Source organism: Pseudonocardia sp. ICBG1034 (assembly GCF_020131375.1).
In the GTDB taxonomy this organism is placed as follows: Bacteria; Actinomycetota; Actinomycetes; order Mycobacteriales; family Pseudonocardiaceae; genus Pseudonocardia; species Pseudonocardia alni.
Genome location: NZ_JAHLEK010000017.1, coordinates 452,245 through 567,587 on the forward strand (window position 1 = coordinate 452,245; position 115,343 = coordinate 567,587).

Sequence of the window (115,343 nt, forward strand, 5' to 3'; positions counted from 1 at the left end):
GATGGACGCCCAGGGCGTCGACCTGCAGGTGCTCTCGGTCGCCCCGCCGTCGACCGGACCGCTGGACCCGGCGGACGGGGTCGCGCTGTCCCGCGAGCTCAACGACACCGCCGCCGCGGCCGTCGCCGACCACCCGCGACGCCTGCGTGCGATGGCGACCCTGCCCACCGCGCAACCGTCGGCGGTCGCGGCCGAGCTGGAACGCGCCGCCGACCTGGGCCTGGTCGGGGCGATGGTCTACGGCCGCAGCGGCGACATCCTGCTCGACGACCCCCGCCTCGACGACCTGTTCGCCGTCGCCGCGGCCCGCGCGCTGCCGGTGTTCGTGCACCCGCAGGTCCCGCCGCCCGCCGTGCGCGACGCGTCCTACTCCGGGTTCGGCGACACCACCGACCTGGCGCTCGCGACGTTCGGGTGGGGCTGGCACGTGGAGGCCGCCGTCGCGGTGCTGCGCCTGATCGCCCGCGGCACCTTCGACCGGCACCCCGGCCTGACCGTCGTACTCGGACACTGGGGCGAGCTGCTGCCCTACTGGGCCGACCGCGCGAACGGCGTCGCCCGGGTCGCCGGGCTGGAGCGCTCGGTACCCGAGTACGTGCGCGAGAACATCGTGCTCACCTGCTCGGGGATGCTCGACCCCGCGCACCTGCGGCACGCGCTGGCGGTGACGACGCCCGACCGGCTGCTGTTCTCCACCGACCACCCCTTCCAGCACCCGTCGCGGGCGGAGGTCGCGGGGTTCCTCGACGGGTTCGCCGCCGCCGACCGCGACCTGTTCACCGAGGGCAACGCGCGTCGGCTGTTCCGCATCGAGGGACCGGTCGGCCCGGACCGGTAGCGGCGGTGGTGTCGTCCGCCACCGGTGTGTCACGCGCCGTACGGGCCCGCCCGGGGTAGGGTGGGAACCGGATCAGATCTGCCGACCGTCCCGGGCGTTCCACGGCCGGGACGTACGGCGGGTCCCGGACACCGTCGACGGCCTGTGGCGCTTCCCGCAGCCGGACCGCCGACCTCCGTGACTGCGATCCCCCACCGGCCGGTTCGTGGTGCGGAGGGGCCATCCGGCCCTTCGTCACGTCGAGCACGTCCGGCCGCGGCCCCCCGGGGACGCGGCCACGGACCGGCGCCGCAGGACGTCGACAGGAGCAGTACGTGGCGCGAGGAGGCAGGCCCCGGACCGGGGCTCGCCAGGGCACCCCCCAGCGACGTCGCCGTCCGCGCGGCAACGACGTGATGTCGGTGCTGACCGGGGCCGCACGCGAGGTGCGGACCGCCCTGCGGACCGGCCGGGTCACCCCGGCCACCCGCACCAAGTTCCAGACGGTGGCGTTGCTGCTGCGCGACGAACGGGCCCGGGTCCGCGACCGGCACGACGACGCGAAGCGGGCCGAGACCCTGCAGCGTCTCGACGAGATCGCGAAGGCACTGGCGATGGACGCTGTCCGCGACGCGGGCCTGCTGGCCCTGCTCGCCGACGACGCCGTCGTCTCCGACTCGGCGCGTGCGCTCAAGCGGGAGATGCTGCGCTCGGCCGGGATCGAGGTCGACGAGCCCGAGCCGGAACCGGAGCCCGTCGAGGTCCCGCTGGTCCCGGCGAAGCCACAGGTCGTGCCGCAGTCCGTGGTGGCCCGGCAGATGGCGAACCCGTTCCTCGCTCCCGACTTCTCCGCCGCGCCGCCGAGCGGCCCGCGCCCGACGCCGCTGACCGGCTGGGAGCTGCTCGGCCCGCTGCTGCGCTCCTTCGAGCGCGCCGGGGCAGGCGCACCGGCGTGCATGGAGCTGCCCGAGCCCTCGACCCGCCCGGTCCCGGGCGGCCGGGAGCTGATGCCGCACCAGGCGGAGCTCGTCGCCGCCGCGGAGAACGGCCACCGCACCTTCCTGCTCGCCGACGAGCCCGGGCTGGGCAAGACCGCGCAGGCACTGCGCGCGGCCGAGGCCGCGAACGCCTACCCGCTGCTGGTCGTCGTGCCGAACGTGGTGAAGACCAACTGGGTGCGCGAGGCCGCGCTGTGGGCGCCGCGCCGGGCCGCGACCGCGATCCAGGGCAACGGCGACTCCGTCGACGGCTTCGCCGACATCGTCGTCGTCAACTACGAGGTGCTCGACCGGCACATCGGCTGGCTGGGCGACTTCGGGTTCCGCGGGATGGTCGTCGACGAGGCGCACTTCATCAAGAACCGCACCTCCCAGCGGTCGAAGCACGTCCTGGAGATCGCCGAGAAGATCCGGTCGTTCATCCCCCGGCCGCTGCTGATGGCGCTGACCGGCACCCCGCTGATCAACGACGTCGAGGACTTCCTCGCCATCTGGCAGTTCCTCGGCTGGATCGACGCGACGAAGCCCCGCGCCGAGCTTCTCGACAAGCTCACCGCGACCGGTATGACCCCGGCCGACGGGCTGTTCGAGCGCGCCGCCCGCCAGTGCGTCGTCGACATGGGCATCGTGCGCCGTCGCAAGATCGACGTCGCCGCGGACATCCCGGCCCGGCGCATCGCGGACCTCCCCGTCGAGATCGACGGCCCGACCGGGCGGTCCATCCGGGCCGCGGAGAAGGCGCTGGCCCGGCGGATGGTCGCCCGCTACACCGCCGCGCTCGCCGCCCGCCGGTCCGGCCCGGCGGTCGAGGGCATCGACCACGGCCTGGTCCGCGACGTCGCGGGCTGGGAACAGAAGGACGCCGCGGAGGCGGGCTCCGGGGACAACGTGTTCACGATGATGCGCCGCCTCGGCCGGGCCAAGGCCGGGCTGGCGGCGGACTACGCGGTGCAGATCGCGCGCAGCGCGGGCAAGGTCGTGTTCTTCGCCAAGCACGTCGACGTCATGGACGCCGCCGAGCAGACCTTCGCCAAGCAGGGCGTGCGGTACTCCTCGATCCGCGGCGACCAGACGCCGTCGGTGCGCCAGCGCAACATCGACGCGTTCGTGAACGACCCGGGCGTCGCGGTGGCGGTGTGCTCGCTGACCGCGGCGGGGGTCGGGCTGAACCTGCAGGTCGCCTCGAACATCGTGCTCGCGGAGCTGTCCTGGACCGCGGCCGAGCAGACCCAGGCGATCGACCGCAGCCACCGGATCGGACAGTCCGAACCGGTGACCGCGTGGCGGATCCTCGCCGCCCAGACGATCGACGCCCGGATCGCCGACCTGATCGACTCCAAGGCCGGCCTCGCGGCGGCGGCGCTCGACGGCGCCGACGACGTGTCCGGGTCGTCGGCCGACGTGCAGCGCGAGGCCCTGGTCGCACTGCTCACCGAGGCCCTGGAGGCCGACCTGGCGGCGTGAGCGGCCGGGTCAGCCCGCGGGCGGCGTGTAGAACTGCAGGTCGTTGCCCTCGGTGTCGCGGAACGGGAAGATCCGGCCCCAGGAGTGCTCGCTGATGTCGCCCTGGACGTGGCCGCCGCGCTGCTTCAGGTCGTCGAGGGCCTCCTCGATGGACGTCTCCGGGTGGAAGCTGATCACGGCACCGCCGTGGTCGGCGGTCTCCGCGGTCTCCCGGCCGTTGAGGCCGATGGTGAGGCCGCCGGCGTCGAGCTCGGTCCAGTCGTCGCTCTCCATCGTCACGGCCAGGCCGAGGACGTCGCGGTAGAACGCGGTCGCCCGCTTCATGTCGGTCACCGGTACCCAGACCGCTGCCACCTGCTTCGCCATGTCCACTCCGTTCCGCCGGCGTGCGCCGACGTGTCGCCCGGCACCCTGTCCCCGGGGGGCTACCCCGGGGCGGTGCGGCGAAACGACGGGCTCAGGCGGAGCCGCCGAGGTGCTCGGCGAAGTGGCGCTCCATCGCCCGGAACAGCCGGATCCGGTTCTCCGGGTTGGCGAAGCCGTGCCCCTCGTCGGTGGCCAGCAGGTACTCCACCGGCACCCCGCGCTCGCGCAGCGAGGCCACGATGTTGTCCGACTCGGCCTGCACGACCCGGGCGTCGTTGGCGCCCTGGGCGACCAGCAGCGGCGTGCGGATGCGGTCGACCATCGTGATCGGCGAGCGGGCCGCGAGGTCGGCCGCCTGCTCCGGCACGTCCGGGTCGCCCGCGTAGCGGTACCAGGCGTTGACCTGGTACGGCCGGACGAACTCGGGCAGGGTCCGCATGAAGTTGGCCAGGTCGGAGATGCCGACGTAGTCGACGGCGGCGGCGAAGCGGTCCGGGGTGACGGTCACGCCGACCAGCGCGGCGTACCCGCCGTAGGAGCCGCCGTAGATGCCGACCCGGCCCGGGTCGGCCCAGCCCTGCCCGACGGCCCAGTCGCAGGCGTCGATCAGGTCGTCGTGCATCGCGCCCGCGAGCTCACCGATCGCGGCGGTGAGGTGGCGGCGCCCGTAGCCGGTGGAGCCCCGGAAGTTGACCTGCAGCACGGCGTACCCGCGGTTCGCGAGGAACTGGACCTCGGGGTCGTAGCCCCAGGTGTCGTGCGCCCACGGCCCGCCGTGCACGACCAGGACCAGGGGCAGGCGCTCGGCGTCCTGCCGGGTCGTGCCGACGGGCAGGGTCAGGAAGCCGTGCAGCGGGAGGCCGTCGCGGGCGGTGAACGACACCGCGTCCATCGGCGCGAGGTCGGCCGGGTCGAGGTGCGGGTGACCGCGGAACAGCTCCCGGCTCTCCCCCGTGGCGTGGTCGTAGAGCCGGTACACGCCCGGCTCGCGGTCGTGGGTGTACCCGGCGATCCAGAGCCGCCCGGACTCGTCGGAGGAGACGGACTCCAGCACGCCGTCGGACAGCGCGGACAGTGCCTCGAACACCGGCGCGAACTCCGGGTCGAGGATCTCCAGGTGCGGCCGGTCCCCCACGTACCGGACGGCGACGACCTCGCCGGTGGCGCGGTCGGTGAGCAGCGTCTGCGGCAGGCCGGGGCCGAGCATCCCCAGCGTGTCCAGGCTCCTCCCCTCGACCGCGGACACCACGGTCTGCTCGCCGGTCGCCCGGTCGATCCGGACCAGCCGCAGGTCGTCGGAGTCCTGGTGGAGTCCCAGGAGCAGGCCGGTGCCGTCGGGGGTGACCATTTGCGGGTACACGCCGACCGGGTGCTCCGGGCCGCCGACGGTGTGCAGCAGCCGTCGCCCGCCGTCGGGGTCGACCGCGGAGAACTCGTAGTCGCCGGCCCCGGTCATGACCGAGTGGAACGCCGGGCGCCCCTCGCGGTCGGTCAGCCAGGTCTCGCGCAGCCCGGGCTGGGCCAGCTCCAGCGCGGCCTCGCCGGTCGCGAGGTCGACCCGGAACATGTCGATCGACATCGGGTCGGGGTTCATCCAGACCAGCACGGTGCCGGGCCGATCGTGGGACGGCTCGACCCCGAACACCCGCGAGCCCGGCGCCATCGGTGTGAGGTCCACGGCGGGCTCCCCGGGGGCGTCGAGGTCGACCCGGTACAGGTGCCAGTCCTCGTTGCCGTCGGTGTCCTGCTCGTAGAGCATCCAACGCGGATCGCCGGTCCAGTGGTAGCGGGAGATCCCGCGGCGGGTGTCGTGGGTGACCGCGACGGCGTCGGCGTGGGTCTCCTCGACGGCCCGGACCCAGAGGTTGCGCCGTCCGCGGTGCGACGCCAGGTAGGCGATGCGCGTCCCGTCCGGCGACAGCGAGGGCCCGGCGAACTCCGGGTCGGCGAAGAAGTCCTCGAGGGTGATGCGGGTCGGGGTCCGGGTCGTCGGTGCACGGGTCATCGGTGCCTCCTCACGGAGCCGGGGACCGTCCCCGGTGCCTGGGGCCCATCGCACCGTCGGCCGTCGCGGCACACTCCAGTGATCGTGATCCGGGTCACCCACCGGCGCGTCCCGTGGCGGTCTCCCGGGTTCTCCGGCGGGAGGCGGCGGCCACGAGGGCGACGGGACGCAGCTCGCCGACCACACCGGGGGCCGCAGGCACCGGACCCGGTTCGACTCGACGGACACCACCGTGCCAGGGCCGTGCGTGCCGCGTGCGTGCCCCACGCCAGCGGCCGGGCGCAGTCTCGGGTCACGACCTCGACGACGGAAGAAGGCGATCGGTGTGGACGACGTGGTGATCGTGGGAGCGGGCCCGGTCGGTCTGCTGCTCGCCTGCGAGCTGGGTCTCGCGGGCTGCTCGGTGACGGTGCTCGAACGCGAGCCCGGTGGGGAGAACCCCTGGCGGACCGCGCCGCTCGGGATGCGCGGGCTGACCGCGGCCTCGGTGGAGGCCTTCCACCGGCGGGGGCTGCTGCCCGCGCTGCGGGAGGCGGTCGGCCCGACCCCGGCCGGTTTCGGCCCGGAGCCCGCGGCCGGCGGCCGGACCGACCCCGGGACCGGGGCCGCGGACGGGATGCTGCCGCCGCCGCGGGCCGGGCACTTCGCCGGGATCATGCTGAGCGGGGTCGAGCTCGACGAGACCACGCTCCCGCCCCGGCTGCCCACCCCGGCCACGGACCGGCTGATGATCCACCTCGCCGACGTCGAGGGGATGCTGGCCCGGCGGGCGGACGAGCTCGGGGTCCGGATCCTGCGTGACACCCCGGTCACCGGCCTCGACCAGGACGACGACGGGGTGGTCGTGCACAGCCGCACCGGCACGTTCGCCGCCCGCTGGGTGGTCGGCTGCGACGGCGGCCGCAGCGCCGTCCGGCGGCTCGCCGGGTTCGACTTCGTCGGCACCGAGCCGCAGTTCACCGGCTACGTGCTGCACGCCAGGGTCGACGACCTGGACAAGCTCGACCGCGGCTTCAACCTGACCCCGCAGGGCATGTACCTGCGGATGCCCACCGACGGCCACCTCGGGATCATGGACTTCGACGGTGGTGCCTTCGACCGTTCGCGGCCGCCGACGCCCGAGCACCTCCAGGAGGTCCTGCGCCGGGTGTCGGGCACCGACGTGACCCTGCTCGAGGTGTGGAACGCCTCCAGCTTCACCGATCGCGCCATGCAGGCGACGACCTACCGGCGGGACCGGGTGCTGCTCGCCGGCGACGCCGCGCACATCCACTCCCCACTGGGCGGGCAGGGCCTCAACTCCGGCCTGGCCGACGCGCTGAACCTCGGCTGGAAGCTGGCCGCCACGGCGCGGGGCGCCGCCCCGGACGGCCTGCTCGACACCTACGACGACGAACGGCACCCGGTCGCGGCCGCCGTGCTCGACTGGTCCCGCGCCCAGGTGGCGCTCATGCGGCCCGGCCCGCAGGCCGCCGCCCTCCAGTCGGTGGTGCGCGACCTGCTCACCACCCGCGACGGCGCGGGCTACGTCTACCTGCGGACCTCCGGCGCGGGCCTGCGCCTCGACCTCGGCGACGCACACCCGATGGTCGGCCGGGTCGCGCCGGAGTTCCGCCTCGCCGACGGCACCTGGCTCGGCGAGCTCACGGCCACCGGCTCGGGTGTGCTGCTCGACCCGGGGGCCGACCCCGCGCTGGGCGCCGTGGCACACGGCTGGGCGGACCGGATCCGCCGCGTCACCGGCCCGCTGCGCGACGACCTCGGCACCGGCACCGTGCTCCTGCGCCCCGACGGCGTCGTGGCCTGGGTCGGCGGGGACCGGCCCGATCCCACGACGCTGCGGCGGGCGGCCCGCCGCTGGTTCGGGGAGCCGGCCGCCTGACCGGGCGCGTGCCCCGGCGGGCGGACCGCCGGGGCACGCCCGGCTCAGTTGCCGACGCCGTCGAGCAGCCAGTGGTAGCGCAGCCGCAGGGCGCGTTCGGTGCTGGCCAGGGCGGCCGCGAGGCCGAGCGCGATGTTGAGCCAGATCGGCAGGTGGACCGGCGACTCGAACACCCCGACCGCCGCCGCGACCGGCGGGATCCGGCTGAGCGGCTCCAGCAGCTGCAGCAGGTTCAGCCCGACACCGACGACCAGCGCCACCACCGACACGACGCCGAGCACGCGGCTGAGCGAGGGGTGCTCGCGCTCCAGTCGGGCCCGGCGGCCCTCCGCCGAGCGCGGGTCCGGGACCAGCTGCCGGACCGCACCGGCGGCGGTGACGTACCGGCAGCGCTTCACACCGAACGCGCTCGTCGCGACCTCGATCGCGCCGCCCTCGACCGGGACGACCGCCGGCACCCGCGACGACGCGTGGTGCCGCCCGTCGCGGTACACCTGCGCGACGACCTGCCCGGTCTCCCCGCTGCCCTGGTGGCGCACGTCGACGGAGTACCGCACCGGCCGCCCGTCGGCGCCGGTCAGGTCCAGATGCAGCAGGGCGCGCCCCAGGAACAGCTGCCACCAGCGGAAACGCTTCAGCGGGCTGCCGTCGCCCGGCCTCACCCGTCGGACGGCGCGGTGTCGTCGCCACTCGGTCAGCATCTGGTCCCCCCGAACCCGCGTCCCTGACCAACACACTGTGTTGGTTCCTTCGGCGGCACGCTAACACGGTGTACTAGTAGCCTGCCAGGGGTGGACGAGACGCAGCGGCGGAGACTCGGCAGCCGGGACCGGGTGCTCCTGGCCGCGATGGAGCTGTTCGGCCAGGACCCGGGGACCCGGCTGAGCGTGCGCGCGGTCGCCGCGCGGGCCGGGGTCAGCACCGGCTCGCTGCGCCACCACTTCCCGACCCAGCGGGCGCTGCAGGACGAGGTCCTGACCCGTGTCTACGACCTCGTCGCCCCCGACGACGCCATCCACGACACCGCGGTGCCGGCCCGGGACCGCCTCGCCGCCTGCCTGCGAGAGGTGCTCAACCGGACCGGGGTCGGGGAGCAGGCGCGCCGGGCGCTGCGGACCGCGGTCGACACCTTCGTCGTGCCCGAGCCGACCGAGGAGCTCCGGACGGCCTACCTCGCCATCGAGCGCGAGGTGCGGCGCCGGGTCGAGTACTGGCTGACGACCCTGGTCGACGAGGGCGCGCTCGCCCCGGGCGACAACGCCCGGCGGGCACGGTTCCTCATGACCGTGGTCGACGGGCTCGGCATGGAACGGGCGCTGCCCGCCGCGGACCCGATCCTGCGGACCGAGACCGAGACGCTGTACCTGGCCGTGGACGCCGTCCTGGGCGACCCGGGCGACGGGACCCCGGACACCCGCCGGTCCTGATCACGCTCCCCGCCCCGGGGCACGTACATCACGCCGGGACCCGCTCCAGGAAGCGCCGCAGGTGGCCGGCGACGACGTCCAGGTGGCTCTTGAGCAGGAAGTGGCCGCCGTCCACCAGGTGCACCTCGACGTCCCGGGCGTCGCGGGCGAACGCCCGCGCCCCGTCCGGTCCGAAGATCTCGTCGTTGCGCCCCCACACCGCCAGCACCGGGACCCCGCTGCTGCGCAGGAACCCGTGCAGGCGCGGATAGAGCGGGCGGTTGGTGCGGTAGTCGCGGAACAGAGCGAGCTGGACCGCGTCGTTGCCCTCCCGGGAGACGAGCGCGTGGTCGTGGTGCCAGGTGTCCGGGTCCACCGTTCCCGGATCGGGCACGCCGTGCAGGTACTGCCACCGGATGGCGTCGAGGTCGAGGGCGGCGCGGACGGCGGGCTCGGTCTCCGGGCCGGGCGCGTCGCCGTAGGCCCAGACGGCGGTCCAGAACGACTCGACGAAGCCGTCCTCGTAGCCGTTGCCGTTCTGGGTGACGATCGCGGTGATCCGCTCCGGGTGGGCGAGCGCGAGCCGCCAGCCGATCGGCGCGCCGTAGTCCTGGACGTAGAGGGCGTAGCGGTCGACACCCAGCAGCTCGAGCAGCCCGTCGGTGACGTCGGCGAGCGCGTCGAAGGTGTAGTCGAACTCCGCCGCGGGCGGAGCGGCGGAGTGCCCGAAGCCGAGGTGGTCCGGCGCGATCACGTGGTGGTCGCCGGCCAGCAGCGGGATCAGGTGCCGGAACATCGACGAGCTGGTCGGGTAGCCGTGCAGCAGGACGATCGTGGGCGCGTCGGCGGGGCCGGCCTCCCGGTAGAAGATCTCGTGTCCGTCGACGGTCGCGGTCCGGTGGTGGACGAGCGGCATGACTAACTCCTTCACGCGATTGATCTGGTTAGACCTCCTCACGGAAGCACGCCCGTGTGTAACCTGTCAAAGGACTTGATGCGGTTAGGAGACGAACGTGGACCTGCTGCTGGACCTGCTCAACAGCAGACCCCTGGTCGACGGCATGGAGCGCGACGCCCTCCGCGACCCCGCCTCCGCGCGCCGCTGGGCGCGGGAGCACGGCGGCGACGGCGGCCCGGAGGAGCTGGCGGTCCTGCGCGACGCGCGGGACGCCCTGACCCGGGTCGCCCGGGGCGGCGCCGATCCGGGCGTCGCGCTGGCCCCACTCCTCGACGGCGTGCACCGGACGCCGGAGTTCACCGACGGGCGGCTGACCTGGCGGACCGTCGCCCCTCCGCACGCCCGGCTCGCCGTCGAGGCCGTCCTGGCCTGGGCCGCCGTCGAGGAGGAGCTGCCCGGCCGGCTGCGCCCCTGCGCGAACGACGCGTGCCGGCTCTTCCTGCTCGACCGCAGCCGCGCGAACCGCGCCCGGTGGTGCTCGATGGCGGTCTGCGGGAACCGCGCCAAGGCTCGCCGGCACTACGAACGGACCCGCTGAGGCACCCTCAGCCGGACCCCTCCACCAGGGCGGTCACCCGGATCTCGACCCGCATGGTGGCGAGCCCGAGCACGGTGACGCCGGTCTGGGTCCAGACCGGGGCGCGCCCGCCGAGCCGGCTGCGGAACTCCCGGACCATGATCCGGTTGTGCTCGTCGCCGATGGCGGCGGACCCGGGCGCGACCTTGTGGTACGAGTTCACGTGCACGACGTCGGCCCAGGTCGCGCCCGCCTCGGCGAGCGTGCGCCCGACGTTGTCGAAGGCCCGCACGATCTCCTGCTCCAGGTCCTCGGCGACGACCAGGTCGTCGTCCCAGCCGCCCTGGCCCGAGGTCTCCACCCGGTTGCCGATCCGGACCGCCTGGCTGTACCCGAGCAGGTCGCGGGCGGTCACACCGTAGCCCGGCGTGACGTGGAAGGTGGCGGTCTCGCGCTCAATGACTTCATCCATGAATTCAACCTACAAGTCATTGCTTCACCTGTAAAGTGCACTCCGGTACCCACGGACGGGAGCGACGGGTGACGACGGACCGGGCGACACCGGAGGCCGGCGGTGACGGGCCGACGTGGCTCGACGGCGGGGAGAAGGCCGCGTGGACCGGCCTGGTCTCACTGATCATGCTGCTGCCCGGCCGGCTGGAGGCACCGCTGCAGCGGGCGCACGGCCTGACGCTGTTCGAGTACCTGACGCTCAGCCACCTGTCCGAGGCGCCGGGGCGCAGGCTGCGGATGAGCGAGCTCGCCTTCCTGACGAACGGCTCGCTGTCCCGGCTCTCCAACGTGGTCAAACGACTGGAGGGCCGCGGCTGGATGCACCGCTCCCCCGACCCCGACGACGGCCGCTACACCCTCGCCGCCCTCACCGACGCCGGGTTCGACGTCGTGCACGCCGCGGCGCCGACCCATCTGCGCGCGGTCCGTGCCCTCGTCCTCGACCGGCTCGACGCGGCGGACCGGGCGGCGCTGGGCCGGATCGCCGTCGCGCTGGGGGTGCAGGACTTCCCGCCGTCCTGAGCCGGCGCGACGGGAGGGCACCGGTCGGCCGTCGCCCCGGGCATCCGGGCCGGCACGTGGCGGCCCCCGTCCCATCACGTTTCCGATCCGGATGCCGCGGAGCGGAAGAGGATGCGCCTCCGGTTCGTTGACACCGACGTCACCGTGTCGATCGTGAGGTGCTGTCATGCCGCTACCGCTGCCGTTGTCGATCCTGGACCTGGCCACCGTCGCCCGGGGTGAGACCGTCGCCCAGGGCCTGGAGGCCAGCACCCTGCTGGCGCAACGCGCCGAGGAGTGGGGGTTCCGCCGGATCTGGTACGCCGAGCACCACAACATGGGCTCGATCGCCTCGGCGGCGACGAGCGTGCTCATCGCCCACGTCGCCGCGCACACCGAGCGCATCACGCTCGGCTCCGGCGGCGTGATGCTGCCGAACCACTCGCCGCTGCAGATCGCCGAGCAGTTCGGCACCCTCGCCGAGCTCCACCCGGGCCGCATCGAGCTGGGGCTCGGCCGCGCCCCCGGCACCGACCAGGCGACCGTCGCGGCACTGCGGCGGGACCCGCGCGCGTCGGAGACCTTCCCGCAGGACGTACAGGAGCTGCAGGCGTTCCTCGGGACCACCAGCCTGGTCCCGGGCGTGGAGGCCCACCCGGGCCGCGGCACCGGCGTCCCGCTGACGATCCTCGGGTCCTCGCTCTACGGAGCCCAGGTCGCGGCCGCGCTGGGGCTGCCCTACGGCTTCGCCTCGCACTTCGCGCCGGACGCCCTGGAGCAGGCCGTGGCGCTCTACCGCCGGGAGTTCCGGCCGTCGGAGCAGCTGTCCGCCCCGCACGTCCTGGCCGGGGTGAACGTCATCGCCGCCGACTCCGACGACGAGGCGCAGCAGATCCAGCGTGAGGTGCAGCGGTCCCGGGTCCGGCTGTTCACCGGCCGTCGCGGGGCCTCGCTCACCGACGCCGAGGCCGACGCCGTCCTGGACAGCGCCTCGGGCGGGCAGATCCGGTCGATGACCCGCTACACCGCGGTCGGGACTCCGGAGACCGTCACCGCGTACCTGGAGGAGTTCGCCGCCCGCGCCGACGCCGACGAGCTGATCGTCACCGGCCCGGCGCCGCGCCGGGAGAGCTGGTGGCGCAGCTGGGAGCTGCTGGCGACGAAGGTCCAGAACACGAGCTGACGGCGACGCCGTCAGCGGGGCGGCGGGCCGACGCTGTCGCGGGACACCAGTACCGGTGCGATCCTCCGGTGCACCGCCTGCGACACGTCCGGCCCGGCCTCGTGGTTCAGCAGCAGGTCGAGCGCCTCGCGGGCGACGGCCTCGAAGTCCGCGCGCAGGCTGGTCAGCGGCGGGATGAGGTGCGCCGAGACGGGCACGTCGTCGAACCCGACGACGCTGACGTCCCCGGGGATGCTCCGGCCGCGGTCGTGGAAGGCGTGGAGCAGGCCGGTGGCCAGCGCGTCGTTCGCGGCGAACACCGCGGTCACCTCGGGCATCCGGGCCATCAGCTCGCCCGCCCGGTACCCGGCGTCCGCACTCCAGTCCGCGGCCATCACCGGGGGCACCTCGGCCCCGGCCGCGTGCAGTGCCGCGGCCCAGCCGGCCGCACGGCCCGCCGCGTCGAACCAGTCGGTGGGGCCCGCGACGTGCCAGACGGTCGTGTGCCCCGCGGCCAGCAGGTGCTCGGTCGCGATCCGGCCGCCCTCCACCTGGTCGACCGTGGCCATCGGCAGCTGCTGGTCGGGATCGCCGTCGACGGTGACGAGCGGGACGTCACGCGGCACGGTGTCGAGCGCCTCGGCCACCGACGCCACCGGCGCGATCACCACGATGCCCGCGACCTGCCCGTCGAGGTGGCGCTGGACGGCCTGGCGCACCGACTCGCCGTCGATCTCGCGCACCCGCACGACGCTCACGCCGAACCCGGCGCCGACCGCCTGTTCCTCGAACGCGGCGAGCAGCGACACCGGACCGAACAGGGTGGACCGCGGCGCGACGACGCCGAGCACCCGGTCACGGCCGGTCACCAGGGTGCGGGCGGCACGGTTCGGCCGGTAGCCGAGCTCCTCGATCGCGGTCCGGACCCGCACCCGGGTGCTCTCCCGGACGTTCGGGTGCGCGTTCAGCACCCGCGACACCGTCTGGTGGGAGACCCCGGCACGACGGGCCACGTCGAACATGGACGGTGCCCGTCCCGGCCCCGGCCTCGGCCCCGGCTCCATCGCGATCCCCACGCCCGTCCCCCTCCGATCGGTGCAGCGTAGCCGTCCGTGACCGTCCCCCCTACGGAGGGCGTTCGCCGGACCCCGGCACGACCGGGACGTTCCCGGCCACCCCGCCGACGCGTCCCCCGGGCGGCCGGGAGACGCTCCGGCACCCGCGGACCGCAGGCACCGGGGCAGCGGTTGTTAACCTTCACATCAACCATGTCCAGGACCGGGAGCGTACCCGATCACCGATCGCCGGACGATCGGTCCGGCGGCCGCACCGACCCTTGACCCGCCTGTGTGTTCGCGCTAACAATCTCTCACCACCGAGACCACCGGCACACCGGACCGCACAGGACCCGGCTCCGGCCCTCACCCCGCAGGCCGCGCACCGCCGCGCACCACACGGAGGATCCCGATGTCGACGACGACACCCACCCCGACGCCACCCACCGGGCGCCGCGTCTTCCGCCGGCTGGCCGGCGCCGCCGCGGCCATCGCCCTCACCGCCGGGATCGCGGCCTGCGGCTCGGGCGGGTCCGGCGGAGCCGCCCCGGACACGCTGACCCTCGGCTTCGCCCAGGTCGGCGCGGAGTCCGGCTGGCGCACCGCGAACACCGCCTCGATCCAGGAGTCGGCGAAGCAGGCCGGCATCGAGCTGCAGTTCTCCGACGGCCAGCAGAAGCAGGAGAACCAGATCAAGGCGATCCGGTCGTTCATCCAGCAGCAGGTCGACGTGATCGCGTTCAGCCCGGTCGTCGAGACCGGCTGGGACACCGTGCTCCAGGAGGCGAAGCGGGCCCGGATCCCGGTCGTGCTCACGGACCGCTCGATCGACTCCGCCGACCCGTCGCTGGTGAAGTCCTTCATCGGATCCGACTTCGTCAAGGAGGGCGAGAAGGCCGGCGAGTGGCTGGTGAAGGACTCGGCGGGCAGGCCCGAGGTGAACGTCGTCGAGCTCCAGGGCACGACCGGCGCCGCCCCGGCCATCGACCGCACCGAGGGGTTCAAGCAGGCCACGGCGGGCACGCCCGCGATCAAGGTCGTCGCCTCGCAGACCGGTGACTTCACCCGCTCCGGCGGCAAGCAGGTCATGGAGGCGTTCCTGAAGTCCCAGCCGAAGATCGACGTGGTCTACGCCCAGAACGACGACATGGCCCTCGGCGCCATCGAGGCCATCACCGCGGCGGGCAAGGTGCCCGGCAAGGACATCACGATCATCTCCGTGGACGCCACCAAGGACGGGATGCAGGCGACCGCCGACGGGAAGATCAACTACATGGTCGAGTGCAACCCGCTGCTCGGCGGACAGCTGATGGACATGGTGAAGAAGGTCGCCGCCGGGGAGCAGGTCCCGGCCCGCGTCGAGGTCACCGAGACCACCTTCGACCAGGCCCAGGCCGCGGCCGTCCTGGCCGAGCGCAAGTACTGATCCCGCACCGTCCGCCCGGTGCCGGTGGAGCACGATCCACCGGCACCGGGCGGTCTCCCACTCCTGGGTGCCGCGCGCGGCCGCGCCCGGGACGACCCCCGGAGACGACGATGACCGAGACCGGACCGCCCCCGGCCGCCACGACCGATCCCGTGGTGGCACTGCACGGCATCGAGATCGGGTTCCCCGGGGTGAAGGCCCTCGACGGGGTCGACCTGCGGCTGTTCCCCGGCGAGGTGCACGCCCTGATGGGCGAGAACGGCGCCGGCAAGTCCACCCTGATCAAGGCCCTGACCGGCGTCCACGGCATCGACGCGGGCACCCTCGCCGTCCGCGGCGAACGCCGGGAGTTCGCCGGGCCCGGGCACGCCCAGGAGGCCGGGATCGCCACGGTCTACCAGGAGGTCAACCTCTGCCCGAACCTCTCCGTCGCCGAGAACATCATGCTGGGCCGCGAGCCGCGGGCCCCGTGGTGGGGCGGGCGGCGGATCGATCGGGCCGCGGTGCGGCGCACCGCCGTCGCGGTCCTCGGGCGGCTCGGGCTGGACCTCGACCCGGCCTCGCTCGTCGGTGACCACCCGCTCGCCGTGCAGCAGCTCGTCGCGATCGCCCGGGCCGTCGCCACCGACCTGTCGGTGCTGATCCTCGACGAGCCCACCTCCAGCCTCGACGCCGGTGAGGTCCGGGAGCTGTTCCGCGTCATCCGCGAGCTGCGCGACGCCGGGGTGGCGATCCTGTTCGTCTCGCACTTCCTCGACCAGGTCTACGAGATCGCCGACCGCACCACGATCCTGCGCAACGGCCGGCTCGTCGGCGAGTACGCGATCGCCGACCTGCCACGCCTGGAGATGGTGTCGAAGATGGTCGGCCACGCCCTGGAGGAGCTGGAGGACCTCGACCGCCAGCCCGCGGGCGAGGGCGCCACGCGCACCGGGACCCCGTTCCTCGACGCGCGGGGCGTCGGCCGGGCCGGCGGTGTCGCCCCCGCCGACCTTGCGGTGCACCCGGGGGAGGTCGTCGGCGTCGCCGGGCTGCTGGGGTCGGGCCGCACCGAGCTGGTGCGGCTGCTGTTCGGCGCCGACCGCACCGAGACCGGGTCGATCCGGGTCGACGGCCGCGAGGTCACCCTCGGCGGTCCGACCGCGGCCGTCGCCGAGCGCATCGCCTTCTGCTCGGAGGACCGCAAGGGCGAGGGCATCATCGCCGACCTGTCGGTGCGCGAGAACATCGTGCTCGCCCTGCAGGCCCGGCGCGGCTGGGCCCGCCGGATCCCGCGCCGCACCGCCGACACGCTCGTCGGGAAGTGGATCTCGGCGCTGGACGTCCGCCCGGCGGACCCGGACGCGCTCGTCGGCAACCTCTCCGGCGGCAACCAGCAGAAGGTACTGCTCGCCCGCTGGCTGATCACCGACCCGAAGCTGCTGATCCTCGACGAGCCGACCCGCGGGATCGACATCGGCGCCAAGACCCAGATCCAGAAGCTGGTCGCGGAGCTCGCCGGCGACGGCATGGCCGTCGTCTTCGTCTCCGCCGAGCTGGAGGAGGTCGTGCGGCTCTCCGACCGGATCGCGGTGCTCCGCGACCGGCGCAAGGTCGCGGAACTGAGCCGCGCCGAGGCCTCCACCGCCGCCGTCATGGAGATCGTCGCCGAGGGAGGCACCCACCGTGGCACCCCTGCTGCCTGACCCCGCCCCCGTCCGGACCGCCGCCGGCGACCAGGACGGACCCGAGGTGGCCGCCCCCGCGACGGCGGCGCCGGACGCCCCGGCCGCTCCCCCGTCGCCGGGTCGGGGCACCGGACCGCGCCCCTGGTCGCGCGTCACCGGGTCGCCGCTGTTCTGGCCGGTCCTGGCGCTGGCGGCGCTGCTGCTGGCCAACCTGGTGTGGTCGCCCGGGTTCTTCACCGTGACCGTCCAGGACGGCGCCCTCTACGGCAGCCTGGTCGACATCGCCAAGAACGGCGCCCCGACCGCGCTGATCGCGCTCGGGATGACCCTCGTCGTCGCGACCCGCGGGATCGACCTGTCGGTCGGCGCCACGGTCGCGATCTCCGGGGCGGTGGCCTGCACCTGGATCGCGTCCTCGCCGGACCCCGCCTCCCCGGGCGCAGCCCTGTCCGGGATCGGCGTCGCCCTGGTGCTGGCACTGGTGCTCGGCGTCTGGAACGGCGCGATCGTCTCGGTGCTCGGGATCCAGCCGATCATCGCGACGCTGGTCCTCATGACGGCCGGGCGCGGCATCGCCATGCTGATCACCGACGGACAGATCGTCACCGTGTCCAACCCGACCTACGCCGTGCTCGGCAGCGGGTTCTGGTTCGGCCTGCCGGTCGCGGTCGTGCTCACCGCGCTGGTCTACCTCGCCGTCGCCCTGCTCACCCGGCGCACCGCGCTGGGGATGCTGCTGGAGTCGGTCGGCATCAACCCCACCGCGAGCCGGCTGGCCGGGGTGCGGGCCCGCGGCATCGTCTGGTCGGTCTACCTGTTCGTCGCGCTCTGCGCCGGCGTCGCCGGGCTGCTGATCAGCTCGAACGTCACCGCGGCCGACGCCAACAACGCCGGGCTCTGGATCGAGCTCGACGCGATCCTCGCCGTCGTGATCGGCGGCACGTTGCTGTCCGGCGGCCGGTACTCCATCGGCGGAACGCTGGTCGGCGCACTGATCCTGCAGACGCTCACGACCACCGTCTACACCGTCGGCATCGCGCCCGAGGTGACACTCGTGTTCAAGGCCGTCGTGATCATCGCGGTCTGCCTGCTCCAGTCCCCGAAGGTCCGGTCCGCCCTCGCCCGCAGGCGACGGAAGCCCGCCGGCACCCCGACCACCCGCCCGGCGGTGTCCCGATGACGACCACGACGCCCCGGCCCACCCGGCCGGACCCCACCGGATCGCTGCTGTCCCGTCTGCCCCGGCCCTCGACGCAGGTGCTGCCGGTCCTCGCGACGTTCGTGCTGTTCGTGCTCCTGTTCGGTGCGGGGTCGGTCCGCTACGACAACTTCCTGTCCCCGCAGGTCTTCCTCAACCTGTTCGTCGACAACGCCTACCTGATCGTGCTCGCGGTCGGCATGACCTTCGTGATCCTCACCGGCGGCATCGACCTGTCGGTCGGGTCGGTGGTCGCGCTGTCCGGGGTGCTGGCCGCGACGCTGCTCGCGGACGGCTGGCCCGCGCCGGCGGTGATGCTCGCGGTGCTGGTCGTCGGCGTCGCGCTGGGCACGGCGATGGGGCTGGTCATCCATCACCTGGAGATCCAGCCGTTCGTCGTGACGCTCGCCGGGATGTTCCTCGCCCGCGGGCTCTGCTACGTGATCAGCGTCGAGTCGGTCCCGGTGACCGACCCGACGTTCACCGCGATCGCGCAGGCCGCGATCCCGCTGGGCGGCAGGTCCTTCGTCAGCCCGTCGGTGGTCGTGGCGCTGGTCGTCGTCGCCGTCGCGGCGTGGGTGCTGCACCGGACCCGGTTCGGCCGGACCGTCTACGCGGTCGGCGGCAACCGGCACTCGGCGATGCTGATGGGACTGGCGGTCGGGCGCACCCGGGTCGCGGTCTACGCGATCAGCGGGTTCTGCTCGGCGCTGGCCGGGCTGTTGTTCACCTTCTACTCGCTGTCCGGGTACAGCCTGGCCGCCGTCGGCACCGAGCTCGACGCCATCGCCGCGACCGTCATCGGCGGGACGCTGCTGTCCGGCGGCGTCGGCCTGGTCGTCGGATCGCTGCTCGGGGTGCTGGTGCTCGGCCTGATCCAGACCTTCATCTCCTTCGAGGGCACCCTCAGCTCGTGGTGGACCAGGATCGTGATCGGGGCCCTGCTGCTGGTGTTCGTGCTGCTGCAGCGGGCGTTCGCCCGGCGCCGACCGGGCGCGTCGTGATCGATCTGAGCGTGCCCGGCGGGCCGGTCGCGGTGACGGTCGACCCGCACGGCGCCCGGCTCGCGGGGCTGCGCGCGCCCGACCGCGACGGCGTCGTCGACGAGGTGCTGCTCGGCTGCGCGGACCCGCGCACCGACGCGGCCTTCCGCGGCGCCACGGTCGGGCGGTTCGCCAACCGCATCGCCGGCGGGCGGTTCGTCCTCGACGGCACCGAGCACGTCCTGACGCTGAACGAGCCCGGGGCGTCGCTGCACGGCGGGACGGCCGGGTTCGACCACGCCGACTTCGCCGCCGGGCCCGTCGAGCAGGTGCCCGGCGGACGGCGCGTCACGCTCACCCACCGCAGCCCCGACGGCGACGGCGGCTACCCCGGCACCCTGGACGTCGCCGTCGTCTACACCGTCACCGGGTCGGACGTGGCCATCGAGCTCACCGCCCGGACCGACGCCCCGACCGTGGTGAACCTGACCAACCACGCCTACTTCACCCTCGGCGGGGCCGGGGTGGCCGACTGCGAGATCATCGTCTGGGCCGACCGCTACCTGCCCGTCGACGGCCGTCTCCTCCCGCTCCCCGGTCCCCCGGCCCCGGTCGGGGGCACCCCGTTCGACCTGCGTGTCCCGGTCCGGGTCGGCGAACGGCTCGGCCGGGACCACCCGCAGCTGGCGGTGGCGGGCGGCTTCGACCACACCTTCGTCCTCGACGACCGCGGCCCGGTCGTCGACGGCCTGCGCGGCGCGGCCCGGGTGGCCGAGCCGTTCACCGGCCGCACCCTGACCGTCTTCACCGACCGGCCGGGCGTGCAGTTCTACTCGGGGACGATGCTCGACGGCTCGATCACCTTCCCCGACGGGCGGCCCGCCCGGCGCGGCGACGCCTTCTGCCTGGAACCGCAGGACTTCCCGGATGCACCCAACCGCCCCGACTACCCGTCGACGGTGCTGCGGCCCGGCGACACCTACCGCAGCCGGATCCTGCTGCGCTGCGGCGTCGACACGGCCTGAGCCCATCCCGTCACCACCGAGCCCGGCGGGCCGGTCCGCAGCTCGCGGACCGGCCCGCCGGTCGTCGCCCCCGTAGGCGGTCAGGCGTCGCCGCGGGCGCGGCGCTTGTTCCACACGTCGAACGCGACGGCGAACAGCAGCACGAGTCCCTTCACGACCGACTGCACGGACTGGTCGACGCCCATCAGCTGCATGCCGTTGCTCATCACGGCCATGATCAGGCCACCGACCAGCGCGCCGACCACGGTCCCGACACCGCCGGTCACCGCGGCACCGCCGATGAACGCGGCGGCGATCGCGTCGAGCTCGAACATGGTGCCCGCAGCGGGCTGGGCGCCGTTGGACCGCGCCGAGTAGATGACCCCGGCGACGCCGGCCAGGAAGCCCATGTTCACGAAGATCCAGAACGTGACGGCGCGGACCCGCACCCCGGACAGCCGGGCCGCGGCCGCGTTGCCGCCGAGGGCGTAGACGTGCCGGCCGAACACCGTGCGCCGGGTGAGCAGCCCGTAGGCGAGCACCAGCACCGAGAGCACGACCAGCACCACGGGCAGCCCGCGGGAGGAGGCCAGCTGCCAGGCGAACGCCATGACGACCACGCCGACGAGTGCGATCCGGCAGGCGAACAGCGGGAAGGACTCGACCTGTTGCAGGTCGAGCACCTTCGCGACCCGGCTCCGGTAGGCGAGCACCGCGTACCCGGCGACGCCGAGCGCGGCGATCAGGACGGTGAAGGCGTCGTAGCCCTGGCCGCCGATGAGCCCGTTGAGGAAGCCGCCCGCGATCTGCTGGTAGCCCGCGGGGAACGGCGAGAGCGAGATGTTGCCCAGCACCTGCAGGGTCAGCCCGCGGAACAGCAGCATCCCGGCGAGGGTGACGATGAAGGCGGGGATGCCGACGTAGGCGACCCAGAAACCGTGCCAGACACCGACCAGCACGCCGACGCCGACGGCCGCGACGACGCCGACCCACCAGGGCAGCCCGCCGCCGATCACCAGGACCGCGGCGACTGCGCCGGTCAGCGCGACCACCGACCCCACCGACAGGTCGATGTGCCCGCCGACGATGACGATCACCATCCCGATCGCGAGGACCAGGATGTAGGAGTACTGCAGGACGATGTTGGTGATGTTGCCGGGGCTGAGCGAGACGCCGCCGGTGAGGACCGCGAACAGCGCGACGATCGCCACGAACGCGATCACGATGCCGCTCTGGCGGACGTTGCCGGCGAGCAGTCGTCGCAGGTCGCTCGTGCCGGAGTGCAGGGCCGCCGCACCGGCGCCGGGACGCTCGTCGGAGGAGGGGTCCTTCTTCGGGAGGGTGCTGGTCATGCGGAGCTCTCCGCCTCCTGGGTCATGAGGGCCATCAGGCCCTCCTGGGTGGCCTCGGCGACCGGCACCTCACCGGTGATCCGTCCGGCCGACAGGGTGTAGACGCGGTCGCAGATCCCCAGGAGCTCGGGCAGCTCGGAGGAGATCACCAGGACCGCCTTGCCGGCCTCCACGAGCCGGTTGATGATCACGTAGATCTCGTAGCGGGCGCCGACGTCGATCCCGCGGGTCGGCTCGTCGAGGATCAGCACGTCCGGCTCGGTGAACAGCCACTTGGCCAGCACCACCTTCTGCTGGTTGCCCCCGGACAGGGTCCCGACCCCGACGCTGGTGCTCGCCGCCCGGATGCCGAGGTCGCGCCGGTAGGACTCGGCGACACGCAGCTCGGCGTCGCCGTCGACCCAGCCGTGGCGGGCGAGCCGGCGCAGGCCCGCGCCGGACACGTTGCGCCGGATGTCGTCGACCAGGTTCAGGCCGAGGTGCTTGCGGTCCTCGGTGACGTAGGCCAGCCCGGCCTCGATTGCCTCCGGCACCGAGCGGGCGCGGACCTCGCGGCCCCCGACCCGCAGGGTGCCGCTGACGTCGCGGCCCCAGGACCGCCCGAACACGCTCATCGCGAGCTCGGTGCGGCCCGCTCCCATCAGCCCGGCGATGCCGACGACCTCCCCGGCCCGCACCGACAGCGACGCGGCGTCGACGACCTTGCGGTCCTGGGTCGGGTGCCACACCGTCCAGTCGCTGATCCGCAGCAGCTCCTCCCCCGGGCTGCTCGCGCGGTCCGGGTAGAAGGAGGTGAGGTCACGCCCGACCATCCCGCGGATGATGCGGTTCCGCGGGGCGGGCTCGTCGGCGACGGTGAACGTCTCGACGGTCCGGCCGTCGCGGACGACGGTGGTGCGGTCGGCGATCGCGACGATCTCGTCGAGCTTGTGCGAGATGATGATCGAGGTGATGCCGTCGTCGCGGAAGCGCCGGATCAGCTCGAGCAGGTGGGCGGAGTCGGTGTCGTTGAGTGCGGCGGTGGGCTCGTCGAGGACGAGCAGCCGCACGTCCTTGGTCATCGCCTTGACGATCTCGACGAGCTGCTGCTTGCCGACGCCGAGCCGCCCGACCGGCGTCGCCGGGTTCTCGGTGAGGCCCACCTCGGCGAGCAGGCGGGCGGCCTCGGCGTGCGTGCGCCGCCAGTCGACCAGTCCCAGCCGGCCGCGCCGCTCGTTGCCGAGGAACACGTTCTCGGCGATCGACAGGTGCGGCACGAGCGCGAGCTCCTGGTGGATGATCACGACGCCGTCGGCCTCGGAGTCGCGGATCCCGGCGAACCGGGCCGGCCGGCCGTGGAGGACGATCTCGCCGTCGTAGGTGCCTGCGGGATGCACCCCGGAGAGCACCTTCATCAGCGTCGACTTCCCGGCGCCGTTCTCGCCGCAGATCGCGTGGATCTCGCCGCGGCGCACGGCGAGCGAGACCTCCGACAGCGCGGTCACCCCCGGGAAGGTCTTGGTGATGGCGCGCATCTCGAGGATGGTGTCCGGCGGGTCGCCGCCGGGGTGGTGGTCGGTCACGTCGTCCTCCGTTGCGGAAGGGTGGGGCCGGCTCGACGGGCTCAGCCCTGGCGGCCGCGGGCGACGTCCTCGGCCGTGTAGTAGCCCGAGTCGACGAGGACCTGCCGGATGTCGGCCTTGAACACCGTCCGGACCGGCAGCAGGTAGGACGGCACGACCTTCACCCCGTTGTCGTAGGTGGTGGTGTCGTTCGCCTCCGGGGTGCCGCCGCCGAGGAACGCCTTCGCGGCCACGACGGCCTGCTCCGCGAGCTTGCGGGTGTCCTTGAAGACCGTGGAGCTCTGCACCCCGTCGTCGATCAGCTTGACCGAGGCGATCTCGGCGTCCTGCCCGGTGACGGTCGGCATCGGCTTGGCCGCGGTGCCGAAGCCCGCGTTCTGCAGGGCGGTGATGACACCACGGGAGATGCCGTCGAAGGGCGACAGGACGCCGTCGGGCCGGCTGCCGTCGTTGTAGGTGGAGGTGAGCAGGTCCTCCATCCGCTTCTGGGCCGTCTCCTGGCCCCAGCGCAGCGTGGCGGTCTGCTCGATCGTCGTCTGGCCGCTCTTGACCCGGATCGTGCCGTTGTCGATCAACGGCTTCAGCACCGACATGGCGCCGTCGAAGAAGTAGAAGGCGTTGTTGTCGTCGAGGGAGCCCGCGAACAGCTCGACGACGACCGGGCCCTTCTTCGGGCCGGCCGCCCCGTCGGCGTCCTGCAGGCCCATGCCGCGCAGCAGCGCCTTCGCCTGGGCGACGCCGACCTGGAAGTTGTCGAAGGTGACGTAGAAGTCGACGTTCGGGCTCTGCCGGATCAGCCGGTCGTAGGCGATGACCGGGATGCCGGCGTCCTTGGCCGCCTGCAGCTGCCCGGACAGGGCGGTCCCGTCGATGGCCGCGACGATCAGCAGGTCCGCACCGCTGGTCACCATCTGGTCGATCTGCTGGGACTGGGTCGGGATGTCGTCGCCGCCGTACTGCAGGTCCACCTGGTAGCCGGCCGCGGTGAGCTGGTCGCGGACCGCGTTGCCGTCGGCGATCCAGCGCTCGGAGGTCTGGGTCGGCATCGACACGCCGACCGTCAGGTCACCGGGTGCCGCACCCGGCCCCGCGCCGCCACCTCCCCCGGCTCCCTGGCCGCCGCAGGCGGCCAGTCCCAGCACCAGCAGGGCACCGACGGCGACGGTGCGCATCCTCGTGAACACAGGCGATCTCCTCGTCGAGACGGCAGCGGGCGGGTCTCACCGGTCAGATCGGGAGAGATCCCGAATGTGAACGTTAACCACCGATGATGATCGACGGAAGTACCGTTATATCTCCGTTATGCATTGCCCTGAACAGAGTCGATCAGTCTCGTGACGACCACCGCCCGACGCGGCGCGGCGCCCACGACGATGCGAACACTCCCAACGACGTGAGGGTTAACACCGGCCAGGGACCGTCGGGTCACGAGGGCTCCCGACCCGACCCGGACGGTGCGCGCCGGGCCGTCGCCGCCGCGACCGCCAACACCTTTGACACCCCCACACCGGCGCCGCCCGACCTCCGGCACCGACCCCGCCCGGCCCGGCGACCGGTCCCGACGCCCCGGCCGACGACGACCCGCACCAGGTGAACGTGCCGCACAAGAGCCCCCGTTGCGGACAGTGGCTGCTGGCAGACCGTTGAGGTCGTCTGCTGTTAGCGATAACATTCGCCCGCCGTCCGATCGCTCGGTCGGCCGTTTCGTGACCCGAGGAAGTGCTCATGATCCGACCACCGGTCGACCCCGCCGACGCCCTCGTCGTGGGCGTCGACTTCGGGACGCTGTCCGGACGGGCGGTCGTCGTCCGTGCCGCCGACGGGGCCGAGCTCGGCACCGCCGTCCACGCCTACACCCACGCCGTCGTCACCGACGCCCTGCCGGGCCGGCCGGACCTGCGCCTGCCGCCGGACTGGGCGCTGCAGGTGCCGTCGGACTACGTCGACGTCCTGCGCCGCGCCGTCCCCGAGGCGGTCGCCGCCGCCGGGGTGGACCCGGCGCGGGTGGTCGGCATCGCCACCGACTTCACCGCCTGCACCATGGTCCCGACCCTCGACGACGGCACCCCGCTGAACGAGGTGCCCGACCTCGCCGACGAGCCGCACGCGTACACCAAGCTCTGGCGCCACCACGCCGCCCAGCCGCAGGCCCACCGCATCAACGCCCTCGCCGCCGAGCGGGGCGAGAGCTGGCTCCCCCGCTACGGCGGGTTCATCTCCTCGGAGTGGGAGTTCGCGAAGGGTCTGCAGATCCTGGAGGAGGCCCCTGCGGTCTACGCCAGGACCGAGCGCTGGGTCGAGGCCGCGGACTGGATCGTCTGGCAGCTGTGCGGCCGCTACGTCCGCAACGCCTGCTCGGCCGGGTACAAGGGGATCCTGCAGGACGGCGTCTATCCCGGCCGGGACTTCCTCGGTGCGCTGAACCCGGCCTTCGCCGGGTTCGCCGAGACCAAGGTCGCCCACGAGATCGGTGAGCTGGGCGCCGTCGCCGGGCCGCTGACCGCCGAGGCGGCAGGCTGGACCGGGCTGCCCGAGGGCATCGCGGTCGCCGTCGGCAACGTCGACGCGCACGTCACCGCCGCCGCGGCGAACGCCGTCCGGCCCGGGCAGATGGTCGCGATCATGGGGACCAGCACCTGTCATGTCATGAGCTCCGACGTGCTGCGCGAGGTGCCCGGGATGTGCGGCGTCGTCGACGGCGGCATCGTCCCCGGGCTCTGGGGCTACGAGGCCGGGCAGAGCGGCGTCGGCGACATCTTCGGCTGGTTCGTCGAGAACGGCGTGCCGCCCGCCTACCACGAGGCCGCCCGGGCGCGGGGGCTCGGCGTGCACGAACACCTGACCGAGCTGGCCGCCGGGCAGGCGGTCGGCGAGCACGGGCTCGTCGCGCTGGACTGGCACTCGGGCAACCGGTCGGTGCTGGTGGACCACGAGCTGTCCGGCGTCGTCGTCGGGCAGACCCTCGCGACCCGGCCCGAGGACACCTACCGGGCGCTGCTGGAGGCCACCGCGTTCGGCACCCGGATGATCGTGGAGACCTTCGCGGCCTCCGGCGTCCCGGTGACCGAGCTGATCGTCTCCGGGGGACTCACCCGGAACGCCCTGCTCATGCAGATCTACGCCGACGTGACGCGGCTGCCGCTCACCGTCGTCGAGACCGGGCAGGGCCCGGCCCTGGGCTCGGCCATCCACGCGGCCGTCGCCGCGGGGGTCCACCCCGACATGCCCACCGCGGCCGCCGCGATGGGCCGCGTCAGGGAGGGCGCACACCTGCCCGACGAGGAGTCGGCGAAGTCCTACGACGCCCTGTTCGCCGAGTACACGCGCCTGCACGACCACTTCGGCCGGGGCGACGACGTGATGCACCGCCTGCGCGCGATCCGCCGCGAGGCGCGCGCCCAGCGAGAAGGAGACCTCGACGCATGACCGACACACAGGCCTCCCCCGGCGTCGCCGCCACCGTGGCGCGCCTGCGCGAGCAGGTGTGCGCACTGCACGCCGAGCTGGTCCGCTACGGGCTGGTCGTCTGGACGGCGGGCAACGTCTCGGCCCGCGTCCCCGGCCACGACCTGATGGTCATCAAGCCCAGCGGGGTCTCCTACGACGACCTGACCCCGCAGACCATGGTGCTGTGCGACCTGCACGGCACCCCGGTCGAGGGCGACCTGACGCCGTCGTCGGACACCGCGGCGCACGCCCACGTCTACCGGGCCATGCCCGGGGTCGGCGGGGTGGTGCACACCCACTCCACCTACGCCAGCGCGTGGGCGGCGCGCGCCGAGCCGATCCCGTGCGTGCTCACCGCGATGAGCGACGAGTTCGGCGGGGACATCCCGATCGGCCCGTTCTCGCTGATCGGCGACGAGTCGATCGGCCGCGGCGTCGTCGAGACACTGGCCGGCAGCCGCTCCCCCGCCGTGATCATGCAGAACCACGGCGTGTTCACCGTGGGCGCCGACGCCCGTGCCGCGGTGAAGGCCGCGGTGATGTGCGAGGACGTCGCCCGCACCGTGCACCTCGCCCGCCAGCTCGGCGACACCGTGCCCATCCCCCAGGACGAGATCGACAGCCTCTGGGACCGCTACCAGAACGTCTACGGGCAGCGCTGAGCGCTGCAGGCCCCCGAAGGAGGAATGTCCGATGAGTGGCTCGCTGCTCGACAGCTACGAGGTCTGGTTCCTGACCGGGAGCCAGGGCCTCTACGGCGAGGAGACCCTCGCCCAGGTCGCCGACCAGTCGAAGGTCGTCGCCGACCGGCTCGACACCGCCGACGAGATCCCGGTGCGGGTGGTGTGGAAGCCCGTCCTCACCGACGCCGACGCCATCCGGCGGATCTGCCTGGAGGCCAACGCCGACGACCGCTGCCTCGGCGTCATCACCTGGATGCACACCTTCTCCCCGGCGAAGATGTGGATCCCCGGGCTCGAGGCCCTGACGCGCCCGCTGCTGCACCTGCACACCCAGGCCGGTGTCGACCTCCCCTGGTCGGAGATCGACATGGACTTCATGAACCTCAACCAGGCCGCGCACGGCGACCGCGAGTTCGGCTACGTCCAGACCCGGCTCGGCCTGGCCCGCAAGACCGTCGCCGGGCACGTCTCCGACCCGGTGCTCCGGGACCGCATCGGGACCTGGACCCGCGCGGCCGCCGGTGCCGCCGAGCTGCGCGCGCTGCGGCTGGTCCGGTTCGGCGACTCCATGCGCGACGTCGCCGTGACCGACGGCGACCGGGTCGAGGCCACCCGGGTCTTCGGGATGTCGGTGCAGACCTACGGCGTGAACGACCTCGTCGCCGTCGTCGACCAGGTCCCCGACACCGACGTCGACAAGCTCGTCGCCGAGTACGCCGAGGTCTACGCCGTCGTCCCCGAACTGCTCCCCGACGGCGACCGGCACGAGGCGCTCCGCTACGGCGCGCGGGTCGAGATCGGGCTGCGCTCGTTCCTGGAGGCGGCGGGCGCGCAGGCGTTCACCACGAACTTCGAGGACCTCGGCGGACTGCGCCAGCTCCCCGGTCTCGCGGTGCAGCGCATGATGGCCGACGGCTACGGCTTCGGCGCCGAGGGCGACTGGAAGACCGCGGCGATGCTGCGCGCGGTGAAGGTCGTCGCCACCGGGCTGCCCGGCGGCACGTCGTTCATGGAGGACTACACCTACCACCTGCGACCCGGCCGCGAACGCATCCTCGGGGCGCACATGCTGGAGGTCTGCCCGAGCATCACCGGGTCCCGGCCGTCGCTGGAGATCCACCCGCTGGGCATCGGCGGGCGCGAGGACCCGGTCCGGCTGCGGTTCACCGCCGACCCGGGCCCGGGCGTGGTGCTCGGCATCTGCGACCTCGGGGAGCGCTTCCGCCTGGTCAGCAACGACGTCGAGGTCGTCGACCCGGACGAGCCCATGCCGAGGCTGCCGGTGGCGACGGCGACCTGGGTCCCGGAGCCGACGCTGGCCACCTCGGCCGAGTGCTGGCTGATGGCGGGCGGCCCGCACCACACGGTGCTGTCGACCGCCGTCGGCGTCGAGGCCCTCGACGACCTGGCCGAGATCGTCGGGACCGAGCTGGTGCACATCGGCGACACCACGAGCCCGCGGACCTTCCTGCACGAGCTGCGCTGGAACAACGCCTACCACCGGCTCGCGCGGGGCTTCTGAGCTCCGCTCCCGGCCACGGTGGCCGGCCGCCTCCGACGGGTGGCCGGCACCGTGGTCCGGAACGGGGACGCGACCCGCCCACGACAGAGAGGGACCGCTCGCCTCCGGCGCGGGCCGGCGCGCGATCGGTCACCGGCCGGCGGGCCTGGTCACTCCCCGCCCCCGGTGGTGTGGAACCTCAGGTCGCCCGCCATGTCGATCCGCGCGAGCTCGGCACGGGAGGTGACGCCGAGCTTGGGGTAGACGCTGCCCAGGTGGTGCCCGACCGTGCGGTGGCTGATCAGCAGCCGGGCCGCGATCTCCCGGTTGGTGAGCCCCTCGGCGGCCAGCTGGGCGACCCGCAGCTCCTGGGGGGTGAGCCCGGCCCCGGCCGGCTCCTGCCGCGCCCCGGACTGCGCGGCCAGGCCCAGCTCCCGCACCGCCCGTGCCCGCAGCGGCGCCGCGCCGAGGCGGGCGAAGGTCTCGGCCGCCCCGGTGAGCTCGTGCCGGGCGTCGGCGCGCCGGCGGACCCGCCGCAGCCACTCGCCGTACAGCAGCCGGGTGCGGGCCTGCTCGAACGGATCCGGCACGGTACCCGCGCCGTCGAGCGCGGCCCGGAACGCGGCCTCCGTCTCCGGGCCGCCGGCGGCGAGGGCGCGGAGACGATGGGCGGCGGTCCGGGCCCAGTGGGCGCCGGTCCGCCGGGCCCACGTCTCGACGGCCACCAGCCGGGCCGCGGCCGTCTCCGTGCGGCCCTCCTGCGTGGCGGCCTCGGCGGTGTCCGGGGCGGCGAGCAGCGCGAACGTGGGGTGGGCGGCCTCGTGGCCGGGCTCGTCGAGCGGCATCAGGTGGAGCAGGGCGTCGCGGGGCCTGCCCTCGAACAGCGCGGCCCGGCCCCGCACCCAGTACGCCGACGCGGTGAGCGCGCGCACCCCCTGCCGGACCGAGACGGCCAGCGCCCGGGTGGTGTGGCCGTCCAGTCCGGGGGCGTCGCCGCGGGCCGCGGCCAGGTTGGCCAGACAGAGCCGGCACTGGCTCGCCACGTGGTCCGCTCCGACCTCCTCGGCCAGCCGCAGGCCCTCGGTGGCCCCGGCCTCGGCCGCCTCCCACCGGCCCGCCGAGGCGTCGAGGACCGCGCTCTGCGCGAGCACCATCGCGAGCGCGGCGAGCTCGTGCCGCCGCCGCAGCTGCGCGGCCTGCACCCGCAGCACGTCGTACAGGGGCCCCTCGACCCCGCAGGCCTGGGCCAGCGGCACGGGCGGCAGCAGCTCCCACGGCACGGTCCCGAGCAGGCCGACGGTGGCGGCCTCCGGGGCCGGGAGCGGCCCGGCGGCCCGACCGGCCCCGTCGTAGCAGGCCCACCAGGACCGCAGCGTCGGCATGACCGGTGCCGGCTCGCCGCCGGGGTCGAGGGCGAGCAGCCGCGCCAGCGCCGCCTGCTGCAGATCCGGGCGGCCCGCCGACCACGCCGCGCGGGCCGCCACCGTGCCCAGCTCCATCGCCGTGCGTGTCCCGTCGACGACGGCCATGTCCCCGACCAGGTAGTGGTGGGCGCGCTCGGGGAGGCCGACGGTGAACTCGAGGATCCCGCGCAGCCCGCCGCTGCACCGCACGACGGGCTCCACCCCACCCAGGCGCTCGGCGTCGTCGAGCAGCCGCCGGGCCCCCTCGGCGTCGCCGGCGTCCCAGGCGGCGCGGGCGGCGACCGCCAGCCGGCGCGCGGCGTCCGCGGGGTCCGGTGACAGGTCGGCGGCCCGCCGCAGCGTGCGTGCCGCCAGTGGGCCGGCGCTGCGCTCCAGGCACCGGGTGGCCGCCTGCTCCAGCAGCGCCGCGACGTCCTCGTCGGCGCCGTCCGCGGCGGCCGCCAGGTGCCAGGCACGGTGCTCGGTGGCCTCGGTCGGCAGCGCCGCGGCCAGCGCGCGGTGCGCGGCCCGGCGGTCCGCGAAGGGGGCGCCGTCGTAGAGGGCGGCCGGGACCAGCGGGTGGCGGAACCGGAGGCGGGCGCCCGAGGCCTGGAGCAGGCCGGAGCGCAGCGCCTCGTCCCAGGTGGAGGCGTCGACACCCCACCCGGCACCGGCCCGGTCGACGACGTGCCGGTCGCCCCGGCCCTCGGCGGCCGCCAGCAGCAGCAACGCCCGGGTGGCCGGTTTCAGCGCCTCGGCACGGGCGCAGAACGCCCGCCGCAGTCGGGGCCCCACCGGCATCGGCTCCCCGGACGCCCCGTCGTCGGCGTCGCGCCCGACGGTGGGCAGCTCCTGCAACGCGAGCGGGTTGCCCCCCGCCGTCGCGACCGTGCCCTCGACGAGGGCCTCGTCGGCGCCGGGGACGGCGGCGGCGACCAGCCGGCGGGCGTCGTCGTCGGTGAGGGCCACGACCTCCAGCGCCGGCACCCCGTCCCAGGGGCCCGGGGACGGGTCCGCGTGGTCGGTCAGGATCACCACGACCGGCTCGGTCCGCACCCGGCGCGCGAGGAAGCCCAGACAGTGCGCCGTCGCCTCGTCGACCCACTGCGCGTCGTCGACGACGACGAGCACCGGCCGCTCCCAGGCCAGGCCGGAGAGCAGCGACACCACGGCCGCGCCGATGAGGAACCGGTTGGCCGGGTCCCGGCTGATCCCGAACGCGCCGCGCAACGCGGCGGCCTGCGGGTCCGGGAGCTCGTCGAGCCGGTCCAGCACCGGCCACAGCAGCGCGTGCAGTGCGCCGAAGGCGAGCCCCGTCTCGATCCGGGTGCCCCGGGTCCGCAGCACCGTGAACCCGGACGCGGCGTCGACGACGTGGTCGACCAGTGCGGTCTTGCCGATGCCCGGCTCCCCCCACAGCACGAGCGCCGCACCCGCGCCGTCGGCCGCGCGTGCCAGCAGCCGCTCCAGTGCCGCGGTCTCGGTACGCCGCCCGAACAGCTCCATGACCCCCCGCAGCCCCGTCCCGCCGTCCCGCCGTGGCACGGCCGATCCGTCGTACCACCGTAACCAGGTCGTCCGGATCGTCCGGGACGACCGATCCGGTGACCGATCCGCCGGGGCCGGCCGGACCCGACACTCGCCGGGTGACCCGCCCCGCACCCACCGATGCGTCCGCGACGTCCGGGAGCCCCGACTTCACCGGGCTCCGCGCGACCTACGTCAACTGCACCCTCAACCGCTCCCCCGGCCGCAGCCACACCCAGGGCGTCATCGACCGCAGCATCGCGATCATGGAGGCGAACGGGGTCGACGTCGACCGGTTCCGCGCCGTCGACCACGACATCGCCACCGGCGTCCGCCCCGACATGACCGAGCACGGCTGGGACACCGACGCGTGGCCCGCCCTGCTCGACCGCGTCCTCGCCGCCGACATCCTCGTCATCGGCGGGCCGATCTGGCTGGGCGACAACAGCTCCGTGACGAAGCGGGTGATCGAGCGCCTGTACGGCCACTCGGGCGTGCTGAACCCCCACGGCCAGTACGCCTACTACGGACGCGTCGCCGGGTGCCTGCTCACCGGCAACGAGGACGGCCTCAAGCACTGCGCGATGAACATCCTCTACAGCCTGCAGCACATCGGGTTCACCGTCCCGCCCCAGGCCGACGCCGGTTGGCTCGGCGAGGTCGGCCCCGGCCCGTCCTACCTGGACGAGGGTTCCGGCGGACCGGAGAACGACTTCACCAATCGCAACATCGCGTTCATGACCTACAACCTGATGCACCTCGCTGCGATGATCCGGGGCGCGGGCGGGTTCCCGGCGCACGGCAACCAGCGCACGGCCTGGGACGACGGCACCCACCCAGGGCACACCAACCCCGAGTACCGCTGACGCGGGCGACGGCCGACCCCACGAGGAGACCCGATGAGCAGCACGACGACGAGCTGGCCGAGCCTGCGCGTGGCGGACTGGACCGCCACCCGCGAGACCCTGCACATGTGGACCCAGATCGTGGGCAAGATCCGCATGGCCCACGCCCCGCTGCTCAACCACTGGTGGCAGGTGACGCTGTACGTGGGCCCGCGCGGGCTGACGACGTCGGCGGTCCCGTTCGGCACCGGGGCCTTCGAGATCGAGCTGGACCTGCTGGGCCACCGGCTCGAGGTCCGCAGCAGCGACGGCGGCGCGCTCGGCTTCGGGCTGGCGCCGATGCCGGTCGCCGAGTTCTACGGCAAGGTCCTGGACGTGCTCGGCAGGCTCGGCGTCTCCGCGCCGATCCGGCCGCACCCCAACGAGGTCGACCCGGCGATCCCGTTCGCCGAGGACCACACCCACGCCTCCTACGACGCCGAGGCGGCCACCCTGTTCTGGCGACAGCTGCTGCAGGCGAACCGGGTGATCGGTGAGTTCCGGTCGCACTTCGTCGGCAAGGTCAGCCCGGTGCACTTCTTCTGGGGCGGCATGGACCTGGCCTGCACCCGCTTCTCCGGCCGGACGGCGCCGCCGCACCCGGGCGGGGTGCCCAACTGCGGCGACTGGGTCATGGTCGAGGGCTACTCGCGGGAGCTGTCCAGCTGCGGCTTCTGGCCCGGTGGCGGCGAGGAGGGCGCCTTCTACTCCTACTCCTACCCCGCGCCCGACGGCTTCGCCGAGGCCCCGGTCGGCCCCGACGGTGCCTTCTACAGCGCGGACTTCCAGCAGTTCCTGCTGCCCTACGAGATCGCCCGCGCCGCACCGGACCCGGACCGCGCGGTCGCCGAGTTCCTCCGCACGACCTACGCGGCCGCCGCGGACCTCGGGCGCTGGGACCGCTCCGCGCTGGAGGACGACCCGCTCCGCTGGGCGTGACCGGCGGCGTGCCGGTCGTCCCGCGGACCGCCCCGGCGCGGCCGCGGGTCGGCCGCGCCGGTGAGCGCATCGTCCGCGCTCAGACCTGCTCGAACAGGGCGCCGTGCCGCGCGCGGAGCCGGTACTTCAGGACCTTGCCGCCCACCGTCTCGGGCAGGCCGTCCACGAACACGACCGCCTTCGGCGTCTCGTACCCGCCCAGCGTCGCCCGGCAGTGCGCGATGATCGACTCCGCGTCGGCCTCCGCGCCCTCCCGCAGCACGACGACCGCTGTCACGGCCTCACCCCAGTGGGGGTGCGGCAGCCCGATCACCGCCGCCTTCTCCACGGCCGGGTGCCCGTGCAGGACGGACTCCACCCGCAGGCTGGAGACGTTCTCCCCACCGGACTTCACGATGTCCTTGAAGCGGTCCACCATGATCCGCAGACCGTCCTCGTCGACGGCTGCGCTGTCCCCGGAGTGGAACCAGCCACCGCGGAACGCCTCCCGCGTGGCCTCCTCGTTCAGGTAGTAGCCCGCGGTGACGACGGGACTGCGGTACACCGCCTCGCCCGGGACGTGCGGGGTGTCCCGGACCGACACCCCGGTCTCGTCGACGACGTCGGAGGCGAGGAGCGGGCTCGGGACGCCGACGTAGTTCACCGACGGAGCCGTCCGCGCGTAGACCTCGCTCCACCTGGCGGGCCAGAACCGGTGGCAGGCGATCGCCTCGGTCTGCCCGAAGATGCCCAGCACCACGAGGCCGGGGGCCCGCTCCTGCAGCCGCGCGTACACGGCCGGTTCGAGGGCACCCCAGCCGTACACCAGCACGGTCAGGCTGGACAGGTCCGCGCCGGTCCGCTCCGCCACGGCGTCGATCGCGGCCACGAACTGCGGGGAGCCCGCCCACAACGCGGTCGGGCGCTCCTCGGCGATCGTCGCCACGAGCTGGTCGGGCAGCGGGCGCCGGCCCAGCACCAGGGAGCCACCGGCCAGGAACGCCGAGAAGGTGAAGATCTGGTCGCCGACGTGGTAGATCACCGGCAGCGCGGTGGCGACCCTGAGGTCGGTCTCCACCCGCAGGCCGCGGGTGAGCGAGACCGTGAAGTTCAGCGCGGCGAGGTGGGTCGACCCGTGCGAGATCATCACGCCCTTGGGCATCGCCGTGGTGCCCGAGGTGTAGAGGATCTCCCAGATGTCGTCCGCGTGGATCTCGACGTCGGGCTCGGTCGCCGGCAGACCCTCGAGGAGGTCCCCGAAGCTCGGGCTCCCCGCGACGGGCCCGCCGCCGATCGTGATCGTGGCGCCGACACGCAGCCCGGTGGCGGTGAACGCCTGCTCGGCCCGCGGCCACAGCTCCGCGTCGACGATCGCCAGTCCCGGCTCGGCCTGGCCGATCAGGTGCTCGAGCACGTCCGGGGCGAGGGCCGGGTTCACCGGTACGGCCACCATGCCCGCCTTCGCGACACCGACCTTGGCCAGGTAGGCCTCGACGGAGTTCTCGCAGAACAGCAGGACCCGCGCGCCCGGCTCCAGACCGCGGGCCGCGAGGGCGTGGGCGACCTGGCTGGTGATCCCGTCGGCCTCGCGGTAGGTCACGGAGGCGAACCGCTCCTCACCGTAGGCACCGGGCCGGCCGGTGATCGCGGTCTTCTCGGGGTAGCTCCAGGTCAGGCGCTCGAACACGTCCCCGACCGAGGTCCGCTCCCACCGGTTCACCGCACGTCGTCCGCGCAGACGCGTGACATCGATCGTCCCGAGCTGTCCCTGCAGGTCCACACCAGCCTCCTTGCCGAGCTCACCTGAGGCGGACAGCATCGCGGCATCACCTCCCCGACCACAAGCCCGTAGTCACTCGTCGTTCACAACCTCCCCGGGCACCGGCGCGACGCCCCGGCCGGGCCGCCCGCGCGGGTCCGGACGCGCCCGCGCCGGGCCCGACCGGTGGTGGCGACAGGACTTGCCAGGGGCATGGTTAGTGAACGACGATGCACTCGTTGCGGGCGACGACGCCCGGCCGGATGCGCAGAGGAGTCGATGTGGACGTTCGGGAGAGCTCCGGGCACAGGGACCTCCGGGAACACGGCCCGGGCCCGGCCCGCTCGGACCAGGGGGGACACCCGTGACGACCGTCCTGCGCTCCGCGCTCGACACCTCGGACGAGGTCTACCTCGCCAACCGCGCGCACGCGGAGACGGTCCTGGCCGAGCTCGACGAGCAGGTCCGGACCGCCATCGCCGGGGGCGGCGAGCGCTACCAGCGGCGCCACCGCGACCGCGGTCGGCTGCTCGTCCGGGAGCGCATCGAGCTGCTCCTCGACCGCGACGCCGCGTTCCTCGAGCTGTCCTCGCTGGCGGCCTGGGGCACCCCGTTCACCGTGGGCGCCTCCATCGTGACCGGGATCGGCGTCGTCTCCGGCGTCGAGTGCATGATCATCGCCCACGACCCCACCGTCCGCGGTGGCGCGATGAACCCGTACTCGCTGCGGAAGACGCTGCGCGCCCTGGAGATCGCGCGCGTCAACCGGCTCCCCACGATCAACCTCGTCGAGTCCGGCGGGGCGGACCTGCCCACCCAGTCCGAGCTGTTCGTGCCCGCGGGCAAGATCTTCCACGACCTGACCGAGCTGTCCTCGATGGCGATCCCGACCATCGCGCTCGTCTTCGGCAACTCCACCGCGGGTGGCGCCTACGTGCCCGGCATGTGCGACCACGCCGTGATGGTCGACCAGCAGGCCAAGGTGTTCCTCGGCGGCCCGCCGCTGGTGAGGATGGCCACCGGGGAGGAGTCCGACGACGAGGAGCTCGGCGGCGCCGCGATGCACGCCAAGGTCTCCGGCCTGTGCGACCACTTCGCCGTCGACGAGCGCGACGCCATCCGGATCGGGCGCCGGATCGTCTCCGAGCTCAACTGGCGCAAGCTCGGCCCCGGCCCCACGCTGCCCGCCGACGAGCCGGTCCACGACCCCGACGAGCTGCTGGGCATCGCGCCGTCGGACATCAAGGTCCCCTTCGACCCGCGCGAGGTCATCGCCCGCGTCGTCGACGGCTCCCGGTTCGGCGAGTACAAGCCGCTGTGGGGCACCAGCCTCGTCACCGGCTGGGCCTCGATCCACGGCTACCCCGTGGGCATCCTCGCCAACGCCCGCGGCGTGCTGTTCAGCGAGGAGGCCAAGAAGGCCTCGGAATTCGTCCAGCTGGCGAACCAGACGGACACGCCCCTGATCTTCCTGCAGAACACGACCGGCTACATGGTGGGGAGGAGCTACGAGCAGGGCGGGATCATCAAGGACGGCTCCAAGATGATCAATTCGGTGGCGAACAGCAAGGTCCCGCACATCACGCTGAACCTGGCCGCCTCCTTCGGCGCCGGGAACTACGGCATGTCCGGACGCGCCTACGACCCGCGGCTGATGTTCGCCTGGCCGGGCTCCCGGCTCGCCGTCATGGGTGCCGCCCAGCTCGCCGGCGTGATGTCGATCGTCGCCAGGCAGTCCGCCGCGTCGTCGGGCCGGGAGTTCGACGCCGAGGCCGACGAGCGCAACCGCGCCGCCGTCGAGGCCCAGATCGAGCAGGAGTCGCACGCCTTCTTCGTCACGGCCCGGCTCTACGACGACGGCCTGATCGACCCCCGCGACACCCGCACCGTGCTCGGCATCGCCCTGTCGACCGCGCACTCGAACATCATCGCCGGCCGGCGCGGCTACGGCGTCTTCCGGATGTGAGGTGAGGAGATGACCGTCCACAAGCTGCTCGTGGCCAACCGCGGGGAGATCGCCGAGCGGGTCGTCCGCTCGGCCCGCGCGCTGGACATCGCCACCGTCGCCGTCCATTCCGACCCGGACACCGACGCCCTGTTCGTCGAGGCCGCCGACGAGGCGGTGCGGCTCCCCGGCGCCGCCCCGTCGGAGACCTACCTGCGCGCCGACCTGATCATCGAGGCCGCGCTGCTCACCGGCGCCGACGCGATCCACCCCGGCTACGGCTTCCTGTCCGAGAACGCGGACTTCGCCCGCGCCTGCGCGGCCGCCGGCATCACCTTCGTGGGCCCGCCGGTCGAGGCCATCGAGGCGATGGGCTCGAAGATCGCGGCGAAGGAGCTGATGGAGAAGGCGGGCGTGCCCGTCCTGCCCGGCGCCACGATCGACGACGCCGAACAGGTCGACGCCGCCGCCGTCTCCGCCCTCGCCGACGGCATCGGCTACCCGCTGCTGGTGAAGGCCGCCTTCGGCGGTGGCGGGCGCGGCATGCGCATCGTCCGCTCCGCGTCCGAGGTGGTCGACGCCGTGACCGGGGCCCGGCGCGAGGCCGCGTCGGCCTTCGGCGACGGCACCGTGTTCCTCGAACGGTTCGTCGAGGACCCGCGCCACGTCGAGGTGCAGATCTTCGGCGACACCCACGGCACCGTGGTGCACCTGTTCGAGCGGGAGTGCTCGATCCAGCGCCGCTACCAGAAGATCGTGGAGGAGGCCCCCTCCCCCGCCGTCGACGACGCGCTGCGCACCCGTCTCGGGGACGCGGCCGTCGCCGCGGGCGCGGCGATCGGCTACACCGGCGCCGGGACCGTCGAGTTCGTCATGGCGCAGGACGGCGAGTTCTTCTTCCTCGAGGTCAACACCCGTCTGCAGGTCGAGCACCCGGTCACCGAGGAGATCACCGGCCTCGACCTGGTGGCACTGCAGATCGCGGTCGCCGAGGGCGAGCCGCTGCCCGCGGAGGTCACCGGCGCCACGATCACCGGCCACGCGATCGAGGCCCGGCTCTACGCCGAGGACCCGGGCCGGGACTACCTGCCCGGCTCGGGGACCCTCCACCGGTTCTCGGTGCCCGCCCTGCCCGGTGTGCGCGTCGACACCGGTGTGCGGGACGGTTCGGTGGTCGGGACGCACTACGACCCGATGCTGGCGAAGGTGATCGCGCACGGCCGCACCCGCACCGAGGCCGCCCGGAAGCTCGCCCGGGCGCTGTCCGAGGCCGAGATCCACGGCCCGGTCACCAACCGGGACCTGCTCGTCGCCGTCCTGCGCGAGCCGGAGTTCCTGGCCGGGCGGACCGACACCGGTTACCTCACCCGCCACGAGCCCACCGCACTCGTCGGCCCTCCGTCGGAGTCCACCCTCGCCGTGCACGCCCTCGCCGCCGCCCTGGCCGACCAGGCGGGCCGCCGGGCGGGCGCCGCGGTCCAGCAGCCGGTGCCGTCGGGCTGGCGGAACGTCCGCAGCGCCGCCCAGCACGCGGAGTACCGGGCCGGCGACACCGACCTCGACGTGACCTACCGGCTCGGCCGCGGCACACTCGAGGCCGGCGTGAACGGGGCCGCGCTCCCGGGCGCGGCCGTGCTCGCCGCCACCGCGGACCGGGTCGACCTGCAGGTCGGCGGTGTGCGGCGCGCCGTGCGGGTGCACCGCGTCGGCGACACCGTCCACGTCGACAGCGCGCTCGGCGCCACCACGCTGACCGAGCGGGCCCGGCTGCCCGAGCCCGGCACCGACGCCGCCCCCGGCTCGCTGCTCGCCCCCATGCCCGGCACCGTCGTCCGGGTCGCGACCGGGGTCGGGCATCAGGTCGAGCGGGGTGCGGTCGTCGTGGTGTTCGAGGCCATGAAGATGGAGCACCTGGTGCGCGCCCCCGTCGCCGGCACCGTCGCCGAGCTGGGCGTGCAGGTCGGGGACACCGTGGAGTCCGGCGAGGTCCTCGCCGTCATCGAGGAGGGGCAGGCCTGACATGAGCGACGTGACCTACGAGGTGACCGACGGCGTCGCCTGGCTGACGATCGACCGCCCCGAGGCCCGCAACGCCCTCAGCAGGGCCGTCCGCGAGGGCCTGTTCGACGGCGTCCACCGGTTCAACGCCGACGACACGGCGAAGGTCCTGGTGCTGACCGGCTCCGGGGAGAAGGCCTTCTGCGCGGGCGGCGACCTCAAGGAGATGAACGACGTCGCGCTCCGGGTCCCGCCCCCGGACTTCCTGCCACAGCTCGGCCGCAACATCGACGTCCCCAAGCCGACGATCGCCGCGGTCAACGGGATCGCCTACGGCGGCGGGTTCCTCCTGGCCCAGCAGTGCGACCTGGTGGTGGCCGCCGAGCACGCCCGCTTCGCGGTGTCCGAGGTCAGGATCGGCCGCGGTTCCCCGTGGGCCGCGCCGCTGTCCTGGCTGGTCCCGCCGCGGGTGGCGATGAAGATCCTGCTCACCGGCGACCCGATCGGCGCGGCCGAGGCGCAGGGCCACGGGCTGGTCAACGACGTCGTGCCCGCCGCCGAGCTGCGCGGGCACACCCAGCGGCTCGCCGAGCGGATCGCCGCCAACGCCCCGCTGTCGGTGCTCGCGGCCAAGCGGACCGCGTACCTGTCGGCGAGCCACCCCCGCGCCGAGGCCTACGAGCGTGCGGAGGAGATCTGGGAGCCGGTCTACCTGTCGCAGGACGCCCAGGAGGGCCCGCTCTCGTTCCGGGAGAAGCGTGCCCCCGTCTGGCAGGGGGTCTGACCATGGTGTCCATGGAGACGGTCCTCGACGACCTGGAGGCCGAGAGCGCGGTCGTCCGCGCGATGGTCGCCGACCTCGACGACGCCGCCATCGGCGGCCCCACCCCGGCCGAGGGCTGGACCGTCCGCGACCAGCTCACCCACCTCGCCTGGTTCGACGAGGCGGCCACCCTCGCCGCGACGGACCCGGCGACCTTCCGCACGCAGGCGGACGGGCTGCAGGAGCTGGGGCCCGGCTTCCCGGACCGGATCGCCGCGGACCACGCCGGTCTGGGGGCCGAGGAGGTCCGGGCCTGGTTCGCCGGGGCCCGCGACGCACTCGTCAGCACCTTCCGCGGCATCGGGCCGAAGACCCGGCTGCCCTGGTACGGGCCGGACATGAGCGCCCTGTCCTCGGTCACCGCCCGGCTGATGGAGACCTGGGCGCACGGCCAGGACGTCGCCGACGCGCTCGGGGTGCTGCGTGAACCGACGGACCGGCTGCGCCACGTCGCCCACCTGGGGGTGCAGACCTTCGGTTTCACCTTCCGCAACAACGGCCGGGAGGTCCCGCAGGCGCCCGTGCGGGTGGAGCTGGTCGCCCCCTCCGGCGCGCTGTGGACCTGGGGCCCGGAGGACGCCGCGGACCGGGTCACCGGCTCCGCCCTGGGCTTCTGCCTGGTCGCGACCCAGCGCAGACATCCCGACGACACCGACGTGGCCACGACCGGGCCGGTCGCCGCCGACTGGGTCTCGATCGCCCAGACCTTCGCCAACCCGCCCGGCCCCGGCCGCGCCCCGGGCGCCGTCACCGCGGCGTTCCCCGCCCCGACCCGTCACCCCGCAGGAGGGTCCGCATGACCCGCGCACCGGTGCGCATCGGCAACTGCTCCGGCTTCTACGGCGACCGCATCACCGCCGCGCGGGAGATGGTCGAGGGCGGGCCGATCGACGTCCTGACCGGCGACTACCTCGCCGAGCTGACCATGCTGATCCTCTACAAGGCGCGGCGGAAGGACCCGGCCGGCGGCTACGCGAGGACGTTCCTCACCCAGGTCGAGCATGTGCTGGGCACCTGCCTGGACCGCGGCATCAGGATCGTGTCGAACGCGGGCGGGCTCAACCCCGCCGGGCTGGCGTCCGACCTCACCGCACTGGCGCAGCGGCTCGGCCTCGCCCCGCGGATCGCCTACGTGCACGGCGACGACCTGGTCGACCGGCTCGACGACATCCAGGCCGCCGGGCACACCCTGGCCCACCTCGACACCGCCGTCACGCTCGCCGACGCGGGGGTGACCCCGGTGTCCGCCAACGCCTACCTGGGCGCGTGGGGCATCACCGAGGCCCTGCGCGCCGATGCGGACGTCGTCGTCACCGGGCGGGTCACCGATGCCTCCGTCGTCGTCGGCCCCGCCGCGTGGTGGCACGGCTGGGAGCGCACCGACTTCGACGCGATCGCCGGCGCCATGGCCGCCGGGCACGTCATCGAGTGCGGCCCGCAGGCCACCGGCGGGAACTACTCCTTCTTCGAGGAGATCACCGACCGCCGCTACCCCGGCTTCCCGATCGCCGAGGTCGCCGACGACGGCTCCAGCGTGATCACCAAGCACCCCGGCACCGGCGGGCTCGTCTCGCCGGGCACGGTCACCGCACAGCTGCTCTACGAGATCGCCGAGCCCGCCTATCCCGGCCCGGACGCCGTGGCGCACTTCGACTCGCTGCGGCTGACGCCGGACGGCGAGCACCGGGTGCGCATCTCCGGCACCCGCGGCAGCGCGCCGACCGACCGGCTCAAGGTCGCGCTGAACTACGAGGGCGGCTACCGCAACACCATGACGCTGGTGCTCACCGGCACGAGGATCGAGGAGAAGGCGGCCTGGGCCTCGGAGCAGCTCACCGAGCTGCTCGGCGGCGCGGACCGGTTCGGTGAGCTCGACATGCAGCTGCTGCGCTTCGACCACCCCGACGCGCCCACGAACCCGCAGGCGACAGCCCACCTGCGGGTCACCGTCAAGGACCCGGACCGGCGCAAGGTCGGCCGCGCCTTCTCCGACACGACCATGGAGCTCGCGCTCGGCGGCTACCCCGGCTTCCACACCACCACCCCGCCCTCGGCCGAGAGCGCCTTCGGCGTGTACTGGCCCACCCTGGTGCCCGCCTCCGAGGTGGAGCACCTGGTCACGCTGCCCGAGGGCACCACGACACCGGTGCCGCACAGCCCGGTCACCGCCGGGATCCCCGTCCCGGCCGAGCCGGTCGTGCCGGCGCCCGCGGAGGGGCCCACCCGGCGGCTGCCGCTGGGCGAGATCGCGGCGGCCCGCTCCGGCGACAAGGGCGGCAACGCGAACATCGGGCTCTGGACCCGCACCGACGACGAGTACGCGTGGCTACGCGGCCACCTCACCGTCGAGCGCGTCCGCGAGCTGCTGCCGGAGGCCGCCGGGCTGGAGATCCGCCGCTTCGACCTGCCGAACCTGCGCGCGCTGAACATCGTCGTGGTCGGGATCCTGGGGGCGGGCGTCGCCTCCGCCACCCGCCCCGACCCGCAGGCCAAGGGGCTGGGCGAGTACCTGCGCAGCCGCCTCGTCGACATCCCCGTCGCCCTGCTGCCCGGCTGACCGGGGCGGCGGCCCCGCGCCGGGTCAGGGGAACATCGCGCGCAGCTCGGGCCGGTTCAGCTTGCCGCTGCCCGTGCGGGGCAGCGCGTCGACGATCTCGATCCGCTTGGGCCCGTGCATCCCCCGCAGGTCCGGGACGGCGGCGCACCAGGCGGCGATCCGCTCCACGGTGACCCCCGGCTTGTTGGGGACGACCACCGCGGTCACCTGCTCGACCCAGCGCTCGTGGGCGGTGCCGATCACCGCGACCTCGGCGAGGTCGGGATGGTTCGCGAGGTGCTCCTCCACCATCTGCGGGAACACGTTCTCCCCACCCGAGACGATCATGTCGTCGATCCGGTCGACGTAGTACAGGTAGCCGTCCGCGTCCTGCGACATCAGGTCACCGGTGCGGAACCAGCCGTCCGCCGACCACTTCTCCGGGACGTCGATGTTCCAGTACCCCGGGGTGACCGCGTCCCCCCGGACCCAGAGCTCGCCGACGCCCTCGTCCCCCGGACGCAGGTCCGGGCCGCCGTCGACGGGTACGAGCCGCGTGCGCACGATCTGCTCCAGCGGGGTGCCCATCGAGTCCGGACGCCGCACGTCGTCCGGGCCGTAGGTGACCACCAGGCCGTTCTGCTCGGTCTGGCCGTAGATCTCCACGCCCGCGATCCCGGTCCCCGCCTCGAGCCGCTCGATCGCGGCCGTGGGGGTGCGGGAACCGCCGAACATGCAGATCCGGAAGGAGTCGAGCACCACCGGCGCCCCCACCGTCCGGTTGCCGACGTCGATCATCATCGTGGAGATCAGGCCACCGAAGGTCGGCCGCAGCTCCTGGGCCAGCTCCAGCCACCGCACGACGTCCCAGCGCGGCATGAACGTGATCTGCCCGCCGAGCAGCAGCAACGGCAGGCTCGCCAGCTGCAGGCCGCCGACGTGGAACAGCGGCATGCAGTTCAGCACATGGTCGGCGGCGGTGAGCCGGTAGCGGCCGATGGCGCCCTCCGCCTCGGCGACGAGGTTGCGGTGGGTCTGCCGCACACCCTTCGGCACCCCGGTCGAGCCCGAGGTGTACATGATGCAGGCGTCCTCGCCGTCGAGCCGGGGCAGCACGTCGGCCGCGGGCTCGTGGGCCGCCAGGGCCGCGGCGAACCCGTCGGTCGTCAGCAGCTCCGGGCACTCCTCGCCCAGCAGCGCGGCGGCCCGGTCCCGGTCCGCGGCGGGCAGCACGAGCACCCGCAGCCCCGAGTCGCGCACGACGTGGCGGAGCGCCGCGTCGGGGAACATCCGGTTGAGCGGCACGCCGACCGCGCCGGCCTGCCACGTACCGAGCAGCCCGACCAGGTACTCGGGGCAGTTCGGCAGGAGGAACCCGACCCGCTCCCCCGGCTCGACCCCGGTGTGCCTCAGGTACGCGGCGAAGCGGGCTCCGCGTTCGGCGTACCCGGCGTAGTCGACCTCGTCGTCGTCCAGCCGGAGCGCGACGTCCGCCGGGTGGTCGGCCGCACTGCGGCGCAGGAGCGTGGCGATGTTCATCGGCGGGTCCTCCTCGGCCACGACCGCGCTCCGCGCACCCACGCCGTCGTGAGGTGATCAGCTGTTCACTAGCGGAACCTACCGGGAACGACGCGGCACGTCACGCGTCCCGACGGGCTCCCCGGCGGTCCGTCACCGCGCGCCGCACGCCCCCGGGCGCGTCTGCGCGCGAGGTCGCCGGACCGCTGCGGGTGTGGGGGACGCCGCTCCCCGGAACCCGGAGCCGCCCGCGGACGACTGTCGGGGTGTGTGTCCTCCACCGGTCTCCCCGGCCCGCTCGTCGGTCGTCGCGCTCGTCGCCGCGGCCCTGCTGTTCGTCGCCGGGTGCACCGGCACGCCACCCGGCCCCGGTCCGGCGGAACCCGGTGCCGGGTTCCCGCTGACGCTGGAGCACGCCTTCGGGGAGACGACGATCCCGGCCCGTCCGCAGCGGGTCGTCGCGCTGGGGGCGGCCGACGTCGCTCTCGCGCGGGAGCTCGGGGCGGACGTCGTCGGCGGCCTGCGCAACGCCGGGGAGTCGCAGCCGCAGGCGCCCTACCTCGCGCCGTTCCCGGACGGGGTGCTGACGATCGACGAGCTGGAGCCGCTGCCGCTGGAGCGGATCGCGGCGTACCGCCCGGACGTCGTCCTGGCCGTGTCGTCCTACCTCGTGACCGACCGCGACGCCTACGAGCGCCTGAGCGCGATCGCCCCGACCGTCGTCCACCGCGGCACGCTGTTCGGCGCCACGATGCAGGACGACGCCCGGCGGATCGGGGCGGCCCTCGGTGTCCCGGACCGGGCCGAGGAGCTCATCGCCCGGGCCGACCGCGCCGTCGCCGCGCTGCGGGCGGAGCTGCCCCGTCTCGCCGGCCGGTCGGTGCTGGTCGGGCAGGCGAGGGGGGACGTCATCCCGGTCATCGTCGACCCGGCGAACCAGTCGACGGCGCTGACCCGCGTGCTCGGGCTGGGTCTGCCGCCGACCTTCGCCACCGACCCGCCCGCCGGTGACGGGGTCGCCCCCGGCACGGTCGCGCTGTCCTACGAGGAGGCGGGGCGCCTGGCCGAGGCCGATCTGGTCGTCATGAGCTTCCCGACCGCGGCCGACCGGCGGCGCTTCGAGGGCGACCCGGTGGTCGCGCGGGCGCTGTCGCGCACGACGTACGTCCCGATCGGCCTCGACGAGGCGATCGCCCTGCAGGCGCCGAACGTGGTGTCCACCGGCTGGCTGCTCGACCGGCTCCGCCCCGCGCTGGACCGGGTGGCGGCCGCGCCCGCTACCGGCCGCTGAGGAACTCGACCGTCGCCCGGTTCACCTCGTCCGGCCGTTCGAGGTAGCCGTAGTGCCCGGCGTCGGCGATCTCGACGTAGCGGGCGCCGAGCACGGCGTCGGCGACCTCGCGGCTCAGGTGCGGCGGGATGGCGGCGTCGTCGGCGAAGGCGAGCACCAGCAGCGGCACGGCGAGCGCACGGTAGGCCTCGGTCCGGTCGCGCAGCGCCATCGACACCTGCAGCTGGGCCCGGTGCCCCTTCGACACACCGGCCCCGGCGAACGCCAGGATGTCCAGCCAGTCCTGGGCCTCCCGGTCGGCGCGCAGGGTCGCCGGCGACAGGTACTGCAGCGCGGACACCGCGGCGTGGTAGTCCTCGGGCAGCTCGACCCCGGCGTCGGCCAGCGCGATCTCACCGGCGGTGACCGCCCGCTGCACCGGGCCGAGCCGGGCGTGCGCGGCCATCGCCACGACCCGGGTCACCAGGTCCGGCCGGGCCAGTCCCGCCTCGATCACGACGCGTGACCCGAGCGAGGTGCCGACGAGCGCGGCCGGGCCCGCATCGAGGTGGGCGACGAGGGCGAGCACGTCGGCGGCCATGTCGTCGACGGTGAACCCGTGCGCGCACTCGTCGGTCGGCGGGATGCCCCGGTTGTCGAGGGTCAGGACCCGGTGGCCCGCGTCGCGCAGGGCGGGCACCTGGTGGGTCTGCCAGACCCGGCCCGGGCTGCCGGTGCCCATCACGAGGACGACGGGCGGGCCGTCGCCGCCGTGGTCGGTCCAGGACAGCCGGATGCCGTTGAGGTGGGTGACCGTCATCGGGGAACCTTCCCCTCGGCGGCGAGCAGCACACCCAGCGCCCGCTTGTCGATCTTGCCGACGGCGGTGAGCGGCAGGTCGTCGCGGACGACCACCCGGTCCGGCGACATGAACCGGGCCAGCCCGCGCTCGGTGAGGAAGGCACGCAGGTGACGTCGCTTCGGCGGCGTCGCGCCGGGCGCCGGGACGATCACGGCGCACACCGCCTCGCCCAGGTCGTCGTCCGGGATCCCGACGACGGCCGCGCCGGCGATGTCCGGGTGGGCGAGCAGGTGCTCCTCCAGCTCGGTGGCGGCCACGTTCTCACCACCGCGGTTCACGACGTCCTTGATCCGGCCCTCGACGACGAGGTGCCCGGTCGGGAGGCGGCGCACCAGGTCACCGGTGCGGTAGTAACCGTCCGGGGTGAACGACGTGGCGTCGTGCTCCCGGGCCCGGTAGTAGCCGCGCAGCGTGTACGGCCCGCGGGTCCACAGCTCGCCCGCCGTCCCCTCCGCGACGTCGGCGCCGTCGCGGTCGACGACCCGGACCTCGTCGGCCGGGCTGAGCGGGCGCCCCTGGCTGACCGCGACGAGGTCGTCGGGGTCGTCGAGCCGGGTGTAGTTCAGCAGTCCCTCGGCCATCCCGAAGACCTGTTGCACGGTGGCGCCGAGCTCGGGGCGGACGCGGCGGGCGAGCGTCGCGTCGCACTTGGCCCCGCCGACCTGGACCAGGCGCAGTGTCGACAGGTCCCAGGACCCGCGGCCGTCGCCGGCGAGGTCGGCCCAGAGCCGCAGCAGCGGCGGCACCATCGCGGTGACCGTGACGCCCTCGGCCGCGACCAGCCCGAGGGTGACCTCGGGGCTCGGGGCCGGCGCGAGCACGACCGTGGCCCCCACCCCGAGCGCTCCCAGCAGCCCCGGGCAGGCCAGCGGGAAGTTGTGCGCCAGCGGCAGGCAGGCGAGGTAGACGTCGTCGGCGGTCAGTGCACAGACCTCGGCGCTGGCCCGGGCGTTGTAGGCGTAGTCGCGGTGGGTGCGCGGGATGAGCTTCGGCTTGCCGGTGGTGCCCCCGGAGACGAGCAGGACCGCGACCTGTCCGGGGTCGGGTCGCGGCAGCGGGTCGGCGGTGCCGGCCGGCAGGTCCGCGAGCGCGGTCGTCCCCGCGACGGGGTCGCCGTCGACGAGCAGGTGCCGCAGCGTGGGCACCGCCGTCGCCACCTGCAGCGCGAGCTCGCGGTGGTCGAAGCCCTCGGCCACGTCGGGTCCGACGTAGGCGACGGCCCCGGACAGCGCGGCGAGGTGCTCGATCTCGGCCTGCCGGTGCGCGGGCAGGGTCAGCACCGGCACCGCACCGGCCCGCAGCAGCCCGAACAGGGTCACCGTGAACTCGGCGGTGTTGGGCAGGTGCACCACGACGCGGTCGCCCTCGGCGATGCCGAGCGCCCGCAGCGAGCGGGCGCGGGCGTCGGCGGCCCGGTCCAGTTCGGCGTAGGTCTGCCGGCTGGGCCCCGCGACGACGGCGACGGCGTCGCCGTGCCGGCCGGCCCACTGCCCCAGCAGGTCACCGAGGGTCTCCTCGCCCCAGTAGCCCTCGCGCCGGTAGCGCTCCACGTCGGCGTCGGGCCAGCCGAGCGCCCCGTCGATGAGCGCGGTCACGCCGTCTCCTCCCCGACCAGGAACCGGCTGACGCTGCGCAGCTTCTCCCGGGTCTCCTCCAGCTCCCGTTCCGGTGTGGACGCACCGACGATCCCGGCCCCGGCCCGCAGCCAGGTCCGGCCCTGCGCGCGGTAGATGGCGCGGAGCACGAGCGCGGCGTCGAGCGCCCCGGTGTGGTCGACGGTCAGCACCGCGCCGCTGTAGAGCCCGCGCGCGCCCTCGTGACGGCTGATCGCCGCGCACGCCGGGGCCTTCGGCAGCCCGGAGGCGGTGACCGCGGGGAACAGCCGTCCCAGCGCGTCCCAGGCGGTGGCGCCGGGCCGCAGCCTGCCGCGGACGCGGGACGCGAGGTGCTGGACGCTGCCGCGCTCGACCACCCGCATGAACTCCTCCACGACGACGGCGTCCGGGTCGCTCACCTGCGACACCTCGTCCTGGGCGACCTGGACCGAGACGGCGTGCTCGTAGATCTCCTTGGGGTCGCGCCGCAGCTCGTCGGACAGCTCGGCGTCGCGTCCCGGCTCCCCGGAGCGGGCCCGGGTTCCGGCCAGCGGCTGGGTCGAGAAGGTCCCGTCGGCGGCGACCTCGACGACGGTCTCCGGGCTGAACCCGGCCGCCTCCAGCCCGCCGAGCCGCAGCAGGAACGAGCGGGCCGGGGTGTTGTGCGCCCGGCCGTGCCGGTAGGTGGCGGGCAGGTCGACCGGCTCGGTGACCGGGACGGTGCGGGACAGGATGACCTTGCGGAAGCGGTCCTCGGCGATCTCGGCGACGGCCGCGGCGACGGAGCCGCGGTAGGCCTCGGCGCGGGCGGACTCGTCGACGGTCACCGGCGGGCCGGTGGGCGGCCCGGTGGGCCCGGCACCGAGGATCGCGTCGTGCCAGGACCGTGCGACGGCGTCGTCGGCGGTGTCGACGTCCGCGCCGCCGGGGTGCAGGTGCGCGCGGTGGCGGGGAAGCAGCAGGTGCAGCAGGGTGCCCGTGCCCGCGGGCGGTTCCCCGCCGTGCAGGAGGTGGGCCAGCTCGAACGACGCCCAGCCGAAGGCCTGCCACCCGGTGCCGCCGACCTCGGCGAGGGCGGCGGCGACCTGGCCGAGCGGGTCCGTGCCGAGCGGTTCGTGCCGGGTGCCCGCCGGCGAGGAGACCGTGAGGCCGTCCGGGTCCAGCACGAGCTCGGCGGCGGTGCCCGCGGCCAGGAAGACGTCGTCGCCGCGCTCGTAGAGCACGTAGGGGTCCCCGTCGGGTACCGCGCGGGCGATCGCGGTGGCGCCGGCGATCCGGTCGGCTGCGGACCGGGTCCGCTCGGTGGGGGCCGGGTGGGTGCGCGGCGGGCCGGCCGCCTCGGTGGTCGTGGACATGGTCGGATCTCCTTCGGACCGGCGCTCGCGCCACCGGGGTGGGGTCGTGGGGGTGCCGGGACGTGGTGGGTGGCGTCGTCGCCGGGTCAGCCCCAGGCCGCCGCGGCGTCGGGGTAGTAGTCGGCGAACATCCCGAGGTCGGTGGCCTGGTCGTAGCGGGGGTGGTCGCGCATCCGGGCGAGCTCGAGTCCCTCGGCGAGGCCGTAGTAGCCGGGGTCGCCCTCGGCCGTGCGGGCCGGTCCGGCGGTGCCGTCGGCGACCGCGGCGAGGTTGTCGGTGAAGACCCGGTGCGCGGCCTCGACGAGGTCGGACAGCACGTCCTCCAGGACGGCGTCGGGGTCGACCGGGAACCGGGCCTCGGCCAGCACCGGGCCGGTGTCGATGCCGGCGTCGATCTCGTGCAGGGTCGCGGCGAAGGAGGTCTCGCCGTGCAGCACGGCGTAGGCCGCCGTCACCGGTGGCAGCCCCCGGTAGGAGGGCAGCGGCCCCCCGTGCACGTTGAGCAGCCGCAGCCCCGAGGTCAGCACCTTCTCCCGGAACAGGAACGGGTTGTCGATCGACCACAGCAGACCGTCGGTGCACCGCCCGGCCAGTTCCCCGGCGAGCTCCTCCAGGTCGTGCCCGCTGTGGACCGCGCGGGCCTCGTCCGGGGCGAACCCGGGCGGCGGGGTGGTGCGGGGCCCGTGGCAGACGAGGTCGACGGGGTGGCCGTCGGCCCGGGCGTGCCGGACGGCGCGCCACAGCAGGGCGCCGTCGCCGACGAAGATCATCGTTCCTCCTCGATGGATGCGCGGGTGACCCGGCGCAGTGGTCCGAGCAGCAGCCCGGTCGCGGCGGCGACCAGGCCGGTGACGGTGTTGTAGACCCAGAGCGCGTCGCCGTCGCCGACGACGCCGCCGACGGACCCGGCGACGACGGCGCCGATCGCGGCGCCGGTCATGGCCTGGGCGGCGAACAGGCTGTTCACCCGGCCCAGCAGGGCGTCGGGGGTGCGGAGCTGCAGCAGCGTGTACCGCAGCACCTCCTCGATCGCGTTCGTGGCGCCGGCGGCGACCAGCGCGGCGAGGACCAGCGCGACGGTCGGTGCCGCCCCCGCCAGCGCGTAGCAGGCGTAGCAGGCGACCATCAGCACCAGCAGGAGACGACCGGGCCGCGGGCTGCGCCGGACCCAGCCGCTGCCCAGCGAGCCGAGCACGACCCCGGCGGCGAGCGCCGAGTACATGAGGCCGACGACGGTGGACGAGCCCCCGAAGCGGGCCTCGACGAACGCCGGGACCAGCACGAACGAGCCGCCCCCGATCATCCCGACCAGTCCGGCCACCATCACGCCGGACACCACCGGCTCCCGGACGGCGAACCGGGCGCCGGACCGCAGCGCGGCCAGCGGGCCCTCGGCCGGCTCCGGCGGCCCGTCGGCGACCGGCCGGTCGCCCGTGGCGTCGGTCCCGGGGCCGTCGGCGGTGCCGGGCGGCCCCGGCGCACCGGGCGCGGGCCCGGCGGGCGGCGGCGATCCGGCCGCGGCGGTCCGTCCCCGGCCGGGCGGTGGCGCGACCATCAGCAGCACCCAGGTCGCCACGGCGGCCAGCGCGCCCGCGGTGTAGTTCCACGCGGCCGAGGCGACCGCGAACACGATGCCCCCGACGGCCGGGGCGACCACCGCGCCGAGCCGCAGCGACACGGTGTTCAGCGCGCCGACCGCGTGCAGCTTCGCCCGGTCCACGATGGACGGGGTCACGGCGAGCATGGCGGTGATGCAGGTGGCGCCGGACAACCCGTTCGCGGCGACCAGCGCGGCGGTCAGCGGGGTCGAGCCGATCCAGGCGGCGTTCACCGCGAGCCCGGCGAACGTCGTCCCGCTGACCAGCCAGGTGACCCGCACCAGCAGCCAGCGGTCGACCCGGTCGGCGAGGACCCCGCCGCCGAGGTAGCCGACGACGAACGCCGCCGACTCGATCGCGGTCACCATCCCGACGACCGGGGTGGACCCCGTGCGGGCGTACACCTCCAGCGGCACGGTGACCGCGACGATCCCCACCCCGAACAGCAGGACCGTCCGGGCGACGAACAGGTTGCGGAACGTCCGGTCCTCGCGCAGCGGGCTGACGTCGACCAGCAGGGACGCCATCAGCGACGCCCCGCCCAGGTCGTGAGGACCTCGGCCCAGCGGGCCGCCACCCGGTCGACCGTGGCGGCGTCGAGGACACCGGTGGGGTGGCCGAACGTCGCCTCCAGCACGGGGCCCCCGGCGGTGTCGCGCACCCGCACGTCGACGACGAGCGAGTGCCCGGTGCGCACGCCGGGCGCGGGTCCGACCCGCACCGCGTCCTGCTCGGGGGCGAGCTCCCAGCCGCCGCCCGCGGTCCCGGCGGGCCGGGTGGTGCGACCGAGCCAGTTCAGCGCGACCTCCGCTCCCGGCCCGGTGACCCGTGGCGTGCCGTCGGCCGGGTACCGCAGCAGGCCCCAGCCCAGGCCCCGCCCGGGAGGCGCGGCGACGGCGTCACGGGCCCGGGTGAGCGCCGCGGCAGCGTCGGGCACGTCCGGACCGGGGGTGCCGTGCGCGGGGACCGGGGCGAGCACGGTGAGGCAGCCGACCGTGCGGGCGAGGTCGACGTCGGGTCCGAGCTCCTCGGCGCGGCCGTGGTGCTCCAGGTCGACCAGCACGGGACCGTCGGATCCGGTGACGGTGAGGGCCTCGCCGAGCGCGGCGAGGAGCACCGCCTCGGCCCCGGTGCCGTGGCGCCGGGCGAGCGCCGTGACGACGTCGCCGGGGCAGGACGAGGTGGTCTCGCGGACGGTCGCATGGGTGTCGCCCCCGTCGCGCGGGCGCCGCACGGGCAGCGGGGCGGCCGCGTCGAGGACCTTCTGCCAGAACCCTGCCTCGGCGCGGACTCCGGGGCGCGCGCCGTGCGCGTGCAGCCGTGCGGCGAACGCGGCGAAGCCGGTGGCCTCGGGTGCCGGTTCGGCCCCGGTGCCGTGGGTGGCGATGTCCTCGGCGAGCACCCGCCACGACGTCCCGTCCACCGCGAGGTGGTGCGCGACGACCGCGAGCCTGCCCGGAGCGGTGCCGCGGTCGAACCAGAGCAGACGCAGCATCCCGCCGGGTCCGGCGTCGAGCTCGGCGCGGGCGGTGCGGGTCGCCGCGGTGACGGCGCGGGTGAGCGCGTCGTCCCCGGCGGCCGGGTCGACGGGCACCCGCCGGACCAGCGCCGCCGGGTCGGCGTCGCGGCGCGGGAGGATCCGCAGACCCGTCCAGTGCCCGTCGGAGCCGGTGTCCAGGGCCGAGCGCAGCACCGGGTGCCGGGTGAGCAGGGCGTCGGCCAGCGCGGTGAGGTCGTCGGCGCCGAACCCGGCGGGGGTGGTGACGAGCACCGCCTGCGCCCGGCCGGCGACCGGGCCGCCCAGGGACCCGAGCCAGGACAGGACCGGGGTGAGCGGGGCGGTGCCGGGCTCCTCGGCGGCCGGGGTGGCCGACGGCCCGGCAGCGGCCGTGCCCGCCGTACCGACCGTGTCGTCGCCCTCGCCGGCGTCACCGTCGCCGCGGTCGAGCGCCGCCGCGACCGCGGCGACCGTCCCGGCGACGAGCAGGTCCCGCACACGCAGCTCGATGCCCTCGCGCCGGGCGGTGGTGGCGATGTCGATGGCACCGAGGCTGTCGCCGCCGAGGCCGAAGAAGTCGTCGTCGATGCCGACCGTGTCGAGCCCGAGGACGTCGGCGACGATCGCGCACAGCCGTTCCTCGAGCGGGGTGCGCGGGGCGCGGGAGGCACGCCGGGCGACCGGGGCGGGCTCGGGCAGTGCGCCGGTGTCGAGCTTGCCGTTGACGGTCAGCGGCAGCGCGTCGACGACCGCCCACAGGGTGGGCACCATGTAGTCGGGCAGCACGCGGGCCACCGCGTCGCGGACCGTCTCCACGTCGGCCCGGCCCACCAGGTAGGCCGCCAACCGCTTCGTCGTCCCGGTCGTGCGGGCGACCACGGCGGCCTGGGAGACACCGTCCACCGCGCCCAGCGCGGTCTCGACCTCCGCCGGTTCCACCCGGTAGCCGCGGATCTTGAGCTGGTCGTCACCGCGCCCCAGGAAGTCCAGATTCCCGTCGGGACGGCGACGCACCAGGTCACCCGTGCGGTACATCCGCTCCCCCGGGGTCCACGGGTCGGCGACGAACCGCTCCGCGGTGAGGCCCGGCCGCTCCAGGTAGCCACGGGCCAGCCCGGTCCCGGCGATGTACAGCTCCCCGACGACGCCGTCGGGCACCGGGCGCAGCCACCCGTCGAGGACGTGCGCGACGGTGTTCGTGATCGCCGTGCCCACGGTCGACGTGGCGCTGTCGGTGGTGCCCGCCCCGAGCGTGTTGATCGTGTACTCGGTGGGGCCGTACAGGTTGTAGCCCCACGTCCCGTCGGTGTCACGCAGCCGCGACCACACCGACTCCGGGACCGCCTCCCCACCGAGCAGCACCAGCGGGGGCACGTGGTCCCCGTCGAGCAGGCCGGCCGCGAACAGGTGGTGGGCGTAGGTCGGGGTCACGTTCACGACGTCGACCGCATGCTCGGCGCAGTAGGCCACCAGACGCTCCGCATCCCGGCGCAGCTGCTCGTCGCACACGTGCACCTCATGACCCTCGACCAGCCACAGGAGCTCCTCCCACGACATGTCGAACGCGAACGACACCGTGTGCGCGATCCGCAACACCCGCCCACCCGCCGCGTCGACCGTCGGCGCGAAGATCTCCCGACGGTGGTTGACCTGCATGTTCGTCAACCCACGGAACGGGGTCACCACACCCTTCGGCCTCCCCGTCGACCCCGACGTGAAGATCACGTACGCCGGGTGGTCCAACCGGCCCGGGGTGCCGGGCGCGAACGACCCCAGCTCCTCGGCGGACAGCGGGGTGTCCGGGACACCGTCGAACAGGCCCGGCTCGTCCAGACGCACCTGTTCCACCCCACCGTCGAACCGCGCGGCCACGGCCGAGTCGGTGACCAGCAGTGCGGCACCCGAGGCGGCGAGGATCTCGGCCAGCCGATCGTCGGGATGGTCCAACTCCAGCGGCACGTACGCCGCACCGGCCCGCAGCACCGCGAACAACGCCACGACGTTGTCCACCGAACGCGGCAGCCCCAGCGCCACGACCGTCTCCGGGCCGGCCCCGCGGGACCGCAGGACGCGGGCCAGCCGGGTCACGCGGGCATCGAACGCGGCGAAGGTGACGCGCTCGTCGCCGGAGACCAGTGCGGTGCGCTCCGGGCAGGTCGCCGCCCGCTCGGCGAGCAGCTCCGCGATCGTGACGTCCGGGACGTCGACGACCGCGGAGGCCGCACGCGCGACGGCGTCGGCGTGGTCGGCCGGGGCGAGGACGTCGATCGACCCCACCGGACGGCCCGGGTCGTCGGCGAAGGCCCGCAGCACCGCGACCATCCGGTCGGCGACGCGCTCCATCGTGGACCGGTCGAACAGGTCCGTGGAGTACTCGACGACGCCGGACAGCAGGTCGGGGGTGTCGGTGAAGTTGAACGACGCGTCGAACTTCGCCGTGCCCGTGCGGACCACGTCGGCGCTCGCGTCCACGCCGTCGAGGCGGGGGGTCAGGGCGTTCGCGTCGCCGCCCAGGCACACCACCATGACCTGGAACAGGGGGCTGCGCCCGGGCGCCCGGTCCGGGGCCACGGCCGCCACGACGTCGGAGAAGGGCACGTCGGCGCGGTCGTAGGCGTCGAGGTCGGCGCCCCGGACCGCGCGCAGCAGCTCGGCCACCGTGTGGTCGGGGGCCACGTCGGTCCGCAGGGCGAGGGTGTTGAGGAAGTAGCCCACCGCGTCGTCGAGCGCCGGGTCGAAACGGGTCGAGATCGGGGTGCCGACGACGACGTCGGGTGACCCGGTGTGCCGGGACAGCAGCACGGCGAGCGCGGCGTGCAGCAGCATGAACACGGTGACGTCGTGCGAGCGGGCGAGCCGGTGGAGCTCGGCGGTGAGCTCCGGGCCGACCTCGACCGGCACCGCGTCGCCGGCTCCGGTGGGGGCGGCGGGACGCGGCCGGTCGACCGGCAGCGTGGTCTCGACCGGGGCGCCGGTCAGCGTGGTCCGCCAGAAGTCCAGCTGCGCCGCGGCGGAGGTGTCCGACCCGTCGGCGAGGCAGTCGCGCTGCCAGGCGGCGAAGTCGGCGTAGCGGACGGCCGGCGCGGGCAGCGACGACGGCGCGTCCGGGCCGGAGCGCAGCCGTGCCCGGTAGGCGGTCTGGAGGTCGTCGATGAGGGGGCGCCAGGACCACTCGTCGACGGCGATGTGGTGCAGCACCGCGACCAGGACGTGCTCGTCGGGGCCCAGCTCGAACAGGGTGACGCGGGCCGGGATCTCGCGCGCGAGGTCGAACGGGGTGCGCACCGCGGCGTCGATCCGTTCGTCGAGGTCGCCGGCGTCGATCCGCTCGGCGGTGATCGCCGGGCCGACGGCGTCGAGGTCGAGCACCCGGGCCGTCGTCGTGCCGTCGGGGTAGGTCGTGCGCAGCACCTCGTGCCGTCCGAGGACGTCGAGCCAGGCGGCGCGCAGCGCGTCGGTGTCGAGCGGGCCGTGCAGACGCAGGACACCCGGCACGTTGTAGACCGCGCTGGGGCCGCCGACCCGCGACAGCGCGAGCATCTGCCGCTGCCCGGCCGAGATCTCCCGCTCGGGTCCGTCGTGCTGCACGGGCTGCAGGGCCGGGCGCGCGGCGGCGGTGCGGCTGCCGTAGGGGGCGAGCCGGGTGACGGTGCGGGCCTCGAACACGTGCCGGGGCCGGATCCGGATCCCCGCCTTGCGGGCCCGGTTCGCCAGGGCGAGCGCGGAGATGCTGTCCCCGCCGAGGTCGAAGAAGTCGTCGTCGGGGCCGACCCCGTCGACGCCCACCACCTCGGCGACGATCGAGCAGAGGGTCTCCTCCAGGGGTGTGCGCGGTGCGCGGCCGCCGGTGGGGGCGATCGCCGCCGGCTCGGGCAGCGCGGCGACGTCGAGCTTCCCGTTGACGGTCAGCGGGAGCTTCTCGACCACGGCCCAGAGGGTCGGGACCATGTAGTCGGGCAGGGTCCGCGCGACGGCCTCGCGCGCCGCCTCGGGTGTCGCGGTGCCGACGAGGTAGGCCGCGAGGCGCCGCTGGCCGGGGACCTCGGGGTGCGGGCGGGCGACGACGGCTGCTTGGGAGACCCCGTCCACCGCGCCCAGTGCGGTCTCGATCTCGGCCGGTTCCACCCGGTAGCCGCGGATCTTGAGCTGGTCGTCGCTGCGCCCGAGGAAGTCCAGGTTCCCGTCGCTGCGCCGCCGCACCAGGTCACCGGTGCGGTACATCCGGGCACCCGGCGTCCACGGGTCGGCCACGAACCGCTCGGCGGTGAGGGCGGGGCGGTCGAGGTAGCCGCGGGCCAGCCCTGCTCCGGCGATGTAGAGCTCGCCGATCACGCCGTCGGGGACCGGGCGCAGCCAGCCGTCGAGGACGTGGGCCGTGGTGTTGGTGATGGCGGTGCCGACCGTGGAGGTGGCGCTGTCGGTGGTACCGGCGCCGAGGGTGTTGATCGTGTACTCCGTCGGGCCGTAGAGGTTGTAGCCCCAGGTGCCGTCGGTGTCGCGCAGCTGCGACCACACCGACTCGGGGACGGCCTCGCCGCCGAGCAGCACGAGCGGGGGCACGTGGTCCCCGTCGAGCAGGCCGGCGGCGAACAGGTGGTGGGCGTAGGTCGGGGTCACGTTCACGACGTCGACCGCATGCTCGGCGCAGTAGGCCACCAGACGCTCCGCATCCCGGCGCAGCTGCTCGTCACAGACGTGGACCTCATGACCCTCGACCAGCCACAGGAGCTCCTCCCAGGACATGTCGAACGCGAAGGACACCGTGTGCGCGATCCGCAGCACCCGCCCGCCCGCGGCGTCGATCGTCGGGGCGAAGATCTCCCGACGGTGGTTGACCTGCATGTTCGTGAGCCCACGGAACGGGGTCACCACCCCCTTGGGCTTCCCCGTCGACCCCGACGTGAAGATCACGTACGCGGGATGGTCGAGCCGCCCCGGGGTCCCGGGCGCGAAGGACCCCAGCTCCTCGTCGGTCAGCGGGGTGTCCGGGACACCGTCGAACAGACCCGCCTCGTCCAGACGCACCTGCGGGACGGCCCCCTCGAAGCGCGACGCGACGGTCGAGTCGGTGACCAGCAGCGACGCACCCGACGCGGCGAGGATCTCCGTGAGCCGCTCGTCGGGGTGGTCCAGCTCCAGCGGCACGTAGGCCGCACCGGCCCGCAGCACCGCGAACAGCGCGACGACATTGGCGGTCGAGCGTGGCAGTCCGAGTGCCACGACGGTCTCGGGTCCGGCGCCGCGGGACCGCAGGACCCGCGCGGTGCGGGTGACCTGTGCGTCGAGCTCGGCGAAGCTCAGCCGGGACTCCCCCGCGACCAGCGCGGTGCGCTCCGGGCAGGTCGCCGCGCGCTCGGCGAGCAGCTCCGCGATCGTGACGTCCGGGACCGGGGTGGCGGTCGCGCCGGTGTCCACGGCGACGCCGAGGTCGACCGCGGCGAGCGGGGCGTCCGGGGCGGCGGTGAGGGCGTCGAGCACGGCGACGAAGCGGTCCATCAGCGACCGCGCGGTGTCGGTGTCGACCGCCTCCGGCCGGTGGTCGACGGTCAGCTCCATGTCGTCGAAGGGGTTCACCGCGAACGACAGCGGGAAGTGCGAGTCGTCGAGGGTCTCGACGTCGGCCATCCCGTGCCGCTGCGCGGCCTCGGCGAAGGCGTCCCAGGCGTTGCGCAGCGTGAACAGGGTGTCGAACAGCCGCGGCCGGCCGGTGGCCTGCTGGATCTGCCCCAGCCCGAGGTACTCGTGTGCGACGAGCCCGGCGCGCTCGTCGCCGAGCCGGCGCAGCACGTCGGCGCCGGTGTCGGTGGGGGCGAGCCGGACCCGGACGGGGACCGTGTTGAGGAACAGCCCGACGGCGTGCTCCATCCCGGCGATCTCGTCCGGGGCGACGGCCATCGGGGTGCCGAGGACGACGTCGTCGCCCCCGGTGGCGTGCCCGAGCACGACGCCGAGCGCCGCGATCAGGACGGTGTTGACGGTGACCCCGTGGCCTGCGGCGACGGCCCGGACCCGGTCGGAGAGCGGGACCCCGAGCCGGGTCCCGATCCGCGACGACGGCTCGGTGAAGGATCGCTGCTCCTCCCCCGCGACCAGGGTGGGGGCGGTGAGGTCGGCGTAGGCCCGCGCCCACACCTCGCGCGAGGTCTTCTCGTCCTGGTCGGCGGTCCAGCGCAGGTACTCGTCGTAGCCGGGCGCCGCCGGCGGCTCGCCGCCGTCGTACAGGGTGAGCAGGCGGTCCGCCACGCGCATGGCCGAGGCGCCGTCGAACAGCTGGAAGTGGTTGGTCAGCACCAACCGGTCCCGGCCGTCGGGCAGGTGCACGAGGAGCAGGCGGAACAGCGGCGGCGCGTCGAGCGGGATCGGCCGCGCCCGCTCGGCCGCGGCCAGTGCCCGGGCCTCGTCCACGGATCCGGCGGACCGCTCCCCGACCGGCAGTGCCGGCAGGTGGTCGCGGACGACCTGGACCGGGCGGCCCCGGTCGTCGGTGGTGAACGCGACCCGCAGCAGCGGCGTGGCCGCGACCAACCGGGCCAGCGCTCCCTCCAGCCGCTCCCGGTCCAGGGCCCGGTCCAGGGTGAACACGGTCTGCAGGATGTAGACGTCGCCGCCCGCCGCGGACCCGGAGGTGTCGGAGGAGTCGTAGACGGACTGGAAGTACAGCCCCTCCTGCAGCGGCGACAGCGGCCAGACGTCGGTCGCGGTGCCGCCGACCCGCTCGCCGAGCGCCGCGACGTCGGCCGGGCCGAGCCCGAGCAGGTCGCGCAGCGGGCGGGTGTCGGCGCGGGCCTCCCGCGGCGCCGTGCCCGCGGCGCGAGCCATCCCGGCCGGGGTCCGGTGGGCGAACACGTGCGCGGTGCGGACGTCGAGCCCGGCCTCGCGCACGGTCCGCACGACCCGGGTGGCGAGGATGCTGTCGCCGCCGAGGACGAAGAAGTCGTCGTCCGGGCCGACCCGGCCGGCTCCGAGGACGTGGGCGAAGGCGGCGCACAGGGTCCGCTCGACGTCGTCGGCGGGCTCGCGGTCCGTCGCGGCGGGGCCGCCGCCGAAATCGGGCTCGGGCAGTGCGCGGCGGTCGAGCTTGCCGTTGACGGTCAGCGGCAGCCGGTCCAGGACGACGATCGCGGCGGGGACCATGTAACCGGGCAGGAGGTCGCCCAGGGCGCTGCGCAGCGCGGCGGGGTCGGCCGCGGTACCGGGGGCGGGCACGACGTAGCCGACGAGCCGCCGGTCGGCGGGGTCGGTGCCGGTGTGCACCCGGGTGACCGCCTGCGCGATCCCGGGCAGCGCGAGCAGGCCGGCGTCGACCTCGCCCAGCTCGACCCGGTAGCCGCGGATCTTCACCTGCTCGTCGGCGCGGCCGGCGAACTCCAGCTCACCGGCCCGGTCGAACCGGGCGAGGTCACCGGAGCGGTAGAGCCGGGTGCCGGGCGGGCCGTCGGGGTCGGCGACGAACCGGACGGCGGTGAGGCCGGGGCGGTCGGCGTAGCCCTGGGCCAGCTGGGCACCGGCGACGTGGATCTCGCCGACGACGCCCGGCGGGACCGGCCGCAGCCGCCGGTCGAGCAGCCGCACCGCCAGCCCGGCGAGTGGACCGCCGACCGGGCTGACCGGCCGGTCGAGGTCCGCGGTGCCGATCTCGCGGTAGGTGGTGTGCACGGTGGTCTCGGTGATGCCGTAGAGATTGGCCAGCACCGGGGCGCCGGGGGTGTGCCGGGCACACCAGTCCCGCAGCAGCCGCGGTTCGAGCGCCTCCCCGGCGAACACGACGTAGCGCAGGCTCTCGGCGACGGCGGAGCCGGCCGGCTCGGCGAGGGCCAGGGGCCCGAACGCCGAGGGCGTCTGGCTGAGCACGCTGACCCGCTCGGCCGCGATCAGCGCCCAGAGGCGTTCCGGGTCGCGGGCGGTGTCGCCGTCGACGACGACGACCGTCGCGCCGGTCGCGACCGCGCCCCACAGCTCGAACACCGACACGTCGAAGGCGATCGAGTGGACCAGGGAGAACACGTCGTCGGCGGTGACGTCCATGGTGCCGCCGGGTGCGACGGTCGCCGCCAGCAGCGACAGCACCGCACGGTGCGGGACCTCGACGCCCTTGGGACGGCCGGTGGACCCGGAGGTGTAGACGACGTACGCCGGCTGCGCGGCGGGCACGGCGACGGGCTCGCGCAGCGGTGCGACGTCCGCCGGGAGCGCGTCGACGGCGACGACGCGGGGGCCGAGACCGGTCACGGCCCCCGGGGTCGTGGCGACGGCCAGCAGGCAGCGCGGCCGGGCGTCACCGACGATCAGCGCGAGGCGGCTCGCCGGGGACTCGACGTCCAGCGGCACCGCGGTGGCCCCGGCCAGGGCGACGGCGAGCATCGCGACGACCATGTCGGCGCCGCGCGGGACGCCGACGGCGACCCGGTCCCCCGGGCGGACCCCGTCGGCGACGAGCACGGCGGCCAGCCGCCCGGCGCGGTCGGCGAGCCCGGCCCAGGTCAGCCGTTCCGCCCCCGCGACCAGTGCGGGGGCGTCGGGCCGGGCCGCGACGGTCGCGGTGAACAGCGCGGCGAGGGTGGCCGGGAGACCGTCGGCACCGGTCGGTGCCGGGTCGGGTCCCGGGGCGGGCGGGTCGAGCCGCAGCTGCGAGAGCCGGGTCCCGGGAGCCGAGGCGACCAGCTCCAGCAGCCGCTCCAGCCGCGCGAGGACCGCCTCGATCGTCGTGGCGTCGTACAGCTCGGTGGCGTACTCGACGATCACGCCGAGCCGCGGGTCGCCCGCGTCGGTGACCGACTCGTGGAAGGCGAAGGTCGCGTCGAACTTCGCCGAGCCGGTGCCGGTGCGCACCGCCGTGGTGACGGCGCCGTCGAGGTCGAGCTCGCTGCGGTCGGGGTCGGTGCGCAGGTAGAGCAGCTCGACCTGGAACAGCGGGGAGGCCGCACCCCGCTCGGGGGCGACCCGGTCGACGACGCGGTCGAAGGGGACGTCGGCGTGCTCCATCGCGGCCAGGTCCGCGGTGCGGGCCCGGTCCAGTACCTCGGCCAGGGTCGGGTCGCCGTGCAGGTCCAGCCGCAGCGCGAGGGTGGTCAGTGCGAACCCGACGACGTCCTCGGCGCCCGCGTGCCGCCGCGCCGAGACCGGGGTGCCGATGACGACGGCGTCACCGGCGTCGTCGCCGGGGTCGCGGTCGGCGTCGGCGTGCGCCTCGAGCAGCACGGCCAGCGCGCCGTGCAGCAGCATGAACATGCTGGTCCCGTGCCGCCGGGCGGCGGCGCCGAGCGCCGCGGCCAGCTCGGGGCCGAACTCGGTGCGGAGCTCGGCACCGCCTCCGCCGGGCGCCTCGGGCCGGGGCCGGTCGGTGGGGAGCGTGGTGACCGGCGGCGCGCCGGTCAGCCGGTCGGCCCAGAAGTCCAGCTGGCGCCGGGCCCGGTCGGTGGGCTCCTGCGGGGTCCCGACGAGCCCGGCCTGCCAGGCGGCGACGTCGCCGTGGCGCAGCACCGGTGCGGGCAGGGCGGGAGTGCGCCCGGCGCGGCGGGCGGCGTAGGCGGTGCCGAGGTCGGCGAGCAGCACCCGCAGGGACCACTCGTCGACGGCGATGTGGTGACACACGAGCCCGATGCGGTGGCGGTCGGCGGCGGTGCGGACGACCTCGGCGCGGACCGGGGCCTCGCGCTCCAGGTCGAAGCGGTGCCCGACGAGCGCGGCGAGCGTCGCGTCGGCGCCCGCCTCGTCGCAGGTACCCGTCCCGACGTGCACCGGCAGCTCACCGGCCGGATGGACGTGCACGGTCACCGTGCCGTCGGTGGTCTCGCCGTAGGTGGTGCGCAGCGCCTCGTGCCGGGCGACGACGTCGTGCAGCGCCGCGCGGAACGCCCCGGCGTCGAACGGGCCGTCGACGGTCCACTCGCGCGGGACGTTGTAGGCCGCGCCCGGGCCCTGCATCCGGTAGAGCGTCCACATCGGATGCTGGGCGGGCGCGAGGACCGCGGGTGCGGTGTCCGGGCGGCGGACCGGGCCGTCGGCCGTCGCCGGGTCCCGGTCCTCGGTCCCGGCGGAGTCCCGGCCGGCGACCAGCGCGGCGAGACCGGCGACGGTCGGGCGGGCGAACACGTCGGGCACCGTGACCGGGGCGCCGAGCCGTGCCTGCACCCGGTTGGCCAGGCGCAGCGCGGACAGCGAGTGCCCGCCGAGGGCGAAGAAGTCGTCGTCGACGCCGATGCCGGTGCGGTCGAGGAGCTCGGAGAACAGGGCGCACAGCGCGCGTTCGCGGTCGTCGCCGGGCGGCCGTGAGCCGGCGTGGACGCGGCCGGGCGCCGGCAGCGCCCGCTTGTCGATCTTGCCACCGGGGGTGCGCGGCAGCTCCGGGAGCACGACGACCGCGGCCGGCACGAACTGCGACGGCAGCCGCTGCGCCACGGCCGTGCGCAGGTCCTCACCCACGGGCTCGTCGCCGTGCTCGGCCGGGACGACGTAGGCGACCAGGGACGGTGCGTCGCCGACCGTGCGGGCGACGACCACGGCCGAGCGCACGCCCGGCTGCGCGACGAGGACGGCCTCCACCTCGCCGGGTTCGACCCGCACCCCGCGCACGGTGACCTGGTCGTCGGCGCGGCCGAGCAGCTCGAACCGGCCGTCGGGCAGGCGGCGGGCGAGGTCACCGGTGCGGTAGAGCCGGGCACCGGGCACCGCGGGGTCGGCGACGAACCGGGCCGCGGTCTCGCCCGCCCGTCCGGCGTAGCCGCGGGCCACCTGCTCACCGCCGACGTAGAGCTCGCCGACGACGCCGTCGGGCACCGGGGCCAAGAACCGGTCGAGCAGCACGACCGTGCTGCCGGGCACCACACGGCCGGCGGTGACGCGCTCGTCGCCGACGACCTCGCCGGCGAGCACGTCACCGGCGACCTCGGAGGAGCCGTAGGAGTTCACGACGACCGAGCCGGGCGCCCACGCCCGCGCAGCGGCGACGGCCGTGGCCGTCAGCGGCTCGCCGGAGCAGACCCAGCGGCGCACCGCGACCGGGCCGGAGGTCTCGGCGAGCACCGACACCAGCGACGGGACGGCGGTGACCTGTGCGACCGGCTCGGTGCGCAGCAGCCGGGCCAGCGCCTCCGGCTCGGTCGCGGTGGCGTCGTCGGCGACGAGCACCGTGGCCCCACCCGCCAGTGCGGCGAGCAGCTCGGTGAGCCCGTCGATGAAGGCGATCGAGCTCTTGGCGACCCGGACGTCACCGGGCTCCACCGGCCAGGCGCGGTCCGCCCAGTCCAGCCGCCGGGCCAGGCCACGGTGCGTGCCGAGCACGCCCTTCGGCACACCGGTCGAGCCGGAGGTGTACACGAGGTAGGCGGCCTGATCGGGATGCGGCCGGTCGAACGGCCGGTCCGGGGCCGGGCCCGTCGACAGGTCCGCGACGGTCGCCGTGGCCGCACCGGTCGCGCCGGCGGGTGCGGCGACGACACCGTCGGTGATCACCAGGGCGGGCGCGGAGTCGGTGAGCACGTGCCGGATCCGTGCGGCCGGGTAGCCGGGGTCCACCGGCACGAGGACCGCGCCGGCGCGGAGCACACCGAGCACCGCGGCGGCCAGGCCGGTGGTGCGGGGCAGCAGCACGGCGACCCGGTCCTCCGGGCCGATGCCGCGCGCACGCAGCGCGGCGGCGACGCGGTCGGCGGCGTCGTCGAGCTCGGCGACGGTGACCTCCACCGGCGCACGGCCGGGGGCGGGCGCGCCGACCAGGGCCACCTCGCCGGCGCGGGCGGCGGCGTCCGGGCCGAGCGCGGCCGCCGGGGTCCAGCGGGGCCCGCCGTCGGTGCCGGTGACCGACCGGTGCACCGGGCGGGTGGTGAAGATGTCGGCGAGCCGGCGGTCCGGGTCGTCCCCGGCGTCCTCGAGCAGTGCCTCCAGGTCGGCCAGCAGGGTGGACACCGCGTCCGCGGTGAGGTGCGCCGCGGCGTAGGTGGCCTCGACGTCGAAGCCGTCGTCGGTGAGGAAGACCTCCAGTGCCAGCGGGTGCTGGGCGGTGCCGTTGTCGGTGCGCAGCCAGCTCGTGGTGGCGCCGGGCAGCTGCGGGCCGTGCAGCTTCTGGGTGAGGAACAGCAGCTGGGCCTCGAACAGCGAGCGGGCCTGCCCGGACGCCGACGGGTTCAGCAGCTCGACGAGCCGGTCGTAGGGGAAACCCTGGTGTCCGAACCCGTCGGCCGCCACGGCCGCGACCCGGCCGGTGAGCGACCGGACGGTGTCGTCGGGCCGCACGGCCGAGCGCAGCACCACGAGGTTGCCGAAGTTGCCGACGAGCTCGGTGACCCCGCTGTCCTCGCGGTTGACGACGGCGGTCCCGACGGCGACGTCACCGGTCCCGGCGAACCGGCTCAGGACGGCGCTGTAGCAGGCGAGCACCACCGTGTACGGCGTCGTGCCCAGTTGTGCGGACAGCTCCCGCACGGCCCGGGCGGCGGCCGGGGAGAAGCGCCGGTCCACCCGTCCCCCCGCCTCGACTCCCGCCGCCGGGTCCTCGGCGGGCAGCCGGTCGAACAGCGCGGGCACCGGCTCGGCGAGCTGCTCCCGCCAGTACGCGGCGTCGGCGCCGGCGCCCCCGTCGCCGCCGGCCCAGGCCCGCTGTTCGGCGTCGGCGAAGTCCGCGACCTGACGCGGCGGCGGGGTCGTGGTCACCGTCCCGGCCTGCGCCTGCCGGTAGGCGCGCTCCAGGTCGCGGGAGATCACGGCGAAGGTGAGGCCGTCCCAGGCGATGTGGTGGACCTGCAGCAGCACCGTCGTACGCGCCGGGCCCTCCCGCACCACCGCCACCCGCAGCGCGGAGTCCGCGGCGAGGTCGTAGGGCCGCGACGCCCGCTCGCGGGCCAGCTCGCGGACCCACGCACGACGCGCGGCGGCGTCGGTCCCGGGCGCGTCGAGGACCTCCCAGACGTGGCCGAGCGTGTCGTGCACCCGCTGGAACGGGTCGCCGTCGTCGCCGGCGTGGTAGGTCGTACGCAGCACCTCGTGCCGGGCCACCAGCGCGTCGAACGCCGCCCGCAGGGCCGTCTCGTCCAGATCCCCGTCGAGGGTCAGCTCGATGCACAGGTTGAACGCGGTGCTGTCCGGCACGATCTGGTGGTGCAGCCACATCCGCCGCTGCGCGAACGACAGCGGGAACTCGGTCCGACCGGCCCGGCGCGGCGCGGCGGCGGGGTCGCTGCGGCGCAGGCCGGCCTCGGCCAGGCGCCGGGCGATCAGGGCGCGCTTGCGCTCGTCGAGACTGGTCATGGTGTGGCCTCCGGTGTCCCGGGCGGGACGGATGGGTGCGGTCGTTCGGGTGCGGGGCGGCGGGGCTCAGCCGCGTGGGCGGTGGCTCACCGCTCGGCCAGCGCCCGGTCGAGGTCGTCCTCGGCGAGGGACTCGATCTCGTCGACGACCTCGGCGACGGCGTCGACGCGCTCGGGCTCCTGCTCGCGCAGGGCCCGGCACAGCTCCCGCACCGTGGGGTGGGCGAACACCGTGCGTGCGGACACGGCGTCGGTGTCGAGCAGCTCCCGCAGCTGCGAGACGATCACCGTGACCAGCACCGAGTCCCCGCCGAGGGCGAACAGCGGCGTCTCGACGCCGACCGGGCCGTCGTGGTCGAGCACCTGCGCCCACACCCGGGCCACCACCCGCTCCAGCGCGGAGCCGGGCTCGACCCGGTCCGCGCCGGCCGCCACCCGCTCGGCGACGGCGGCCCGCACGGCCCGGCGGTCGATCTTCCCGTTCGTGGTCAGCGGCACCCGGTCCAGCGCGACGACGGCCCGCGGGACCATGTGCGGCGGCAGCGCCTCCGGGAGCGCGGCCGCGACGGCGTCGGGATCGGCGGTGCCGTGCACCGCGACCGCGAGCACCGCGTCGCCGACGACGACGGCGACCGCGCGGGCGACCCCGTCGACCGCGGCGGTGGCGGCCTCCACCTCTCCCAGCTCGACCCGGAAACCGTTGAGCTTGACCTGGTCGTCGCGGCGTCCGAGGAACTCCACGGTGCCGTCGGCCCGGTAGCGGGCGAGGTCGCCGGTGCGGTACCAGCGCCGTCCGTCGACGGTCAGGAAGCGGTCCGCGGAGCGGTCCGGGTCACCGCGGTAGCCGTGCGCCACCCCGGCGCCGCCGATCCACAGCTCGCCGGGCACGTGGTCGGGGGCGTCGCGGCCGAGGTGGTCGACGACGCGCAGCGCGACCCCGTCGAGCGGGGTGCCGTAGGGGACGCACCGCCAGTCCGGGTCGACGGCGCCGGGGCCGTCGCCGACCTCGGTGACGGTGGAGTGGATCGCGGTCTCGGTCGTCCCGCCGAGCCCGGCGAAGCCGCAGCCGGGCACCCGCTCGCGCAGCCGCCCGGGGAGGCCGGTGCCCACCCGGTCACCGCCGAGCAGGACCTGGCGCAGGGTGGGGCCGAGGTCGTGCCCGGTGGACAGCAGCGCGTCGAGCAGCGCGGGCACGCAGTTGAGGATCGTGACGCCGTGCTCGCGGATCGCGCCCGCCCAGTGGTCGGGGTCGCGCTGGGCGCCCTCGGGCAGGACGACGACGGCACCGCCGGTCCCGAGCACCGCGAACAGGTCGAACACCGACAGGTCGAAGTCGAGCGCGGAGACGGCGAGGGTCCGGTCGCCGCTGCCGATCCGGTAGCGGCGGACGAGGTCGTCGAGGGTGGCGACGGCGGCCCGGTGCGGGACCTCGACGCCCTTCGGCTCACCGGTGGAGCCGGAGGTGAACAGCAGGTAGGCGACCTGTTCCGGGTCGGGGGCGGCCGCCTCGGGCAGCGGCGCGTGCGCCAGCAGCTCGGCGAGGGTGACGCGGTCCTCCCCCGGCTCGGCGGTGATCGCCCACCGGTGTCCGGAGACCGCCCGGATCCGCTCGACCCGGGCGGGCGGCTGCTCCACGCCCAGCGGCACGTAGGTGCCGCCGGCGGCGAGCACCCCCAGCACCGCGACGACCTGTTCCGGTCCGCGGGGCAGCGTCACCGCGACCGGCTCGCCCGGTGCGACGCCGCGCTCGCGGAGCCCGGCCGCCACCCGCAGCGCCCGGTCGGCCAGCTCGGCGTGGCCCAGCACCCCGGAGCCGGCGACGACGGCGGGGGCGTCCCCGCGGGCGGCGGCGCCGGTGAAGAAGTCGTGGTGCAGCGGCCGCGCCGGCGGCAGGGCGGCGGTGGTGTTGACGCGCTCGCGGACGGCGAGCTGGTCGGCGGGCAGCAGCGCAGGGACGGGCACGGACCAGGTCCGCTCCTCACCCAGGCCGCGCACGAGGCGGCTGAACGCGGCGAACATGGCCTCGCCGACGCCGTCGGGCAGCAGGTCCGCGCGGACGTCCCAGTTGACCAGGAGCTGCCCGCCGACCTCGGTGATCTGCGCGTCCAGCAGGACCTGCGGCCCCTGCGAGATCATCCACACCGGGTCGCCGAACAGCGCCCGCGCCCGCTCGTCGAACAGCTCGCCGAGGTTCAGCCCGCTGGTGAACACCACCGGCGCCAGGACCTGCTCGCCCGCGCGGCGGCCGAGCTCGCGCAGCACCTCCACGCCGGAGAACGCGGCGTGCTCGGCGTCGGAGTGCAGCCGGTGCTGGACGGCGCGCGCCCGCTCCAGGAACGTCGCGGGCGTCGTGAGGTCGACCTCGAGCAGCACCGACCCCGTGAAGTCGCCGACGACCCGGTCGATCTCGGGGTGCACCGGGTCGCGGTCGAACAGCGGGACGTTCACCACGAACCGCGGCTGCGCGCTCCACGCGCCGACGACCTCGGCGTAGGCGGTGGCGATGACGGCGGCCGCGGTCAGGCCGTGGCGGCGGCACGCCGCGAACACCGCGTCCCGCTCGTCGCCGGCCAGGGTGAACGCGAGCCGCTGCGCGCGCGGGCGGCCGGTGCCGTGCTCGAGCGCAGGCAGCTCGGGCGCGCCGGGCAGCTCCGCGGCGCGACCCTCCCAGTAGGCGCGGGCGGCGGCGGACGCGGCCTGCCGGGCGCCCGGCCTGGCCTGCAGGTACTCCCGGTAGGTGACGCCGATCGGCTCGGTCTCGGGCGCGTCGAGGCACTGCTCGTAGCAGCGGGCCAGGTCGGCGAGCAGCACCCGGAAGCTGACGGCGTCGGCGGCGACCATGTCGACGTCGACGTGCAGCCGGGCGCCGTCGGGCAGCAGGCTCACCGCGACACGGAACACCTCGCCGCGCTCGATCGCGAGCATCTCGTGCGACATCGCGTCCCGGGTCGCGGCCAGGCGCTCGGCGCGCTCGGCGTCGCCCACCGTGCGCAGGTCGTGCACGGTGGGCGCGCCCTGACCGGTGGCGGGGAGGATCTCCTGGCGGCCGTTGTCGGTGATGCGGGCGCGCAGCATCGGGTGCCGGTCGACGAGCCGGCGCAGGGCGGCGGCCAGCCGGTCGGGGTCCAGGCCGGGGCCGTCGAACTCCAGGTACAGGTGCGGAGCCACCCCGCCCAGGGGCTGGGCCGGGTCGCGACCCGCCCAGTACGCGTGCTGGAGCAGGGCCAGCCCGAACTCGGCGTCCCCGTCGGTCCCGGCGGGCCTGCCGGCTCCGGCGGGCCGGTCGTCGGGGCCGTCCGTCGCCGGGGCGGCGTCGGGACGGCGCGCCAGCAGCGCGGCCCACGCCGCGACGGTCGGACGGGCGGCGAGGTCGCCGAACCCCACGTCGAACCCGTCGTCGCGCCAGCGCGAGACCAGGCGCATGAGCGCGATGGACTGCAGGCCGAGCTCGAACAGGTCGTCGTCGTCGCCGACGTCCTCGGGTTCCTCGTCGACGAGGCCGGCGATCAGCTCACGGAGCTCGTCGGTGGACACGGGGCTCATCAGGGGTGCTCCTCCTGCGCAGTGGTGGCGGACGCTCAGCGACCGGCGAGCTGGTCGAGGGCTCCGGGCACCGGCGCGGCGGGGTCGGTGTCGAGCTCGACGATCCGGTTGTGGGCGTCGACGTGGACGACGCGCGGCACGTGGTCGGCGACGGCGGACTGCGGGACCTGCTGGTAGGCGACGATGATCGTGAGGTCGCCGGGGTGGACGAGGTGTGCCGCGGCCCCGTTGACCCCGATCACGCCGGTGCCGCGCTCACCGGTGATGACGTAGGTCTCGAGACGGTTGCCGTTGTCGATGTCGAGGACCTGGACCTTCTCGCCCTCGACCAGCCCGGCCGCGTCCATGAGGTCCTCGTCGACGGTCAGCGAACCGACGTAGTGCAGGTCGGCCTGGGTGACCGTGGCGCGGTGGATCTTGCCGCTGAGCAGCGTGCGGTACACCTGCGGGACGACATCGGCGACGCCGGACATGGGGGTTCCTTCCGTTTCGGGGGGTGAGGGATGGGCCGGTCAGCCGGTGCGGTCGACCAGGCTGCGCGGACGCAGGTCGGTCCAGTGCTGCTCGACGTGCGCGAGGCAGGACGCGCGGTCGGCCGGACCGTGCGCGACCTGCCAGCCCGCGGGTACGGCGGCGAACGCGGGCCACAGGGAGTACTGGCCCTCGTCGTTGACCAGGGCGTGGAACGTCCCGGTCTCGTCGTCGAACGGGTTCACGGACATGGCTGTCTCCTCGGTCGTCCGGTCGGGTCGGGTCAGCGCGCGGCGCGGCCTGCGGGACGCGGGCGGCCACTTCCGGCATCACGCAGAGTGATCAGATCCGCCAGGAGTCAGACCTGCCGCGTGGCGCCCTCGGGACGTGCCGTGGTGCCACCCGGACGGGTCGCGGCGCTCGACGACGCCGCCGGTCATCCGACCGCCACCGGCCACCGACCGGTCGTGCACGGGTGGTGCGATCGCGACGCCCGGCTCGGCCGGTCCGGACCCGATGCCCAGGACGTGGAGGTTCTCCTGGTCGGTACGGGTTCGTACGCCCACGGGGTCGGCCATCACGGTCCTTCGCACAAGGTCGGCTGCGCTGTTCTAAGGCGAGGCTAACTTCAACACGAGGAGCACCGTCCCGCCTAGAGAGTGACATCACCCGAAACCCGCACACCGCCCGAATCCGCAGGTCGGACCCTCGCCCCGGAGACGTTGTCACTCGTTCGAGTGAACGCTGCCCGGCGTTGGCGTTACGTCATCGAGGTGTGCCGGACCCGCCCGTTCGCCGGGCCCGCGGACGGCACCCTCCGGACACGACGGCGGCCGGCACCGGAACACCGGCGCCGGCCGCTGTGGACGGACGGGGGGCGACTCCTCGGGCTACCGGGACACGGCGTCCGACAGGCGGGGGGCGATCCGGTCGACGATCCACGGGATCGACAGCGGGGAGGGGTTGCGCAGCCCGATGAACTCGTCGTAGTCGTAGTTCACGACGGCCCCGCGCTGCACCACCGGCAGCCGCTCGAACAGCGGGTTCTGCTCGAGCGTCCTGCGTGCCTCCGCGTCGCCGCCGTCGAACAGGACGAGGGCGTCCGCGTCGAGCGAGGCGATCTGCTCGGAGGAGAGCTGCACGCCGAACGACTCCCCCTTCGGCAGCGCGAGGATCTGCGGCGACAGCGACAGCCCCAGCGCCGTGGGCACCGAGTTCATCGCGTCGTCCGGGTCTCGCAGCGCGGTCACCGCGCCGGGCTGCACGAAGCCGAAGGTGTAGGTGGCCCCCTGCAGGGCCGGGTGCGCCGCCCGCGTCTCGTCGAGCTTCGTCTGCACCCGGCCGATGACCTGCTCGGCGTCGGCCTGCCGGCCGAGCGCCGTCGCGAGCTGCGTCGTCATCTCCTGCCAGGTGTCCTGGGCCGGACCCTTCTGGTAGCCGATCGTCGGCGCGATGGCACTGAGCTGGGGATAGGACTTCTCCAGGGCGAAGTAGCCCGGAGCGAAGATCAGGTCCGGCTTCAGGGCCGCGACCTGCTCGATGTCCACCTCGGTGGCCTCGCCGGTCACGGGGAGCACCTCGACGTCCGAGACTCCCTGGGCCTGCGACGTCCACGGGGCGAGACCGGACTCGCTACCGCTGGAGGACGCTCCGACGACGGGTGCGTCGAGGGCCAGCGCGACATCGACCCCGGTGGGTCCGAGGGCCACGATCCGCGCCACGCCCGGCGGCACCGTCGTGGTGCCGAGTGCGTGGGTGACCGTGACCGAGCCCTGGGCGGTGTCGGGGGCGCCGGAGGGCCCGCTGCCGCAGGCGACGGTCCCGGAGAGCAGTGCGCCGCACACGGCGGCACCGAGGAAGACCCGGCGACTTAAGTTAGGCATACCTCTTAAGCTACGCAGGAAGGATTCCCCGGGGAAGATCCGGGGCGGCATCGGTGCCGTGCCGCGCCCGTCACAACGGTCCGGTGAGGACGTGCCCGCGGACGGTGGCCCCATGGACGCGGGAGCCCGGTCGACGGGCACCGTCGCCACGGCGTCGGTCGGGCGGACGGGGCCGCCCGACCGAGGTCGTGCCGTGGTCCAGCTCGCCAGGACCACCGCGGCGAGAGGAGACCAGGGCATGGACGCAACGAGTGCGCCGCCACGGTCCCGGCCCCGCGACCGGCGGGCCGAGATCCTGGCCGCCGCCACCCGGTGGCACGAGTGGCTGGCGCTGGAGACGACCCGTGCCCTGCGCCATCCCGGCGGCGACGACGACGCGCTCCGGCGGCTGCCCGATGCCGACGCCGCGTCGCTCGTCACGACCGCGAAGACGGCCGCGAAGACGATCGTCGACGACTGCGCGCGGATCCCGCACTTCCGGCCCCACCCGACGGTGGCGGGCGAGCTCGCCCGCGCCGCCCTGACCGCACTCGGACTGCCCGTCGCTCACGGAGACACCGGGACGCACGGCGGCTACGGGACCACCGACGCCCGACCGGCCGTGGCGCGACCACGCCCGTGCGGCTGCCGCTCGCGGAGCGAACACAGCAGCCCGTGGAAGGCGTTCCAGACGGCTTCCCCGTCCCCCGCACCCCCGGACTCGGCCAGCCACAGCGCGGACTCGTTCATCGCGCCGGACAGCAGCCGGGTCAGCGGCTCGACGGGCTGGGACACGATCACCCCGTCGTCGACGAGCTGCTGCAGCGACTCCGCCAGATGACGCGCGGAGGTCTGTTCGTCCAGCCGGCGCCACTCCGACCAGCCGAGGACGGCGGGCCCGTCGATGAGCATGATCCGCGACAGCTCCGGGTCGTTGGACACCGAGAGGAACGCCTGGCAGCCGGCGACGAACGAGGTCCAGGGGTCCGCGTCGGAGGAGACCGATGTGGACACCCGGTCGGCCACCTCCGCCTGGACCTGGGCCAGGACCTCGCGGAACAGGCCGATCTTGCCGTCGAAGCTGTGGTAGAGGGCGCCCTTGGTGACGCCCGCGGCGGCCACGATCTCGGCCAGTCCGACCGCGCCGTAGCCGCGCTGCGCGAACAACGTCCGCGCCTCGTGGATCAAGGCCTTCCGCGTCTGCTCCCGTTGCCGGATCCGCACTCCGGTCATGGACCCTCCCGAACTCATGTACCGACGGTATGTGAATGTGCTACGGTCTTCTCGTACGTACCGATGGTACGCCAAATCTCCCCAAGGAGTCCTGTCATGACCACCGTCGCGCCTCGCGAGCAGCGCGCCGGTACCCGCGAATGGCTCGGCCTCGCGGTACTGGCACTGCCCACCCTCCTCGTCTCGATGGACGTCAGCGTCCTGCACCTGGCCGGCCCGGCCATCACCCTGGACCTCGGCGCCACGGCGCAGCAGATGCTGTGGATCATCGACATCTACGGCTTCATGATCGCCGGCCTGCTGGTCACGATGGGCAGCCTGGGCGACCGCATCGGGCGCCGGAAGCTGCTGCTCATCGGTGCGGCCGCCTTCGGCGTCGCGTCGATCGTCGCCGCGCTGGCCACCACGCCGGAGGCACTGCTGATCAGCCGGGCCGCCCTGGGCATCGCCGGCGCGACCCTGATGCCCTCCACCCTGTCGCTGATCAGCGCGATGTTCGCCGACCCGCGCCAGCGGGGCATGGCCATCGGACTGTGGGTCACCATGTTCTCGGTCGGCATCGCGCTCGGCCCGGTGATCGGTGGTGCACTGCTGCAGGTCTTCTGGTGGGGATCGGTCTTCCTGATCGCGGTCCCGGTCATGGCGCTGCTGCTCGTCGCCGGGCCGCTGCTGCTGCCGGAGTACCGCGCCCCGGAGGCGGACCCGATCGACCTGGTGAGCGTCGCCCTGTCCCTCGGCGCGATCATGCCCGTCGTCTACGGCCTCAAGGAGCTGGCGGTCGGCGGCAACACCGTCGTCGCCACGGGCGCGATCGTCGTCGGCGCGGCGCTCGGCTACGTCTTCGCCCGCCGGCAGCGCCGCCTGACCACACCGCTGATCGACCTCACCCTGTTCCGCAGCCCTGCGTTCAGCACCGCGGCGGTGGCGATGCTGATGGCGATGTTCGTCGCCGGTGGCACCTACCTCTACGTCACCCAGTACCTGCAGCTGGCCCAGGGCCAGTCCCCCATGACGGCCGGCCTCTGGCTGCTCCCCGCGGCACTCGGGCTGATCGTGACCTCGATGGCCGCCCCGGCCCTGGCCGGTCGCTTCGCCCCGGCACACATCGTCGCCGGCGGTCTGCTGATCTCCATCGTCGGGCACCTGATGCTCGCCACCGTCGGCCCCGACAGCGCCCTGTGGGTGGCCGTGGTCGGCTTCAGCCTGACCTACGCCGGTGGCGGACCGCTGATCGCCCTGGGAACCGACCTGATCGTCGGGTCCTCCCCGCCGGAGAAGGCGGGCTCCGCGGCCGCGGTCTCCGAGACCAGCACCGAGCTCGGCATGGCACTCGGCGTCGCCGTGCTCGGTGCGCTCGGCACGTTCGTCTACCGGACCCAGCTCGCGGACGCACCGGTCGCGGGTGGCACCGACACCTTCGCCGGCACCGTCGAGGCCGCCGGAGGACTGCCCGGTGCCGAGGGCGCGGAGCTGGTCGCGGCCGGAACCCAGGCCTTCACCTCGGCGCTCTCGACGATCGGCCTCGTCAGCGCCGTGCTCTCCGCGGTGATGGCCGTGGCCATCGTGCTCGGGCTGCGCAGCAGGAGCTGACCGCCCCGGCGCGGGCACGCCGACCGGACACACCCGATCGTCACCATCACGCCCGTACCGGACATACAACTCGATAGGGCACCGATAGCCCACACACCTACCGTCGGACGTACCGAACTCACCGCCCAGACCGGGCAGGAGTCCGAGAAGCCATGGAGGCGCTGTGGGGGACCTCGCGCAGGTGCTGGTGGGGCAGCTGGAGCCGTTGCCGAGCCGTCGTCCCGGGAGCACCGGGACGACGGCCCGGACGGAGTTCCCGGAACTGCTCGGCGATCTCGTCCGGAGAGGGCAGCTCTCCTACACACGGACGTCGTTCGCCGGGGGGAGCACCGTCTACCGCGGACAGCATCCCGACGAGTCGATCTACCTCGTCCTCGCGGGACGGGTGAAGACCATCGTGCACTCCCGGTCGGGCAAGATGTGCCTGCTCCGCATCTACGGTGCCGGGGAGGTCGTCGGCGAGCTCGCCCTCCTCGACGGGGCACGCACCGAGACGGCCGTGGCGATGGACCCGGTGGACATGCTGCGCTTCTCCGCCGAGGCGCTCTTCCGCGCCCTGGACGGACGGGTACTCCACCGGCACCTCATCCAGCACCTCGCGGGCCGGCTGGCCGAACAGCAGACCTCCATCAGCCACCTCGTGACCGATGACAGCGAGCAACGGCTGGGCGTGACCCTGCTCGACCTCGCCGACAGGCTGGGACGCCCGGGGCCCGCCGGGGTCACCATCCACGACCGCATCACGCAGGAGGAGCTGGCGCACATCGTCGGCACCACCCGGTCACGGATCGGGTACTTCCTGCGCCGCTTCGAGGAGGCGGGAGCGGTCGAGTTCCGCACCGGGCGCGTCCTGCGGGTGCGTCCGGCAGCCCTGCGCTTCTACCTCGACGCCCGAGCCGACGCCGGCTGACCGCTCCGGACCGCCGGACGCGGTCGCCACCACCACGAAGGAGCCAGCTGGTCATGACGCACACCCCCACCGGATCCATCACCGCCCCGCGACGGCCGCGCAACACGGTCTGGGACTGACCGTGCCGCCTCCGGGGTCAGGTCGGCGGCCGCGTACCGCCCGCCTCCCCTCCGGGGGTGTCCGCACGCGCCGCCGCCACCGCGGATCGGCACCGCTGCTCCAGCAGCGGCAGGCCGCTCCCCTCGACCACCCGCAGCGCCTCGACGGCCGCCGCGGCGGCCGCACCACGGTCGCCGAGGCGCAGGTCCAGCCGACCGATCGCGAGCAGCGCGTGGGCCCGCATCCGCTTCTCCCCCAGGGTCGCCGCGAGCGCCGCGGCCTGCTCGAACGAGCGCCGCGCCGCGACCGGGTCACCTCGCTGCTCCAGTGCCTCGCCCAGCCCGACCATCCCGTGCAGCGCCGCCGACCGGTCGTCGACGGCGCGGGCGAAAGTGAGCACCTCGGCGAACAGCGCCTCCGCGGTCTCGCCCTCGCCACGCCGGAGGTGGACGAGCCCGCGGCGGTGGGTGATCTGCGCGGCGAGCCTGCGGTTGGGCAGATCCTCCGCCGCGCGTGCGGCGCCCTCGATGACGGCCAGGGCCTCGTCGACCCGACCGGTGTCCATGGCGAGCTGGGCCAGGTTGGCCAGGACGTGGGCCTCACCGGAGTGGTCGCCGTGCGAACGCAGGACCGCGAGCGCGGCCCGCGACCGCGCACCCGAGCCGTCGTAGTCCCCGGTGAGCCGGTCGAGGATGGCGAGATTGCGGCCCACGAGCGCCCCGCCGTAGTCGTCGGCGAGCTCGGCGAACAGCGCCGAGGACCGGTCGAGGTCGGCCCGCGCACTGCCGTAGTGCTGCTCGAACAGCTCGAGCGACCCGAGCGAGTAGCGGACCGCCGCCTCGCCGCGACGGTCACCCGCCCGGACCACCGCGCTCAGCGCGGTGAGGTGGGTGGACCGCCACTCGTCGTAGAACCCGTAGGCCTCGAACAGCACGACCGCGGTGACCGCGAGGGACCAGCACTCCGTGTGCAGCCCCAGGGCCGACGCCTGGGAGACGGTGGCGACCAGTGCGGCCCGTTCGCGGCGCAGCCACACGAGCGGTTCGGCGAGCAGCCGGTCGGTGATCCGGCCGTCCAGCACCGTCCGCGGCCCGTCGCCGCGCAGCAGCAGGTCCCCGCCGTACTCGTGCAGGTGGGTCAGCTCGACCAGCCGGAGGAAGGCCCGCACCACACGGGTGATGGCCTCGACGCGCCCGGACGCCGTCTCCTCGGCCATCGCCCGCTCCCGGGCGAAGAGCCGGACCAGCTCGTGCAGCCGGAACTGCCCGGACAGCGGCTCGTCCGCGTCGACCGCGACGATCTCGAGCAGGTGCAGCTCGACGAGCTCGTCGAGGCGACCCTCCGCCGTGCGGGCATCGCAGCCCAGCAGCACCGCGCACGTCCACCCGCCGATCCGGGGGCTGTCGAGCAGCGACAGCAGCCGCAGCAGCCGGCGGGTCTCCGGGGCCAGCGACTCGTAGGTCAGCAGCAGGCTCCCCCGCACTGCCATGTCCCCGTGCTGGAGCTCGTCCAGCTGCGCCGAGTCGTCGGCCAACCGCGCGCACATGGCACGCAGGGTCCAGTGCGGCCGAGCCGCGAGGCGGGCCGCCGCGATCCGCACCGCGAGCGGGAGGTGCCCGCAGTACCGCGCCAGGGTGCTCGCGGCGTCGGGGTCGGCCCGGATGCGCTCGCTCCCGAGGATGCGCTCCAGCAGCGCCTGCGACTCCGCCGGGGCGAAGGCCCCGATCTCGAACCGGGTCGCCCCCGGCAGCGCGGTCAGGCGGCGTCTGCTCGTGACGATCAGGGCGCTGCACGAGTCCGGAGGGATCAGCGGGAGCAGCTGGGACTCGATGGTGGCGTCGTCGACGACGATCAGGACCGAACGGCCGGCGATGCGTTCGTGGAAGGCCGCCTGCCGCTCCTCGGACGACTCCGGGATGGAGTTGGGCGGGGTACCCAGCGCGCGCAGGAAGCGCTCGAGCGCCCGGTCCGTCCCCGCCGGATCGCTGCCGATCGAGGCGTAGAACCGGCCGTCGGGGAACCTCTCGGCGATGCGGTGGGCGAGGTGCAGCGCCAGCGCGGACTTGCCGACCCCGCCGTGACCGGACAGGACGAGCACCGCGGCGCCGGTCCCGTTGCGGGCTCCCCCGTGGACCGCGGCGAGCATGTCCCGGACCGCGTCGTCCCGTCCCGTGAAGTCACCGACGCCCGCCGGGAGCATCGCGGGAGCCGGGGCGGGGGCCGTCGCCGGGGACTGCCCCCGCAGCAGCGAGGTGTCGCCGCGCAGGATCGCGGCCTCCAGCGAGCGCAGCGGTTCCGCGGGCTCGATGCCGAGCTCGGCGATCGACACGTCACGGGCGCGCCGGTACTCCCGCAGCGCGTCGGCCTGCCTGCCCGCCCCGAACAGGGCCAGCATGAGCTGGCTGCGCATCTGCTCGCGCAGCGGGTAGTCCAGGATCTCGCGGCTGAGGAGGGGAACCAGCTCCGAGTGCCTGCCCCCCGACAGCATCAGCGCGGCCAGCTCCTCGACGACGATCGCGCGGCTCTCCTCGAGCACCACCGCCCGGTCACGCACCACGGGGCTGGTGATCTCCGGGAGGACGACGGGACCCCGCCACAGGTCGAGCGACCCGCGCAGGACGGTGACCGCCTCCGCGATCCGGCCGGACCGCACGAGTTCGCGGGCGCGGTCGACGGCACGCTCGAACTCCAGCCGGTCCAGCTCGGCCCCGCCCGGTTCGAGCGCGTACCCGGACCGCCGGGTGACGATCCGGGCGCTGCTCGTCCCCAGGCGCTGCCGCAGGTGCGAGACACAGATCTGGATCTGGCTGCGGGCCGTCGCCGGCGGGGCGTCCGGCCACACCGCGTCGACGAGCCGTTCGGTGGAGACCGCCGCCGGGCACTCGAGGAGCAGGCATGCGAGGACCACCTGGAGTCGTGGACCTCCCGGATCGACGACGTCACCCGTCACGCGCTGGACGTCGAGAGCACCGAGAACCCTCAGCCGCACCGACGCCCCCCATGGCCACTGCCGCGATCCGTCGTGAAACCGTCACCGACAGTAGAGAGATCGTCTACAGAAGTCCACGAACGAGTGGTGCACATCGGACGAAACGTCGGCCCGTTTCCCACGTCCGTCCGCCTCGACCCGTCATCCCTGAGCCGAACGGTCGCATCGGCTCACCCGTTCGGAGAGGTGTTCCGGTGTCGGTGACGGTCCAGGTGTACGACCTGCTCCACGGCCGTCCGGCGGTGGAGCTGCACGCCCGGGTGGAGCATGAGGTGAGCGGCCGGTGGGAGGTCGTCGACACCACGCTGACCGACGGCTCGGGCGTGCTGACCGGGGCGGCCCCCCACCGGCACCGCCGGGCGGTACGCGTCGTCCTCGACACCCGTCGCTACTTCGCCGCGCAGGGGGTCTGCTGCACGACCGACGACGTGACGGTGAACGCCGGGACCGTCGGTCCCGGCGTCACCCGGACCGTCGTCCTCCAGATCGCCCCGCACGGGTACGCGGTCTGGGCCGGCCAGACCGGGTGAGCGGCGGTCGCCTGCCGGACGGCGTCCGGCCCGGGCGCGCAGGCCGTCCGGGTCCGCGACGGCGCGAGCGCGCGGCCGGTCGCGGGGCGAGCCGCCGCGGCACGCACGGCGCCACCGGGGTCAGCGCCGCCAGCACGGCGACGAGTGCCGCCAGCTCGTCGTCGGTGGGAGTACCGCGCACCACCCGCAGGTCGACCGCCTGCCGGCCGCTCACTGCGGCGGGTTCCCGTGCCGGGCGGCCTCGCCGACGTGCTTGTCGTGCAGCATGTCCAGCGTCCGGTGGAGCAGCCGACGGGTGTCCCGCGGGTCGATCACGTCGTCCACCAGGCCGCGTTCGGCCGCGTAGTACGGGTGCACCAGCTCCTCCCGGTACTCGGCCGTCCGCCGGACGCGGACGTCCTCCGGATCGTCCGCGGTATCGATCTCCCGGCGGAAGATGACGTTGGCGGCCCCGTCGGGGCCCATGACCGCCACCTCGTTGCCCGGCCACGCGAAGGACACGTCGCACCCGATGGAGCGGGAGTCCATCACGATGTAGGCCCCGCCGTAGGCCTTGCGCAGGATGACCTGGATCCGGGGCACCGTGGCGGCGCAGTAGGCGTAGAGCAGCTTGGCGCCGTGCCGGATGATCCCGCCGTGCTCCTGACGGGTACCGGGCATGAACCCGGGCACGTCGACGAGCGTGACCAGCGGGATGTTGAACACGTCGCAGGTACGGACGAATCGGGCCGCCTTCTCCGAGGCCGGGATGTCGAGGGCGCCCGCCTGCACGAGCGGCTGGTTCGCGACGATCCCCACGACCCGCCCGCCGATCCGCGCGAGGGTGCACAGGACGTTGGGGGCCCAGAACTCGTGGAGCTCCATGTGCTCGCCGTCGTCGACGATCTCCTCGACGACCTCCCGCATGTCGTAGAGCTTCGACGGGTCGGCCGGCACCAGGTCCAGGAGCCGCTCGCAGACCCGCCCGGGCGGGTCCTCGACCCGTGTCGCGGGCGGGGCCTCGTCCCCGTGGGCGGGCAGCAGCGCCACCAGATGGCGGACGTCGAGCAGGCAGGACCGCTCGTCGTCGTGCACGAAGGTGGCCACGCCGGTCGTGGCGTGCACGTCGGCGCCACCCAGGGCGTCGTGCCCGATCTGCTCGCCGGTCACCGCCGCGACGACGTCGGGCCCGGTGACGAACATCTGGGCCACGTCACGGACCATGAACACGAAGTCGGTGAGGGCCGGCGAGTACGCGGCCCCGCCCGCGCACGGACCCAGCATGACGCTGATCTGCGGGATCACCCCGGAGGCGGCCACGTTGCGCCGGAAGATCCCGCCGTAGCCCGCCAGTGCCGTCACCCCCTCCTGGATGCGCGCGCCGGCCCCGTCGTTGAGTGACACGAGCGGGGCGCCGGCGGACAGCGCCAGGTCCATCACCTTGTGGATCTTCTCGGCGTGCGCCTCGCCCAGCGAGCCCCCGAAGATCCGGAAGTCGTGGGCGTAGGCGAAGACCGTGCGCCCGTGCACCGTGCCCCACCCGGCGACGACGCCGTCGGTCTCGGGGCGCCTGCGGTCCATCCCGAACGCGCTCGCCCGGTGCCGGCGCATCGCCTCCACCTCGACGAACGATCCCTCGTCGAACAGCAGGTCCAGCCGCTCGCGCACGGTCAGCTTCCGGCGCGCGTGCTGGCGGGCGGTGGCCTCGGCGTCGCCCGCGACGACGGCCTCCCGCCGCCGGTGCAGCTCGTCGACCAGTCCGCGCAGGGTGGGTGGCGCCGCACGGTCGGGCGGACGGTTCTCCAGGACGGTCACGGGGCCGCTCCTCTCGGTTGCACGGTTCGCGCGGCCCGACGCTAGGACGCGGCGGGCCGGTGCCCTGCGCAGTTCTGAGCAGCCTCGCGGCGGTCCGCGGCGACGCACAGTTCTGAGCGGCCGCCCGTGCCGGGGATGCGTACCAACTGCACCGGAACCCGTTCGGGCAGCTCGCCCGGCGTCCGACCGACAAGGAGCACCAGCATGTACGACGCGATCATCGTGGGAGCCCGGTGCGGGGGGTCCCCGCTGGCCATGTTGCTGGCCCGCCGCGGCCACCGCGTGCTGGTCCTCGACCGCGCCGCGCTGCCCTCGGACACCGTGTCGACCCACTACCTCCACCAGGCGGGTCTGGCGCGGCTGCAGGCGTGGGGCCTGCTCGACGAGGTCGTCGCCGCGGGCACGCCGGCGTCCCGGTCGATGCACTACGCCCACCGCGACGTCACGATGATCGGCTTCGCCGACCCCGTCGACGGGATCGACGCGGTCTACTGCCCGCGCCGGGTCGTCCTGGACGAGATCCTGGTCAACGCCGCGCGCCGGGCGGGGGCGGAGGTCGTCGACGGCGTCACCGTGACCGACGTGATCTGGGACGAGGGCCTCGTGGTCGGGGTGCGGGGGCGGTCGGCCTCCGGTGTCGACCACGAGTTCCGGGGCGCCCTGGTCGTCGGCGCCGACGGTGCCCACTCGACGGTCGCGAAGCGCGTCGGCGCGGAGACCTACAACGTCCGTCCGGCCGCGGGCTTCACCTACTACTCCTACTTCGAGGGACTCGACGACTGGGGCCTGCACCACCGGACCGGGCACCACGGGACCTGGGCCGGCACCTGGCCCACCAACGGCGGCCAGCTCGTCGCCGTGATCGGCCGCAAGGAGCTGCTGCGCGAGTTCCGCCAGGACGTGCCCCGCCACTTCCAGGCCGTGCTGGACGATGTCGCCCCCGAGCTCGGCGAGCAGATGCGCGACCGCGGGCGGGCGCTCGAGCCGCTGGTCCCGATGCGGTACCCGGACAACTTCTACCGGCAGGCCTCGGGCCCGGGCTGGGCGCTGGTCGGCGACGCGGGCTACCACAAGGACCCGCTGACCGGCTGGGGCATCACCGACGCGTTCCTGCAGGCGGAGATGCTCGCGGACGCGGTGACGCGGTCGGCGTCCGGGGAGACCGACCCGTCCGCGGCGCTCGCAAAGTACGGCAAGCGCCGCGACGAGGACACCGCGGTGCTCTACGACTACACGACCACCGTGGCCGAGCTCGCGGAGCTGCCGCCCTTCTTCCAGGCGGTCCTGGAGGCCGCCGGGTCCAGCGAGAAGTGGACCCGGGCGATGCTCGGCTGGATCGCGGGCGGGGTCCCCGACCACGAGATCTTCTCCCCCGAGGGCCTCCAGTCCCTCTACGACGACGCCGGGCTCCCCGAGGAGCGGCGCGTCTACGACCCCACGGCCTGACCTCCACCAGCCCGCCGCGAGGAGCCCACGATGACCAGCGTCCCCAGCATGTTCGACCGGATCGGCGAGCAGGACCCCGACCGCGAGTACTTCGCCACCGGCGGTACCGGTCGCTCCCACGACTTCTACACCGGCGAGGAGCAGTTCCGCCGGGAGATGAAGGAGATCTACGGGCGCCGCTGGCTGCCCGTCGACCACGTCTCCCGGCTGAGCGACAAGGGCAGCTACACCACGCTCGACATCGGCACCGGGTCGATCCTGCTCCTCCACGGCGACGAGGGCGTCCGCGCATACCACAACTACTGCCGGCACCGGGGCTACAAGCTCGTCGAGGAGCCGAGCGGGCGGCGTCAGAGCATCGTCTGCCTCTACCACTGCTGGGTCTACGACCGGAACGGGGCGCTGAAGAGCCTCAACGGCACCTACCTGGACCACTTCTTCGACAAGGGCGAGAACGGCCTGATCCCGATCCGGACCGAGGTCCGCTTCGGCATGGTGTTCGTGAGCTTCTCCGACGACGCGCCGGACCTGGACGACGCGCTCGCCGAGTTCGGCGAGTTCGCCCGCGCCTACGAGCTGGCCGACCTGCAGGTCGTACAGGCCAAGGACTACCCGGTCGCCTCGAACTGGAAGCTGGTGGCGCACAACGTCAACGAGAGCCTGCACTTCCCGACCGCGCACAAGGACCTGCACCGCGTCACCGACTTCGACGACGCGGGCACCTACATGCTCGGTGGTGACCTCGTCGGTGCCTGGCAGGTCATCCGCGACGGCTACAACTCGGTGTCCTCGACCGGCCGCAGCGACCGCCGCCCCATCCCGTCGGTCCCCGAGGGCGATCTGCAGAAGATCAACTGGATCACGATCCTGCCGAACCTGCTCTTCGGGTTCACCGCGGACTACGTGATGGCGCAGTGGGTGTGGCCGGAGAGCCCCGGCACCTGCACCGTCCGCCACTTCTGGCTGTTCCACCCCTCGGAGACCGCGCGCCCGGACTTCTCCCACGAGGCGGTCTTCGCGCTGTGGGACAAGGCCAACCACGAGGACTGGGAACTGTGCGAACGCACCCACCGGGGGCTGTCGAACCCGTTGTGGAGCCCGGGACAGCTCTCGCTCGACGAGGAGGTCGTCTCCCAGATCGACGCCTGGGTCGCACGGGCGACCGACCCCGCCGCCGGGGGAACGGGGACCGCGACATGAGCGCCACCTGCCACCTCCTGGGCGGCACCCGGGTGCTGACCCGCTGCGGCGACGCGCTGCTCGCCGCCGGTGCGACCGTCCGCGGGGTGTTCAGCGACGACGCGCCGGTCCGTGCCTGGGCCGCGGAGCACGGGATCCCCTGCCGTCCCGCGTCGGACGACCTGGTCGCGGCACTGACCGCCGAGCCGGCCGACTTCCTGTTCAGCATCGTGAACCAGCGCGTCCTCCCCGCCGAGGTCCTCACGCTGCCGTCGATCGCGGCGGTCAACTTCCACGACGGGCCACTGCCCCGCTACGCCGGCAGCAACGTCGCGGCCTGGGCGGTGTTCGACGGCGCGCCCCGGCACGCGGTGACCTGGCACGTGATGGCCGACCGGGTCGACGCCGGACCGGTGCTGGCCGAGAGGTGGTTCCCGGTGCGCCCGCACTCGACCGGGCTGTCGCTCACCTGGGAGGCCACCGAGGCGGGGATCGCGCTGTTCGACGGGATCGTCGGGGACCTCGTCCGGCGGACACTGCCGACGCCGGTCGACGTCGGCGGCCGCGAACGACGGTTCCACCGCCGCGCGGCGCGGATGGACGACGGGCTCGTCCACCCCGGTACCCCGGCCGACCGGGCGGAACGGCTGGGCCGGGCGATGGACTTCGGGTCGTTCCCGAACCCGCTGGGCATCCCGGCCGTGCTCACCGGCGCCGGAGCCGTGCTGTGCCGGCAGCTGCGCGCCGTCCCGCGGGAGGTGCACCGGGCCGGACCGGCCGTCACCTCGGTGCTCCCCTCCTCCATCACCGTGGCCTGCACCGACGCCGACCTCGTGCTCTCGGACCTCACCGCGGCCGACGGCAGCAGACTGTCCGGGACCGCGGCCGCGCAGCGGCTGGGAGCCGTCGTGGGTGCGCCGCTGCCGCCCGTGGCCCCCGCGCGGCTCGCCGCCGTCACCGCGGCGCTCCGCGCGGTGCGCCCCCACGAGACCTGGTGGCGGGACCGGCTCGACGACATCCGCCCGCTGCCGCTCGCGGCCGACGACTTCTCCGCCGCGACGGCCCACTACGCGCGGCTCCCCCTGGCCGTCGTCCCCGCCGCCCCCGAGGAGACCGCGCTCGTCGAGCAGTCGCTGCTGCAGGTGTTGTCCCGGCGCACCGGCGCACCGGTCTTCGACGTGGCGTGGTCCACCACCGCCGCGCGGACGGCCGGCGAGGTCACCGCGCAGCTGGTCGCCGAACGCGTCCCGGTCCGCTGGGACGCCACGACCCCGTCGTCGTTCGAACGGGCCTGTGCCGAGGCGGACCAGCGGGTGGGCTACGCCGCGGACCTGGAGGTCCGGGCCGGGCTCGCGCCGCGCCCGCTCGGTTCGGACACACCGTCGTTCACCCGCGCCGCACTGCTGCGGCGGGAGCACGACCAGGACGCGTCCATCGACCCGGACACCGAGGTCGCGCTGGTGTCGGTGCCGGGGACGGCACCGCTGCTGTGCGTGCGGGCGACCTGGCTCGACGGCGCCGCGGCCCTGGACCTGGCCGAGGAGGTCGAGGAGGAGGCCCGTCGGGCTCTCGCGGGTACCGCACCGTCGCCCGCCGGCCTCGCCCCGGCCGCGCAGGCGGACCCCGCCCCGGACGCGGCTCCGGCTCCGGCTCCGGCAACCGTCCTGGAGCTGTTCGACGCCGCCGTGGCGGCCCACCCCGACGCGGACGCCGTGCTCTGCGGGGGACGCACCCTCACCTACACCGAGCTGGACCGGTGGGCCGACGCGGTCGCGGCCTCGCTGTACGAGGAGGGCGTCGGCCCCGGTGACATCGTCGCGGTCCTGTCCGAACGGGGTCCCGACCTGCTGCCCACCCTCCTCGGCGTGCTGCGCTGCGGGGCCGCGTTCCTCCCGCTCGACCCCGGGTTCCCCCGGGAGCGGCTGCGGCGCTACCTCGAGGTGGCCGGCGCGGGCCCGGTGCTGGTCGACGCGGCCTGCGAGGAACTCGGCCACGAGCTCGGCACCGTCCGCCGCATCGGCGACGACGACGGCCGGGTGCTGGCCGTGCCGCCCGCGGTGGACCCAGCCGACCTCGCCTACGTGCTGTTCACCAGCGGCTCGACCGGTGAGCCGAAGGGCGTCGAGATCGGGCACGCCGCGCTGGGCAACTTCCTGACCGGCATCGCCGGGGTGCTGGGCAGCGCACCGGGTGACCGGGTCCTCGCCCACACGACGACGGCGTTCGACATCTCGTTGCTGGAGCTGTTCCTGCCGCTGGCCACCGGTGGCTGCGTGGTGCTCGCGTCGCGCTCCGAGGCGGCGGACCCGGCGGCACTGGCCGGGCTGCTGGCCGGGGTCGACATCGCCCAGGCGACCCCCAGCCTGTGGCGGATCGTGCTGGACGACGGGTGGACCCCGCACCCCGGTCTGACGGTGCTGTCCGGTGGGGAGGCCCTCCCCCGGTCGGTCGCCGAACGCCTGCTGGGCGGCCGGGCGCTGTGGAACCTCTACGGCCCGACGGAGGCCACGATCTGGGTGACCTGCGCCCGGATCGACGACGCCGCCGTGATCGGTCTCGGGGCGCCGCTGCCGGGCATCGGGCTGCACGTGCTCGACGACGACCTCGAACCCGTCGCCCCCGGCGGCACCGGTCAGCTCCACCTGTCGGGCACCGGCCTGGCGCGCGGGTACGTGAACCGCCCGGAGCGCACCGCCGAGGTGTTCGTCCGCGACCCGCGCACCGGAACCCGGTACTACCGGACCGGTGACCTGGTCGCGCTGCACACCGACGGCCGTCTGGAGTGGCTCGGCCGGGCCGACGCGCAGGTCAAGATCCGGGGCTTCCGCATCGAGCCGTGCGAGATCGAGGCGGTCCTGGAGCGCCGGCCGACGGTCGGCGCGGCCGTGGTCGTGGCGGCGGCGTTCGAGGGTCGCGGCGAACCGCAGCTGACCGCCTACCTCACGACGACCGGGCCCTGCGACCGCGAGGAGCTGACCGCGGCGCTGCGCCGCGAGCTGCCCGGCTACATGGTCCCCGCCGCGTTCGTCCCGGTCGCGGAGCTCCCGCTCACCGGCAACGGCAAGGTCGACCGGGCGCGGCTGCCGGTCCCCACCCGCGACACCATCCTGCGGGCGGGCTCCGGGCAGCCGCCCGCCGGCGCCACGACGGACGACCCGGTCGCCGCGATCGGGGAGGTCCTCGGCGAGGTGCTGGGCATCACCGCCCTGGGGCCCACCGACAACTTCTTCGACCTCGGCGGCAACTCGGTCACGGTGGTCACCGCGGCCGCCGCGCTCACCCGCAGGCTGGGGTCCGAGGTGGGCCCGACCGGCATCCTCGCGACCGGCACCCCGGCACGGCTGGCCGCGCTCCTGGGCCGGACCGGCGCACCCCGGGAGCAGCAGGTCGCCGTCGCACCCACCCCGGTACCCGTCGCCGCGCCCTCCGGCCCGGCAGCGGTGCCCGCCCCCGCGTCCACCGGCCCGGCAGCGGCCGTGACGGAGCGCGCTCCGCACGAGGTGCCCCCGGCGCAGGGGCCGGCCGGCGACGAGCCGGTAGCCGTCGTCGGCATGGCCTGCCGGTTCCCCGGCGCGGCCACACCGGACGAGTTCTGGGCGGCCCTCACCGGGGGCCACGTCGCCATCGGCCCGGCCCCGGCCGGGCACCGGGGCTGGGACTCCCTGTGGTCCGACTCCGACGAGACGCGGGCCGGCTGGCTGGCCGACGTGGAGCTGTTCGACCCCGACCGCTTCGGCATGTCCGACCGCGAGGCCCGCCGCACCGACCCGTTGCAGCGGCTGCTGCTCACCGTCACCGCGGAGGCCGTGGAGTCCGCGGGGCACGACCCGGTCTCGCTCGGGCGCCGCACCGGGGTGTTCGTCGGGACCATCGCCGGCGACTTCGGCGAGCTCGTCGCCGCCGTCGACGGCCACACCGACCCGCACGCGGCGACCGGGTCGGCGATGGCGCTGCTGGCGAACCGGGTGTCGCACGTGTTCGACTGGACCGGGCCCAGCTTCTGCCTGGACACCGCCTGCTCCTCGTCGCTGGTCGCGCTGCACCAGGCCGTGCTGCAGCTGCGCGCCGGTCAGAGCGACGCCGCAGTGGTCGCGGCGGCCAACCTGATCCTCACACCCTCCAAGTCACGGTCGTTCGCGCGCAACGGGATGCTCTCGCCGCGCGGCCGCTGCCGGGCCTTCGACGAGGACGCCGACGGCTACGTGCGCGGCGAGGGTGCGGCCGCGATCGTCCTGAAGCGGTACTCCGACGCCGTCCGTGACGGGGACGCCGTGCTCGCCGTCGTCCGCGGCGTCGCGGTGAACCACACCGGCGCCGGGGCCGGGTTCCTCACCGCGCCCAGCGGCCCCGCGCAGACCGAGGTCGTCCGGGAGGCCCTGTCGGTCGCGGGGGTCGGCCCGCACGGGATCGGCTACGTCGAGGCCCACGGCACCGGGACCCGGCTCGGCGACCTGGTCGAGCTCGAGGCGCTCGGCGAGGCCCTCGGCCCCGCATCCGCGGGATCGATCCCGATCGGTTCGGTCAAGAGCAACGTCGGTCATCTGGAGCCCGCGGCCGGGCTCGCCGGTCTGATCAAGACCGTCCTGGCGCTGCAGGCAGGCACGGTCCCGGGGACCCCCGGGATCGAGACCCCCAACGCCCGGTTCCGGTTCGAGGCCTCCCCCCTGTTCGTGCCGGACCGGCCGGTGCCCTGGACCGGACCCCGGGTGGCGGGGGTGAGCAGCTTCGGGTTCGGCGGGGTGAACGCCCACGCGGTGCTCGCCGCCGTCCCGGCGCCCGCCCACGACGACCGCGGCCCGGGCCTGCTCGTGCTGTCCGCGGGCTCGGAGCGCGCGCTGCACCGCCTCGCGGAGCGGTTCCTGCTGTTCCTGCGGTCCGAGCACCGCCCGGGCCTGGCGGCGTTGTGCGCCACCGCCCTGCGCCGGCACCACCGCGCCCACCGGTTCGCCTGCGTCGTCGACTCGGCGGAGCAGCTGGAGGACAAGCTCATGCTGTTCCTGGCCGGGAACCGGGACAGCCGCTCCAGCCACACCGGGGTGGCACCGGCCGACCCGGCGTCGCCGCCGGAGCGGTTCGCGGTGCACGGCGACGACCGGGCGACCCTGGACGAGGCCGCGCGACGGTTCGTCGCCGGCGGCGCACCCGTGGTCACCGGCACCGCCCGGGCGGTGCGGATCCCGACCGTCCCGCTGGAGGAACGCAGGCTCTGGCTGGAGCGCCCCGCCGCGCGGGCGGCACGGCGCGGGGGCCAGGTCCATCCCGGCGCCGCCCTCGGAGCCGCCGCGTCGGTGTTCGGCGGGACACGGGACAGGGAGTGGGGCGAGCTGCCCGAGGCCGAGGGTCACGTCGTGCTGGGCGCACCGGTGCTGCCCGGCGCCGCCTACCCGCAGAAGGTCGCGGAGCTGCGGGGCGGACTGCCGTTCGCCCTGCAGGACATGACGTTCCGGGCGGTGGTCCGTCCGCCCACGCTCCTGTCCGCACGGCTCGCGGACGGGACCGTCCGGTTCCGCGACGGCGACGGGGTGCTGGTGTGCGACGCCCGGCTGCTCGACACCGTCCCGGCACGCACCACCGCCGCCGCACCGGCCACCGGCGCCTCGGCCGACATCGCCGCGTTCTACCGCGACCTGGAACGGCACGGCCTGGCCTACGGTGAGCGCTTCCGCTGCCTGCGCACGCTCGTCGTCGGCGACGGGGTCGCCACCGGCGAGCTCGCGCTCGACGGCGACGTCACCGGTGTGCTCGAGCCGACGCTGCTCGACGGAGCGTTCCAGGTCGCGCTCGCCGCCTGCGGGGCGCGGGGCCTCTACGTGCCGTTCTCGGTGCACCGGCTGACCGTCCACGGCCCGCTGCCGCCGCGCCTCACCGTGCACGCACAGCGGACCGACCGCGGGGCCGGGGACGACCGGACCGTCGTCGCCGACATCACCGTCCATGCCGACGGCGAGGTCCTGCTGCGGGCCGAACGGGTCACCTGGACCCGGCTCGCCGCGACGGCGGAAGCCCCGTCCGGCGACGACGCGGCCGGGTCGGCCGGGGACGGACCCGTCCGGAACGGGTCCCGGGCGGTGACCGCGTCACCGGCGACGAACGGGCACCCGGACCCGGCGCCGGCCGGCGGTGGGACGCAGCGCCCCGGCGCCGGCGGGCCGGACCTCGGGGCCGTCGTGGCGGAGTGGCTCGCCCGGGTGCTGGAGATCGACGCGGCCGAGGTCGAGCCCGACCGGCCGCTGCAGGAGCTCGGCCTGGACTCGATGCTGGCCGTCTCGGTCGCCCAGGACCTGCGTGACCGCCTCGGTGTGGACCTGCCGATGACGCTCGTGCTCGAGGTCGGCACGCTCGACGGCCTGGTGCGGGAGCTGACCGAGGTCTACGGCGTGACCTCGACTCCCGCCGGGGGGACCGACGACGGTTCCGCGACCGGGCCCGCCGCATCCGACGCCGTCCGACCGGGGACGGCCCCGGCACCGGACGTGCCGCCCCCGCCCGTGCCACGGGAGCCCGGGCCGCCGGCACCGGGGCCGGCCCCGGCGGCCCTCCACGCCGAGGACCGTGGGCGGCACGACCGGCCCGCCGACGACCGCGGCCTGCACGACATCGCGATCATCGGCGTCGACGGGGTGTTCCCCGGCGCCGGCGACGTCGACGGGCTCTGGGACGTGCTCGTCGAGGGCCGGGACTGCCTGACCGAGGTCCCCGCCGACCGCTGGAACCTCGACGAGTACTACGCGACCGACTCCACCCCCGGCACCGTGTACCTGCGCCGTGCGGGGTTCGTCGACGACCTGGAGGGCTTCGACGCGGCCTTCTTCCGGATCGCGCCGAGCGACGCCGGCTGGATGGACCCGCAGCAGCGCCACCTGATCCAGTCGGCGTGGCGGGCGCTGGAGGACGCCGGCCTGTCCGGACGGACCGCGGACACGACCGTCGGCGTCTACGTCGGGGCCAGCTACCAGCACTACCGCGACCAGGTCGTCGGCGACGTCGTCCAGACCGCCGCGGGGCTGGGCAACCACAACGCGATGCTCGCCAACCGCGTGAGCTGGTTCATGGACCTGCGCGGCCCGAGCATGACGATCGACACGCTCTGCTCGTCGTCGCTGGTCGCGCTGCACACCGCCGTCCGCAGCCTGCGCGAGGGCGAGTGCCGGGTGGCGCTCGTCGCCGGCGTGCACATGGCCCTGTCGCCGCAGTACTTCCAGCTCGGGTCCCGTCTGCGGTCGTTCTCGCCGACCGGTGGTTCGCGGGCGTTCGACGACGACGCCGACGGCTTCGTCCCCGGCGAGGGCGTCGTCACCGTCGTCCTGAAGCCGCTGCGCGACGCGCTCGCCGACGGCGACCCCGTCCACGGGGTGATCACCGGCACCGCGGTCAACCACGGCGGCCGGGCCGCCGGGGTGACGGTGCCGACCACCAACGCCCAGCGCGACGTCGTCACCGCCGCGCTGCGCGACGCCGGCGTCTCGCCCGACACCATCACCCTCGTCGAGGCCCACGGCACCGGTACGAGCCTGGGCGACCCCATCGAGATCGACGGTCTCACCCGGGCCTGGCGCCCCCACACCGGCCGTCACCAGTTCTGCGCCATCGGCTCGGTCAAGTCCAACATCGGCCACCTCGAACCCGCCGCGGGCCTCGCCGGGCTGGTCAAGGTGCTGCTCGCGTTCGACCGCGCGACGATCCCCGCCACCCTCCACCTCACCCGGCCCAACGACCACATCCGTTTCGAGAACACGCCCTTCTTCCCCGTCGTCGAGCCGATGCCGTGGCACCGCAGCGACGGCGCCCCCCGCCGGGCGGCGCTGTCCGCCTTCGGCATGGGCGGGGTGAACGCCCACGTCATCGTGGAGGAGCCACCGCTGCGCGGCGGACCCGCACGTCCGGCCGGGGAGCCGGCCGGGTCGCACGTGCTGCGGGTGACCGCGCCGACCGAGGAGGGGCTGCGTGCCGTCGCGGCCGGCTACGCCCACCACCTGCGCACCCGCCCCGGCGACCGGCTCGACGACGTCGCCCGCACCGCGAACACCGGGCGGGCCGGGCAACGGTGGCGGCGGCTGCTGCACGCCCGCGACCGGGACGGCATGGTCGCGGCGCTGGACGCCGTCGCCGACGGGACCGGGCCGGCGCCCGCCCCGGCCCGGCGCGCACCCACCCCGGTGACCTTCGCCTTCACCGGCCAGGGCGCCCAGTGGGCAGGCATGGCCCGCGCGCTGTGGCGGTCCGAACCCGTCTGCGCGGCCGTGCTCGACGAGTGCGCCGCCGCCCTGCGCGGCCACCTCGACGTGCCGTTGGAGACGCTGCTGGACCGCGACCCGCTCCTGGGGACCGACCACGCCCAGCCGGCGATCGTGGCGACCCAGGTCGCCCTGGTCACCCTGCTCGCCGCCTGGGGGGTGCGCCCCGACGCCGTCGTCGGGCACAGCGTCGGCGAGCTCACCGCCGCCTGGGCCGCCGGGGTGCTCGACCTGCCGGAGCTGCTGCGCGCCACCGCCCTGCGGGGGCGGCTGATGGCGTCCGCGCCCGGACCGGGGGCGATGGCCGTCGTCCGCGGCGGCCCCGACCTCACCCGGGCCGCGATCGCGGCCCACCCGGGGCTGGAGATCGCCGCCGACAACGGCCCGGGGGCGACGACGGTCACCGGTCCCGCCGACGCGGTGGCCGCCCTCCTCGCCTCCGGTGCCGTGCGGGCCACCGCGCTGCCCGTGGCCCACGCCTTCCACTCCGCGGCGATGGCCGGTGTCGTCGACCCGTTCGCCGAGCACCTCGCCGGTCTCGGGCTGCGGGCACCGTCGATCCCGTTCGCCTCGACCCTGACCGGCGGGCTGCACACGTCGCACACCGCCACCGACCCGGCGTCCTACGCCCGGGCGGTCCGTGCCCCGGTGCTGTTCGGGCAGGCGGCCGCGGAGCTCGACGCCCGGGTGCCGGAGGAGCAGACCCACGTCTGGTGGGAGATCGGTCCGCAGCCCGCGCTGCTGCCGTTGCTGCGCCGGATCGTCGCCCCGCGCGACGGCCGGACCCGGTTCCGCGCCACGCTGCGGCGCGACGAGGGCACGGCGCCGCTGCACCGCGCGCTGGCCGACCACCACGACGAGACCGACGCGGGCCTGGACCCGGCCGCCCACCACCGGGGCAAGCCGCACGTCACCGTCCGCATCCCGACCTACCCGTTCGCCCGTGTCCGGCACTCCGCCCTGCCCGGTGTGCCCCCGGTGGCCGCCCCGACCGACGGCGCCGCGGCGGCGGCCCGTCACCCCTTCCTCGACGGACGTTCCGGAGGCCTGGCGTCATGACCGACTCGGAGCTGCTCCAGCTCACCTTCACCGACGCCGACCCGCTCGTCGGCGACCACCGCAAGGACGGCCGGGCGCTGCTCCCGGCCGCCGTCCAGATCGAGCTGGCGCTCGTCGCGACGGGGGGCACCGCGTTGCGGGACGTGTCGTTCCGCAGGCCGGTCGTCCTCCCCCACGGCGGATCCGCGACGGTGCGGCTGGTCGGCTCCGGGGCCGCTCCGGGGACCGTGCGGCTGCACGCCGACGGCGTCGGCGGGCCGGTCGGCACGGCGACCCCCGCCGGCACCGTGACGGCCCCGGCCGCGGCGGCGCCACCCGCGGTCGACGGCACGGCCTGGGACCCGGAGCGGGTCTACGCGGCCTGGTCGGGAGCCGGGCTGGAGTACGGGCCGTCGTTCCGGACGCTGTCGTCGGTGGTCGTCGGTGACGGGGCGGCCGAGGCCGTGCTGCGCAGCGAGGACCGGCGACCGTGGATCGGGCACCCCCTGCTGCTCGACGGTGTCCTGCAGCTGTCCGCGCTGGTCCTCCAGGGAGCGACCGCACCCGACGACGTACGCCCGCTGTACCCGGTCGGCGTCGACCGGGTCGTGGTGCACACGCCGCTGCGGGGCCCGGAGGTGACCGTGCGCGCACGGTGTCCGGAGCCGGCCGGGGACGGGACGGGGCGGTGCGACGCGGTGGTCGTCGACCGGACCGGCCGGGTCGTGGCCGAGCTGCTCGGGCTGCGGATGCGCGCGGCGGTCGCGGCGACCGTGCCGCCGCAGCCGGCAGCGGTGCCGGAACCGGCGCCCGCGCCGATGCGGGCGCTGCGCTGGGTGCCGTCCGCGACCGCCCCGGCTCCCGCACCCGGCGGCCGCTGGGTGGTGCTGCACCCCGGGACCCCCGGATGCGCCGGAGCGTCGGCCGCCGACGCGTTGCGGTCGGCCGGGTCGCGGGTCGAGGAGGTCACGACGGGGGTCCCCGACGACGACGGCCTCGCCCGGCTCTGGGGCGATCCGGCCGCGGACGACCGCCCGGACGGGGTCGTGCTGGCCACCGCGACCGGGGATCCCACCGGTGACCGGGAGCGGGACCTGCTCGACACACTGCGGGTAGTCCGGTCGCTGACCGCCCGGCGCAGGCCGGGGCTGCGCCTCGTCGCGCTGACCGAGGGGGCCGCCGCGGCCGCGCCCGGGGACCGGCCCGACCCCGGCCGCGCGTCGGTCTGGGGGCTGCTGCGCACCGCGGCGATCGAGTACCCGGGCCTGTCGCTGCGGATGGTCGACACCGCGCCCGGTGGGGTCGTCACCGCCCCGGACCTGGGCGCGGGCCCGGCGGAGGGCGCGATCCGCGGCGACGCGCGGCTGAGCCCGGTCTGGGAGCCGCTGCCCGCCGGACCCGGCACACGCCTGCCGGTCCGGCCCGACGGCGCCTACCTCGTGCTCGGCGGGCACGGCGGGCTCGGGCTCGCGGTCGCGGAGCGGTTCGCCCGCGACGGTGCGGGCGAGATCCACCTGGTCAGCCGCTCGGGCGGGTCCCGGCTGGCCCCGTCGGCGACGGCCCCGATCACCGCCCACGGCGCGCTCGTGCGGTCCCACGCGATCGACGTCGGGGTCCCCGGCGCGCTCGCCGCGCTCGTCGCGGACCTGGGCGGACGGCCCCTGCGCGGCGTCGTCCACGCGGCCGGGGTGCTGCGCGACGGCCTCCTGCGGAGCGTCTCCGCCGAGGACCTGCGGGCGGTGGTCGCACCGAAGGCCGACGGCCTGCGCGAGCTCGTCGCCGCCGTCGCCGGGACCGAGCTGGACCTCGCCGTGCTGTTCGGCTCGGTGTCGGGTGCCTTCGGCAACCTCGGCCAGGCCGGGTACGCCGCCGCCAACGCCCACCTCGACGCCGCGGCACACCGGCTCGGCGCGCCCTGGACCAGCATCGACTGGGGTCTGTGGGGCGAGATCGGGATGGGGGTGGAGGTGGCCGACCGGCTGCGCCGCCGGGGCGTGCACCCGCTCGGCACCACCGAGGGCCTGGACGCGCTCACCGCCGCGGTCCTGTCCGGCGAACGGCAGGTGGTGGTGGCCCACCCGGACCGCGAACCCGGGGCCCCGGAGTTCGTTCCCGCCGCCGCACCCCCACCGGCCCGGACCGCGCCCGTCCGCTCCGCCCCGCCGTCGGGCTCCGGCCCGGCCGATCCGCTCACCGCCGAGGTCACCGCCGCGCTGGTCGCGCGGCTCGGCGCCGAGGACCTGGCCGCGGACACCGCGTTCGCCGAGTTCGGCATGGACTCGATCACGAGCGTGGAGCTGAGCGAGTCCCTCGGCAGGCGCTGGGACGTCGCACTGCCCCCCACCCTGTTCCTCGAGCATCCCGACGTCCGTGGGGTCGTCGCCGCGCTCCGCGACCGGCACGGTGTCGCCCCGGCCGGCGGGGAGCCCGGGCCGGTCCCCGCTCCGGCACCGGTCCCCGCCACCCCACCCGCCGCACCCGCGGCCGGGGGGCCCGTGCCGCGCGAGGTGCCCGACGGGGCGATCGCGGTCGTGGCGGTCTCGGGCGACCTGCCCGGCGCCGACGACCTCGACGGTCTCTGGGCGATGCTGCGCCGCGGCGACACCGCCTTCGGTCCGGTGCCGCCCGAGCGGTTCGACGTCGGCGAGGTGCTCCAGGACAGGGACACCGCCACCACCGGCACCTACTGCGGCACCGGCGCCTTCGTCCACGACATCGACCGGCTCGACCCCCGGTTCTTCGAGCTGGCCGTCCGCGAGGTCGCCGAGATGGACCCCCAGCAGAAGCTGCTGCTGGAGCACGCCTGGTCGGTCGTGCAGGAGGGCGGTGCCGCGGACCGGCGCGACGTCGGGGTGTTCGTCGGGGCCACCTACACCCACCACCGCGACGCGGCCGGCCTCGACCGGGTCGGTCCGCACACCGCGCTCGGCTCGATGAACGCACTGCTCGCCAACCGCATCTCCTACGCGCTGGACCTGACCGGGCCCTCGCAGACGGTCGACACACTGTGCTCGTCGTCGCTGGTCGCCCTGGAGCAGGCGGTGTCGGCGCTGCGGGCCGGCCGGTGCGGGACGGCGGTCGTCGCCGCCTGCCACGTCGGCCTGACCTCCTGGTACTACCGCAGCCTCAGCCGGCTCGGCGCGCTGTCGGCCGACCTGCCCCGCCCGTTCGACGCGGCAGCGGACGGCTTCGTCCCCGGCGAGGGTGCGGTGGCCGTCCTGCTCCGCCCCCTGGCCGACGCGCTCCGCGACGGCGACCACGTCCACGGCGTGATCCGGGGTGTCGCGACGAACCACGGCGGCCGGGCGGGCGCGTTGTCGGTGCCGCGCAGCGCCGCACAGGCCGACGTGCTGCGGGCCGCGCTCGCCGACGCGGGCGTCGACGCGTCGTCGGTGGACCTCGTCGAGACCCACGGCACGGCGACCCCGCTCGGCGACCCGATCGAGATCGCGGCGCTCGCCGAGGTGTTCGGCCCGGAGCGGGCCACCCCGGTGCTCCTCGGGGCGCTGAAGGGCAACATCGGCCACCTCGAACCGGCCAGCGGCCTCGCCTCCCTGGTCAAGGTCCTGCTGTGCCTGCGCCACGGCGAGATCCCGCCGGTCGCCGGGCACCGTGGGACCGGTGACCGGCTCCGGCTGCCGGAGGGGGTCCTGGCGATCCCCGCCGCACCGGCCGGCTGGGCCCCGGGCGACCGTCCGCGGCGGGCCGGGATCAGTGCCTTCGGCATGGGCGGCACGAACGCCCACGTCGTCGTCGAGGACTGGCCGGAGGCCACCGGGGCCGGGCACGACCCGGGCGCCGCCGGTGTCCTGCACCTGTCGGCGCACACGCCGCAGGCCCTGGACCGGCGGATCGCCGACCTGCTCACCGTGGTGCGCGCCGGCGCCGACCCCGGTGTGCTGTACACCGCGGCCGGGCAGGGCCGCAGGCACCTGGCCCTGCGGGTCGCGGTCGTCGCCCGCGGCGCCGACGAGCTGGCCGACGGGCTGCTCCGTGCCGCCGCCCGCGGCGCCGGGACCGTCGTCCACCCCGACGACACCGACGACACCGTCGCCGGTCTCGCCGGGGCCGCCCGGACCTGGGTCGCCGGCGGACCCCGCGGGCCCCTCGGGCCGGGCGCCGCCGACCGGCGGGCACCGTTGCCGCCCTACCCCTTCCGGACCCCGCGCCCGCAGCCGTCGACCGTCGCGCCGGACGCGGCCGGCGCCGCCGCGCTCATCGCCGGGCACGAGGTGTTCGGACGGCCCACGGTGCCCGCGGCGCTGCTGCTGTGCCTGGGGCTCGACCGGGCGCCGGTGCTGCGGGAGGTCTCGTTCCCCGCCCGCGGTACGGGCACCACCCGTCCCGAGCACGATCTCGACGACCTCGCCGACGGCGCGGTGGCGACCCTGCACCAGGACGGCCGCGTGATCGCGCGGCTCCGCCCGGAACCCGGACCGGTGCGGCCGCCCGCACCCGACGACACCCCGTGCCCGCGCGAGCTCGACCCCGCGGGGCTCTACGCCTGGTTCGACACCCACGGCACCCGCTACGCGCCGGCGCTGCGCCGCATCGGAGGCATCCGGCACGGGTCGGGTGCGGTGACCGCGGAGCTGCTGCCGGGCGACGGGTCGGCGGCCGACCGGGTCACCGCGGTCGACGCGGCGCTGCAGGCGATGGCGGTGCTGACCCTCGGGGACCCGGCGCTGTCCGACACCGCCCTGCTCCCGGTGGGCATCGCCCGGGTCGTCGCGACCGGTGACCCCGCCGACGCGGTCTCGGTCCGGCTGCGGTCACGGGGCTGGCACGACGGGACCCACGTCGCGGACGCCTGGCTGCTCGGCGCCGACGGGCCGGTCCTCGCCCTGGAGGGGATCCGGTTCCGGCCCGTGGCGGGGACCGGCGGACCGTCCCGGCCGGCGGACGCCCCCGACACGGCTCCCGGGTCGTCGCTCACCGCGGCCCGGCTCGTGGAGATCCTGCGCGGGGTCCTGGCCGACCCCTCCCTCACGGCGACGACACCGCTCTCCGCCGTGGGCATGGACTCGATGCTCGCCGGTGAGGTCGCCGCCGAGCTCGGCGCCGCCGGAGGGGCCCCGGTGTCGCCGGTCGAGGTCCTGGCCGCCCGCGACGGCCGCGCCCTCGCCGTCGCCCTCGGGCTCCCGGACGGGCCACCGTCCTCCGGGGACACGGATTGCGGGGACACGGCCGGAGCCGGGCACGAGGCGTCGCCGGTCGCCGACGCCGCACTCGTCGAGGCCGTGGAGGAGGCGGTGGCCCCCGCGGTCGCGGCCCGCCGCACGTTCCCCGACCGGCCCACCGGCGACCGGCACGACGTCGCCGTCATCGGCCTGGCGGGGGTCCTGCCCGGCGCCGACGACATCGACGGGCTGTGGCCGTTGCTGCGCGACGGGCGCGACGCCCTGCGCCCGGCGCCGTCGGAGCGGTGGGACCGCCACGACCGGCCGCTCGGCGGGTTCGTCGACGGGATCGCCGGCTTCGACGCGGGCCTGTTCGAGCTCCACCCGCGTCAGGCCCGCCTGCTCGACCCGCAGGCACGGTGGCTGCTGCGCACGGTGTGGCAGGCGTGGGAGTCCGCGGGCGTCGACCCGACCGCCGCTCCCCGGCGGACCGGGGTGTTCGTCGGCGCCAGCTACCAGCACTACCGCGAGTACAACGTGGACCGCGAGCTGGACGCCGCCGCGGGCCTGGGGAACCACAACGCGTTCCTGGCGAACCGGGTCAGCTGGTTCTTCGACCTGCACGGCCCCAGCCTCACCGTCGACACGCTCTGCTCGTCGTCCCTGGTCGCCCTGCACACCGCCGTCCGCAGCCTGCGTGACGGGGAGTGCGACCACGCCGTCGTCGCCGGGGTCCGGCTGGCGCTCTCACCGCTGCACTACACCGCGATGGGCAACCTGGGGGCGCTGTCCCCCAGCGGCTCCGCGCGCGCCTTCGACGACGACGCCGACGGCTTCGTCCCCGGCGAGGGCGTCGTCACCGTCGTCCTGAAGCCGCTGCGCGACGCGCTCGCCGACGGCGACCCCGTCCACGGGGTGATCACCGGCACCGCGGTCAACCACGGCGGCCGGACGTCCGGTCTCACCGTTCCGTCGGTGGCGGGCCAGCAGGAGGTGGTGACCGCGGCGCTGCAGGACGCCGGGGTCTCCCCCGACACCATCGGCTACCTCGAGGCCCACGGCACCGGGACCGCGCTGGGCGACCCCGTCGAGATCGACGCGCTGACCCGCGCGTGGACCCCGCACACCACCCGGCGCCAGTACTGCGCCATCGGCTCGGTGAAGACCAACATCGGCCACCTCGAGCCCGCCGCGGGCCTCGCCGGACTCGCCAAGATCCTCCTGGCTCTCCGCCACGACACCCTTCCCCCGACCCGGAACCTCCAGCGGCCCAACGACCGCATCCACTTCGAGCACACACCGTTCCACCCCGTCCTCACCCCCACCCCGTGGCACCGCAACGGCACCCCCCGCCGCGCCGCCCTCTCCGCCTTCGGCATGGGCGGCGTCAACGCCCACGTGATCGTCGAGGAACCGCCCGCGGGCGGGCCCCGCACACCGATCCCGGCCCGGGAGCACGCGCTGCGGATCTCCGCGGCGACCGAGGAGGGGGTGCGGCGGCTGGCCCGCGCCTACGCGGACCGGATCGGCGCCACCGGGGACGACACCGAGCTCGCCGACGTCGTGCACACCGCGAACACCGGCCGCGCCGAGCTCACCCGTCGGGCCGCCGTCGCCGGCCGGTCCGCGGCCGAGCTGCGGACCGGGCTGCTCGCGGTGGCCTCCGGCGCCGCCCCGGTGGTGTGCGGCGGCGCGGCGGCGCCGGCGGCGGCACCCGCGGGCCCGGACGACCTCGTGGCCGCGGCCCTGGCCGGTGCCGACGGGCTCGACTGGGCGGCGTTCTCCGCGCCGACCGCGCGGCGGACCACCGTGCCCGGCTACCCCTTCGCCGACGAGGCCCACTGGAACACCACCGGTGACCGGCCGCGGGACCCGGCGCCGCCCACGGTGGCGCGCCCGGTGTGGCGCGCGGGGTCCACCCCGCCGGGGCGGCCCCCGGTGGGCCTGGCCGTGCTCGTCGACGGCGGCGGGCCCGACCGGCAGGCCGCGCTGCTCGACCGGCTCGTCGCCGACGGCTGCGTCCCGGCCGACGGACTGTCCGCCGCGGACGCCGTGGTCGTGCTCGACGACCCCGGCTCCACCACGGCCGGGTTCTGGGATCGGCTGCGCGGCGTCGCCGCCGGGCTGCGGACCGGCGCGGTCTGTCTCTGGGTGCTGCACGACGCCGCGGCCGTCGGCCCGCACGAGGGGGCCGACCTGCGGCCGTGGGCGGTCGCCCGCGGCGCGGCGGTGCGCGCGGCCGCGGCGGAACGCCGCTGGTCCGCGGCCACCGTGGACATCCGGCGGGACGACACGGACGCCGTGGAACAGCTGCCCGCCGAGCTGTACGCGCTCGCGGCGGCCGGGCCGGGCGAGCCGGCCGAGCGGGCGCTGCGGGCCGGGACCCGGCTCCACCGCGACCACGAGCGCCTGGCGCAGCAGGCGCCCCGCGACGCCGACGCCTCCGGCTTCCACCTGGTCGTCGGAGGTCACGGCGCGGTGGGCCGGGAGCTCGTCGCCGCGCTGGCCGCACGCGGGGCCCGGGCGGTCGTCGTGGTCGGCCGGTCGGTCGTCGAGCCGCCCGCCGTCGCCGGGACGGAGGTGGCCTGCGCCCGCGCGGACGTGACCGACCCGTCCGGGCTCGACGCCGTCGTCGCCCGGTTCGCCGAGCGGTGGGGACCGCTGCGCGGGGTCGTGCACTGCTCCGGGGTCGTGAACCCGGTGGGTGCACTCACCCGCCGGAGCTCCGCCGACGCCGAACGGGTGCTCGCGCCCAAGACCACCGGATCCGATGCCGTCGTCGCGCTGGCCCGCCGGCACGGGGCACGCTGGGTCGCCCTGGCCTCCTCGGTGGCCGGGTGGCTGCCGGAGGCGGGCCGCGGTGTCGTCGACTACGCCGCCGCCAACGCCTACCAGCTCGCGCTGGCCGAACGGGAGGACACCCCCGCGCTGCGGGTGACCGCCCACGCCTGGCCCGACTGGACCGGCACCGGCATGGCCGCCGACCCCGCCTTCGCCGTGCGCCACTCGCTCACCCCGCAGCAGGGCCGGGCCGCGTTCGCCGCCTCGTTCGACCGCGGCGGCGCGGTCGTGGTCCTCGGCACCGCCGCGCAGCCCACCGCGGACGCACCGGCCCCGGCTCCGGCGTCCGCGGCACCCCGCGACCCGGGCCGGGCGCCGGACCCGGCCGGTCCGGCCGCGCCGGGCCGCGCGGCGGCGGCCGCGGCCGTGTCCGGTGCGTTCCACGCCGTCCTGGGCGAGGACCCCGGGGACGTCGCGATCGGCTCGCTCGGCCTCGACTCCATCACCGTCGCCGAGCTGACCGCGGCGATCGAGGCCCGCAGCGGCCGGTCACTGGACCCCTCGGTCCTGCTGCGGGCCCACACGGTCACCGACCTCGTCGCCGCCGTCGGCGGTACGGCACCCGGACCGGCCCCGGCGCCGCAGACGCCGGCGCCGGACGCGGCGGGCGACCTGCGCAGCCTGCTGAGCGACCTCGACGACCCTCGCACGGACGGGAAGGCCTGACATGACCGACCATCCGACCCACGACCTGGCCGTCATCGGACTGGCCGTCCGGCTCCCCGGGGCGGAGGACGTCACCGACCTGCGCGACTTCCTGACCGGGGACACCGTCACGGTGTCGCCGGTCCCGGCCGCGCGCTGGGCCCCGGAGCTGCTCCCGCGTCCGGATCTGCGGGGCGCGTTCCTGCAGGACCCGCACGCGTTCGACCACGAGGCGTTCGGGCTGTCCGCCGAGGACGCGGTCCGCATCGACCCGCAGCACCGGGTGATGCTGGAGGTCGGTGCCCGTGCGCTCGAGGAGTCCGGGTACCGGGGCCGCCGACGCCTGCGGGCGGGGGTCTTCGTCGGCAGCCGGATGAACGCCTACGGCTACGACGCGGGCACGCCCGGCCCGCAGGCCCCCGCCGGGCCCCCCGCCGCGACGCTGTGGGGCCGGTCCCAGAACTTCGCCGCGGCCTGGCTGGCCGACCGGCTCGACCTCGCGGGTCCGGCGCTGGTGGTCGACACGGCGTGCTCGTCGTCGCTGACCGCCCTGTGGCTGGCGTCCCTGAGCCTGCGCAGCGGTGACTGCGACCTGGCCGTGGTCGGCGGTGTGGACCTGCTCGTCGACCCCCTCACCTTCCGGCTGCTCGACGGGGCCGGTGCGCTCTCCGCCGACGGGCTGTGCCGCACGTTCGACCGCCGTGCCGACGGCTACGTGCCCGGGGAGGGCGCGGTGGCGCTGGTGCTGAAACCGCTGGCCGCGGCGCAGCGGGACGGTGACCGCGTGCTGGGGACCGTCGTGCACGTCGCCGCCAACAACGACGGCGCGACGATGGGGGTCACCACCCCGAACCTGGAGGCCCAGGTCGAGCTCCTCGACGAGGTCTACCGCCGGGTCGGCCCCGCCTCGGTGCAGATGGTCGAGACGCACGGCACCGGCACCGCCATCGGCGACCCGATCGAGGTCCGCGCCCTCACCGAGGTGTTCACCCGGCACGGGGCCGCGCCGGGCTCGGTCGCGCTGGGCTCGCTCAAGCGGCGCATCGGGCACCTGCACTCGGCCGCCGGTCTCGCCGGCCTGGCGGGGCTGCTCTGCGCGCTCGGCGACGGGGTCGTCCCCGGCGTGGGCGTCGAGCAGCCCAACCCGCGTCTGCAGATCGACGGCAGCCCGCTGCGGCTGACCGGGGCCGCCGAGACGTGGCCGGCCGTCCCGGTCCGCGGCGCCGGGCTGAGCGCGTTCGGGTTCGGCGGCACGAACGTGCACGCCGTGGTCACCGCGGCGACGCCCGCGCCGCCGCCGGCCGGCACCGGACCGTTCGTGCTCACGCTGTCCGCGCGGACCGACGACGGACTGCGCGAGCTGGCAGCCCAGTGGCTCGAGGCACTCCCCCGGTTCGGCGACGGACTCGACGACGCCTGCGCCACCAGCAGGCTGTCCCGGCCGCACCGCGCCGTGCGGGTCGCCGTCTGCGGCGACGACGCCGACGCACTCGGCGCAGCGCTGCGAGACACCCTGCTGCGCACCGGGCCGGGGCCCGCACCGCGGCAGGCCCCCGCGCCGTCGGTGCCGGGCGGCGACGCCGCGCGGTGGTTGCCCTGGCTGTCGGCGCACGTGCCGGCCGTGGCGCGTCTGGTGGACCGCTTCGTCGAGGCGACCGGGGACCCGGTCGACGGCTGGGGTGCCCGCCGGGCCGCTCTCTGCGGGGCGATCGCCTGGCCGGTCGCGCTGGTCGGCCTGGGGGCACCCGGCGCGGCGCTGCCCGCCGAGGGCCCGGGCTCCGCGGCCGCCGCCTTCGCACTGGGCGACGACCCGGACCCCACCGCGACGGTCGCGGCGCTGCTGACCGGCGGGAGCCCGATCGGCGGTCCCGGCCCCCTCGACGGCACGACCGGACCCGACGACCTCGTCCGGCGGCTCGACGCGGTCCTGGCCGCGCTGTACACCGACGGACACGACCTCGACTGGGCCGGCCATCGCGGCGGCCGCCCGTTCCGACGGGCCGACGTACCCGTCGCCCAGGCCGACGGACGGGTGCTGGACCTGCGGGAACCGCAGCGCTCGGCCGCGCCCGGCGGGCCGTTGCGGGTGCTGGAGCCGCAGGGTCCGGACGGATTCGCGTTCGAGCGTCTCCACGGCCCCGGTGAGACCGCGATCGCCCAGCACTCCGTGTTCGGGACCGCGATGCTGCCCGGGATGGCCTGGCTCGACCTGCTGCGGGCCGGGGCCGTCGCCGCGACCGGCGGCTTCGGCGGGCTGGCCGACCTGGTCTTCCACCGCCCGCTGCGCGCGCCCCACCCGGAGCTCGTGACGTGCCGGGCGACCGGCGACGGCGCGTTCGAGCTGCGCGGCCAGGACGGGCCGTACGCGCACGGGCGCTACGTCCCCGGCGCCGGGGGGTCGCCGGCCCGGCTGGACATCGCCCCCCTGCTGGGGACCTGCGGGCCGTTGCGGTCCGGCACGACGCTGTACCGCAGGCTGCGGGCGCTCGGCTACCGGCACGGCCGCTACTACCGCAACATCTCCTGGGTCGCCGCCGTCCCCGACGGCACGCTCGCCCGCATCGAGGGGACACGGCAGCGCCGCTGGAACGACGTCGAGGTCGAGCTGTTCCCGGGCCTCCTCGACAGCGTCACGATCGCCGCACTCGACCTCGACCACCCGATCGCCGGCCGGGCCGATGCACCGGTGTTCATCCCGCTGTCGATCGGCGCGGTGCAGGTGCACGGGTCGCTGGAGCGGGCCGCGTTCGTCCACACCCGGGTCGGCTTCTGGAACGAGGAGGCGTGCCGGGTCACCCAGACCGTCACCGACGACGAGGGCGAGGTCCTGCTCGTCCTGCGCGACATCTCCTCCAAGCGGGTGCCGCCCACGGCCTTCGCCCCGCAGGCCGACACGGAGGCGTCCGTGCGGACGGCCGACGGGCCCGCCCGGGCTCCGGCGGCCGCGCCGGCCCCGGCTCCGGTCACCGCGGGGGCCCCGGAGGCGGTCGGAGACCCGTCCGGCCCGGACGGGCGGCCGGCGCCCGTGGTGGTGCTGGACTGGTTCCTGGCCGAGACCGGACTCGGCCGGGACGCCGCGGACGAGGAGTTCCTCTCCGCGGGCTTCGACTCGGTGGGGCTGGTGGAGCTCAGCGAGCGTCTGTCCCGCGACCGGGACCTGTCGCTCTACCCGACGGTGTTCTTCGAGTTCCCGACCCCGCAGCGGTTCGCCGCGTTCCTGGCCGACGATGCGCCGGCACTGGTGCGCGCGCTGCGCGACGAGCGGCCCGTCACCCCCGGTGCCGGGACCGGCGGGACCGGGCGGCCCCCCGTCGCCGGGACGGCCCCACCCGCGGCCCCCGCCCGGACACCCTCGCCGGCGGCGACGCCGGAGACGGCACCCGCGGCGGCACCGCAGACACCACCCGCGGCGGCACCGGAGACAGCACCCGCGGCGGCAGCGGTGGCGGCACCGGCCGAACCGGATCCGGCCGGGCGGGCGGACCGGGACCGGGCGCGCGACGTCGCTGTGGTCGGGTTGGCTATCCGGGTGCCCGGCGCCTCGACACCCGAGCAGATGTGGCAGCTGCTGCGCGACGGGGTCGACACCGTCGACGGGCTCCCACCCGGACGGTGGACCGGCCACGACGGGGCCGGGCCCCGCGCGTCGTTCCTGCCCTCGATCGACCGGTTCGACCCGGCGCCGTTCCGCATCTCGCCGCGCGAGGCCCCGATGATCGACCCGCAGGCGCGGATCGTCTACGAGACGATCTGGGAGGCGCTGGAGGACGGTGGCCGGATCGGACCGCGCGCCGAGGGCAGCAGGACCGGACTCTGGATCGCCTACAGCCACGACCACTACCACGAGGAACGCGCCCGGCTGGGCGTCGGCGACGGCCGGGGGCTGGGCCTCGAGGCGATGATCCCGAACCGGTTCTCGCACCTGATGGACTGGACCGGGCCGAGCATGGTCGTCAACACCCTGTGCTCATCGGCCCTGGTCGCGCTGCACACCGCCCTGGCGCACCTGCGGTCCGGCGACATCGACACCGCCGTGGTCGCGGGGGTGCACGCCGCGATCAGCCCGGAGTACTTCACCTCGATGGGGGCGATGCGGGCCCTCTCCCCACGGGCCCGGTGCGCCGCCTTCGACGCCGAGGCCGACGGGTTCGTCCCCGGCGAGGGCGCCTCCGCGGTCGTGCTGCGCCGCGCGGGTGACGCCGCCGCCGAGGGCGACCGGGTCCGCGGACTCGTCATCGGCGCCGCTGTCAACCACGGCGGCCGCACGAGCCGCTACTCCGCCCCGAGCCCGACGGCCCAGCGCGACGTCATCACCGCGGCCCTGCGCGACGCCGCCGTGTCCCCCGACTCCATCTCGCTGGTCGAGGCGCACGGCACGGGCACCAGCCTGGGCGACCCGATCGAGATCGACGGGCTGACCCGGGCCTGGCGTCCGCACACCGACCGTCGCCAGTTCTGCGCCATCGGCTCGGTGAAGTCCAACATCGGCCACCTCGAACCCGCCGCCGGGCTGGCCGGGCTGGTCAAGGTCCTGCTCGCCCTCGAGCACGCGACGATCCCACCCACCCTGCACCTGACCAGGCCGAACGACCACATCCGGTTCGAGGACACGCCCTTCTTCCCCGCCGTCGACCCGCTGCCCTGGGACCGGGTCGACGGCAGGCCCCGCCGGGCGGCGCTGTCCGCCTTCGGCATGGGCGGGGTGAACGCCCACGTCGTGCTGGAGGAACCCGCCGTCGTCGACCGCGCTGCCGCCCCCGCCGGACGGAACCACGTGGTGACCGTGTCCGCGCCGACCGAGGACGCGGTGCGCGACCTCGCCGGCCGCTACGCCCGCACGGTCGCCGCCCTGCCCGGCGACGACGACCTCGCGGCCGTCGCGTGGACGGCCTGCGCGGGCCGGGCCCGTCAGCGTCACCGGGTGGCCGTGCACGGCACGACGCGCGCCGAGCTCGCCGCGCGTCTCGACGCCGTCGCCGCGACGGCTCCGGACGCGGCGCCGGTCGCCCGGGCCGGTACGGGAGCGGGCGGACCGCCCGTGTTCCTGTTCACCGGGCAGGGTTCGCAGTACCCGGGCATGGGGTCCGTGCTCTACCGCGACGAGCCGGTGTTCCGCGCGGCCGTCGACGACTGCGCGTCCCTGCTGGCGCCCTGGCTCACGGTCGGGCTGCACGACCTGCTGTTCCGCTCCGAGGCCCGGGTGCTGACCCGCACCGACCATGCGCAGGTCGCGATCGTCGCGGTCCAGGTGGGCCTGGTCCGGCTGCTGGACTCCTGGGGGATCCGCCCCGGGCACGTGATCGGGCACAGCGTCGGCGAGCTCACCGCCGCCTGGGCCGCGGGGTGCCTGGCCCTGCCCGAGCTCATGCGGGTCACCGCCAGCCGGGGACGGGCCATGCTCGACCAGCCGGCGACCGGCTCGATGGCCGTGGTGCACGCCGACCGGGCGACCGTCGCCGGGCTGCTGCGGGACCATCCGGAGCTGGAGATCGCCGCGCACAACGGCCCGTCCAACACCGCCGTCGCCGGACCGCGCGAGCGCGTCGCGGCCCTGCGGACGAGCCTCGCCGCCGCCGCCCGACCGGTCGCGGTGACGCCGCTGAGCGTCAGCCACGCCTTCCACTCGCGGGACATGGCGGGGGCGGTCCCGGCGCTGCGGGCCGAGCTCGCGACGGCGGGGCTGCGGCCGCCGGAGATCGGCTTCACCTCGACGGTGACCGGGACCCGGCACACCGACGCGACCGCGACCGACCCGCAGACCTGGGCCGACGGACTCGTGACCCCGGTGCTGTTCCACGAGGCGCTGTCGGAGGTGCACCGCACGGCCCCGGCCGGCTACTGGGAGATCGGGCCCCAGCCCGTGCTGGCCCGGCTGGCCGCGGACCTGGCCCCGCAGGCCGGGTTCGTGCGCTCGACCCTCGCGCGGGGACGCGACGACACCCTGCACCGCCACCTGTGCGACCACCACAACACCGCCGATCCCGAGGTCGACCCGGCGGGCGCGCCGCGGCGGCCCGGCCCCGGGATCGCGGACCTCCCGCGGTTCCCGTTCGCCCGGAGCCGCTACTGGGTCGGCGACGACATCGGACGACAGGAGCGAAAGCCGACCGATAGGACGAGCCTCTAGCGTCGACGCCCGGTTCCCCAGCGACCCCGGAGAGTGAGTACGTCCATGACGGAGTACGGCCTGAAGCGACACTTCGACAGCGGGGCGGCCCGCCTGCTCGGCGGCCTGGTGGCACAGGTGCACCCGCCGTTCGACCTCGACGGCTACGTGGCCGAGGTCGGGGCGCTGGTGCCCCCGCTCGAGCTGAAGGACCGCGTCCGGGTCCTGTCCGACGGCCTGCGCACCAGGCTGCCCGAGGACTATCCGCAGGCACTCGCGATCCTGCTGTCGGTCCTCGGCGACGAGCTCGGCGAGGGCGAGGGCATGTTCAACACCAGCTGGTACCTGATGCCGGTGGCCCGGTTCGTCGAGGACCACGGCCTCGGTCATCCGGAGGAGTCGCTCGCCGCGATCGAGCAGATCACCCGCAGGCACACCGGCGAGTACGCGATCCGTCCCTACCTCGACCGCCACCACGACGCCACGATGGACCGGGTGCGGTCCTGGGCGGGGTCACCCAGCCTGAACGTGCGGCGTCTGGCGAGCGAGGGCATCCGGCCGCGGCTGCCGTGGGCCCGGACCCTGCACCGGTTCGTCGAGGACCCCGCTCCGGTGCTGGAGGTCCTGGAGGTGCTGCGCTCGGACCCGTCGCCCTACGTCCGCAAGTCCGTCGCGAACAACCTCAACGACATCGCCCGCGACCACCCGGACGCCGTGCTGGACGTGCTGGAGCGCTGGGCGGTGGAGAGCCCGACCCCGGAGAGCGCGTGGATCGGCAGGCACGCGCTGCGCGTGCTGGTGAAGAACGGGGACCAGCGGGCGCTCGCCCTGTCCGGCGTGACCGGCGGCGAGCACGTCCGGGCCGACCGGCTGGTGCTCAGTCCGGCCACCATCCGGCTCGGCGAGTCGGTCACCCTGCGCGCCGAGATCCGCAACACCGACCGGCGGGCGCACACCGTCGCCGTCGACTACGTGGTGCACCACGTGCGGGGCAACGGGCGGACCCTGCCCAAGGTGTTCAAGCTCGCCGCGGTCGAGCTCGGGCCCGGCGAGAGCCGCGTGCTGGAGAAGCGTCACCCCGTCCGTGAGGTCACGACCCGCCGCTACTACCCCGGCACCCACGTCGTCGATCTCCAGGTCAACGGGCGGGTCGTCGCCGGCGACGGATTCGAGCTCGTCACATGACCGCCCCCCGCACGGTCACCGCCGAGGACCCGGTCGTCGCCGACCACCGCATCGACGGGGTGGGGGTGCTGCCGGCGGCGGCCCAGATCGACCTGATGCTGCAGGCCGTCGGCGCCGGGCGGTCGTCCCGGCGGTGGTGGCTCGAGCACGTGGTGCTGGCCGAGCCGCTCACCGTCGGCGACGGAGGGGTCGAGCTCGGCGTCGACGTCGCCGACGACGGTGCGCTCGCCCTGCGCTCGCGCCCCGCGGCCGACCCGGTCGCACCGGCCCGGCTGCACGCCCGCGCCGTCGCCGCCGGCGCGCCGCTGCCCCCTCCGACCTATCTCGACACCGCCGTCATGGAGGCCTCCGCCGGACCGGAGACCCCGCTGTCGGTCCTGGACGGATGGCGCGCGACGAGCGGGATCGCCTACGGGGAGCGGTACCGGGTGATCCGCTCCCTGCGCCGCGACGGCGACCGGCTGTTCGGGGTGCTGCGCCCCGCGGCCGCCGAGCCGGGCGCCGTCGTCGACCCGGCCGTGCTCGACGCCGTCCTGCAGGGGCTCGGGCTGCTCGACGACGGGGCGACCGGTCCGTGCCTGCCGTGGTACATCGGGCGGGTCACGGTCCGGCGCCCGGTCCGGGGCACGCTGCTCGCCCTCGTCGAACGGACCCCGGGCGGCCCGGACGCGGCAGGGTGCCGGGGCAGGGCGACGGTCTGCACCGAACAGGGTGAGGTCGTCCTCGAGCTGGACCGGATCGTGCTGCGGGCCGTCCCCGGCGGTCCGGACCGGCCCGCCGTCCCCCGGCCCCGGCCGGCCACCGGGTCCGCGCCCGGTCGACCGCCCGGTGCGACGACGGTCCCCGGCTGGCGGGCCGCGACGGCTCCGTCCCCGGCACCGTCGACGCCCCCGCGGACGCTGGTCCTGGGTGAGGTCCCCGGGTCCACGGAGCCGGCCGGACGTCTCGGCCCCGACGCCGTCGCCGACGGGACGTTGCGGTCCCGGCTGGCCGACGACCCGCCGGGGCTGGTCGTGTACGCCCCGGCCGGTGGCGGGGACCCCTCGGCCGTGGTGCAACAGGCGGCCGCACTGGTACGGGTGCTGGCCACCGCGCGGCCGGTCCCGGCCCTGACCGTGCTCACCCGGGACGCCCACGGCGTGCGTCCCGACCCCGCCCACACCGCGCTGTGGGGACTGTTCCGCTCGGTGCGCACCGAGCACCCCCGGACACCGGTCACGCTGGTCGACCTCGACACGTCCGCGCCGACGGCACCGCCCACCGTCCCGTACGACGGTGGTGAGCACCGCTTCCGCGACGGGACGCACCTGGTCCCGCACGCGAGCCCGGCCGGCCCCGCGGAGGGGCCGCCGTTCGAGCCGCGGGGACAGCGGGTCCTGGTCACCGGGGGTCTGACCGGGCTGGGGCTGCTCACCGCCGAGCGGCTCGCCGATCTCGGGTGCGCACACCTCACGCTCGTGGGACGCACCCCGCCCGCGGGCGGGCGGGCGGCCCGGATCGACCGGCTGCGCGGGCGATGCGAGGTACGGGTGCTCACCACCGACGTCACCGACCCGGACCCCGCTCTGGGCCGCGACCGCTTCGACCTGGTGGTCCATGCGGCCGGGGTGCTGCGGGACGGTCTGGCCCGGACGCTCACTCCTGAGCGGATCGCGCAGGTCCTGGCCCCCAAGATCTCCGGTGTGCAGGCACTCGACGCGCTGTTCGACAGCGACCACCGCCCCGGTGCGGTGGTCCTGTTCGGCTCGATCAGCGCGGTCCGGGGGAACCTGGGGCAGAGCGCGTACGCCGCCGCGAACGCCTTCCTCGACGGCTACGCCGCCCGCCGGCGGTCCGACGGGGAGCGCTGGTGGAGCCTCGACTGGGGCCTGTGGAACGCCGGGATGGGCGAGGACGTGGTCGCCGCGGCCGCGGCCCGCGGCATCCCGGCGCTCGAACCGGACACGGGTCTGGCCCTGCTGTCCGAGGCGCTGGGCCGCCCGCCCGGCCAGTACGTCCTGTCCGCACCCGCCCGACCGAAGGACGAACCGATGACCAGCACGCTGGGCACCACGGAGGCGTGGACGTCCGTGAGCTCCATCCTGACCTCGACGATGCACCTGCCCGCGGTCACGCCGGGCGACGACCTGCTCGAGCTCGGGCTGGACTCGATGATGGCCGTCGAGATCACCGCGGGCCTGGCGAAGGCGGGCTACGAGGTGGACCCCGCGCTCCTGTTCGAGCTCACCCGGGTGCAGGACCTCCTCGACCACCTCGGACCGCCCCCCGCCCCGACCGCCACGCCCCTCGCACCGCCCGCGCCGGTCGCCACGCCCGCCCCGGCGACGACGCCCCCGCCGGTCGCCACGCCCACGGCCGGCGGTGGGCCCTCGCCCGTCTCCGCCATTGGTGGGCCGGCCCCCGCACCGACCGGCGGGCCCGTCCCGCGGGACGAGCGGCCGGCGACGCCGGACCCCGCGACGTTCCGGCCGGACTGGGACCGGTTCCGGACCGGGCCGGACGGGTCCGCCGCCCCGTCGCCCGCCGTCGCGGTCCCCGGACCCTCCGTTCCCGCGCAGGCCGCCGTCCTCCCGCCGGCCGCCGTTCCCGTGTCCCCGGCGGGCGGACCGCCCACGGGCTCCGCGCCGGGCCCGCGGCCCGCCGGGACGCACGCACTCCCCGAGCCCGCGGCGCCCGCGCGTCGCCCGGAGCCCGCCACGCTCCCGGCCGCGCCCGCGGGCGTCCCGGGACGCACCCTGCCGGGCAGGCTGACCGACCGACCGTCCGGCGGGTTCCTCGACCGCCGCATCGACGACCTGTCCCGGGAGGACCGGGCCGTCGTCGCCGAGGGCCGCTACTTCTACGAACCGGTCGTCGAGGAGGAGACGGGCTCCTGGATCCGCTTCGACGGGCGGTGGTACCTGAACTTCGCCTCCTACAGCTACCTGGGCCTGATCGGGCACGACTACATCGGGGCCCGGGTGCAGGAGGCGGTGCGCCGGCACGGCACCGGAGCCCACGGCGTCCGGCTGCTGGCGGGGACCCTCGATCTGCACCGCGAGCTGGAGCTGGCGATCGCCCGGTTCCTGGGAACCGAGGACGCGATCGTCTACTCCAGCGGCTACATGGCGAACGTCGCCACGGTCGGCGCGCTGGTGGGGCCCGGTGACACGGTGATCGGCGACGTCTACAACCACGCCAGCATCCTCGACGGCTACCGGCTGTCGGGGGCCCAGGTCGTGACCTACGCCCACAACGACCTCGACGACCTCGAGCGGGCGCTGCGCCGGACCGGCGACGGCGGAAGGCTCGTCGTCACCGACGCCGTGTTCAGCATGGACGGCGACCTCGCCCCGCTGCCCGGCATCGTCGAGCTCTGCGAACGTCACGACGCCCCGCTGATGGTCGACGAGGCCCACAGCCTGGGGGTGCTGGGGCGGACCGGCCGCGGCATCACCGAGCACTTCGGTATCGCGCCGGAGCGGGTGGCGGTCAAGATGGGCACCCTGTCGAAGACCGTTCCCAGCGCGGGCGGCTACGTCGCCGGGTCCGCGGACCTGGTGTTCGCGCTGAAGAACAACGCGCGCGGCTGGATGTTCTCCGCCGCCGTCACCCCGGCGAACGCGGCCGCGGCGCTGGCCGCCGTCGAGGTCATGACGGCGGCACCGGGGATGGCCGAGCAGCTGCGGCGCCGCACCGGGCGCTACCGCGACGCGCTGCACCGGCTCGGCTTCGACACGTTGAACAGCGAGTCACCGGTGGTGCCGGTGCTCTGCCGCGACGACGCCCAGGCCCAGGACCTCGCCCGGCTGTGCCAGGCGGACGGTGTGTTCGTCCAGCCCATCGTCTACCCGGCGGTGCCGCGCAGCCTCCCCCGGCTGCGGACCATCGTGAACCTGTCCCACACCGATGACGACATCGACCTCGCCGTCGAGGTCCTCGCCCGCGCCGGCCGCCGGCTCGGGCTCGTCTGAACCGTCCGCTCCGTCCGAAGGGAATCATCATGGGTGAGATCAACGGCAAGGCGTTCTTCGGTGCCGTGCTGCGGGCGGTGGCCTGCACGCGCAACCACAACGACGACACGGCCGAGTACGAGGCGGGCGTCATCGCCCCGGCCGGACGGATCCGCGAGATCGAGGCCGAGATCGGCGACCGGGCCCCGACGACGTCCGAGGCCGAGCAGGTGCTGGCGCTGCTCGACACGGTCCTGACCACCAAGCGGACCCCCGCTGCGGACCGGGAGTTCCACACCGGGCACATCTCCCGGGTCTCCGGCGTCTCGGTCGTACGCGCCGGCGCGGCGGTCTGAGATGACCGCGGGTGGGCCGGCCGGGCCGCCGCCGGCATGGTTCTCGCACGAGTTGTGCTTCTGGCACGACCCGGGCGCGGGCAGTGGCCACCTCCCGGTCGGCCCGGGGGTGGAGCCGCTGCGACAGTTCGCGGTCGACCCGGACCTCCGGCGTGCGGAGGGGCTCGTCCGGCTGTCCGGTGTCCTCGACCGGTTCACCCGCCACACCCCCGCACCCGCTCCCGACGCGGACCTCCTCCTCGTCCACACCCGCGCCCACGTCGACCGGGTGGAGGCCACGTCGGCCCGGGGCGGCGACGCCGGGGTGTACGCCCCCGCGGGGCACCACAGCGCGGCCGCCGCCCGGCTGGCCGTCGGTGCCTGCACCGCGGCCGTCCGGGAGGTCCTGGCCGGTGGGCACCGGCGGGCCTACTGCCTCGTCCGTCCACCCGGCCACCACGCCGAGCCCGACCGGGCGATGGGGTTGTGCCTGTTCAACAACCTCGCCGTCGCCACCCGGGTCGCCCAGCGGAACGGGGCGCGCCGGGTGCTCGTGGTCGACCTCGACGTCCACCACGGCAACGGCCTGCAGCGCGTGTTCTGGGAGGACCCGGACGTCTGCTACGTGTCGCTCCACCAGGACGGGCTGTTCCCGCCCGCCTCGGGGACGGCCGCCGAGACCGGGTCCGGTGCGGGGGCGGGCACCACGGTGAACGTGCCGCTCCCGGCGGGCACCGGGCACGGCGGGTACCTGGCGGCGATGGAGTCGGTCGTCGTCCCGGCCGCCCGCGCGTTCGCCCCGGACCTCGTCCTGGTCGCGGCGGGGCTCGACGCCGGCGCCCACGACCCGATGGGCCGGATGATGGCCACCAGCCGCACCTTCCACAGCGTCGTCACCTCGCTCTGCGAGCTGGCGGACGAGCTCTGCGCCGGGCGCATCGTCCTGGCCCACGAGGGTGGCTACTCGGCCTGGTACCAACCCACCCTGCTGCTCGCGGTCGCCGCCGCGGTCGCCGGTCTGCCCGCTCCGGACGACCCGTTCCTGCACTCCCTGGAGAACCTCCCCGGGCAGCGGGTCGCCGCGCACCAGCGGCGCGTCCTCGACCACCTCCGGACGCACCACCCGCTGCTCTCGGCCGCGGCGGTGGCCTCGTGACCGGGTGGCTCACCGCGCTCGGACGACGCTCCGGCCGCGCGGACCGGCCGGCGCCCGTCGGCCGGATCGTGGTCCTGCCCCACGCCGGTGGGTGGCCGTCGGCCTTCCGGTCCTGGATGGATCTCGTCCCGCACGACGTGGAGCTGCTCGCCGCCCAGCTGCCGGGCCGGGGGCCACGGTCGGCGGAGGAGCCGCTGCGCCGGACCGGGCCGATCGTGGCGGCTCTGGCCGACGCGCTCGCGGCGCGCGACCCGCTGCCGACCGTCGTCGTGGGGCACAGCTTCGGCAGCGTGCTGGCCTACGAGCTCACCCGCTCGCTCGAACGACGCGGAGCCGCACCGCGGCTCGTCGCGGTGTCGGCCCGGCAGCCGCCGTGCTTCCCGAGCAGGCCGCCCTACTCCCACCGGCTCCCCGACGACGAGCTGGTCCGGCACGTGCACCGCATCGGCGGGGCACCGGACGGCGTCGCCGACGTGGGCCGGCTGCTCCGGCCCTCGCTGCCCGCCATCCGGGCGGACCTGGAGGCGCTGGAGACCTACCGCCGCCCACCGACCGGTACCTCGGTCCCGATCGTCGCGCTCTGCGCGACCGACGACCCGATCGTCATCGCCGAGCGCATGTTCCTCTGGTCGGTGGAGACGACGTCCGGCTTCCGTCGCCTGTCGTTCGACGGAGGACACTTCTACCTGTACCGGCGCCCCGTGGCGGAGGTGGTTATGCCGACCCTGGTCGACGCACTGCGCGGAGACCCGGCCGTGGAGCCGACCGTCACTCAGGCGGTGGCGTCCTCGGCGTAGAGGGCGGCGAACTCGGCCGTGGGTTCGATGGGGGTGATGACGTCGACCAGGACACCGTTCGGGTCCGCGACGATGAAGTGTCGCTGCCCGAACGGTTCGTCCCGCAGCTCGAGCTCGGCGGGCACGCCGCCGTCGAGGACGACCCGCTTCCACTCGGCGTCGACGTCGTCGACCTCGATGTTGACCAGCAGGCCCTGCACCGGCCGCCGGTAGGCGCTCGGCAGCGTCGGGTGGTCGTGGGCGATCAACGCGAGCTCGAACGGACGCGCGCCGGGTGACCGGAGGCTGACGTACCAGTCGGCCTCGAACGTCGTCTCGAAGCCGAGGCGACCCACGTAGAAGTCCTTCGACTGTTCGATCTTCTCCGTGCACAGGACCGGATACACACTGGCAGGCCGCATGACACTCCCTGTCGTCCAGAAGACCTGACGATCATAGCGAGGCGCGCGTCGTCCGCTCCGTCCCGGATGGGCGATCTCGGCACCGTTCCGAACACCCCGTGCACACCGTCCGTCGACCGGCGACGGTGTGACCCCGAGCTCACGAGGAACGCCGGGAGCGGTGTGCTCCGGGCGGGCTCCGGGACGAGACCACAGGGGCCGCATCCCCCACGAGGTCGACGCGCCGGAGCAGCTCAGGATCGATCGGCGTGGGCGTCTCACCGGTGATGTCCGCACCGGACTCGTCCAGTACCTGCGCGGACAGGGCGTTGACGGCAGTACCCGGGCTGGTGCCGGCGGAGTGGACCTCGACCCGGTCCCGGGCAGCGGCCCGCATGAGGCCGGCAGCCATCCGGGACCGGCCGCCGTTGCGGACGCAGACGAACAGGACCGACGGGGTGGCGGTCACGACGGTCCCGCTTCCGCGGTGCCACCGGTCAGCTCGCCCAGCAGCGCACGGACCCGGGCGTCGATGTCGTCGCGGATCGGCCGTACCTCGTCGACCGTCCTCCCGGCGGGATCGTCGAGCTGCCAGTCGAGGTAGCGCTTGCCCGGGAACACCGGGCACGCGTCGCCGCAGCCCATGGTGATCACGACGTCGGCGGCGTCGACGGCGTCGGCGGTCAGGCGCTTCGGGATCTCGGTGCCGAGGTCGATACCGATCTCGGTCA

Annotated in this window: 66 protein-coding genes (2 of these 66 only partly in view); 36 read left to right on the forward strand and 30 right to left on the reverse strand. The window is 75.1% G+C overall.

The annotated features are described in order from the left end of the window. Window positions 1-838, forward strand: partial view of an amidohydrolase family protein gene (locus tag KPF22_RS17040; RefSeq protein WP_224402659.1) — the 3' portion only. 158 nt of this gene lie to the left of the window's left edge; only the last 838 of its 996 coding nucleotides appear in the window; the start codon falls outside the window, past its left edge; it ends in the stop codon at window positions 836-838. Between the two features lie 314 nt (window positions 839-1,152). Continuing rightward, a complete protein-coding gene (locus tag KPF22_RS17045) occupies window positions 1,153-3,279 on the forward strand; it encodes a DEAD/DEAH box helicase (RefSeq protein WP_224402660.1) in 2,127 nt (708 codons plus the stop codon). A 9-nt stretch (window positions 3,280-3,288) separates the two neighbouring features. Here KPF22_RS17045 and KPF22_RS17050 read toward each other — a convergent pair whose 3' ends face one another. Then, window positions 3,289-3,645, reverse strand: a complete 357-nt coding sequence (locus tag KPF22_RS17050; protein WP_224402661.1) for a VOC family protein — start codon at window positions 3,643-3,645, stop codon at window positions 3,289-3,291. A 91-nt stretch (window positions 3,646-3,736) separates the two neighbouring features. Then, window positions 3,737-5,650, reverse strand: coding sequence for an alpha/beta fold hydrolase (locus tag KPF22_RS17055; RefSeq protein ID WP_208818585.1), 1,914 nt, complete (start codon window positions 5,648-5,650; stop codon window positions 3,737-3,739). A 325-nt stretch (window positions 5,651-5,975) separates the two neighbouring features. On the opposite strand from KPF22_RS17055, the gene KPF22_RS17060 reads away from it, so the two are divergent. Next, on the forward strand, window positions 5,976-7,532 hold the full coding sequence (locus tag KPF22_RS17060) for an FAD-dependent oxidoreductase (RefSeq protein ID WP_224402662.1): 1,557 nt from the start codon (window positions 5,976-5,978) through the stop codon (window positions 7,530-7,532). Between the two features lie 44 nt (window positions 7,533-7,576). Here KPF22_RS17060 and KPF22_RS17065 read toward each other — a convergent pair whose 3' ends face one another. Beyond that, window positions 7,577-8,194 (reverse strand): hypothetical protein, encoded by a 618-nt coding sequence (locus KPF22_RS17065; RefSeq protein ID WP_224402663.1) that lies wholly within the window; start codon window positions 8,192-8,194, stop codon window positions 7,577-7,579. Between the two features lie 129 nt (window positions 8,195-8,323). Between KPF22_RS17065 and KPF22_RS17070 the strand changes: the two genes are divergently transcribed. Then, a complete protein-coding gene (locus tag KPF22_RS17070; protein ID WP_224402664.1) occupies window positions 8,324-8,959 on the forward strand; it encodes a TetR/AcrR family transcriptional regulator in 636 nt (211 codons plus the stop codon). Between the two features lie 28 nt (window positions 8,960-8,987). Here KPF22_RS17070 and KPF22_RS17075 read toward each other — a convergent pair whose 3' ends face one another. Continuing rightward, complete coding sequence (locus tag KPF22_RS17075; RefSeq protein WP_224402665.1) at window positions 8,988-9,854, reverse strand: alpha/beta fold hydrolase; 867 nt, start codon at window positions 9,852-9,854, stop codon at window positions 8,988-8,990. 97 nt (window positions 9,855-9,951) lie between these two features. Here KPF22_RS17075 and KPF22_RS17080 point away from each other — a divergent pair, with 97 nt between their 5' ends. Next, window positions 9,952-10,434, forward strand: a complete 483-nt coding sequence (locus tag KPF22_RS17080) for a CGNR zinc finger domain-containing protein (RefSeq protein WP_224402666.1) — start codon at window positions 9,952-9,954, stop codon at window positions 10,432-10,434. Window positions 10,435-10,441: 7 nt separating this feature from the next. Here the strand turns inward: KPF22_RS17080 and KPF22_RS17085 are convergent, their stop codons facing one another. After that, on the reverse strand, window positions 10,442-10,885 hold the full coding sequence (locus KPF22_RS17085) for a Rid family hydrolase (RefSeq protein ID WP_224402667.1): 444 nt from the start codon (window positions 10,883-10,885) through the stop codon (window positions 10,442-10,444). Window positions 10,886-10,953: 68 nt separating this feature from the next. Between KPF22_RS17085 and KPF22_RS17090 the strand changes: the two genes are divergently transcribed. Continuing rightward, window positions 10,954-11,448: a MarR family winged helix-turn-helix transcriptional regulator gene (locus KPF22_RS17090; RefSeq protein ID WP_374107496.1), complete on the forward strand. Its 495-nt coding sequence runs from the start codon at window positions 10,954-10,956 to the stop codon at window positions 11,446-11,448. Window positions 11,449-11,614: 166 nt separating this feature from the next. Then, window positions 11,615-12,610, forward strand: coding sequence for an LLM class flavin-dependent oxidoreductase (locus KPF22_RS17095; RefSeq protein ID WP_224402668.1), 996 nt, complete (start codon window positions 11,615-11,617; stop codon window positions 12,608-12,610). 11 nt (window positions 12,611-12,621) lie between these two features. Here KPF22_RS17095 and KPF22_RS17100 read toward each other — a convergent pair whose 3' ends face one another. Then, a complete protein-coding gene (locus KPF22_RS17100; protein ID WP_224402669.1) occupies window positions 12,622-13,611 on the reverse strand; it encodes a LacI family DNA-binding transcriptional regulator in 990 nt (329 codons plus the stop codon). A 445-nt stretch (window positions 13,612-14,056) separates the two neighbouring features. On the opposite strand from KPF22_RS17100, the gene KPF22_RS17105 reads away from it, so the two are divergent. From KPF22_RS17105 to KPF22_RS17125, 5 genes are all read left to right on the forward strand, one after another. Then, window positions 14,057-15,070: an ABC transporter substrate-binding protein gene (locus tag KPF22_RS17105; protein WP_224402670.1), complete on the forward strand. Its 1,014-nt coding sequence runs from the start codon at window positions 14,057-14,059 to the stop codon at window positions 15,068-15,070. 110 nt (window positions 15,071-15,180) lie between these two features. Continuing rightward, window positions 15,181-16,755, forward strand: coding sequence for a sugar ABC transporter ATP-binding protein (locus KPF22_RS17110; RefSeq protein WP_224402671.1), 1,575 nt, complete (start codon window positions 15,181-15,183; stop codon window positions 16,753-16,755). 148 nt (window positions 16,756-16,903) lie between these two features. Then, entirely contained in the window at window positions 16,904-17,917 is a 1,014-nt protein-coding gene (locus tag KPF22_RS17115; protein WP_224402967.1) for an ABC transporter permease, read from the forward strand. Then, window positions 17,914-18,939, forward strand: coding sequence for a galactofuranose ABC transporter, permease protein YjfF (yjfF, locus tag KPF22_RS17120; RefSeq protein ID WP_208818576.1), 1,026 nt, complete (start codon window positions 17,914-17,916; stop codon window positions 18,937-18,939). The genes KPF22_RS17115 and yjfF overlap by 4 nt, the downstream gene beginning before the upstream one ends. Then, the gene (locus KPF22_RS17125) at window positions 18,936-19,943 is read left to right on the forward strand and encodes an aldose epimerase family protein (protein ID WP_208818575.1); all 1,008 of its coding nucleotides are present in this window, start codon (window positions 18,936-18,938) and stop codon (window positions 19,941-19,943) included. Before yjfF ends, KPF22_RS17125 begins: the two co-directional genes overlap by 4 nt. A gap of 80 nt (window positions 19,944-20,023) precedes the next feature. Here the strand turns inward: KPF22_RS17125 and mmsB are convergent, their stop codons facing one another. From mmsB to chvE, 3 genes are all read right to left on the reverse strand, one after another. After that, window positions 20,024-21,274 (reverse strand): multiple monosaccharide ABC transporter permease, encoded by a 1,251-nt coding sequence (gene mmsB, locus KPF22_RS17130; RefSeq protein WP_224402672.1) that lies wholly within the window; start codon window positions 21,272-21,274, stop codon window positions 20,024-20,026. After that, window positions 21,271-22,788 (reverse strand): sugar ABC transporter ATP-binding protein, encoded by a 1,518-nt coding sequence (locus KPF22_RS17135; RefSeq protein ID WP_208818615.1) that lies wholly within the window; start codon window positions 22,786-22,788, stop codon window positions 21,271-21,273. The genes mmsB and KPF22_RS17135 overlap by 4 nt, the downstream gene beginning before the upstream one ends. 89 nt (window positions 22,789-22,877) lie before the next feature. Then, window positions 22,878-24,008 carry a multiple monosaccharide ABC transporter substrate-binding protein gene (gene chvE / locus KPF22_RS17140; protein WP_208818614.1) on the reverse strand — a complete coding sequence of 377 codons (1,131 nt, stop codon included), beginning with the start codon at window positions 24,006-24,008 and terminating at the stop codon, window positions 22,878-22,880. Window positions 24,009-24,561: 553 nt separating this feature from the next. On the opposite strand from chvE, the gene araB reads away from it, so the two are divergent. From araB to araA, 3 genes are read left to right on the forward strand one after another with little or no spacing between them, the layout of a single operon-like run. After that, on the forward strand, window positions 24,562-26,262 hold the full coding sequence (araB, locus tag KPF22_RS17145) for a ribulokinase (RefSeq protein ID WP_224402674.1): 1,701 nt from the start codon (window positions 24,562-24,564) through the stop codon (window positions 26,260-26,262). Further along, complete coding sequence (locus tag KPF22_RS17150) at window positions 26,259-26,945, forward strand: L-ribulose-5-phosphate 4-epimerase (RefSeq protein WP_208818572.1); 687 nt, start codon at window positions 26,259-26,261, stop codon at window positions 26,943-26,945. Before araB ends, KPF22_RS17150 begins: the two co-directional genes overlap by 4 nt. Before the next feature lie 31 nt (window positions 26,946-26,976). Then, window positions 26,977-28,488 (forward strand): L-arabinose isomerase, encoded by a 1,512-nt coding sequence (gene araA, locus KPF22_RS17155; protein WP_208818571.1) that lies wholly within the window; start codon window positions 26,977-26,979, stop codon window positions 28,486-28,488. A gap of 149 nt (window positions 28,489-28,637) precedes the next feature. On the opposite strand, the gene KPF22_RS17160 is transcribed toward araA, so the two are convergent. After that, window positions 28,638-31,415 carry an AAA family ATPase gene (locus KPF22_RS17160; RefSeq protein WP_224402675.1) on the reverse strand — a complete coding sequence of 926 codons (2,778 nt, stop codon included), beginning with the start codon at window positions 31,413-31,415 and terminating at the stop codon, window positions 28,638-28,640. Between the two features lie 101 nt (window positions 31,416-31,516). On the opposite strand from KPF22_RS17160, the gene KPF22_RS17165 reads away from it, so the two are divergent. Together KPF22_RS17165 and KPF22_RS17170 are read left to right on the forward strand one after the other, a co-directional pair. Next, window positions 31,517-32,263 (forward strand): flavodoxin family protein, encoded by a 747-nt coding sequence (locus KPF22_RS17165; RefSeq protein ID WP_208818569.1) that lies wholly within the window; start codon window positions 31,517-31,519, stop codon window positions 32,261-32,263. Between the two features lie 33 nt (window positions 32,264-32,296). After that, complete coding sequence (locus KPF22_RS17170; RefSeq protein WP_224402676.1) at window positions 32,297-33,220, forward strand: DUF5996 family protein; 924 nt, start codon at window positions 32,297-32,299, stop codon at window positions 33,218-33,220. A 79-nt stretch (window positions 33,221-33,299) separates the two neighbouring features. Here the strand turns inward: KPF22_RS17170 and KPF22_RS17175 are convergent, their stop codons facing one another. Continuing rightward, the gene (locus tag KPF22_RS17175; protein ID WP_224402677.1) at window positions 33,300-35,018 is read right to left on the reverse strand and encodes an AMP-binding protein; all 1,719 of its coding nucleotides are present in this window, start codon (window positions 35,016-35,018) and stop codon (window positions 33,300-33,302) included. A gap of 304 nt (window positions 35,019-35,322) precedes the next feature. Here KPF22_RS17175 and KPF22_RS17180 point away from each other — a divergent pair, with 304 nt between their 5' ends. From KPF22_RS17180 to KPF22_RS17200, 5 genes are read left to right on the forward strand one after another with little or no spacing between them, the layout of a single operon-like run. Next, a complete protein-coding gene (locus KPF22_RS17180; protein ID WP_208818567.1) occupies window positions 35,323-36,924 on the forward strand; it encodes an acyl-CoA carboxylase subunit beta in 1,602 nt (533 codons plus the stop codon). A 9-nt stretch (window positions 36,925-36,933) separates the two neighbouring features. Next, complete coding sequence (locus tag KPF22_RS17185; protein ID WP_224402678.1) at window positions 36,934-38,922, forward strand: biotin carboxylase N-terminal domain-containing protein; 1,989 nt, start codon at window positions 36,934-36,936, stop codon at window positions 38,920-38,922. Window position 38,923: 1 nt separating this feature from the next. Further along, on the forward strand, window positions 38,924-39,685 hold the full coding sequence (locus KPF22_RS17190) for an enoyl-CoA hydratase/isomerase family protein (protein ID WP_224402679.1): 762 nt from the start codon (window positions 38,924-38,926) through the stop codon (window positions 39,683-39,685). Between the two features lie 11 nt (window positions 39,686-39,696). Next, window positions 39,697-40,524 (forward strand): TIGR03084 family metal-binding protein, encoded by an 828-nt coding sequence (locus KPF22_RS17195; RefSeq protein ID WP_308010420.1) that lies wholly within the window; start codon window positions 39,697-39,699, stop codon window positions 40,522-40,524. Next, entirely contained in the window at window positions 40,521-42,281 is a 1,761-nt protein-coding gene (locus KPF22_RS17200; protein ID WP_224402681.1) for an acyclic terpene utilization AtuA family protein, read from the forward strand. Before KPF22_RS17195 ends, KPF22_RS17200 begins: the two co-directional genes overlap by 4 nt. A gap of 24 nt (window positions 42,282-42,305) precedes the next feature. Here the strand turns inward: KPF22_RS17200 and KPF22_RS17205 are convergent, their stop codons facing one another. After that, on the reverse strand, window positions 42,306-43,820 hold the full coding sequence (locus tag KPF22_RS17205) for a class I adenylate-forming enzyme family protein (protein ID WP_224402682.1): 1,515 nt from the start codon (window positions 43,818-43,820) through the stop codon (window positions 42,306-42,308). Between the two features lie 226 nt (window positions 43,821-44,046). On the opposite strand from KPF22_RS17205, the gene KPF22_RS17210 reads away from it, so the two are divergent. Beyond that, window positions 44,047-45,069 (forward strand): ABC transporter substrate-binding protein, encoded by a 1,023-nt coding sequence (locus tag KPF22_RS17210; protein ID WP_224402683.1) that lies wholly within the window; start codon window positions 44,047-44,049, stop codon window positions 45,067-45,069. Here the strand turns inward: KPF22_RS17210 and KPF22_RS17215 are convergent. The 12 genes from KPF22_RS17215 to KPF22_RS17270 all read right to left on the reverse strand — a co-directional run bounded on the left by KPF22_RS17215 (window position 45,056) and on the right by KPF22_RS17270 (window position 72,324). Then, on the reverse strand, window positions 45,056-45,868 hold the full coding sequence (locus KPF22_RS17215) for an alpha/beta fold hydrolase (RefSeq protein ID WP_224402684.1): 813 nt from the start codon (window positions 45,866-45,868) through the stop codon (window positions 45,056-45,058). The two genes, KPF22_RS17210 and KPF22_RS17215, sit on opposite strands and share 14 nt — an antisense overlap. Beyond that, complete coding sequence (locus tag KPF22_RS17220; protein WP_308010421.1) at window positions 45,865-47,505, reverse strand: AMP-binding protein; 1,641 nt, start codon at window positions 47,503-47,505, stop codon at window positions 45,865-45,867. The genes KPF22_RS17215 and KPF22_RS17220 overlap by 4 nt, the downstream gene beginning before the upstream one ends. Continuing rightward, window positions 47,502-48,860: a salicylate synthase gene (locus KPF22_RS17225; RefSeq protein ID WP_224402685.1), complete on the reverse strand. Its 1,359-nt coding sequence runs from the start codon at window positions 48,858-48,860 to the stop codon at window positions 47,502-47,504. The genes KPF22_RS17220 and KPF22_RS17225 overlap by 4 nt, the downstream gene beginning before the upstream one ends. Window positions 48,861-48,946: 86 nt before the next feature. Beyond that, window positions 48,947-49,630, reverse strand: coding sequence for a formyltransferase family protein (locus KPF22_RS17230; protein WP_224402686.1), 684 nt, complete (start codon window positions 49,628-49,630; stop codon window positions 48,947-48,949). After that, window positions 49,627-50,985, reverse strand: a complete 1,359-nt coding sequence (locus tag KPF22_RS17235) for an MFS transporter (protein ID WP_224402687.1) — start codon at window positions 50,983-50,985, stop codon at window positions 49,627-49,629. Before KPF22_RS17235 ends, KPF22_RS17230 begins: the two co-directional genes overlap by 4 nt. Continuing rightward, entirely contained in the window at window positions 50,985-65,198 is a 14,214-nt protein-coding gene (locus KPF22_RS17240) for a non-ribosomal peptide synthetase (protein ID WP_224402688.1), read from the reverse strand. Before KPF22_RS17240 ends, KPF22_RS17235 begins: the two co-directional genes overlap by 1 nt. 86 nt (window positions 65,199-65,284) lie before the next feature. After that, a complete protein-coding gene (locus KPF22_RS17245; protein WP_224402689.1) occupies window positions 65,285-68,740 on the reverse strand; it encodes a non-ribosomal peptide synthetase in 3,456 nt (1,151 codons plus the stop codon). A 35-nt stretch (window positions 68,741-68,775) separates the two neighbouring features. Continuing rightward, a complete protein-coding gene (gene panD, locus KPF22_RS17250) occupies window positions 68,776-69,183 on the reverse strand; it encodes an aspartate 1-decarboxylase (protein ID WP_178375031.1) in 408 nt (135 codons plus the stop codon). Between the two features lie 69 nt (window positions 69,184-69,252). Beyond that, window positions 69,253-69,462 (reverse strand): MbtH family protein, encoded by a 210-nt coding sequence (locus tag KPF22_RS17255; protein ID WP_208818556.1) that lies wholly within the window; start codon window positions 69,460-69,462, stop codon window positions 69,253-69,255. Window positions 69,463-69,540: 78 nt separating this feature from the next. Then, a complete protein-coding gene (locus tag KPF22_RS17260) occupies window positions 69,541-69,789 on the reverse strand; it encodes a hypothetical protein (protein WP_224402690.1) in 249 nt (82 codons plus the stop codon). 312 nt (window positions 69,790-70,101) lie between these two features. Continuing rightward, window positions 70,102-71,094: an iron-siderophore ABC transporter substrate-binding protein gene (locus KPF22_RS17265; RefSeq protein ID WP_224402691.1), complete on the reverse strand. Its 993-nt coding sequence runs from the start codon at window positions 71,092-71,094 to the stop codon at window positions 70,102-70,104. 573 nt (window positions 71,095-71,667) lie between these two features. Beyond that, window positions 71,668-72,324 carry a TetR/AcrR family transcriptional regulator gene (locus KPF22_RS17270; RefSeq protein WP_224402692.1) on the reverse strand — a complete coding sequence of 219 codons (657 nt, stop codon included), beginning with the start codon at window positions 72,322-72,324 and terminating at the stop codon, window positions 71,668-71,670. 78 nt (window positions 72,325-72,402) lie between these two features. Between KPF22_RS17270 and KPF22_RS17275 the strand changes: the two genes are divergently transcribed. Then, window positions 72,403-73,896 (forward strand): MFS transporter, encoded by a 1,494-nt coding sequence (locus tag KPF22_RS17275; RefSeq protein ID WP_224402693.1) that lies wholly within the window; start codon window positions 72,403-72,405, stop codon window positions 73,894-73,896. A gap of 163 nt (window positions 73,897-74,059) precedes the next feature. Then, window positions 74,060-74,806 (forward strand): Crp/Fnr family transcriptional regulator, encoded by a 747-nt coding sequence (locus tag KPF22_RS17280; RefSeq protein WP_208818553.1) that lies wholly within the window; start codon window positions 74,060-74,062, stop codon window positions 74,804-74,806. A 136-nt stretch (window positions 74,807-74,942) separates the two neighbouring features. On the opposite strand, the gene KPF22_RS17285 is transcribed toward KPF22_RS17280, so the two are convergent. Beyond that, window positions 74,943-77,813 (reverse strand): BTAD domain-containing putative transcriptional regulator, encoded by a 2,871-nt coding sequence (locus KPF22_RS17285; RefSeq protein ID WP_208818552.1) that lies wholly within the window; start codon window positions 77,811-77,813, stop codon window positions 74,943-74,945. A gap of 281 nt (window positions 77,814-78,094) precedes the next feature. On the opposite strand from KPF22_RS17285, the gene KPF22_RS33200 reads away from it, so the two are divergent. Beyond that, complete coding sequence (locus tag KPF22_RS33200; protein WP_208818551.1) at window positions 78,095-78,424, forward strand: hydroxyisourate hydrolase; 330 nt, start codon at window positions 78,095-78,097, stop codon at window positions 78,422-78,424. On the opposite strand, the gene KPF22_RS17295 is transcribed toward KPF22_RS33200, so the two are convergent. Together KPF22_RS17295 and KPF22_RS17300 are read right to left on the reverse strand one after the other, a co-directional pair. Then, window positions 78,357-78,638 carry an acyl-CoA carboxylase epsilon subunit gene (locus tag KPF22_RS17295; protein WP_208818550.1) on the reverse strand — a complete coding sequence of 94 codons (282 nt, stop codon included), beginning with the start codon at window positions 78,636-78,638 and terminating at the stop codon, window positions 78,357-78,359. The two genes, KPF22_RS33200 and KPF22_RS17295, sit on opposite strands and share 68 nt — an antisense overlap. Continuing rightward, the gene (locus tag KPF22_RS17300; RefSeq protein ID WP_374107497.1) at window positions 78,635-80,218 is read right to left on the reverse strand and encodes an acyl-CoA carboxylase subunit beta; all 1,584 of its coding nucleotides are present in this window, start codon (window positions 80,216-80,218) and stop codon (window positions 78,635-78,637) included. Before KPF22_RS17300 ends, KPF22_RS17295 begins: the two co-directional genes overlap by 4 nt. A gap of 204 nt (window positions 80,219-80,422) precedes the next feature. Here KPF22_RS17300 and KPF22_RS17305 point away from each other — a divergent pair, with 204 nt between their 5' ends. The 10 genes from KPF22_RS17305 to KPF22_RS17360 are packed head-to-tail and all read left to right on the forward strand — an operon-like array spanning window position 80,423 to window position 114,232. Next, on the forward strand, window positions 80,423-81,664 hold the full coding sequence (locus KPF22_RS17305) for an NAD(P)/FAD-dependent oxidoreductase (protein WP_224402694.1): 1,242 nt from the start codon (window positions 80,423-80,425) through the stop codon (window positions 81,662-81,664). 30 nt (window positions 81,665-81,694) lie between these two features. Beyond that, window positions 81,695-82,864: an SRPBCC family protein gene (locus KPF22_RS17310; RefSeq protein WP_208818549.1), complete on the forward strand. Its 1,170-nt coding sequence runs from the start codon at window positions 81,695-81,697 to the stop codon at window positions 82,862-82,864. Next, a complete protein-coding gene (locus KPF22_RS17315) occupies window positions 82,861-92,136 on the forward strand; it encodes a polyketide synthase (RefSeq protein ID WP_224402695.1) in 9,276 nt (3,091 codons plus the stop codon). Before KPF22_RS17310 ends, KPF22_RS17315 begins: the two co-directional genes overlap by 4 nt. Next, window positions 92,133-100,742, forward strand: coding sequence for an SDR family NAD(P)-dependent oxidoreductase (locus KPF22_RS17320; RefSeq protein WP_224402696.1), 8,610 nt, complete (start codon window positions 92,133-92,135; stop codon window positions 100,740-100,742). The genes KPF22_RS17315 and KPF22_RS17320 overlap by 4 nt, the downstream gene beginning before the upstream one ends. Before the next feature lies 1 nt (window position 100,743). Then, complete coding sequence (locus tag KPF22_RS17325) at window positions 100,744-106,848, forward strand: type I polyketide synthase (protein WP_224402697.1); 6,105 nt, start codon at window positions 100,744-100,746, stop codon at window positions 106,846-106,848. Window positions 106,849-106,893: 45 nt separating this feature from the next. Continuing rightward, window positions 106,894-108,012, forward strand: coding sequence for a DNA alkylation repair protein (locus KPF22_RS17330; RefSeq protein WP_208818545.1), 1,119 nt, complete (start codon window positions 106,894-106,896; stop codon window positions 108,010-108,012). After that, complete coding sequence (locus KPF22_RS32720) at window positions 108,009-111,965, forward strand: aminotransferase class I/II-fold pyridoxal phosphate-dependent enzyme (RefSeq protein ID WP_305080335.1); 3,957 nt, start codon at window positions 108,009-108,011, stop codon at window positions 111,963-111,965. The genes KPF22_RS17330 and KPF22_RS32720 overlap by 4 nt, the downstream gene beginning before the upstream one ends. A 29-nt stretch (window positions 111,966-111,994) precedes the next feature. Beyond that, window positions 111,995-112,300 carry a hypothetical protein gene (locus tag KPF22_RS17350; protein WP_208818543.1) on the forward strand — a complete coding sequence of 102 codons (306 nt, stop codon included), beginning with the start codon at window positions 111,995-111,997 and terminating at the stop codon, window positions 112,298-112,300. Between the two features lies 1 nt (window position 112,301). Next, the gene (locus KPF22_RS17355; RefSeq protein ID WP_224402698.1) at window positions 112,302-113,435 is read left to right on the forward strand and encodes a class II histone deacetylase; all 1,134 of its coding nucleotides are present in this window, start codon (window positions 112,302-112,304) and stop codon (window positions 113,433-113,435) included. Then, a complete protein-coding gene (locus KPF22_RS17360) occupies window positions 113,432-114,232 on the forward strand; it encodes a thioesterase II family protein (RefSeq protein ID WP_208818541.1) in 801 nt (266 codons plus the stop codon). The genes KPF22_RS17355 and KPF22_RS17360 overlap by 4 nt, the downstream gene beginning before the upstream one ends. On the opposite strand, the gene KPF22_RS17365 is transcribed toward KPF22_RS17360, so the two are convergent. The 3 genes from KPF22_RS17365 to KPF22_RS17375 all read right to left on the reverse strand — a co-directional run. Next, the gene (locus tag KPF22_RS17365; protein ID WP_178374971.1) at window positions 114,208-114,633 is read right to left on the reverse strand and encodes a VOC family protein; all 426 of its coding nucleotides are present in this window, start codon (window positions 114,631-114,633) and stop codon (window positions 114,208-114,210) included. The genes KPF22_RS17360 and KPF22_RS17365 overlap by 25 nt on opposite strands. A 139-nt stretch (window positions 114,634-114,772) precedes the next feature. Beyond that, complete coding sequence (locus KPF22_RS17370) at window positions 114,773-115,081, reverse strand: low molecular weight phosphatase family protein (RefSeq protein WP_208818540.1); 309 nt, start codon at window positions 115,079-115,081, stop codon at window positions 114,773-114,775. After that, on the reverse strand, window positions 115,078-115,343 hold the 3' portion of the coding sequence (locus tag KPF22_RS17375) for an arsenate reductase ArsC (protein ID WP_208818539.1). 163 nt of this gene lie beyond the right edge of the window; only the last 266 of its 429 coding nucleotides appear in the window; its start codon lies beyond the right edge, outside the window; it ends in the stop codon at window positions 115,078-115,080. Before KPF22_RS17375 ends, KPF22_RS17370 begins: the two co-directional genes overlap by 4 nt.

Excerpts from the sequence above, each read along its gene's own strand:
- KPF22_RS17270 (WP_224402692.1), bottom strand. The coding sequence starts at position 72,324 with ATGAGTTCGGGAGGGTCCATGACCGGAGTGCGGATCCGGCAACGGGAG.
- KPF22_RS17225 (WP_224402685.1), bottom strand. The coding sequence starts at position 48,860 with ATGTCCACGACCACCGAGGCGGCCGGCCCGCCGCGCACCCACCCGGCC.
- KPF22_RS17235 (WP_224402687.1), bottom strand. The coding sequence starts at position 50,985 with ATGGCGTCCCTGCTGGTCGACGTCAGCCCGCTGCGCGAGGACCGGACG.
- yjfF (WP_208818576.1), top strand. The coding sequence starts at position 17,914 with ATGACGACCACGACGCCCCGGCCCACCCGGCCGGACCCCACCGGATCG.
- KPF22_RS17260 (WP_224402690.1), bottom strand. The coding sequence starts at position 69,789 with ATGGCCGACCCCGTGGGCGTACGAACCCGTACCGACCAGGAGAACCTC.
- KPF22_RS17350 (WP_208818543.1), top strand. The coding sequence starts at position 111,995 with ATGGGTGAGATCAACGGCAAGGCGTTCTTCGGTGCCGTGCTGCGGGCG.
- KPF22_RS17110 (WP_224402671.1), top strand. The coding sequence starts at position 15,181 with ATGACCGAGACCGGACCGCCCCCGGCCGCCACGACCGATCCCGTGGTG.
- araA (WP_208818571.1), top strand. The coding sequence starts at position 26,977 with ATGAGTGGCTCGCTGCTCGACAGCTACGAGGTCTGGTTCCTGACCGGG.
- KPF22_RS17200 (WP_224402681.1), top strand. The coding sequence starts at position 40,521 with ATGACCCGCGCACCGGTGCGCATCGGCAACTGCTCCGGCTTCTACGGC.
- KPF22_RS17050 (WP_224402661.1), bottom strand. The coding sequence starts at position 3,645 with ATGGCGAAGCAGGTGGCAGCGGTCTGGGTACCGGTGACCGACATGAAG.
- KPF22_RS17310 (WP_208818549.1), top strand. The coding sequence starts at position 81,695 with ATGACCAGCGTCCCCAGCATGTTCGACCGGATCGGCGAGCAGGACCCC.
- KPF22_RS17075 (WP_224402665.1), bottom strand. The coding sequence starts at position 9,854 with ATGCCGCTCGTCCACCACCGGACCGCGACCGTCGACGGACACGAGATC.
- KPF22_RS17135 (WP_208818615.1), bottom strand. The coding sequence starts at position 22,788 with ATGCGCGCCATCACCAAGACCTTCCCGGGGGTGACCGCGCTGTCGGAG.
- KPF22_RS17305 (WP_224402694.1), top strand. The coding sequence starts at position 80,423 with ATGTACGACGCGATCATCGTGGGAGCCCGGTGCGGGGGGTCCCCGCTG.
- KPF22_RS17105 (WP_224402670.1), top strand. The coding sequence starts at position 14,057 with ATGTCGACGACGACACCCACCCCGACGCCACCCACCGGGCGCCGCGTC.
- KPF22_RS17230 (WP_224402686.1), bottom strand. The coding sequence starts at position 49,630 with ATGATCTTCGTCGGCGACGGCGCCCTGCTGTGGCGCGCCGTCCGGCAC.
- KPF22_RS17275 (WP_224402693.1), top strand. The coding sequence starts at position 72,403 with ATGACCACCGTCGCGCCTCGCGAGCAGCGCGCCGGTACCCGCGAATGG.
- mmsB (WP_224402672.1), bottom strand. The coding sequence starts at position 21,274 with ATGACCAGCACCCTCCCGAAGAAGGACCCCTCCTCCGACGAGCGTCCC.
- KPF22_RS17265 (WP_224402691.1), bottom strand. The coding sequence starts at position 71,094 with ATGCCTAACTTAAGTCGCCGGGTCTTCCTCGGTGCCGCCGTGTGCGGC.
- KPF22_RS17240 (WP_224402688.1), bottom strand. The coding sequence starts at position 65,198 with ATGACCAGTCTCGACGAGCGCAAGCGCGCCCTGATCGCCCGGCGCCTG.
- KPF22_RS17175 (WP_224402677.1), bottom strand. The coding sequence starts at position 35,018 with ATGCTGTCCGCCTCAGGTGAGCTCGGCAAGGAGGCTGGTGTGGACCTG.
- KPF22_RS17185 (WP_224402678.1), top strand. The coding sequence starts at position 36,934 with ATGACCGTCCACAAGCTGCTCGTGGCCAACCGCGGGGAGATCGCCGAG.
- KPF22_RS17365 (WP_178374971.1), bottom strand. The coding sequence starts at position 114,633 with ATGCGGCCTGCCAGTGTGTATCCGGTCCTGTGCACGGAGAAGATCGAA.
- KPF22_RS17195 (WP_308010420.1), top strand. The coding sequence starts at position 39,697 with ATGGAGACGGTCCTCGACGACCTGGAGGCCGAGAGCGCGGTCGTCCGC.
- KPF22_RS17215 (WP_224402684.1), bottom strand. The coding sequence starts at position 45,868 with ATGACGGTCACCCACCTCAACGGCATCCGGCTGTCCTGGACCGACCAC.
- KPF22_RS17315 (WP_224402695.1), top strand. The coding sequence starts at position 82,861 with ATGAGCGCCACCTGCCACCTCCTGGGCGGCACCCGGGTGCTGACCCGC.
- KPF22_RS17170 (WP_224402676.1), top strand. The coding sequence starts at position 32,297 with ATGAGCAGCACGACGACGAGCTGGCCGAGCCTGCGCGTGGCGGACTGG.
- KPF22_RS17190 (WP_224402679.1), top strand. The coding sequence starts at position 38,924 with ATGAGCGACGTGACCTACGAGGTGACCGACGGCGTCGCCTGGCTGACG.
- KPF22_RS17355 (WP_224402698.1), top strand. The coding sequence starts at position 112,302 with ATGACCGCGGGTGGGCCGGCCGGGCCGCCGCCGGCATGGTTCTCGCAC.
- KPF22_RS17085 (WP_224402667.1), bottom strand. The coding sequence starts at position 10,885 with ATGGATGAAGTCATTGAGCGCGAGACCGCCACCTTCCACGTCACGCCG.
- KPF22_RS17330 (WP_208818545.1), top strand. The coding sequence starts at position 106,894 with ATGACGGAGTACGGCCTGAAGCGACACTTCGACAGCGGGGCGGCCCGC.
- KPF22_RS17255 (WP_208818556.1), bottom strand. The coding sequence starts at position 69,462 with ATGTCCGTGAACCCGTTCGACGACGAGACCGGGACGTTCCACGCCCTG.
- KPF22_RS17320 (WP_224402696.1), top strand. The coding sequence starts at position 92,133 with ATGACCGACTCGGAGCTGCTCCAGCTCACCTTCACCGACGCCGACCCG.
- KPF22_RS17055 (WP_208818585.1), bottom strand. The coding sequence starts at position 5,650 with ATGACCCGTGCACCGACGACCCGGACCCCGACCCGCATCACCCTCGAG.
- chvE (WP_208818614.1), bottom strand. The coding sequence starts at position 24,008 with ATGCGCACCGTCGCCGTCGGTGCCCTGCTGGTGCTGGGACTGGCCGCC.
- KPF22_RS17095 (WP_224402668.1), top strand. The coding sequence starts at position 11,615 with ATGCCGCTACCGCTGCCGTTGTCGATCCTGGACCTGGCCACCGTCGCC.
- KPF22_RS17100 (WP_224402669.1), bottom strand. The coding sequence starts at position 13,611 with ATGTTCGACGTGGCCCGTCGTGCCGGGGTCTCCCACCAGACGGTGTCG.
- KPF22_RS17245 (WP_224402689.1), bottom strand. The coding sequence starts at position 68,740 with ATGAGCCCCGTGTCCACCGACGAGCTCCGTGAGCTGATCGCCGGCCTC.
- araB (WP_224402674.1), top strand. The coding sequence starts at position 24,562 with ATGATCCGACCACCGGTCGACCCCGCCGACGCCCTCGTCGTGGGCGTC.
- KPF22_RS17150 (WP_208818572.1), top strand. The coding sequence starts at position 26,259 with ATGACCGACACACAGGCCTCCCCCGGCGTCGCCGCCACCGTGGCGCGC.
- KPF22_RS32720 (WP_305080335.1), top strand. The coding sequence starts at position 108,009 with ATGACCGCCCCCCGCACGGTCACCGCCGAGGACCCGGTCGTCGCCGAC.
- KPF22_RS17325 (WP_224402697.1), top strand. The coding sequence starts at position 100,744 with ATGACCGACCATCCGACCCACGACCTGGCCGTCATCGGACTGGCCGTC.